Here is a 96,446-nt window from a genome sequence, read left to right on the forward strand (position 1 = left end):
GACGAGGTCCACACATTGCCGTGGATGTCGACGCGCAGGCCGTCGAACAGGCCGGCCGGCGAGGTGGCGAAGACCTTGCCGCCCGAAAGCGTGATGCCGTCCTCGCCGACGTCGAAGACGCGGATGTGGCGCGGGCCGTCCTCGACATGGGTGGCGCCGGTGTCGACGATATAGAGCTTGGATTCGTCGGGCGAGAAGGCAAGGCCATTGGGCTTGACGAAATCGGTGGCCACCGCCGTGAGCTTTCCGCCGCGCGCGGGGATGCGATAGACATAGGAGGCGCCGATTTCGGAGGGGGCCGCATCGCCCTCATATTCGGAATCGATGCCATAGGTCGGATCGGTGAACCAGATCGAGCCATCCGACTTCACCACCGCATCATTGGGCGAGTTCAGGCGCTTGCCCTCATATTTGTCGGCCAGGATGGTGCGGCTGCCGTCATGCTCGATCCGGCTGACGCAGCGCCCGCGATGCTCGCAGGCGATCAGCCGGCCCTCGCGGTCGACGGTGTGGCCGTTCTGGTTGCGGCTGTCATGGTCGTAGACCGAGACCGAGCCGTCGGTCTCGTCATAGCGCAGCAGCCGGTTGTTGGGGATGTCGGACCAGATCAGATATTTGCCGGCCGGAAAATAGGCCGGACCCTCCGCCCAGCGCGTGCCGGTATAGAGCTTGTCGAGCTGGGAGTTGCCGAAGATGAGCGCCTTGAAGCGCGAATCGACGACCACGAATTCCTTGGGGAGCATGTCGGTTCCTCGTTCGTTTTGGTTGGCGGCATGGAACGACAATTGCCCGGCAAAATCAATTCATCGGACAAAAGAAAACGGCGCGTAAACCGCGCCGTTTGAGATCCCTCCTGCGTGCCGGAATTCCGGCGCGCATTGGTATCGGTTCACTGGCCCGTCTTGACCCGGGTCCAGGTGCGGGTGACCAGCGTCTGGACCTTGGCCGCGTAGGGTTGCACGGTGTAGGTCTTGGCCAGCATCTCGTCGTTGAGATAGATCTGCGGATTGTCGGTGATCGCCTTGTCGACCAGGGGCTTGGCCGCCAGCACGCCGGAGGCGAACTTGGTGGCATCGGCATTCTTGGCGGCGACGTCCGGACGGATCATGTAGTTGATGAAGGCATGGGCCGCGTCGACATGCTTGGCGTCCTTGGGAATGGCCATGGTGTCCATCGACATCAGCGTGCCTTCCTTGGGCACGACATAGTCGACCTTCACGCCGTTCTTGGCTTCCTCGGCGCGCGCCTTGGCCTGGTAGGTATCGCCGGCCCAGCCGATGGCCAGGCAGATGTCGCCGTTGGCGAGCGCGTTGATATATTCGGACGAGTGGAACTTCTTCACATAGGGCCGGACGGATTCGAGCAGCTTGCCGGCGGCCTCGATGTCCTTCTTGTCGGTCGAGCCTGGTTCCTTGCCGAGGTATTTCAGGGCGGCGGTCAGGACGTCCTCGGGGCTATCGAGGAAATAGACACCGCAATCCTTGAACTTGGCGAGGTTCTCGGGCTTGAACACCACGTCCCAGCTGTTCAGCGGCTTGTCGCCGTAGACGGCCTTGGCCTTGTCGACATTATAAGCGATGCCCGTGGTGAACCAGGTGTAGTCAACGAGGTATTCGTTGCCAGGATCGTAAACCGCAAGATTTTCCATGATCTTGGGCCACAATTCCTTGTAGTTCGGCAGTTTGGACTTGTCCAGCTTCTGGAATACGCCGGCCTTGATTTGGCGCGATGCGAAGGTCGCAGAGGGGAAGACGACGTCATAGCCGGAATTGCCGGCGAACAATTTGGTTTCCAGCACTTCGTTGGAATCCATGGTGTCGTAGACCACCTTGATCCCGGTTTCCTTGGTGAAATCTTCGAGCACGGTCGGGCCAATGTAATCCGACCAGTTATAGACGTTGACGACCTTGTCCTCGGCCATGGCCTGGCCCGCGAGCAATGCCACGGCCGTGGCCGCGAGAGCCAGTTTCTTGAAGGCTGACATCGGGAACACCTCCTCTGGGTGAGCGCCGCGCATTCCCGGACGCGACGCTGTCGTGCGAAAGCTAGAACTCCTGCTGAATCTGCTCAAGCCTTCCGAAGGGTTTTTCGTGATGTTTAATGAGGCAGAAGCAGTTCGGGACAGGAGCGGATGTTCAGGGCGGTCCATGCCAAAGGCCGTAGTCCTGACCGTCTCGAGGGGTGGATCCGTCATCCCCGGCCTCGCCGGAAGCGGCAGGAAGGGACGGCGGACGGAACTTCATGGCCGCCGGTCGAATGCGGGCGAGCCGTTCTATAGATAGGTTTCGTACTCCAGGCTTGAGATCCGGCGCTCGAACTCGGCGCATTCGAGTTCCTTCATCACCGCATAGATTTCGGCGAAGTGCGCGCCGAAATGCCGGCGGGCGAAATCCGAGGCCCGGAACAGGGCGACGGCTTCCTGCATCGAACCCGACAGCCGGGGGGCGCCGAGATCATAGGCATTGCCGATGATCGGCTCGGGGGCCGGCATCTTCGTCTCCATGCCTTCGTGCATCGCCGCCAGGATGGCGGCGAGGACGAGATAGGGATTGGCGTCGGCGCCGGCGATGCGGTGCTCGATGCGGGTGGCGGCCGGGCTGCCATTGGGGATGCGCACGGCCACCGAGCGGTTGTCATAGCCCCAGGTCAGCGAGACCGGCGCATAGGAACCCGGCATCAGGCGGCGGAAGCCGTTATAGCTCGACACGAACAGCAGGGCCGTCTCGGGCATATGGGTCAGCATGCCGCCGACGGCATGGCGCAGGGTTTCGGCGCCGGTATCGGGCTTGGCGAAGACATTGGCGCCTTCGGCGTCGAGAAGGCTGGCATGGATGTGCATGCCGGAGCCGGCGGTGTCGAGATAGGGCTTGGGCATGAAGCTGGCGCGCAGGCCGTGCTTGCGCGCCACGCCCTGGATCATCCGGCGCAGCAGCACGGCGTCGTCGGCCGCCGCCATGGCATCGTCGCGATGGTAGAGATTGATCTCGAACTGCCCCGGAGCGGCCTCGGAAATCACCGAATCCGCCGGCAACCCCTGGATCTTGGCCGCCTCGCGCATCTCCTGGATCACCGGCGCGAAGGTGTCGAGATCGGAGATCGAATACATGTTCTGGCGGGCGGGGCCGGTGTCGCGGTGGAACACCGTCTTGGGTGTCTCGCCCGGTTCGCCGCCGCCCTGCAGCAGGTAGAATTCGAGTTCGAAAGCCACCACCGGCTTGAGGCCGCGGGCGGTGAACTTGTCGAGCTGGGCCTTGAGGATATGGCGCGGATCGAGCATCCAGGGCTGGCCATCCGGCAGATACATCGAGATCAGCGCCTGCATGGCGGGTTGGGGAGACCAGGGCACCGGCTTGAGCGTGCCGGGGACCAGGCGGCACAGGCCGTCCTTGTCGCCGGTCTCGATGTGGATGCCGGTTTCCTCGACCTCGCGTCCCCAGACATCGAGGCCGAACATCGATTGCGGCATCGCCACCCCGTCCTTGAGGACCTTGTCGATCGCCGAACCGGGCAGCCATTTGCCGCGGAGAATGCCGTTGGTATCGGGAAGCAGCACTTCGATGACGTCGACTTGCGGGGCTGGAGACAAGCCTGCCGCCTCGCCGGCGAGTTTGTTCACGCCGTGCGTTTGGAATCCCATGGTACACCGAGGTTGTGAATGCGTCGCATCTTGACGCATCCTTCATCTGGGCTAATTGTGATCACAAATTTGTGCCATGTCAAATGGAGTCCGTTTTGCCCAAGCCGAGTTCGCCCAAGCTGAATTCGCCCACGCCGAGTTCGAAGTCGAGTTCGCCGAAGCCGGGCAGCAGCGAGCCCGCCGGCAAACTGGCGCCCGTGCATGACAAGGTCTATGCGGCGATCCGCAGCGGCCTGGTCGGCGGGCAATTCGTCCCGGGCCGGGCCGTGACCCTGCGCGGCCTGGCCGAGATGCTCGGCGTCAGCCCGATGCCCGTCCGGGCCGCGGTGACGCGATTGGTCACCGAAGGCGCCCTGACCCTGACCGCGACGCGCCGGGTCAGCGTTCCCGTGATGACGCCGGCCCGCTTCGAGGAACTGGTGCGCGTGCGCATGCTGCTGGAAGGGGAAGCCGCCGAAAGGGCGCTGCCCGCCATCGACGCCGAACGCCTCGCCGCCATCAGGGCGCATGACGACGAGGTCGAGCGCTGCCTGGCCGAAGACGATGCCGAAGGCTATATGCGAGCCAACCACGCCTTCCATTTCGCCATCTATACGGCGGTGCCCTCTTCGGTGCTGCTGCCCCTGATCGAGACGCTCTGGCTGCAATTCGGCCCGTTCATGCGGCTGGTCTATGAGGACCTCGACATGAGCGGCCTCGTCGATCAGCACCATCGCGCCATCATTGCGATCGAGCGGGGCGACGCCAAGGGCCTGCGCGACGCCATCGAAGCCGATATCGGTGATGGCATGCGCATCATCGGCAAGACGGCGCTGGGCTGAGCAGGCTTGGCAAGCGGTGCGCCGTATCCGCTGCTTCAGTGGCCAGGTTCGCCGCGATGCCAGTAGGCGACGGCGCTGACGGCATGTTTGGGAAGCCGCAGGACCTCGCGCCAATGGTGGCGCAGACGCCGTGCCGTCTCCGCTTCCGCGCCGAGCCAGCACTGGAAACGGCCTTCGGAGGGAAGGGGCGCCGCGATGGCCGCCTCGGCCAGGAGGTCGCTCTCGCCGGCCGGCCGCCCCCGCCTCAGCAGCCATTTGAGTTCGACGCCTGCCGGCGGCACGAGAGGCTGGATCTCGTCGGCATCCGCCACCTCGATCAGGGCCAGCCCGCGCGCTTGGGCAGGCATGGCCTCGAAGATGCGGGCAATCGCGGGAATGGCCGTCTCGTCGCCGGCGATCAGGTACCAGTCGGCCTCGTCGATCTCGCCGCCGCCCGGCCCGATCATGCCGACGATGTCGCCGGGCTTGGCCCGTGCGGCCCAACCCGAGGCGATGCCTGCATCGCCGTGCAGCACGAAATCGACGTCGATCTCGCCTGCTGCCGCGTCGATGCGCCGGATCGTGTAGAGGCGTTGTGTCGGCCGGCGTTCTTCCGGCGGCCAGGTGCGGCGCCCGTTCTTGGCAGGGCGAGGCCATTCCGGCTTGTCCAACCCTGCCGGCGGAATGAGCAGGCGGATATGGATGCCATCCCGCGTGAAGCGCTGAAGATCCTCCCCGGCAAGGGTGATGCGACGGATCAGCGGCGTCACCTGAGCGACCCGCCTGACCCGCATCTCGCGAAGGCCGGGTAGAACGGTAATATCGCACCCGTCACCCGTCCACGCCAGTTCGGGCTTTTCGGCCTGTGCCGCCTTTTCGAGGCGCAGACTCAGCATGAATTTGAGAGCCGACAGGCCCTGTTCCGTCGCGGCCTCGGCGCGGATCGTCAGTTCGCCCGGACGCGCGGCGAGATAGGCGGTTCCCCGCCCGCGCGGCAGCTCGACTTGAGCAGTTTCCCCTGTGCGCCTGGTGGGAAACTCGTCCGTCTCGAAGTCGTTGCAAATTGAATTCAAGTATTCATTTCCAAGACTTGTCTCGATGCGAAGCTCGGAATTCAGGATGCTCATGGCGATATATCTCGGTGGGGAAAGCTGTCGGCAAGCCGTCACTCTCCTATCGTGACTCAGAAAATGATTCAATATCAATATTTTAGATGAATTAAAACCTGTGCAGCAACGGATGTTCGCGAGGCCTGGCGACGATTGCGGCCAAGGATCGAACGTTAGTATGCCAAATTGTGCAGTTTGAAGTTTTTCCGAATAAACTGTGTACTAAGTATGCTTGTTTTTTTGCGTATATTGGAATTCGTATAATTATCGTACAATTTATTATTTTGTGTTGATTCATGTTGCTTGTATCGTGTTTATGCCCTCGGGGTTTACTTGGGGGTTGAAATGGAGACGAGGATCATCGTGGCGGCAGGCCTCCTTCTGGCAGGCTGTGCAATGGCGGCCCGGGCGCAGGAGGCCGAGCCGCGGCAAGACCATCCCGCCGCGCCAGCGGCGCAAGCCGGCACTGACGAGCCGGTGATGCTGGAGCCGGTTACCGTTGTGGCGGAACGCGCCAAGCGCCAGCTTCTCGACGTTCCGGCCACCGTGACGGTGATTTCGGACAAGGAGCTGAAATCGCATATGGTGCGCGACATCGATGACCTCACCCGCTACGAACCGGGCATCACCGTCGGCCGCAACAGTTCGAGCACGGATCCCTTCGGCGGCAATGGCGGCTTCACCATCCGTGGCGTGGGTGGCAACCGCATCCAGATGCGCGTCGACGGATCGCGCATCCTCGACGGCAACACCGACGGCACGCGCGACTTCGTCGACCTGCCCTTCATCAAATCGGTCGAGATCATTCGCGGGCCTGCCTCGGCGCTTTACGGCACCGACGCGGTCGGCGGCCTGGTTGCCTTCACCACCAAGGACCCTGCCGATGTCATCAAGGAGGGGCGCAGTTGGGGGCTGGAAGCGAGCACCAATTTCGACAGCTACAACAAGGCGCTGGTGAATACCGTCCTCGGCGCCTGGCGGGTCTCTCCCAATCTCGAGATCCTGCTGGGTTATTCGGTCAAGAAGGCGAGCGAGGCCAAGCTCTCACGCGCCCGGGCCGATGGCGGCCGCTATGGCTGCCCGCGCTGGGTCGAATACGGCGCCATCGATTGCGGCAGCTTCAACCCGCTGGACGAACTCGGACAGAACTTCCTCGCCAAGATCGTCTGGCGGCCCACCGAATCACTGGAGCTGAAGCTCACCGGCGAGATCTTCGATCGCAACAGGGATGCCGATATCCTGTACAATCGTGGGCCGGTCACGGTGCGCACGCTCGCCAATCCCAATCCGCCGCAGCTGCCGTTCATTCATTCCTACACGGCCGACCAGGAATTGACGCGCTACCGCATCGCACTCGACGGCCTGTGGAAGTCCGACTACGCCTTAGCAGACCAGATACGCTGGAACATCACCTGGTCGCCGCAGCGTCGCGAGGTCACCGGCCGCGAACACCGCACTCTCGCCAATGGCAATCAGCAATATCAGGACAATGTCACCGAGTTCGGGCAGCGCTTCCTGCAGGCCGGCCTGCAGATCGATTCGTCCTTCAAGCTCGGGCGCAGCGACCATAAGCTGGTCTGGGGCTTCGACGGCGAATATGGCTACACCGACTATGTCCGCAATCGCACCACGCGCGTGTTCACCCCGGGGGGCATACCGGTCTCCAACACCACCGTCGTGCCCTATACCTGGAACTTCGCCGATTCCAACACCAAGCGGCTCGACGCCTTCGTGCAGGACGAGATCAGCCTGCTGGACGGCAAGCTGCTGATCACGCCGGCGCTGCGCTATTCCTGGAACCAGATCACGCCCAAGCCCAAATCGGACTACCGGCCGGTGCCGGGCTATGTGCTCAGGCAGCGCGAAGAGGCGGCGCTGACCAAGAAACTCGGCATCGTCTACAAGCTCGACGAGACCTATTCGGTGTTCGGCCTCTATGCCGAAGGCTTCCGCATGCCCAATGCCGAGCAGCTCTATACCGGCTCCTCCTCGGGCCAGCCGGACAACAATCTCGTGCCGGCGCCGAACCTGAAGCCGGAGCGGGTCCGTTCCTTCGAGGCGGGACTGCGCGGGCGCTATGGCTGGGGTTATTTTTCTCTATCCGCCTTCCATGCCGACTACACCAACTTCATCCAGAATTTCGTGGAGATACCGGCCAGTTCGGGGAACGGGCTCGACTATACCTGGGCCAACCGCGCCAAGGTCCGGCTGAGCGGCATCGAAGGTTCCGCCGAGGTGCAATGGGCTGAACACTGGAGTTCCAGCCTCAGCCTCACCTATCAGTACGGCGACCAGAAGACGACGCGCGACGCGCCCTGGACCCCGTTCAACGGCGCCAGCCCCTTCACCGCCGTCGCCAGCCTGCGCTGGACCAGGCCGGAGCAAGGGCTGGAAGTCGAGATGATCGGTACCTTCGCTTCCAAGGTCAGCCGTGCCAGCGCTCCCGATATCTTCAAGCCCGGCGGCTATGCCGTCTTCGACCTTCTGGGCAGCTGGAAGCCGACCGAGAACGTCACGCTAAGGGCCGGCGTCTTCAACATCGCCGATACGCGCTATTTCCGCTGGCCGATGCCGACCACCTATAGCCGGACGGCGAGTTCCAACGTTGCCTTCTCCAATCCGCTCGAATTGCAGACCGCCGCCGGCCGCACGTTCAAGCTCGGCGCCAACATCACCTTCTGAGGGCATCATGAGTCAGCAAAGACTGCAGCGCGAGCGCCTGCTGCATCCGGCCGCCGATGTGCTGGAGGCGGCGGGACGCCTCGGCCGGGTGATGCTCACCACCAGCCAGGGCGGCGCCACGCATGAGCGCATGGGCACGGTGGAGCGGGTCGTACGCTCGGGCCTCGGCATCCGGCTGGTCGGGGCGGCCCATGATGCCGAGATCGACGCGGCGGCGCTCGGCGTCGTCATCCTCGATCGGACCGGCCGCATGAAGGACAAGGCGCTACCGCGTCTGGATTTCCACGGCCGGGACGGTGCGGTGCTGTTCAGCCTGGTCGGCCTCGATGGACTCGAGCCTTTCGATGCGGGCATCGCCGACCTGCGCGGCATGCCGGCCGAGGCGGCGGTGCCTGCCGCGCCGGCGGAGCGCGGCGAAATGGCCGAGGCCGACCCCGGCGCCATCCCTTTCGAAGTCGCCCGCTGCGCCGGTGTGCCTGTCCGCATCGAGTTGCAGCGCGAGGGGCTTCGGCAGGCCTGGTCCGGCATCATCGAGGCGGTCAAGCCGGCCATGGGCTTCATCAATGTGATGCAGCCTGATTTCCACCTGCATCTGCGCGCCGGGGCCGTGGCGGCCTGGCGCATGCGGGCGGGCCGGGCCGGAGCGGGCGGGGTGGAACTGCTGGCGGAAAATGCCGCGGGCGACTGGATCGGGCTGGTGGTGCGCGGCCCAGAGGCCGCCCTGATACGCCGGAATTGAACGAAGGTTGATTCGATGCCACCGATCCTGCGCCAGATGGGGCGATTGCTGCGCCTCTGCGTCACCGGGCCAGGCGGCTGGGCCGGCCTGGCCCTCCTCCTCGTCGTGCTCGGCCTCAATCTCGGCGGCGTCTATGTCAGCCTGTTGATGATCGACTGGACTGCCCAGTTCTTCGGGGCCCTCGAAAAACGCGATGCCGGCGCGGCGGTCGGCCAGATCGGCGTATTCGGCCTGCTGATCGCAATCGGCGCGGTGATCCATCTGTCGGCCGTCTATCTGCGCAAGAGCGTGCAGATCCGTTGGCGGCGCGCGCTGACTTCGGCCGCGCTCGACCGCTGGCTCGGCAACAGGACCCATGTGCGCCTGCGCCACGCCGCCGCCGCGCCCGACAATCCCGACCAGCGTATCGCCGAGGATTGCCGGCTCTTCGTCGACAAGTTCACCGAGGAAGGGCTGGAACTGGTCTCCAATCTGGTGGGACTGGTTTCCTATGTCGCTCTGCTATGGTCCCTGTCCTCCTTCCCGCTCGCCTTCACCTTGTTCGGTGTGGCGGTGGAAATTCCGCGTTACATGGTGTGGGTGGCCCCACTCTATGTGCTGGTCGCCTGCGGGCTCACCCATTGGCTCGGCCGTCCCCTGCTGCGGCTCAACATGCAGCAGCAGAGCCGGGAGGCCGATTTTCGTTTCGCGCTCGCAAGGCTGCGCGAATCCTCCGACGCCGTGGCGCTCATGGAAGGGGAGGCGGCCGAACGGCGACTGCTCGATGCCCGCTTTGGCGCCATCATGGGCAATTGGCGGGCCTTGATGAACCGCGATCTCATCCTCGGCTGCTTCACCCGGCCCTATCACACCACCGTGCTGCGCATTCCCTTGTTCCTGGCCCTGCCGGCCTATCTTGCCGGGCATGTCGCACTGGGCGGGCTGATGAAGCTCGCTTCCGCCTTCCAGAACGTGGTCACCACCCTGTCCTGGTTCATCTTCTCCTACCGCGACCTGGCTGAACTCGCCGCCGCCATCCGCCGTCTCGACGGCTTCCTCGATGCCCTCGGCCGGGCCGCGGAGCGCGAGGGCGTCCGGACCGGCAGGAGCGGGCTCGATCATCTTTCCATCCGGGGCCTCGCCTTGGCCACGCCCGAAGGCCGTCCCCTCAACATCCTGTCGGATATGAGATTGGAGAGGGGCGAGAATGCCTGGCTGGCCGGCGCGTCTGGCCTCGGCAAGAGCACCCTGATCAAGGCGATGGCCGGCCTGTGGCCGCATGGCGAGGGACGGGTAACCCTGCCGGCCGGCAGGCGGATCGCCTTCCTGCCGCAGGCGGTCTATCTGCCTCTAGCGGATCTGCGTACCATCCTCGCCTATCCGCAAGATCCCGGGGCACTGCCGCGGCAAGCCTATGCCGAGGCGCTCGAACTTGTCGGCCTCGAGCATCGGCTGCCGGGTCTCGACGATGGCGAGCCGCCGCTCGGCCTTTCCGGCGGCGAGCAGCAGCGCCTGGCTCTGGCCCGGCTGATCCTGTCGCGGCCGGACTGGGCCGTGCTGGACGAGCCGACCAGCGCCCTCGACGCCGCCGCCGAGGCGCAATTGTTCTCGGCGCTGCGGGGCGCGCTGCCGCAGACCAGCTTCGTCGTGGTGGCGCATCGCGAGCCGGCCGGCCTGGGGCCGCTGCGGCGAATCGAGCTTGAGCCGCACAGGCTGGAGGCCGCCTCATAGAGAGGCATGATTTTTGCTTTGTTGACCCGCGACGAGAGAGGGCCGAGCGCGCTGCTAGGACGCAGCACTTTGTCCTCAAACTGTCGCAATCGCGGAGAAATATGCTCTAGCTTCCAAAGTGCATCGAATGGTGAAGCGCATGCGTTTGAACAAAATTCTCTATTTTGGCGATTTTGTACTCTGCCCTGCTGCGGCCTTCGGCCTGCTTCTCTTGACTCTTCTGCAGCATGACGCCACCGCCGCCGGCATCTGGGCGATGGCATTCGTGCTGGGCTGCATCGGCTGGACTTTCGTGGAATATGCCGTGCATCGCTGGGTTTATCACGCGGTACCCTTCTTCGACCGCATGCACGATGCCCATCATCAAGAGCCCAAGGGCATGATCGGAGCGCCGTCTTTCTTGAGCGTCGGCGTGATTTTCCTGGTGTTCTACTTGCCGCTCTATTTCGCCAGCCAGGCCTTTGCCGGCGGCTTTACCAGCGGCATCCTGCTCGGCTATGTCGCCTATATGCTGGTGCATCACGCCTCCCATCACTGGTCGCCGCAGCCGGGCAGTCTGCTCTATCGCCTGCGCTTGGCGCATATGGTGCATCATTATCGCGGCGAGGAAGGCAATTACGGCGTGGTCACCTCGTTCTGGGACCATATCTTCTCCACCTATGTCGAACCGCAGCGGCGGCGCGCATCCTGATCGGGCAGGCGGTTGGCCCGGCGATCCCGTCAAATCGCGAAACGCTTCGTATTCCGGCATTGATCAGGCCGGCGCCGGTCGCGTAGGGTCGGGATCCCATGCCCAATCTCGTACACGACATTGTCCGCTACCAGAACAAGCGCGGCGGCGCCCACCGAGCCGGTACCCTTACGACGTGGCCGCTCGAGCGTATGGAATATTATCTGAAGGATCACTTCAAAGGGCAGCCGCTACGCTCCGTCGAAACGGGTTGCGGTGCCTCCACGATATTGTTCTCCCATTACGCGCAAGAGCACACCGCCTATTGTTACGACGACAGGGCCGAGGAGAATTCGAGCGTCAATTTCGCGCTCGGATTTCCGGGACAGAAGAAGAATGTGAACTGGATCTTCGGGCCGACGCAGCGGACGATTTTCAGCAACCCGCTTCAGCATGACGTCGACATCGTCCTGATCGATGGCCCCCACGGCTATCCGTTTCCGGAATTGGAGTATTTTGCCTTCTACCAGCGCCTCAAGGTCGGCGGCATCCTGATCCTCGACGACATCCACATCCCGACGATCAACAATCTCTATCGATTCCTGATGCAGGACGACGGCTTCCACCCGCAGGGGCTCGCCGGAGCGACGGCCTATTTTCAGCGGAGCGCCAGCCCCGCCTTCAACATGGAAGGCGATGATTGGTGGCTTCAGCGCTACAATGTACAGAAGTTCCCCGCGCGCCGATTCGATCGCATCGAGGAAAATTTCAAGCTCCCTGTTAGAATCGACTTCCAGGGAAAGCTCAATGAACCGCCGCCATTCCTGGCACGCGGCTTTTCGCTTCAGAACGGGCGGCCCGTGACGGAGGGATACACCTCGCTGATCCAGCTGAAACTCGGGCTGAAGGCACCGACGAAGCTGACCTTCGATATCGAACTGAGGCCGATCGGTGTCAGCGAGCGGCGTAAGCAGTTGTCGGAGCAGCCGGGCTTCGGCGTGGTCGTCGACAATAGCGAGATCGGCTCCTACGACTTCGAGGGCGCTGGCCGGCGGAGGATACGCTTCGAGGCACAAACCCGGGGCAGCGACGTCGTCGAAGTGGAATTCCGGCATCATGGCCTGCTGGCGGGCAACGCCCTGCCCGATTGGGAGAAGTCGGAATCCTTCGACAACCGTTATCCCAATTTCTGGCTCGATTCGATCGATGTCGCTTTGGATGATCGGCTTGATGTCAGGCCCAATCTCATCAGCCGTGTCGACGGCAGCGTGATATCGTTCGATTACAAGGCCGAGCGCGTGAGCTTCCTCGTCAATGACGAGGCTGATTCGGTGCAGGCCTTCCATGCCAGCGGACAATTCTACGAAGCCGAGGAACTCGAACGCATTCGAGCGCGCCTTCCTGACAATGCCGGCATCCTCGATGTCGGCGCGCATCTCGGCAACCACACGGTCTTCCTCGGCAAATTCGCCGACGCCCGCATGATCGTCCCGATCGAGCCGCAACCGGGGGCCGCGGCCTGCCTGCGCATCAATTGCGCCTTGAACCGGCTGACCAATGTCGACCTCTCCTATCTCGGCATTGCCTTGAGCGATCAGGCCGGCGCCGGGCAGACCTTCACCCACAGCAAGCACAATACGGGCGGCACGGTGATCCGGCAGGCCGACGAAGGCCCGGTGCAGATCGCCAGGGGGGACGATATCTTCGCCGGGCATGACTTCGATTTCATCAAGATCGATGTCGAGGGCATGGAGTTGAAGGTGCTGGGCGGGCTTGAAGCCACCATACAGCGTTGCCGCCCGATCCTGTTCGTCGAGGTCACCGAGGCCAACGAGGCCCAGTTTCGCCGTCTCGTCCGGGAATGGAACTATGCGGTCCTGTGGTCCGGCCAGACTTATCCCAAGCTCACCAATTTTCTGCTCGAACCCGGCAAGCCGGCCAAACCGGCCAGGCGATGGTTCTGGCGGTCATAGAGAAGGCGGGCTCTTCAATTTAGGTTGCGCTGCCCCTCACCCTTCCCCTCGCCCCGCCTCTTGCGGGGAGAGGGGAAGGGTGAGGGGCAGCGCAAACGTTTTTCGGATTCCGAAGCGGGCGGAGTATGCCTCCACCTCCCTGCTATTCGCCTCAGGTCATGAAGGCGAAGCGGTTGGGATCGTCGGCCTCCTCGGCCAGCGCCTTGCGATAGTCGCGGATGACGGCATGCGTCTCGCCATCGGCCCTGAGGCGGCCGCGGTCGATCCAGATCGTGCGTTCGCACAGCTCCGCCACCTGGTCGAGATCATGGGAGACGAACAGGATGGTGCCGCGCTGGCGGAAGGCGCGGATCAGGGTGCGGCAGCGCTCGCGGAAGGCATCGTCCCCCACGGCGAGGGCCTCGTCGACGATCAGCACGTCCCCGTCGGCATGCGCGCAGATGGCGAAGGCAAGGCGGGCGCCCATGCCGCTGGAATAGAGCTTCACCGGTTGCTCGAAGAAATCGCCGAGGCCGCAGAGTTCCTGGATGGCGGGCAGCCTCTCGGCGACCTGCGCACGCTTGAGGCCGAGAATGGCGCCCGAGAGATAGCAGTTCTCGCGGCCCGTCAGTTCGTAGTCGAAGGCGGCGCCCAGCGCCAGCACCGGGGCGATGCGCCCCTTGACGGTGAGCGTGCCGACAGTGGGAGCGGTGATGCCGCACAGGATCTGCAGAAGGGTCGATTTGCCCGAGCCGTTGCGCCCGACGATGCCGACCGCGGCGCCCTTGGGAATGGCGAAGCCGATCTCCTTGAGCGCCCAATATTCGTCGTAGTAGCGCCTCTTGCCGCCAAGCAGCACCTGCTTCACCTGGTCGATCGGGCGGCGGTAGAACTGATACGCCTTGCCGAGATCGCGGCACTCGACTGCGAGGTCCTGGACGAGATCGTGGACGAGATCTTGGGCGAGCGTCTGTTCAGATGATATCGACAAGGATCGTCTTCTTTCGCATGAACAGGGTCCGGCCAGCATAGAATACCGCAAGCGAGGCGGCGAGGCAGGTCAGGTAGAGCAGGCCATCGGGCCAATTGCCGCGCAGGATGGCGGTGCGCATCATCTCGATGATGCCGGTCAGGGGATTGAGATAGAGCAGCCAGCGCCAGCCTTCCGGCACATTCGAGGCTTCGTAGAAGACGGGCGTGGCGAACATCGCCACCGGAATGATCGAGATGATCAGGTGGTTGAGATCGCTGGTCAGCGCGCCGATGGTGGAGAGGATCCAGACGATACCGAGCAAGGCGAGGCCGAGCGGCAGTAGAATGAAGGGCAGCGCCAGCCAGGACCAGTGGATCGACTGGTCGATCAGGATCTGCCCGGTCAGCAGCACGGCGAGCGCGATCAGCATATAGACGCCGCCGCGCGCCACCGCGATCCAGGCCAGGATCTGGGGCGGGAAGATCGAACGGCGGATGATGTGCTTGTGCTCGGCCAGCAGGAGCGGGGCGCGATAGGCGATCTCGGCGAAAAAATTGAAGACGACCAGGCCGACGAAGATCGAGAAGGCATAGCCGAAGCGCCCGCCGCTGTCCTGGGCGGCGCCCACCTTGAGCGCGCCCGAGAAGACCAGCGTGTAGATCGACAGCATCACCAGGGGCGCCAGCACGGCCCAGGCCCAGCCGAACACGGAGCCGCGAAAGCGCACCTGCAATTCGCGGGTCAGGATGGCGCGAAACAGTTCGCGCTGGCGCCAGATATCGGCAAAGGGCTGCAGCAGGGGCTGGGTTTCCATGAGGGCATGCCATACCCAAAGGGCGGAGGCGGAACAAGAGGCGCCGGGGGCAGGTCTTCGGATCGGCTTGGCCTTTCCGGCGGGCGGCGCGGTTCCAGGCGGGTCCGAAGCTCCGCCCCCCGTTGCCTTTCCGGCGCGAACTTGACAGAAGGGCGGCATGCCCGTCAGCGTCCGCCCCGTTTCCTCCAAGCGCGAACTCCGGCAGTTCCTCGCTTTGCCGCGACGGATCTATGCCGAGTTCAGCGATTATGTCGCGCCGCTCGATCATGATCGGGCCCAGTTGATCGACCCCGCCAGGAGCGCCTTCTGGACCCATGGCGAGGCGGCGTACTGGCTTGCCTATGACGGGGAGGGCAGGGCCGTCGGCCGCATCTCCGCGCAGATCGATCATCTCGCTACGGGCGCCCAGCATGAAGGCATCGGCTTTTTCGGCTGTCTCGACGCGGTGGATGATGAGGAGGTGGTCGTCGAACTGGTGCGGACCGCCGCCGCTCATCTCGCCGGCAAGGGCAGGACGGTGATGCGCGGCCCCTTCACGCTGTCGATCAATGCCGAATCAGGCCTGCTGATCGATGGTTTCACCGCACCCGCCATGGTGCTGATGCCCTGGCACCCGCCTTATCTGCGCGGCCATCTGGAAGCGGCGGGGCTCAAGCTGGTGAAGACGCTGCACTCCTACGGCTTCGACCGGCGCCGCAGCGATCTTGCCGAGCGGCTCGAAAAGCTCGGCATGGAGCGTCGCCGCAAGGGGTTCGACATCCGCGCCATGCGCATGGACCGGCTGGCCGAGGATGCCGAGCTCGGGCGCCTGTTGTTCAACGGCTCCTGGGCCGCCAATTGGGGGTTCGTGCCGGTCTCGCAAGCCGAAATGGCGGCGATGATCAAGGCGTTCAAACCCCTGCTCAAGGCCGATTACGGCGTCTTCGTCGAACGAAACGGCGAGTTGCTCGGCTTCGCCCTCTTCCTGCCCAACATCTTCGAGATCACCGGCGACCTCGGTGGGGCGCCGTCCCCGCTCGGCTGGCTGAAACTGGCCTGGCGCGGCCTGACGCGGCGGTTCACCGGCGGCCGCGCCGTGCTGTTCGGGGTGGCGCCGCGCCTCGTCGGCTCGGTCTCCGGCGCCAGTGTCGCGCTCATCCTGGTGGACGAATTGATGCGCCGGGCGGCCATCACCGGTGTGCAAGATTTGGAATGCGGTTGGATTCTTGACGACAACTATGCCATGACGAGCGTAGTTGAATGGCTTGGGGCCCGGTCGACACGCCGTTTCGGCGTCTTTGAAGCATCGATTCAGTCCCATTAGGCCCGTAGCGTTTTGTGGTTTGACGGCATTGCCAAGAATCGCAAGACGCGTTGAAACAAAAAGCTTGAGCAATCGAGCGGTTAGCTAGAACGCGTTTTGCTCAAGGGACGTGTCCAGGAAGAAGATGTCGACCCATACCCAAGATAACATCCTGTCCGATCCGCAGCGTGTCTATGACGAGGTCGTCAACCTGATCGTATCCGAGGGCATGGTGGATCGCGAGAAGGTCACGCCGGATGCCACCTTCGAGACGCTCGGCCTCAAATCCATCGACATCGTGATGATCCTCACGGCGGTGGAGGAGAAGTTCGACGTCTATATTCCGATGGACGGTTCGATCGCCGAAGCCAAGGATCTCAAATCCTTCATCGACGGCGTGCTGGCACGCATCGCCAGCGAGAAATCCTAGGACAAACCGCGATTTTCCCGAATCGGACTTTCTGTTTAACTCTTTGTTTTGACGCGTTTTCCTAGTCGAAAAGTCTGTCGGCTTCTCTGGAAAACGCTCTGGAACGGGCTCTGGTTTGAGTAGAACACGCGTCTACATTACCGGCATGGGAGCGGCGACGGCGGCGGGGCTGGGCGTGCCGGCGCTGTGGGAGGCCGCCCGCGAGGGCCGGAGCGCCATCGGCCCACTCGAGGTGGCACGGGAACTGCGCCACAATATCCGCATCGCCGGCCAGTTGCGCGGTTTCGACCCGGCCGCCCATATCGAGCCCGACGTGCTGGCCTTTTGCGACCGTTTCACCCAGCTCGCCATCGTCGCCGGCGACGAGGCCCTGGCCCAGGCCGGCTTTGCCCGCGGCGACCGGCAGGGCGAACGCACGGCCACCATCGTCGGCACCGGCATCGGCGGGGGTGAGACCATCGAGATCGGCATCCACAACGCCTATGTCACCGGCCAGCGCCTCGATCCCTGGAGCGTGCCGCGCCTGATGCCGAATGGTGCCGCTTCGCAGCTGAGTGCCCGCCATGGCGCGCGGGGCCCGTCCTTTGCGGTGGCCAGCGCCTGCGCCTCCGGCACGCAGGCCATCGGCCTCGGCGCCCATTTCATCCGCGCCGGCCTGGTCGACCGGGCCGTGGTCGGCGGAGCCGAGGCCTGCATCACCGCCTCGGGGATGAAGGGCTGGGAAGCCCTGCGCGTGCTCTCGCCCAATGCCTGCCGTCCCTTCTCCAAGGACCGCAACGGCATGGTACTCGGGGAAGGCGCCGCGATATTCGTGCTGGAGAGCGAGGAGAGTGCCCGGTCCAGGGGGGCGGCGCCGCTGGCCGAACTGTGCGGCTACGGCACGTCCAGCGATGCCGGCGACATTGTGCGCCCGGATGCCGGCGGCGCGGCCTCGGCCATGCGCCAGGCCCTCGAGGATGCCGGTCTGGAGCCGGAGGCGATCGGCTATGTCAACGCCCATGGCACCGGCACGCTCGCCAACGACGCCACCGAAGCCGCCGCTCTTGCCGCTGTTTTCGGCGGGCATCTGCCCGGCCTGCCCGTCTCTTCCACCAAGCCGGTGCATGGCCACGCCCTGGGCGCGGGCGGCGCCATCGAGCTGGCGATCACGGTGATGGCCCTGCGCGAAGGCGTGGTGCCACCGACCCTCAACTGGACAACGCCCGATCCCCGATGCGATCTTGATTGCGTGCCAGGGCAGAAGAGGGCGGTGACGATGCGCCATGCCATGACGAATTCCTTCGCATTTGGCGGCATCAATGCGGTGCTGATCGTCGGACAGGCATGAGCGCGCCGCCGCCTCTGCGGATCGGACCCATCGCCGCCCGGGTCGAGGCGGATGCCGTGCGGCGCTATCGCGAGGCGACTGCCTTCGACGGCATGACGGGCGAAGGAATGGCGCGTGACGGCGACGAGGTTCCCGCGACCTTCCCGGCGATCTGGCTGTGGCACCCGGCCGCCAAGGCTGCCTTCGAGGATCTTGCCGGCGAGGAGCATCTCATTCCCGTGCTGATCGCCCAGCGTTTCAGCTATCGGCGCGCTTTGCGCATCGGCGAGGAGATCCGCTTCGTGATCACCCGCCAGGCGGATGCCGCCCTGCCCGACGATGTGCAGATCGAGGCGCATATCGAAGGCTCGGATGGCGAGGTCATCGCCGATTTCGCCGCGACCTATCGGTTGTTCCAGCCGGAGCTGGCGCAATGAGTGCCGTGATGCCGCCCCTCGTCATCGGCCCGATCGGCCCGGCCACGGTCGAGGCGTTCGCCCGCGCCTCCGGTGATACCAATCCGCTGCATGTCAGCGCGGCCATTGCCCGCACCATCGGCCTCCAGGCCGCGCCAGTGCACGGCATGCTGCTGGTTGCCTATCTGCACGAGGCGGTGCGGCGCTTTCTGCCCGAGGCGACCATCGCCGGCCTGTCGACCCGCTTCATGGCCCCGGTGCCCGTCGGGGCGAGCGTCGAGATATCAGGGCGGACGGTCAAGCGCCACGAAGACGGCGGGCCGGCCGTGCTGCGCCTCTTCGTCAAGACGGGGAACGGCGTGCTCGCCTGCATGGCTGAAGCGACCTTGTCGCGCGCGATGGAGGGTGGGTGATGAGCCGCCGGACCGTGCTGATCACCGGAGCCAGCAGCGGCATTGGCAGGGCCCTCGCCCTCGAATATGCCGCGCGCGAACATTGTCTTCTTCTCGTCGGTCGGGATGAGGCGCGGCTGGCGGACATTGCCGGGCTCTGCCGGGCCCGTGGCGCCACGGTCGTCGCCGGCCGGATCGATGTCCGCGATCGCCAGGCGCTTGCCGGCTGGATCGCGGCCCGGGACGGCGAGACGCCGATCGACCTGGCCATCGCCTGCGCCGGCATCGTCTCGGGCACCAGTGCTCTTCGGCCGCTCGATCCCGGCGAGGCGATGCGCGCCGTGCTCGCCGTCGACCTGATGGGGGCCGTCAACACCATCGAGCCGGCTCTCGAGGCCATGCGTCCCCGTCGCCGCGGCCATGTCGCCCTGGTCGGCTCACTCGCCGGCCTGCGCGGCTTTCCCTCCTCGCCGGCCTATTCCATGGCCAAGGCTGCGGTTCATGCCTATGCCGAAGGTATCCGGCCGGCGCTGAGGCGGGAAGGCATCGCGGTCAGCCTGGTCGCGCCCGGCTTCGTCACCACACCGCTCAACCGGGATCTGGTCGCACCGCAACCCCTGAAGATCAGCGCCGCGAGGGCCGCCGGCATCATCCGTCGCGGGCTCGACCGCGGCAAGCCGGTGATCGCCTTCCCCTTCATCCTCTATGCCGGGATGCGCCTGCTCACTTTGATGCCCGCCCGTTTCGGCGACTGGCTGCTCGATCGCCCCGGTGTCGATGTGCCGCTGACGCACGAAAAGGAGGTGGGCGGGCCATGACCTTGCTCACGGGCCTGGCCGCCCTGTGGTGGGCCGGCCTCATCCTCCTGCTCCTCGGCTCGGCCCTGCTTGCCTCGATCCAGCCGGCGCTCGCCGCCCGCCGTGCCGGTTCCCGGACGCAAGAGCCCTTTTCCGTGCTGGTGCCGCTCCGGCGCGCCGATGAAGCACAGAACGAGGCGAACCGCCGGCTCGGTGATCTGGATCACCCTGGCCTCGAGATCCTTTTCTCGGTGAGCCGTGAAGCAGGATGCGGGGCGGCCTCCTATCCTCCCTCTCCAGGGGAGGGTATGGAGCGGTTGCGCGCCTCGCTGCTCTTCACCACGCCCATTCCCGGCGCCAATCCGAAGATCGCCAATCTGATCGAGCCGGTCGAGGCGGCGGCCCATGACCTCCTGCTGATCAAGGATGCCGCCACCATTCTGCCGCCCAGCGCTCCGACCGCGATGATGGCGAGCCTGGTGCCGGGCGTCGGGCTGGTCTGTGCCGTGCCGGTGGCGCGGGCGCCCGGCAATTTTGCGGCCATGCTGGAGGCCAGCCTCGTCAACACCTATGGCGGGCGGCTGCTGCTGGCGCTCTCCGCGCTCGGGGGCGGGGCCGGCATCGGCGCGGCCATGCTGCTGCGGCGCGGCGATCTCGCGGCCGCCGGCGGCCTGCGGGCGATCCTCGACGCCGTTGCCGACGACCACGCCTTGGCAAAGCTCCTGAGGAACAGGGGCCTGCGCCCGGTCTTCGCCGGCGCGACCGTCGACCAGGACCTCGGCGCCCGCCGGCCCGCCGAGATCTGGCGGCGGCATCTGCGCTGGGCGATCTGCCGGCGGCTCGAAGAGCCTCTGGCCTTTGCCGCCGAGCCTCTGATCGGCCTGCCTGCCGCCTGCCTCGCGGCGCTTGCCGGTGCCGCCTTCCTCGGCCTGCCCGGTATGCCGCTCCTCCTGCTCACGCTGCTGATCTGGCCCGCGGCCGAATGCTGGCTCGCCTGGCGCAAGGGCTGGCCGCTTTCCCCGGCCATGCCGCTCGCCGTGCTCGCCAGGGAGGCGATGATGCCGGCGCTGTGGCTGAACGCCTTGCTGGCGCGGCGCCTTTCCTGGGGCACGGCCACGATCGCGCTGGCGGGGCGGGGCTGATGCTGCTCGTCATCGATGCGATCGGCCTTGTCGCCGGCCTTTTCCTTGTCGTCCTGCTCGGCCAGCATCTGCGCCTTGCCTGGCGCGCCCGCCGCTACCGGACGCCCCCGATGCGGCAGCACGCCGAGCCCGTGCCTATCCTCCTGCAGATCCCCGTCTACAACGAGGCCGGCTCCGTCGAGGGCGCGCTGGCTTCGGCCCTGGCTCTCGACTGGCCGGCCGACCGGCTGACCATCCAGCTCCTCGACGATTCCACCGACGAGACAGCTGCCCTTGCCGCCGCCGCCATCGCCCGGCTGCCGCCCGGCGGCCCGGTGGTGCAGCAGGTCAGGCGTCCGAGCCGGGACGGCTTCAAGGCCGGCGCCCTCGCCGAAGGCATGAGGCGCTGCGATGCCCCGCTGATCGCCATCCTCGATGCCGATTTCAGGGCGCCTTCCGATTGGCTGCGGCAGGCAGCGGCGGTGTTGGCCGCCGATCGGCGGGCCGCCTTCGTGCAGTTCCGCTTCGAATTCGGCAATCGCGACCAGAACTGGATGACCTCGGGCCAGCAATTCTCGGTCGACACGCATTTCCTCGCCGAGCAGGCCGGCCGGCAGGCCGGCGGCGACATGTTCCAGTTCAACGGCACCGGCGCGGTCTGGCGCCGTGCCGCCATCGAGGCGGCCGGCGGCTGGTCCGCCGATACGCTGGCCGAGGATCTCGACCTGACCTTGCGAACCTATGCCGCCAGCTGGCACGGCCAGCTCGTGCTGGAGGCGCCACTGAGTTGCGAAGCGCCGGCCGACCTTGCCAGCTGGCGCGTGCAGCAGGCGCGCTGGTCGACCGGCTTCGTCCAGGTCGCGCGCAAGGGGCTGCCGCTCGTCTGGGGCTCCAAGTGGACCCTGGGTGCCAAGTTCGGCACCAGCCTGCTGCTCGGCCTGCAGCTCGGCCTGCCCTGCCTCGTGCTGGCGGCCGGCGCCTTCGTGCTCGACGGCCTGCTGCGCGGCTTCGGCAGCGGGCATGCCCTTCTGGCGGCGGCCGCCGCCCTTTATGCCGCGACTTCCGCCATCCTCATCACCCTGCCGCCATTTCTGCGCTTGCGCCGGGGTGGTATCTTCCGCTACGGGGCAACCCTGATCGCAATTCCGGTCCTGCTCATCTTTTTGGCTTTGGCCAATTCGGTGGGTGTGATCGCCGCTCCCTTTGCGGGCCGACACGATTTCGTGCGCACGCCCAAGCGTGGTGACCGATGACAGGCTGTAAGCGAGTGTGGGGCTGAGAGACGGAGTTTGACGGGTTTGTGGGAGAGTTTCTGGGCGATCGCCGGCTGGCTGGCGGTGATATTGGCCGTGGTATCGTTGTTCGGCTGGACGGTCACCTTCGGCTCGACCCTGGCGACCTTCTATCTCGTCTTCAAGCATTGGCGCCTGCGCAAGGCCGGCATGGAGGCCGAGCGCCGACTGCTGGCGCATGGCCTGCCCACCGAAGCCGAACTGCCGGATGTGGTGGTGCAGATCCCCACCTATAACGAAGGCGCCATGGTTGCCCGTGCGCTCGATGCCGCCACCGCCCTCGACTGGCCGCGCGAGCGCCTGCATATCCAGATCCTCGACGATTCCACCGACGGTTCCACCATCTTCGCCAATGAGGAGGTGGCGCGGCGCCGGGCACAGGGCTTCGACGTGGTGCTGATCCATCGCAAGGATCGCAGCGAGTACAAGGCCGGCGCGCTCGCCAATGCCATGACGCTGACGCCGCACGGCTTTTTCGCCATTCTCGACGTCGATTACGTCCCCGATCCCGACTTCCTCAAGAAGACCATGACCTGCCTGCTGGCGGATCCGCAGCTTGCCTTCATCCAGGCCCGTTTCGATTACATGAACCGGGACGCCAATCCGCTGACGCGCACCCAGGCGGTGCTGCTCGACGCGCATCTCGCCATCGAACAGGGCACGCGCTGCTGGGCCGGCCATCCCCTGCCGTTCAACGGCACCTGCGGCGTCTGGCGCCGCGAGGCCATCGAGGCGGCGGGCGGCTGGCGCGGCGGCACGCTCGCCGAGGATCTCGATTTGTCCTACCGGGCCTGGCGCATCGGCCGGCGCGGCTCCTTCCTGATGAGCGTGCCGGTGCCCGGCGAGCTCCCGGAGACGATGAAGGCCTGGATGGTTCAACAGCAGCGCTGGACCAAGGGCTTCGGCGAGGTGATGCTGCGCCTGCTCTGCCCGATCCTCGCCGACGGTTCGCTCTCGCTCGCCGATCGCCTGAAGGCGGCGATGCATCTGGGGGTGTGGTGGTCGGGCCTGGCCTGGGCCGTGGCCTTGCCGGCCGGCATCGGCGCGATCGTGCTCGGAGCGCCGCTGCGCTGGGAACTGGCCGGCATCCTCGTCGGCCAGCTCCTGATCGGCTATATCGCCCTCTTCGTGTTTCTCAGGGCCGGCAATCTGTCGCTGCGGCCCGGGCAAACCCGTCTTTCCGACTTCGTGCGCGAATTCGTGCAGGTTTCCCGCGATCTCTTCCGGATCGGCGCGGCGATAGGGCCGGCCCAGCGCGAAGTGATCTTCAGGAAGCGCAGCGAATTCGTGCGCACCCCCAAGTCCACCCCGGCGCCGAAGGTGGTTTGAGTTCGTGCCTCAGGGCGCTCTGAGCCGCCCCCGGATCCCGAACAGGCCGGCCATGGCGAGGGCGGAGAAGCCGGCGCCGGCGAAGAAGGTGCCGCCCGGCCCGGTCATGTCCCAGAGCAGGCCCGCCAGCACGCTTGCCGCCAGCAAGGCGAGGCCGGTGACGAGATTGTAGACGCCGAAGGCCGTCCCGCGCAGCTCGGCCGGGGCCGCCGTGGCGATCAGGGCGGCGAGCAGCCCCTGGGTGAAGCCCATATGCAGGCCCCACAGCGCCACGCCGATGCCGACACCGATGATACCGGGGGCGAGGGCGAGCACGATATCGGCGACGATCAGCAGGACGAGGCCGAGGATGAGCAGGAGGACGCGGTCCATGCGGTCGGCCAGGATGCCGACGGGATAGGCCGAGAGCGAATAGGTCAGGCTCATCACCACCAGCACGACGGGGACCAGGGCGAGGGGCAGGCCGATCGACTGGGCCTTCAGGATCAGGAAGGCTTCGGAAAAACGGGCCAGGGTGAAGACCGCCGCGACCGCCACGACCCACCAATAGGTCGCGCCCAGGCGGGCGAGCTCGTCGCGGCGGAGCGGCATGCGCACGCGCCGGAGCGCCTGCGGCCGCGGCGGTTCCTCGACGAAGACCAGGATCAGGGCGACGGCGGCGAAGGCCGGGATGACGGCGATCCAGAACACGGCCTGGAAATGGTCCGCCGTCAGCCACATCAGGCCGATGGCGATGAGCGGGCCGGCGAAAGCCCCGATGGTGTCGAGGGATTGCCTGAGGCCGAAGGCCGCCCCGCGCAGATGCGGCGGCGCGAGATCGGCGACCAGCGCATCGCGCGGCGCCCCGCGGATGCCCTTGCCGAGCCTGTCGATGAAACGGGCGGCTACGAGCCAGTCGAGCGAGGCGGCGAGCGGGAATATCGGCTTGGTGCAGGCGGCGAGGCCGTAGCCGATCGCCGCCAGGAGCTTGCGCTTGCCGAGCCAGTCGCTGAGCGCACCCGAAAACACCTTGGTGATCGAGGCCGTCGCCTCGGCAATGCCCTCGATGATGCCGACGGCTAAGGTGGAGGTGCCGAGGACGGCGACCATATAGACCGGCAGCAGGGCATGGATCATCTCCGAGGAGACGTCCATCAGCATGGAGACGAAGCCGAGCGCCCAGATGCCGGCGGGAAGCTTGCGATCCGCCGAAGGGGACGGCGGGGGAGACGCGTCGGGGCTGGCCGCCCGGTCGGGCTGATTCATGGGGCGAACACGCCGTGCGCTAAGCCGCCGGCCTGAGCACGCCGGTCTGGCGGCCGGCCGCGGCGATGATGTCGAGGGCGGCCTCGATATCGGCGGCGCCGTGGGCGGCGGAGACCGAATAGCGCAGCACCACCTCGCCATTGGGCGTGGCCGGCGGGATCAGCATGTTGACGTAGAGCCCGGCGCGGAGCAGGGCGGTCCAGGTATCCAGCCCGGCCTTGATGCCCGGCATGCGCACGGCGCCGACCGGGCCGGGCGGGGCCAAAGGCGGCAGGCCGAGGCCGGTCAGGCCGCGATGCAGCGTCTCGGCATGGGCGGACACGGCGGCGCGGCGCTCGCTGTCGCCCGCGATGATCGACAGCGCCTGCCGCGCGGCGGCCACCACCGGCGGCGGCAGGGAAGCGGTGTAGAGATAGCTGCGCGCGGCAAAGCGCAGGGTCCGAAAGGCCGGATCGCTGGTGACGCAATAGCCGCCGACCACGCCGACGCTCTTGGAGAAGGTGCCGACGATCACGTCGACCTTGTCCTCCACGCCCTGGGCTTCGGCGACGCCGCGCCCTCTGGCGCCGTAGAGCCCGAGCGAATGGGCCTCGTCGACCAGCAGCACGGCGCCGGTTTGCGAGGTCACGGTGCTGATCGCCTCAAGGCTGGCGACATCGCCGAGCACGCTGTAGAGGCCCTCGACGATGACGAGCGTGCGGCTGGCCGCGATGCCGCTTTCCGCAATGACCCGGGCGAGATCGGCGGCGTCATTGTGCTTGAAGGTGAGGATCTTCGCGCCCGAGAGCCTGCAGGCATCGAAGATCGAGGCATGGCAGTGGGCATCGAGAACCGCGGCGTCGCCCTCGCGCACCAGCCCGCCGATCGCGCCGAGATTGGCCATGAAGCCGGTGGAGAACACCACGGCGTCGCGCCGGCCATAGAGCTCGGCGATGGCCTTTTCGAGCTCGACATGCAGGGCCTGATTGCCGCTGGCGACGCGCGAGGCGGTGGAGCCGGTGCCGAAGCTCGCCAGCGCGGCGCCGGCGGCCTCGATGCAGGCGGGATCGAAATTGAGGCCGAGATAGGAGTTGGTACCGAACATCAGGGTCTCGCGCCCCTCGATCATCGCCCGAACCGGGCTCAGCACGCGCTCGATCACCACGTTGAGCGGTGTAAGGGCGCCCCCGGTGGAGCGGTCGAAAATATCGGCGAAACCCTGCGATCGTGCCCTGATGCCCGGCGGCCCTGCCATCGTCACTCCTTGTTTCCAAGCCAATCCAACGGATTGGCTCGAGTGTCTTTATGATTCGCGGCGAATTCGCCAGATCATGAAACTCGATCGCCCGGCAAGAGTTTCCCAGTCGCCGGCTCGTTCGGTCTTACCCTATTTTTTCGTATCGTCCATCCGGACCGGAACGAATCTGCTGCCTGAAGGGAGTTCGTGCCTTGAAACGCCTGATCGTCAGCCATCGCACGACCTATCGCTATGCCGAATCGGTCAGCTTTGGGCCGCACCGCATGATGCTGCGCCCGCGCGACAGCCACGAGATGCGGCTGATCTCGGCCACCCTCACCACCTCGCTGCCGGCCGAATTCGTCTGGACCTATGATGTGTTCGGCAACGAGGTCTGTACAGGCGTGTTCACCGGGCAGGCCAGCGAATTGTCGATCGAGAGCCGGCTCGAGATCGAGCGCTTCGCCTCGGCCGTGCCGACCGCCCATTTGACCGGCGGGGAGGCACCCTTTCCCGTGACCTATTCGGCCGACGAGACCATCGATCTCGGTGCCGCCATGCTCGCCTCGGCCGCCGACTATCCCGACGATCTCAGGCTCTGGATCGCCGGCGCCCCCAGGCGCCATCCGGGCGGGGCACGGGATCTGCTCACCGGCCTGTGCCAGGAGATCCATGGCGAGTTTGCCTATGTCACGCGTTTCGAGCAGTCGACCCAGGACCCGGCCTTCACCTTCGCGAACCGCAGCGGCGCCTGCCGCGACTTCGCGGCCCTGTTCATCGCCGCGGCCCGGCTGCTCGGCTTCGGCGCGCGCTTCGTCTCCGGCTATTTGTTCGATCCGCCGCCGGAGACCGGAGCGCCCGTGCTGCAGGGAGCGGGAGCAACCCATGCCTGGGCCGACGTCTATCTGCCCGATATCGGCTGGATCGAGTTCGACCCCACCAACGGACTGGTGGCGTCCGACCGGCTGATTCGCATCGCCGCCGTGCGGGAGCCGCACCAGGCCATACCGATATCGGGCTCCTTCATCGGCACGCCCTCCGCCTTCATCGGGCTCTGGGTCGGCGTGGATGTCGAGGAGGTGGAAGGGGCTTGAATCCCTCACCCCCAATCTGAAACAGCTCGACCTTTGTCATGCCGGGGACAAGCCCGGGCATGACCAACCAACCCTCGCGCTTTCCCAGTTGAAATTGTTGCGTTCGACGGCCATTTCTTCCATCTTCGAGCGGTTTCTGTAAATTCTGACTATATTCGCTCCAGACCGGAAGCAATGCATGGAACGGCTCGAATGCGATCGCATGTTCGTGGCAGTGCTGGAGGCCGGCAGCTTCTCCCATGCGGCGGCGCGGCTCGGTACCAGCTCCGGCCAGGCTTCCAAGCTGGTGTCGCGGCTGGAAGCCGATCTGGGCGTGCAACTGCTCAAGCGCACCACGCGGGCCCTGTCGCCGACCGAGATCGGCCGTGCCTATTACGAACGCATCAAGGCCGTCCTGGAGGAATTCGATGCCCTCGACGCTTCCGTCCGCAGTGCCTCGGGCCTGGCGGCCGGGCGCATCAAGCTCTCCGTGCCCCTCAGCTTCGGCACCATGCATCTGGCGCCGGCCTTCGTCGCCTTCGCCAAGCTCTATCCCGACATTCAGCTCGATGTCGGTTTCACCGACCGCGTGGTCAGCCTGGTCGATGAAGGTTTCGACATGGCGATCCGCATCGGCAATCCCGGCGATTCCAGCCTGATCGCCCGCAAGCTCTGCGAGACCCGCATCGTGACAGCGGCGGCGCCCGCCTATCTCGCTGCCCATGGCGAGCCTCTGCATCCGCTGGAGCTGACGCGGCACGAATGCATCATCGATACCAATTTCAGCGACCCGCTGAGCTGGCGCTTCCAGGCCGATGGCGCGCTGCTGCAGGTGGCGGTCAGGGGGCGGCTGCAATTCTCGAACGGAGAGGCCAGTTTCAAGGCGGCGGAAGCCGGGCTCGGCATTGCCTGTGGCCCGAGCTTCCTGGCCGGTGAAGCGCTGCAGGCGGGTCGCCTCAAGCCCCTGCTGCGCAGCTTCGAGCACAGGCCGCTCGGCGCCTACGCCCTCTATCCGCCCGGCCGCCATCTGGCGACCAAGATCCGCGTCCTCGTCGACTTCCTGGCAGAACGCTACCGCGGCAGGCCTCCCTGGGAGCAGGGGTGGTCCTGAAACCGATCCGCGTAAAGTTCGACGCACCATCTCCGTCATTGCGCGCTGAAGCGAAGCAATCCAGCGGCTTAAAGGTGGAGAGTCTAATGCCCATGGATTACTTCGCTTCAGCGCAATGACGGTCAGCCTTCATGGATCTCGATATAAATTCCGATATGGAAGGAATATTCTGTCTGGTACCGGGATAATCTCCGTGGTGGAAATGGTGCAGTGTGCGGGCAGCAATCCTATCCCCCGGAGACGATCATGTTCGACACCCGCACTGCTCCCTATGCCGCCCTCCTGCTGCGCCTGGCGCTCGGCATCCTCTTCCTGGCCCATGCCGGGCTGAAGATCTTCGTGTTCACGCCGGCCGGCACCGCCCAGTTCTTCGCATCGCTCGGCTTGCCGCCAGCGCTCGCTTATGTGACCATCGCCTGGGAGGTCATCGGGGCCCTCGCGCTCATTCTCGGCGTCTGGCCGCGCCTCGCCGCCCTGGCCCTGATTCCCGTCCTGGCGGGCGCCATCGCCACTGTGCACGGCCCGGCCGGGTTCTTCTTCACCAATCCCAACGGCGGCTGGGAATATCTGGCGCTGTGGATCGTCGGCCTGCTCGCGCTTGCCTTGATCGGCGACGGCGCCCTGGCGCTGCGGCCGACCCCGTCGCGCGGCGCCGCCAGCTGACGCGGTACCCCTCGCGTCAACCCACCCTCGTCAGGAGGATGCCATGTCAGCCAGTGACGCACCCCTCAGCATCGGCACGGTCAGCCTGACCGTGCACGACCTCGATGCCGCCAGCCGCTTCTATGAACAGGCGATCGGCCTGCAGCCCCTGTCGTCGGAGGCGGGCCTGCGCCGGCTCGGAGCCGGCGACGCGGTCCTGCTGGAACTGCGCCACGACCCACAGGCCCGGCGGCGTTCGCCCCGCGAGGCCGGCCTGTTCCATACGGCCTTCCTGTTGCCCAGCCGGGCCGATCTCGGCCGCTGGCTCAAACATGTCGTCGAGACGCGGCTGCCGCTCCAGGGTGCTTCGGATCACCTGGTCAGCGAGGCGATCTATCTGTCCGATCCCGAAGGCAACGGCATCGAGGTCTATGCCGACCGCCCGCGCAGCGCCTGGACCGTCGACGGCGGCACGGTGGCCATGTCGACCGAACGCCTGGACGTGCAGGACGTGATTGCCGAAGCCGGCACGACACGCTGGCAGGGCTATCCTGCCGGCGGCATCGTCGGCCATGTGCATCTCCAGGTCGGAGCCATCGAGCCGGCGGATGCCTTTTTCGGCGGCGTACTCGGTTTCGATCTCACCGCGCGCTATCCCGGCGCCAGCTTCTTTGCGACGGGCGGTTATCACCATCATCTCGCCGCCAATATCTGGAACAGCCGCGGGGCGGGCGAGCGCGCTTTCCCCTCGACGGGCTTGGCCGAGGTGGAGATGATCGCAGCCGATGAAGAGATCCTTGCCGCCCTGCGGAACCGGGTGCAGGCTGCCGGCGTTGCCATCAGGGAAAAGGCGGGCGGTTTCGCCCTGCACGATCCCTGGGGAACCTCGTTCTCCGTAGTCACCCGCAAAGGCTGAGTCATGCTGGTCAACGGAAAATGGAGCGCCGACTGGCATCCGGTGCAGGCGACCGACAAGCAGGGCGGCTTCGTGCGCCAGGCCTCGAAATTCCGCAACTGGGTCACGCCCGACGGCGGCGCCGGGCCCACGGGCGAGGCCGGCTTCAAGGCCGAGGCGGGGCGCTATCATCTCTATGTCGCGCTGATCTGCCCCTGGGCCTCGCGCACCCTGATCGGGCGCAAACTCAAGGGCCTCGATGACGTCATCTCCGTCAGCGTGGTCGAGCCGGCCACCACCGAGCAGGGCTGGCGCTTCGGCACCTATCCCGGCGCCACGCCCGACACGGTGAACGGCGCCACCTATATGCATGAGATCTACACCCGCGCCGATCCCACCTATACCGGCCGCGCCACCGTGCCGGTGCTGTGGGACAAGCAGCGCGGCACCATCGTCAACAACGAGTCCGCCGACATCCTGCGCATGTTCAATGACGGGTTCGGCGCGCTCGCCCGGGGCGAGATCGATCTCTATCCCGGGAATCTGCGCTCGGAGATCGACGCCCTGAACGAGGCGATCTATCCCAGCCTCAACAACGGCGTCTATCGCGCCGGCTTCGCCACCACGCAGGAAGCCTATGAAGAGGCCTTCTGGGGGATCTTCGCCATGCTGGACCGGCTGGAGCGGCGCCTCACCGCCGGCGGCCCCTTCCTGTTCGGCGCCCGCCTGACGGAGGCCGATATCCGCCTGTTCGTGACGCTGGTGCGCTTCGATGCCGCCTATCACGGCCTGTTCAAATGCAATCTCAGGCGACTGGCCGACTATCCGGCGCTCTCGGCCTATCTGCGCGCCGTGCTGGCCGTCCCCGGCATTCGCGACACCGTCAGCATCGATCACATCAAGCGCGGCTATTATTCGATCAAGGCGCTCAACCCCAATGGCATCGTGCCTGTCGGCCCCGATCTGCCGGGCCTCGCCGCCGTCGAGGCCAAGGCGGCATGAGGGACAGCCTGATCATCCTCCTGCATGGCGTGGGCAGCAATGGCGGCGACCTCATGCATCTGGGTGACATCTGGCGCGAGATGCTGCCGGGCGCCGTGCTGGCCGCGCCGGACGCGCCCTTCGCCTCCGATGCCGGCAGGGGACACCAGTGGTTCAGCGTCGCCGGCGTGACTGCGCAGAACCGCGGCGGGCGCGTTGTCGCGGCGCGCCCGGCCTTCGACGCAACCTTGCGGGATGTGATCGATGGGCACGGCTTTTCGCAAGCGCCCGGTCGCGTGGCTCTGGCGGGCTTCTCGCAGGGCGGGATCATGGCGCTCGACGCGCTTGCCTCCGGCCGCTGGCCGCTGGCGGTCGTTGCCCTTTCCGCCAGGCTGGCGACTCCGGAGCCGCTGGCGCCGGCGGCCGGAAGCGCGGTTTTGCTCGTTCATGGCGAGGACGACAGGATCATTCCTGCGCGCGAAAGCCAGGCGGCTGCCGAGCGCCTCGAGCGAGCAGGCGTCGACACGGAGCTTTTCATCGAGCCTGGCCTCGACCACACCATTTCGCCGGAAGGCGCCATGAAGGCAGCCGATTTCCTGGCCCGGCGCCTCGGCACCCAGGCGCATGCGTGAGGGGCTGCGCGTACAGGTCGTTTGTCGGATAACTCGCGTAGCCCCTCACCCTTACCCTCTCCCCGTAAACGGGGCGAGGGGAGGCGCGGGCGTCGCGGCATATTGTCAAAAGCCGATGTCTCGCCCGACCGTTGCGCGAGATGATATGCCCTCAGCATAAAACGGGCGGTCGAAGCCCCCTCGCCCCGTTTACGGGGAGAGGGTAAGGGTGAGGGGCGGCTCCACGCGGCTGGCTCGCGTCTCAGAGCATTCCACCTTCACGCCAGCGGCAGTTCCACCACGAAGCGGCTGCCGCCGCCTTCGCGGCTTTCGCAGCGTACCGAGCCCCGGTGGCGCCCGGCGATCTGGCGCACCAGCGCCAGGCCGAGGCCCCAGCCGCCGGCGGTCTCGCTGCGGCCGACGGGCCGGTAGAAAGGCTCGAACAGATGCTCCCGCTCTTTCTCGGCAATGCCGGGGCCGCGGTCGCACACTTCGATGCGGGCCTGCCCCTGGTCGCTGGCGATGGTGATTTCCACCGGCGGCTTGCCGTGCTTGCCGGCATTCTCCAGGAGATTGCGCATCAGCCGCCGCAGCAGCGTGGCATCGCCGCGGATTTCCACCGGCTCTCCATCGGCGGCGGCCCCGGTGCGGGCAGCCTCTTCGGCCGCCAGGCCCAGGAGGTCGACCGGTGCTCCTTCGAGCGGCGTGGCGGCGGCATAATCGAGCCGGCTGGCGAGCAGGATTTCCTCCACCAGCTGGTCGATCTCCTGCAGGTCGCGGTTGATCTCCTCGCGCACCGCCGCGCTGGGCTTGTCCGCGCCGATTTCCACCGCCATGCGCAGCCGTGCCAGCGGCGAGCGCAATTCGTGGCTGGCATTGGCGAGCAGCGCCTTCTGGGAATTGACCAGGGCCTCGATCCGGCTGGCGGCGCCGTTGAAGCTGCGAGCCACCATGGCGACCTCGTCGGTTCCCTGTTCCGCCACGCGCCGGCTCAGGGCGCCGCTGCCCCAGCTTTCGACCCCGGCACGCAGCGTTTCGAGGCGGCGCGTCAGCCGCGCCGTCGCCGGCCAGGCCGCGATGCCGACGCCGCCGGCGACCAGGAGGGCCAGCAGCAGGACGCGCAGGCCCGGCTTCGGCGGCCGCGGCAGCTGCGCGAGCACGGTGCGTCCGCCCGGCAGGTCGACACGCACGACATGGTCCAGCCAGCGCTGGGGCACGTCGTCGTCACCGGCCGGCAGGGCGATGGGAAAACCGCGCGAGGCGATCAGCACGCGTTCCTTGCTGTAGACGGAGATCGAAGCGCCCATTTCCTCGCTGAGCTTGCGGATCTCGGTGGGCAGGTCCTCCGGCGTGCGTTCCTGGAAGCGCACCAGCTCGTCGGTCAGCCGGACACGCAGGGCCCCCCAGCGTTCGCCGGCCGTATCGCCCGCCATGCGCCAGAGCGAGCCGACCAGCAGCGCCAGCACGACGAGACAGGCGAGCAAAGTGAGGTAGACCTGCCAGAACAGACGCTTGCGAAAGAACATCAGCATGGGCGCTTGCCCTCGGCCTCCTGGAGCAAAGTGCGATTTCCCCGAAGCGCACTTTCCGCATAACTCTTTGTCTGGCGCGTTTTCTTGATCGAGACGTCTGTCGCCGTTCTGGAAAACGCCTTAGTCCGCATCTTGCCGCTTGGCGAAGACATAGCCCGTACCCCGCACGGTGAGAATACGGCGCGGATGCTTGGCATCGTCCTCGATGGCGGCGCGGATGCGGGAGATATGGACGTCGATCGACCGGTCGAACACGTCGAGCTCCTCGCCCTTCACCAGATCCATCAGCCTTTCGCGGTTCAGCACCCGGCCGGCATTGTCGGCCAGCGCCAGAAGCAGATCGAATTGATGGCTGGTGAGGGGGCGTTCCTCGCCGTCGATTCGGGCGCTGCGCGAGCCGCGGTCGATGGTGAGACGTCCGAAGCGCAGGGTCTGGTTGTCGAGTTCGGCCGGCGCCGCGCGGCGGCGCAGCACGGCGCGCAGACGGGCGAGCAGCTCGCGCGGGTTGAAGGGCTTGGGCAGATAGTCGTCGGCCCCGATCTCGAGCCCGACGATGCGGTCGGTATCGTCGCCCCTCGCGGTCAGCATCACAACGGGAATGTTGGAGCGCATGCGCAGGCGCCGGCAGACCTCGAAGCCGTCGAAGTCCGGCAGCATGATGTCGAGCACCACGGCATCGTAGCCATCGCGCTCGATGGCGCCGAGGCCTTCCGTGCCGGACGGCCTGTGATCGACGTCGAAACCGGCCGCCGCCAGATAATCGCCGAGCATGGCGGCGAGCCTGGTGTCGTCGTCGATGATCAGGATGCGTTCCACGGCCACTGCCTGCTCCGGTGTAGGAATAAATCGTTCGGCCGCTCCCCGGAGGGAGCGGCCGTCATCGAGCCTCGATTTTAAAGCGTTTTGCGATTTAATGGAATTGTCCTCGATCGCAAAACGCTCCAGCCCATCCGTTGGATCGGCTTGGAAGCGAGGGGGAGCAAAGCAGCGTTTGCCGCCAAACGTGCCCCGCCCCCAGGAGGCCTCAATTGTCGTCGTTGTCGCCGTCCTGGCCGCCATCATCCGGCCGTCTGGGGCGGCCATGTCCGTCATGGTGTCCACGGTGGCCACCCATCATCGGACCGCGCTGGGCCCAGAGATCGGCACGGTCGGCAAGCTTGGCACGCTGCTCGGGCGTCAGCACGTCGGCGACCGAGAGCACGGCCTCGACGAAGCGTTTGGACTTGGCGTCGGTCCGGGCCACGAAATCGCTGCGCAATTTCTCGACCGCCGCCTTGTCGATGGTGGGCGCGCGCAGGAGATCGACAGCCTGCTTGCGGAAGGCGGCCCTGTCTTCGGGTTTCGGGGCGAGGTCAGTATAGGCGGCGGCGATGATGTCGTGCACCTTGGCCTCCTGCTCGGAGGTGGCCGCGACCGAATCCAGCGACATGCGCACGAAATTCTGGATGCGTTCGAGCCGGGGGCCGTGGTGCCAGCCACCGCCGCCCATCACCGCGGCGGCGGCCAAACCGCCGGCGCCGAGGGCGATGCCGGCCGCCATGGCGCCGCCGAGGACCAGCACGCGCGGCCAGCGGCGTGCGGGAACGGGAGCGTTCGGGCTTTCACTCATGTCAGTCTCCATCAAGGGCAGTGCCGCACGGCAAGGGCCGTGCCGGGCATTGCGGGATGACGAAGCCTAGCCGGAGGAGGTTTCGCGCCGTCCGGGCGTTTGTAAAGTTAGATGAAGCGGAGAAGGAAAATCCGCGCCCCGCAGGAAGGGGGAAGTCGTATCAGGTGATTGCTCTCAACGACGGGGGGCGTGCAGCCCCTCACCCTTACCCTCGCCCCGTTCTTACGGGGAGAGGTCCGCACTTGCTTTGCAAGTGCGAGGGGTGAGGGGCAGCGCAAGCGCCCACTAAGCTATGCTAGAACGTCACCACCGAGCGGATCGACTTGCCTTCATGCATCAGGTCGAAGGCGGTGTTGATCTCGTCGAGCGGCATGGTGTGGGTGATCAGGCTATCGATCTCGATCTTGCCTTCCATGTACCAGTCGACGATCTTCGGCACGTCGGTGCGCCCGCGCGCGCCGCCGAAGGCGGTGCCCTTCCACACGCGTCCGGTGACGAGCTGGAACGGACGGGTGGAGATTTCCTGGCCGGAGGCCGCCACGCCGATGATGATCGATTCGCCCCAGCCGCGATGGCAGCATTCCAGGGCCTGGCGCATGGTGACCGGCAGGCCGATGCATTCGAAGGAGAAATCGGCGCCGCCGCCGGTGAGGTCGACGATGGCCTGCACCACCTTGTCATGGCCGACTTCCGCCGGATTGACGAAATGCGTCATGCCGAACTTCTTGGCCATCTCGACCTTGGCCGGATTGAGATCGACGCCGACGATCTTGTCGGCGCCGACCATGCGGGCGCCCTGGATCACATTGAGGCCGATGCCGCCGAGGCCGAACACCACGACATTGGCGCCGGGCCAGACCTTGGCCGTATTGATCACCGCGCCGATGCCGGTGGTGACGCCGCAGCCGATATAGCAGATCTTGTCGAAGGGCGCGTCCTCGCGCACCTTGGCGAGGGCGATCTCCGGCAGCACCGTGAAGTTCGAGAAGGTCGAGCAGCCCATATAGTGGAAGACCTCGCCGCCATCGCAGGCGAAGCGGCTGGTGCCGTCGGGCATCACGCCCTTGCCCTGGGTGGCGCGGATGGCCGTGCACAGGTTCGAGCGCTGCGACAGGCAGGTTTTGCACTGGCGGCATTCGGGCGTGTAGAGGGGAATGACGTGGTCGCCCGGCTTCAGCGAAGTGACGCCGGCGCCGACCTCGCGCACGATGCCTGCGCCCTCATGGCCGAGAATGGCCGGGAACAGGCCTTCCGGATCGGCGCCCGACAGGGTGTAGGCATCGGTATGGCACACGCCGGTGGCCATGATCTCGACCAGCACCTCACCCGGTTTGGGGCCGCCGATCTCGATGGTCTCGACCGTCAGGGGCGCTCCCGCCTTCCATGCCACAGCCGCTCTCGTCTTCATGATTCACTCCCCAAAGCGTTTTGCGATGTGCCGGGATCGGCAAGATCCGCAAAGACGCGCCGAACCTCAGAGCCGGAGCGGAGGAGCGTTCTGCTTGAACGCGTCCTGCTCCAGGATTCGCCAAAGGGCTAGCCGGATGCAGTGCGATGCGCAAGCTCTGCGCCCATGCGGAATATCGGTCCGGGCTTAGAAGATTCTTATGCACTCTCCGCAAACAATTGAAACACTACCTTTGTCGTGCCCGGGCTTGACCCGTGCATCCAGTGCCTGGTCTTCGATGTCATGCGTAGGGACCAGATTGCCGGGTCAGGCCCGGCAATGACAAAGGTCGAGCCAGATCGATCCGTATATCCACGGACGAATCCGTAAGGAGCAGAGAGGTCGGCGGCGCCGAACTACCGTGGCGCGCGCTTGGCCAGGATGCGCTGCAACGTGCGCCGGTGCATGGCGAGGCGCCGGGCGGTCTCGGAGACGTTGCGGCCGCAAAGCTCATAGACGCGCTGGATATGCTCCCAACGCACCCTGTCGGCGGACATCGGGTTCTCGGGCAGTTCGGGTTTGTGGCTGGGATCGGCCATCAAGGCGGCATGGATGTCGTCGGCATCCGCCGGCTTAGCGATATAATCGAAGGCACCGAGCTTCACCGCGGTGACGGCGGTGGCGATGTTGCCGTAGCCCGTGAGGATGATGCCGCGCGCATCGGGCCGCTTGACCTTCAGGCGCGAAATCACGTCGAGCCCGGAACCGTCGGTGAGCTTCATGTCGATCACGGCAAAGGCGGGCGGCGAGCCTTCCACCTGCGCCAGTCCCTCGGCGACCGTGTCGGCCGTGGTGACGGTGTAGCCCCTGGCTTCCATGGCTCGGCCCAAACGCTGCAGGAACGCCTTGTCGTCGTCGACGAGAAGGAGTGAACGATCGGGAAATTCAGGGGCAACCATAATACGGACTCACCTATCCTTGGTTCGAGCAAAGGGACTTCGGTCCGGGCGAAGGGAAAGCATCTCGCCAAGTCGGCGCGAGACCCCCACTCCCTCCAGACCGTAACGTCAGCAACGGATTGGAGGCCAATCCGTTGCTGACGTTACGGTCAAGTGATCGAAGACCCATCGCCTCCTTTGGTGCGACAGTTCGCCACAGTGGCGACTATAGCGGCAAAGTGAAGAAATTTCACTGGCGGCAGCCAACTATCGTTTATTCGGTTATTCTGCGATTGCAATCCCCGCAGGTTATTATGGGCCGTCGCCAGGGTAACGGCGCGCGCGCCCGGGCCAGCCGGAAAGAATTCGAGCGCCGAAGTCCGCCGGTTTCCGTCGGGCGGGACCTGCATGTCGGCTCCATATCCTTGCCACGACCAGGCGCCATGAAGACCGGAAGTCCTCCGGCCCGCCTTGCGCCCCGACGCAAAAGTCCTGGGAGTACTTGCTGTTCCCACTTGATTGATCGTGTCCTCCGTCAGTTTTTATTAAGGCTCGATGAGCACTTCTTGGCGGCATTGTAGCGCAAAAATTCCTTAAGTCTTTGTTTTGATGCATTTTCTTGCATGAAAGGTCTTACAAATAATCTGGAGAATGCCATCGCATCGGCCTGCCGGGAGCAATTTCTCCATGCCTGAACGCGGCCCCGCGGGATGGTTTCGATCGGCGCCGAGCTCGCATCTCGGCGTCCGACAGGCGCTCAACGCTCGAAGACGTCGCGCGGCCATTCCAGCCTGACGACAGCGCCGCTGTCCGGCCAGGAACGGTTCGCCAGGGCGATTGCAGCACCGGAACGTTCCAGCAGCGTCTTGGCAATGAAGAAGCCGAGGCCGAGGCCGCCGCCGGGCTGGCCCGGCAGGCGCGGGCGGCGCTGGGTGACATAGGGATCGCCGAGGCGCCCCATGATTTCGGAAGGAAAGCCGGGGCCGTCGTCGCCGACGATCAGGGTCACCGTCTTGGCGTCCCAGCTGGCGGTGATGCTCACCTTGGATTTGGCGAAGTCGACCGCGTTCTCGACGATGTTGCCCAGACCGTAGAGCATGCCGGGGTTGCGCGGGGCGGAGGGGGCATCATCCTCCGGGCCCAGGAACTCCGCCGAGATGGCGATGCCGAAATCGCGATGCGGCGCGGAGACTTCCTCGATCAGCAGCGGCAGGGGCAGGCGGGCGAAGGGGGCACCGCCATCGTCGCCGAGGGAGGCGAGCTTGCCCAGAATCTCGCGGCAGCGCTCGACCTGGCTGCGCAACAGGCGGATGTCATCGACGAAATCGCCTTCCGGCGGCGCGGCGACCTCGAGTTCCTTGGCCACCAGCGCGATGGTGGCGAGCGGCGTGCCCAATTCATGCGCGGCGGCGGCGGCCATGCCGTCGAGCTGGGACAAATGCTGCTCGCGCGCCAGCACCAGTTCGGTGGCAGCCAGCGCGTTGGAAAGCAGGCGGGCTTCCTCGGCCACCCGCCAGGCATAGACGCCGATGAAGGCCAGGCCCAGCAGCACCGAGAACCACATGCCGATGACATAGAGCATCGGCATCTCGAACGCCTGGCCCTCGAACCAGGGCAGGGGCAGGTGCCAGGCCGTGAGCAGGGAGGCGCAGCCGATGGCCAGGAGGCCGAGCGCAAGCGTCATCAGCGGCGGCAGCGAGGTCGCCGAGATCATCACGGGCGCGAGGAAAAGGAAGGAGAAGGGGTTCTGCAGGCCGCCGGTGAGGAAGAGCAGCGCCGCCAGCTGCACGATATCGAAACCGAGCAGGGTGGCGGCGCGGGCTGGATCGACCCGCTCGGTTGCCGGATAGCGCAGCCGCAAGGCGACATTGACCAGGATGGAGACGCCGATCAGCGGCAGGCAGGCCTGCAGCGGCACGGGAAAGCCGAGGCCGTAGCGCACGCCGAGAACCGCGACCAACTGGCCGGCGATCGCCATCCAGCGCAGGCGGATCAGGGTTTCCAGGCGCAGCGTATCGAGGCCGAGGCCGTCATGCGGCAATACAGAGGTGGTCATCATTCTCCTGTCCCGCCACGCTCGTGATCACAGCGGCGGTGCCAGACCATAGCGTTCAAAGCGGGAGAGCCCAAAGCGGATTGTCGCTGCCCGGATTGCATCAACCCGAGAGGCATAATAGGGCTGGCGCCCGACAGGATGCAGGCAGGTGTGGGTGGCTCGATGAGGGGTGAGGACCATGTGGCGCTCGAGGCCTGGCGCGCCTGGCATCCGGTGGAACTGGCCCGGCGGATAGGAGGGGTGCCGAAGCCCTGGTGCGTGGTGGGAGGCTGGGCGCTCGACCTCTGGCATGGCCGCCAGACCCGCGATCACGAGGATCTCGAATTCACCATCCTGCGCGGCGATCTCGCCTTGTTTCGGAAGGCACTGGCAGGCATGCGTTTCTACACGGCAGGAGATGGGATCGTCGAGTATCTGCCGGACGGGCGGGAGCCACCGGACGGCGTGTACCAGATCTGGTGCCGGGACGAAGCGGTGCAATGCTGGCGTGTTGACATGATGATCGAGCCGGGAACCCCGCAGATATGGGTCTATAAGAGAGACCCTCGGATCAGAAGGCCACGGGCCGAGATGATCGGCACGACGGACGACGGCCTGCCCTATCTGAAGCCGGCGGCAGTCCTTCTGTTCAAGGCCAAGTATCAGCGTGAGAAGGATGAGGCCGATTTCCGCAGTGCCCTGCCGAAATTGGAGGAGCGGGAACGGCGATGGCTCAGATCCTGCCTGGAGGCGGCCCATCCCGACCACGATTGGCTGCGATTGCTCTGATTCCCGCAACAATGCGTGTTTAGGGCTGACGCTCATTGTTTCGGCCCTACGGCAATGGCGATCCAGGATGCAATCGTCCGGTCATTCCTTCGAAAGCATCGGCGCCTCTATACAGTCCCAGCCTGCCGCGCTAAGGAAGGCCCAATCGTCCATTCTCGAAGGTTTCTAGCAAATGGCGCCAGTCAGCGATCGCTTGGTCACGGTTTTCGGTGGATCGGGATTTGTGGGCCGCAATCTCGTGCGCTCGCTCGCCAAGCGCGGCTTCCGGGTGCGGGTGGCCGTGCGCCGCCCGGATCTCGCCCAATATCTGATGACCGCCGGCGCCGTCGGCCAGATCCGCGGCGTGCAGGCGAATCTGCGCTATCCCGCTTCGATCGCCGCCGCCGTCGAAGGCGCCGAGGCGGTGGTCAACCTGGTCGGCGTCATGCATGAGCGCGGCGCCAACGGCTTCGACGCCGTGCAGGCTTTCGGTCCCGGTGCGATCGGCCGTGCCGCCAAGGTGGCCGGCGTGAAGCGCTTCGTGCATGTCTCGGCCCTCGGCCTGCATGCGGGCTCCGAGTCGGCCTATGCCAAGAGCAAGCTCAAGGGCGAGGAGGCGGCCCGCGCCGCCTTCGGGGACCCCATCATCCTGCGCCCTTCGGTGATGTTCGGGCCGGATGACGATTTCTTCAACAAATTCGCGGGCCTGGCGCGGATGTCGCCGGTGCTGCCCTTGATCGGCGGCGGGGAAACCAAGTTCCAGCCGGTTTTCGTCGGCGACGTCGCCGAAGTTCTGGCCCGCGGCGCCGAGGGCTCCCTGACGCCCGGCGCGACCTATGAACTCGGCGGCCAGGAAGTGCTGACCCTGCGCCAGATCTTCGAATTCGTGCTGAAGACCACCAATCGCAAGCGCCTGCTGGTGCCGATGCCCTTCGGTATCGCCAATGTGCAGGCGACCCTGTTCGAGCTGGCGCGGACCGTGTCGCTCGGCCTGTTCACCCCGCCTTTGACACGGGACCAGGTCACGCTGCTGCGCCACGACAACGTCGTGACGGAGGAGGCCGCCAGGGCCGGCCTGACGCTGGAAGGCCTGGGCATCCAGCCGGCGACGGTGGAAGCGATCGTGCCGAGCTATCTGTGGCGCTTCCGCAAGGCCGGCCAGTTCGAGAACAAGGTGGCCTGATAGCCGCGGCAATCGGAACGGAAAGGGCCGATCCTTGGACCCAATGCAGTTCACTTAAGCGTTTCGGGGTGCTCGACCTTTGTCATTGCCGGGCTTGACCCGGCAATCCAGCTCCCCGAGGGTTCATCCGTGCGGCTTCTGGGTAGCCGGGTCAAGCCCGGCTATGACAAATTCGGAGCGGTTCCTGCTTAAGTGAACCGTATTAGGTCCTGGGACCGGCCCTTCTTGTTGGAGGCCGCGATCAGCCCATGGTGTAATAGGCGGCGAGGCCGAGGACGCCGACCACGATGCGCCACCAGCCGAACAGAGCGAGGCCGCGCTTGGACACGAAATCCAGCAAGGTCTTCACCACGAACCAGCCGGAGATGAAGGCGGTGACGAAGCCGATGGCGGTCAGCCCGAGATTGTCGGTCGTCATCGTCTTGTAGGACTTGGCGAATTCATAGACGAAGGCGCCGACCATGGTCGGCATCGCCAGGAAGAAGGAGAATTCCGCCGCCGAGCGCTTGTCGAGGCCGAGCAGCATGCCGCCGACGATGGTGGAGCCCGAGCGCGAAACGCCGGGGATCATCGACAGGCATTGGAACAGGCCGATCTTCAGATAGACCGGCAGCGGCAGCACGTAGCAATTGGAGAAGCGCTTCTCGATCTTGAACTGTTCGATGGCGAGCAGGACCAGGCCGCCGGCGATCAGGGCGTAGCAGACCACCGGCACGTTGAAGAGATATTGCTTCATCTTGTGCTCGATCAGCACGCCGAGGACGACGGCGGGCAGGAAGGCGACCAGCACGCCGAGGACGAAGTGCTGGGCTTCCCGATCCTTGGGCAGCGCGGTGGCGATACGCCATAACCTCTCGGCATAGACGGCGAGCAGAGCCAGGATGGCGCCGAGCTGGATGAGGATGACGAAGGAATCGTCGCCCTCGAATTTGAGATAGCGGGCCGCAAGCAGGAGATGGCCGGTCGAGGAGACCGGGAGGAATTCGGTCAGGCCTTCGACCACGCCGAGGATGATCGCTTCCAGAATATTGGCCAGGGTCATGAGATGCCTTCGCGAGAATCGGGCGCCGATGCGGCCGCGGGTCGCCCGTGCGGGGTGATGGGAGCGGCCCGCGCCTCGCTGGTGCGGGGCGGAAGCCGGAATCGCGGTGATTCTAGGCGCGAGTTATAACCAAATAGTAACCATGACGCGGCGGTGCAGCGTCGGTCACGCCCGAGAAGCGGGCCAAATGCGGCGCATTTGCGGCCTGTGGAGCGTCTGGATCGCGGGAATCGTCGTTCCATCGCACACCAGCTCCGTGGAGCCTTTTGCTGCAAGAATTTCAAGGTGCTGAAATTAGCATGCCTCTAGGGAACAGAATGAGGAGCGTTGGGGCATGGCTGCAAGTCTTGAGTGAGATTGCAGATAATACCTTTCTTGGATATGATTTTGTTCGAGTAAATTTTATTTAGACACAAGCTTATCTTGTTGCTGCAAGGGGCATGTCGGAAGAAAGATTTCCTGAATTCGGAGTCCGTTTCCGGTTTGCGGCCGATTTAGTACTTAAGTATTAGAGCTGACACCTAGTTAGGTGTATGTATCAATGGCAATCCATAAGGTATTATAGTCACCCTCTCAAGATAAAATTCTCTTTTAAATTTTTACCGACATGGTACGAAATATAGAGCTGCAATGGGGTTGTTGCAGTGTGAATGAGCACCCGGCCAATCCGGGATGTCTTCTTGCTCGTCCTCAGTTGTGACACCACAAGCTCAGGCAAAAGGGGTGGTGATTGACCGAGTTGTCTTGGGGAAGCGCAGGGTCTCTATCGGAGTGGACCAAAATTCGTACTACCAGCCATTTTGGTTTGCAGAGCCCTCTCAGCGTCCCATTGCCGAATTACCAGTCAGCCGTGATTGCAGACGCCCAGGGCCTGAAGGCGCATAGCGGCTTCAAGGCGGCGCGGAACCTGTTCGCACGCCGCTATGGCGCCGTTCTCAAGGCCAATCTGCCGGTGATCCACCTGGCGACGGATGAAATCCGCCTGATCGTGGGCGCCTATGTGCTGAGCCGCCACTTTGCGGCCTCGCCCAACGATCCGGCTGCCGGCGTCACCGTGGCGGATGTCCAGACTTTCTGTACCGTCCATGCCCTGGCCGGGCACAATCGCATCGGAGCCATACTGAACCTGTTGCGCCAGGCCGGCTATCTGCGCCAGGTCAAGGATCTGCGCGACAAGCGCATCAAGCGCTTGGAGGTGACGCGTGCCGGCCTCACCATCGCCAGGCAGATCATCACGCCTTATCTGCAAGCGCTCGCGCAGTTGCAGCAGGTGGAGCATGCCGTTCGCCGGGTGGAGATCGACGATGCCTTTTTCGGCGCGCTGGCGCGCTATTGCAGCAATTATTTCCTGACACATGGCACCTTGGTCGACCTGGTGCCCGAAATGCGTCTGTTCATGGCGCGGGACGCCGGCTTCGAAATCCTGCTCAAGCTGATTGCGACGGAAATGCCGGGTGAGATCCTGAAGGATCGCACCGTTCATTTCCATTATGGCGCCGTCGCCGACTGCTTCGGCGTCTCGCGCGTCCATGTCCGCCGCCTGCTCGAGGACGCGGCCGAAGAGGGCTATGTCACCCTGCACGCCCCGGGTGGGCGGGCGATCGAGATCCATGCCAGCCTGTTCGAGCTGGTCGACAACTTCATCGCGCTGCAGATGGCGCTGCTGCTGCAGGCGGTCGTCCATGCCGGCGGCAAGGGCTGAACGCGCGGGGCAAGGTGAAGGCTCGATGGCGCCGAACGCGCCTTTCTCTGGAGATCGGCACCACGCAGGCTGAAAGAAAAGGGCGGAACCCGATCCCGGGCCCGCCCTTTTCTTTTGCGATATCTCGGGGCGCTCCGGTGGCGTCCCGCATTATCCGCGCAGTGTCGCCCCGGTCTTCTTGCCGACTTCGGTGACGATCTTGGCGGCAACGGCATCGATTTCGACATCGGTCAGCGTGCGGTCCTGCGGCTGCAGCACCACTTGGACGGCGACCGATTTCTGGTCCTCGCCGATGCCCTTGCCCTCGTAGATATCGAAGATCGACACCCCCGAGATCAGCTTCTTGTCGACGCCCTGCGCGGCCTTGATGATGTCGGCGGCCCGGACCTTGCGCGCGACCAGGAAGGCGAAGTCGCGGGTGACCGGCTGGAAGGGCGAGAGGGCCAGGACGCCGCGCGTCTTGGTCGCCTTGGGCTTGGGCACCGGGATGGCGTCGAGGATGATCTCGAAGCCGACCACCGGTCCATCGGCATCCAGCGCCTCCAGGGCGGAGGGATGCAGTTCGCCGAACCAGCCGATGACGTTCTGCGGGCCGAGCTGGATCGTGCCGGAACGGCCGGGGTGATACCAGGACGGGGCTCCCGAAACGATCTGGAAGCTCGCGACCGGCGCGCCGAGGGCCGCCAGCAGCGTGAGGGCATCCTCCTTGGCGTCGAACACGCTCACCGCGCTTGCCGGCGCCGACCAATGGCGGCCGAAGCCGCCGGGGCGCGCCTGGCCGCGGCGGATCCCGCTGGCGGCGATCTTCTGGTCCTCGGGCCGGTCGCCGCGGAAGATCTGGCCGACCTCGAACAGCGCGACGTCCCCGGTGCCGCGATCGGCGTTGCGCTGGCCGGCTGCGATCAGGCCCGGCAGCAGGCTGGGGCGCATGTCGGAAAGGTCAGCGGCGATCGGATTGGCGAGCGACAGCGTCGGCTGGCCGCCGCCGAAGCGCTCGGCCTGGGCCTTGGCGATGAAGGACCAGGTCACCGCTTCCATCAGGCCGCGCGCGGCGAGGCTGCGCTTGGCCAGGCGCGTACGCTTCTGCAGCACGGTGAGCACGGGCTGCGGCACATGGGCCTCGCGCGGCAGCGCCGTCACCGGGATGGCGTCGACGCCGACGATGCGCATCACTTCCTCGACGAGGTCGGCCTTGCCCTCGATGTCGGGCCGCCAGGTCGGCGCCGTCACCGCCAGCGCGTCGGGCTTGCGGATGACGCCGAAGCCGAGGCGCTCGAGGATGTCGGCGCTCTCGGCGAGGCTGGTCGCAAGGCCGGTCAGGCGTGCCACCTCATGGGCCGGCAGGTCCAGGACCTCGGGCGCGGCGGTGACGCCGCCCACCACGAAGGTCTCGCTCGGCTTGCCGCCGCACAATTCCGTCACCAGCTGGGTGGCGAGGTCGATGCCCGGCACCATGAAGGCGGGATCGACGCCGCGCTCGAAGCGGTAGCGGGCATCGGTGTTGATGCCAAGCGCACGGCCGGTGCGGGCGATGTTCAGCGGTTCCCACAGCGCCGATTCGATCAGCACGTCCGTGGTATCGTCGTCGCAGCCCGAATGCTCGCCGCCCATGATGCCGGCGATCGATTCCAGCCCCTTGCCGTCGGCGATCACGCAGATGCTGTCATTGAGCGCATAGGTCTTGCCGTCGAGCGCCACGATGCTCTCGCCCTCGCGGGCGCGCCGGACGGTGAGGTTGCCCTCGATCTTGGCGGCGTCGAAGACATGCAGCGGCCGGCCGCGGTCGAAGGTGACATAGTTGGTGATGTCGACCAGCGCATTGATCGGGCGCAGCCCGATGGCGCTGAGGCGGCGCTGCATCCAGGCGGGCGAGGAGCCATTCTTGACGCCGCTGACAAGGCGAAGCGCAAAGCCGGGGCAGAGCGAGGGCGTGTCGCCGAAATCGAGCGTCACCGTGACCGGGCAGGGACCCTCGCCGGCAATGGAGGGCACCGCAGGCGTCTTCAGCCTGCCGAGCCCGGCGGCGGCGAGATCGCGCGCAATGCCGGCCACGCCGGTGCAGTCGGGCCGGTTGGGCGTGAGGTTCACGTCGATCACGGGATCGTTGAGGCCGGCATAGTCGGCATAGGGCATGCCGACGGGCGCATCGCTGGGCAGGTCGATGATGCCGTCATGCTCGTCGGAGATCTCGAGCTCGAATTCCGAGCACAGCATGCCGCGGCTCTCCACCCCGCGCACCGGCGCGATGGCGAGCGTGATGTTCTTGGCCGGAATATAGGTGCCGGGCGGCGAGAACACCGATTTCATGCCGGTGCGCGCATTGGGGGCGCCGCAGACCACCTGCACGGGCTCGCCCTTGCCGGTATCGACCATGCAGACCTTCAGCTTGTCGGCGTTGGGATGCTGCTCGGCCGAGACGACATAGGCGATCGAGAAGCCGGAGAGCTTGCTGGCAGGATCCTCCACCCCTTCGACCTCCAGGCCGATGCGAGTGAGGGTGTCGACGATCTCGTCGAGCGTGGCTGAGGTTTCGAGGTGATCCTTGAGCCAGGAAAGCGTGAACTTCATTGCGGGCAGCCTAGTCCAATCGATTTGGCCATGCCGATAGCGCGTCGGGCGGCAAGATGCAAAGAAATCCCGGTTGACGGTGCAAGCGAGCGGTGTTGCGGGGCGTTCCTGCTCTTCCCGAGCCGTCGTCCCAGCAGGATTTCACCCCATCTGCATGGCGTAGCGTTTCGCCTCTGCGATCAGAGCGGCGACCAGGGGGGTCTGGGTTTCGCGCCTGGGCGTGATCAGGCCGACCTTGTGGTAGGCCTGCGGCTCCACGATGGGGATCGAGCGCACATTCTCGCCCGCGCCCAGCATGTCGATCAGGATGGCCGGCATCACGCTCGACCAGCGGCCCGTGCGCACATGCGAGAGCAGCACCTGCATCGAATTGGAGACCAGGGTCGGCGCCACCGGATTCTCGGCATTGCGCAGGAGATGGTCGACGATGCGCCGGTTCTGCATGTCGGGCGTGAGCAGGCAGAGCGGCACATGGCCGAGCTCCTCCCAGCTCACCGTGTTGCGGCCGGCGAATTCGCCGTTGACGTCGGTCAGCAGGCAATAGGTCTCGCGATAGAGTTCGACTGTCGAGACCTTCCCCAGGGGCTCGTTGTCGAGATAGGTGATGCCGGCATCGATGGCCAGGTCCTCCAGCTCCTGCAGCACCGTGGTCGAGGGGCGCGAGAGGATGGTGAAGGTCACGTTGCGATGGCGGGCGCGAAAGGGCGTGGTGATCGAGGCGACCATGGACAGCGCCGTCGGGATCACCGAGATCGTGAGATGGCCGTTGAGGCCGCGCTTGAGCGATTCCACTTCCTGGCGCATGGCGCGGCTGTCGCTGACGATGCGCCGGGCCCATTCCAGCACCCGCTCGCCCTCCGGCGTGAAGCCCTGGAAACGCGAGCCGCGTGCCACCAGCAACACGCCGAGTTCGCCTTCGAGCTGCTTGATGCCGGCCGAAAGGGTGGGCTGGGTCACCCCGCAGATCTCCGCGGCCCGGCCGAAATGGCGCTCGCGGGAGAGGGCGATCAGGAATTCGAGCTTGTCGATCAAGCCTCAGGCCTCCTGCCATGGATTGTGAAGCCGAACGCCGGCCTGGCGGTAGTCCGCCTCATTGCGGGTGACGACCACCAGGTCATGGAGTAGAGCCGTGGCGGCGATGATGAGGTCGGGCTGCGAGAAAGTATGGCCAGTCTTGCGGCCTTCTGCCACGAGCAGGCGCCATTTGAGCATGACATCCTCGCTCACGGGCAAAGCACGCTGCTGAAAGAGGGGCCTTATCCGGTTGGCGAGCCAGTCATGGAGGTCGGCGCGCCTGGCCGGATCGGCAATCACTTCGATGCCGTAGCGGATCTCGGCAAAAGTCACGATGCTGACATACAGGCTGTCCAGCGGCTGGGCCGAGACGAAAGCCGCCACGCGCGGCTCGGGCTTGGGGCGGCGCAGTTCGGAAAGAACATTGGTATCCAGCAGCCAGCCGCTCACAGATCGACCTCGCGCACGGGCATGGGCCGACGCTCGGGTTCGATCTCGATGTCGCGATGCGGCGAGGCCTGCAGGGCCGCGATCAGGGCGGCGCCCGTCATGCTTCCCTTGAGCGTGCGGAACTCCTCGGCGGAGATCACCACTACTTCCTCGCGGCCATGCACGGTAACATGCTGCGGCCCTTCGCTGCGGGCGCGCCGGACCAACTCGCTGAAGCGTGCCTTGGCGTGCTGCAGCGCCCATGAAACAGGCGGGGCCGATTTAGATTTTCTAGTCATACTGACTAGTTTATCGTGCCGAACGATTTGTTGCAATGGCCCGCAGGTCGAGAGCGCGGCGAGGCAGGTGCCGCCCGTTCCCGGTCTCCAGAGGGCGAGTGCAGGCGTTCGCGCTGCAAGACTTCATCATTATCCCTGCCTGCGCACCCGCAAACACGCATCGGTTGCATCCCGTGTTGAATCGCACGGAGAGGCCGGGGCGGCGGTGGCATTGTCCTCCCATCAGATCAAGCGCAACCCGCGCAAGACAAGAATGGGAACGAGACGATGTTCAAGAAGATCCTGACCGGAGCCCTGGTTGCCGCCACGCTGGCCGGCACCGCCATTGCCACCACCGGCACCGCCGAAGCCCGCTATGGCCGGAACGGCGCCTTCGCCGCCGGCGCCGGCATCGGCCTGCTGGGCGGCCTGCTCGCCGGCTCCGCCTACAACAACAGCTACTATGGCGGCCGCTACTATTATGACGACTACCGCCCCGTCTATTACCGCCGCTGCCACATCGAGAAGCGTTGGGTCGACGGTTACTATGGCGGTTTCTGGAAGCGCGTGAGGGTTTGCTACTGAGCCCGTCTTCGGGTTATCGGACCCTGCGCCCCGACACCAGCCCGGTAGCCCGTAGGAAGCCCCGCCCCGGCGGGGCTTCCGCTTTTTTCAGGGCTCGTTGGCCGGAACCCTCTCGGTAAAGACCAATTCACAGCAATCCGCGTCGAAGGCCAGGACCTGGTCCGGTTCCGACAGCCAGGGCGTATGTTGCCGCCACCATCGGGTCGCATCCGGGGAATGGCTCTCGAGCAGGCGCAAGGCAGTCGCGGCCTGCACCGTATAGGCCCGCCAAGTCGCCGTCGGTCGCTTGAAGCCCAGACGCTGCTTCAGAGCGTCGAGACGGTTGGCAGGGTCACGAAATTCGGTTTCGACGATCATCGTCTGCGGCGACGACGGGGCCGTTTCCAGAAGCGGCAGCGTCAGGCCGATCCAGGCCTGCCTGATGGCGATGGGCGCTGGGCCCTGCGGCGTCGAATGGATCCTGATGCCGCGTGATAAGGGCGGTGGCGCCATCGTGAGTTGCTCCGTCATGACGAGAAAGGCAGGCCGGTTCGCCTCCAGATGAGCAAATAAGCGAACAAAACGGCGAAGGTCGACATTCGGTCGCGGGTGGAGGGGTTAGAATTTCCGGATACGGGAAAGAGTTTGCATCGCTCTTCGCATTGCAACATAAATTCCTGCCTTCCCCTCCAGACCGCGAGTGCTCATGCGACCTTCCTTCCGCCGCCTGCTCGTCGCCAATCGTTCCGAGATCGCCATCCGCGTGTTCCGGGCCGCCACGGAACTCGGCATCTCCACCATTGCCGTCTATGCGGAGGAGGACAAACTCTCGCTGCACCGCTTCAAGGCGGACGAAGCCTATCAGATCGGCAAGGGCAAGGGGCCGGTGGAGGCCTATCTCTCCATCGACGAGGTGATCCGCATCGCCAGGGAAGCCCGGGCCGATGCCATTCATCCCGGCTATGGCCTCCTGTCCGAGAGCCCGGAATTCGCCGAGGCCTGCGCCGCCGCAGGCATCGTCTTCATCGGGCCCAGCCCCAAGACGCTGCGCACGCTCGGCAACAAGGTCGATGCGCGCAACCTCGCCATTTCGGTCGGCGTTCCCGTGATGCCGGCGACCGATCCGCTCCCCGACGACCCCGAAGCGATCAAGGCGGCGGCCCGGGCGGTCGGCTATCCCGTGATGCTCAAGGCGTCCTGGGGCGGCGGCGGGCGCGGCATGCGTCCGATCGAGAGCGAGGACAAGCTGCTCGACGCCGTCTTCACCGCCAAGCGAGAGGCCAAGGCCGCCTTCGGCAAGGACGAGGTCTATCTGGAAAAGCTGGTGCGCCGCGCCCGTCACGTCGAGGTGCAGATCCTCGGCGACGGCAACGGCACGCTGGTGCATCTGTTCGAGCGCGACTGCTCGATCCAGCGCCGCAACCAGAAGGTGATCGAGCGCGCCCCCGCGCCCTATCTCGACGAGGAGACGCGCCGGGGCCTGTGCGAGGCGGCGCTCAAGATCGGCCGCGGCACCGATTATGCCGGGGCCGGCACCGTCGAATTCCTGATGGATGCCGATACCGGCAAGTTCTATTTCATCGAGGTCAATCCGCGCGTCCAGGTCGAGCACACGGTCACCGAGGTCGTCACCGATCTCGACATCGTCAAGGCGCAGATCCTGATCGCCGAGGGCGGGCGCATCGGCGTCATCGGCGCCGATGGCGAGCTGGAGACCGGCATTCCCGCGCAGGACGACATCTTCATGCGCGGCCATGCGCTGCAGTGCCGGCTGACCACCGAGAATCCCGAAAACAACTTCATTCCCGACTATGGCCGCATCACCGCCTATCGCGGCGCCATGGGCTTCGGCATCCGCATCGATGGCGGCACTGCCTATTCCGGCGCGGTGGTGACGCGCTGGTACGATCCGCTCCTGGAAAAGGTCACGGCCTGGGCCTCGACGCCGCAGGAAGCCATCGCCCGCATGACCCGGGCCCTGCGCGAATATCGCATTCGCGGCGTCGCCACCAATCTGCCCTTCCTGGAGGCGGTGCTGGCGCATGAGAAGTTCCGCTCCAACCAGTACACCACCCGTTTCATCGACGAGACGCCGGAGCTGTTCCAGTTCGCCAAGCGCCGCGATCGCGCCACCAAGCTCCTGACCTATATCGCCGACGTCACCGTCAACGGCCATCCCGAGGCGCGCGGCCGGGCGAGGCCTCCGGCCGAGGCCCGCACGCCGCATGCGCCGGAATTCAAGGTGAGGCCCGCCTCCGGCACCAAGCAACTGCTCGACACGCTGGGACCCGAGAAGTTCGCCAGCTGGATGAAGGAGGAAAAGCGCGTCCTCGTCACCGACACCACCATGCGCGATGCCCACCAGTCGCTGCTGGCGACGCGCATGCGCACCTATGACATCGCCGGCGTGGCCTCGGCCTATGCCAGCGGCCTGCCGCAGCTGCTCTCGCTCGAATGCTGGGGCGGGGCGACCTTCGACGTCGCCATGCGCTTCCTCACCGAGGATCCCTGGGAGCGCCTGGCCCTGATCCGCGAGCGCGCGCCCAACATCCTCACCCAGATGCTGCTGCGCGGGGCCAATGGCGTCGGCTACACCAATTATCCCGACAATGTCGTGCGGCTCTTCGTCAAGCAGGCCGCCGATGCCGGCATGGACCTCTTCCGCATCTTCGATTGCCTGAACTGGGTCGAGAACATGCGGGTGTCGATCGATGCGGTGCTGGAGGCCGGCAAGCTCGCCGAGGGCGCGATCTGCTACACGGCCGACCTCTTCGATGCCTCGCGCTCGAAATACGACCTGGCCTATTATGTCCGCATGGCGCGCGAGCTCGAAAAGGCCGGCTGCCATATCCTGGCGATCAAGGACATGGCGGGGCTGCTCAAGCCCGCCCAGGCCCGCAAGCTGGTGAGCGAGCTGCGCCAGGAAGTCGGCCTGCCGATCCACCTGCACACCCACGACACTTCCGGCATTGCCGGCGCCACCGTGCTGGCGGCGATCGAGGCCGGCGTCGACGCCGTCGATGCCGCCATGGACGCGATGTCGGGCACGACGTCGCAGGCCTGCCTCGGTTCCATCGTCGAGGCGCTCCGCCATTCCGAGCGCGATCCCGGCCTCGACCCGGAAGCCATCCGCCAGATCTCCTTCTATTGGGAGGCGGTGCGCACCCAATACGCCGCCTTCGAGAGCGACCTGAAGGCTGGCGCCTCCGAGGTCTATCTGCACGAAATGCCGGGGGGCCAGTTCACCAATCTCAAGGAGCAGGCGCGCTCGCTCGGCCTGGAGACGCGTTGGCATGAGGTCGCCAAGGCCTATCGCGCCGCCAATGATCTGTTCGGCGACATCGTCAAGGTGACGCCATCCTCCAAGGTGGTCGGCGACATGGCGCTGATGATGGTGGCGCAGGGGCTGACCCCCGAGGATGTCGCCGATCCCGCCCGGGAGGTGGCCTTCCCGGCCTCCGTGGTCGAGATGATGCGCGGCGATCTCGGCCAGCCCGAGGGCGGCTGGCCGGCGGCCCTGCAGAAGAAGATCCTCAAGGATGCGGCGCCGATCACCGTGCGCCCCGGCTCGCTGCTGCCGCCGGCCGACATTCCGGCGCTGAAGGCGGAGGCGGAGAAGAAGATCGGCCGCGCCGTGGAGGGCAACGAGATCTCCTCCTACCTGATGTACCCCAAGGTCTTCACCGATTATGCCGTCACCGCCCGCAAATACGGGCCGGTTTCGGTGCTGCCGACGGCGACCTATTTCTACGGCATGGCGCCGGGCGACGAACTCACCATCGAGATCGAGCGCGGCAAGGCGCTGGTGATCCGGCTGCAGACCCTGGGCGAGACCGACGAGGAGGGGCAGGTCCGCGTCTTCTTCGAGCTCAACGGCCAGCCGCGCATCATCAAGGTGCCCAACCGCCTGGCGGCCGGCAGCGTCAAGGCGCGCCGCAAGGCCGAGGACGGCAACGAGGCCCATATCGCGGCTCCGATGCCGGGTGCCATCTCCACCGTGGCGGTCAAGCCGGGGCAGGCGGTCAAGGCCGGCGACGTGCTGCTGACCATCGAGGCGATGAAGATGGAGACGGCGCTCCACGCGCCCCAGGACGGCAGGATCGCTGAGGTGCTGGTCTCCCCGGGGGCCCAGATCGATGCCAAGGACCTGCTGATGGTGATGGGGTAGAGAAAAGAGGCGGACGGGACGTCCATAGGCGCTAAGATAAGGCCAGAGGCGCGACGCCGGCCACCCCTTCGCCCCGTTTACGGGGAGAAGGTAAGGATGAGGGGCGGCGCGACCTCACAAACTGACGCCTTGCGTAGCCCCTCACCTCCATCCTCTCCCCGTAAACGGGGCGAGGGGGCTCATATGTCGAGCTTCATCTCCAACCGCCTCATCTCGCCCAACCCGTTATCTTGGCGCCTATGGACGGGACGTCCGCGGTCCCAGCCGCACCGCTTCCCGCGCAACGTCGGCAAGGCTCGCATCGGACCCGCCAAGGCTGTCGTCCGCCCTTGGAACCGCCATGCTCTGGGGATAGGGTTGCCGCCACCCTCTCCCATTCCGCGAATCGCCATGTCTTCCGCCGCCCCCTCCGCCGCCTTCAGCCTGCATCCCCAACTCGCCGGGGATTCTCTTCCCGTCGGCGACCTCACCCTCTGCCAGCTGCGCCTGATCAACGATGCCGGTTTTCCCTGGCTCCTGCTCATCCCCAGGCGCCCCGACATCAGCGAGATCATCGAGCTCGACGAGGGCGACAGGGCGGTGCTCATGCAGGAGATCGCCGCCGTTTCGCAGGCTTTGAAGACCCTCACGGGCTGCGACAAGCTCAATGTCGCGGCTCTTGGCAATATGGTGCCCCAGTTGCACGTCCACATCATCGCGCGCTTCAAGGGCGATCCTGCCTGGCCGAAGCCCGTCTGGGGCCAGGTGCCGGCCCGCCCCTATGCGGAGGCCGTTGCCGCCGATCTGATTAGCCAGCTTCGTAGATTGCTCTCGTTTTCATAAGATCCCGCCGGAAGATATTGCCATGACCTTGCATACCCTGTTCGATCGTTCCGCCGCCATTGCCTATTCGCTCAATCCGCTCGATCGCGCCTCCGGTCAGCGCGAGGACGAAACCTTCATCGCGGAGAAGCTCACCCATTCCTCCTGCCGCTTCTTCGCCTTTTCGGGCGACGTGCCGCTCCTGCGCATCCGCGACGGCGTCCATGAGGCGCTGTTCGATCACGAGGAGATCGAGTCGTTCAAGGATAGTCGGCAAAATATATTCCTGGGCCTGCAGCCGGACGGCAGCGCGGTCTTCGCCCGGGCCTTCGACAAGGGGCTGGTCGACGATCTCGCCTGGCGCCCGGACGTGGAGGCGATGGACCTGCGCTCGCTCGCCATGCGGGGGCTGGTGGCGCCGGAGATTCTCGGCGAGCTCTCCACCGCCAAGGAAGTGCTGGACTGGCACCAGCGCCATCGTTTCTGTGCCAATTGCGGACAGGAGACCCGGATCACCGCCAGCGGCTGGCGGCGCGATTGCGCCAATTGCGGCACCCAGCATTTCCCGCGCGTCGATCCGGTGGTGATCATGCTGGCGATCGACGGCGAGCGCTGCCTGATGGGCCGCCAGACCCGCTTTCCGGAGAAGATGTATTCGGCGCTCGCCGGCTTCCTGGAGCCGGGCGAGACCATCGAGGATGCGGTGCGTCGGGAGATCCTGGAGGAATCGGGCATCGCCTGCTCGCATGTGCGCTATTTCGCCTCCCAGCCCTGGCCCTTTCCCTCCTCGCTGATGGTGGGCTGTTTCGCCCGGGCCACCGGCCGCGACATCAATGTCGACATCAAGGAACTGGAGGATGCGCGCTGGTTCACGCGCGAAGAGGTGGTGCAGATGCTGATCGACGAGCATCCGGAAGGCTTCAACGCGCCCAAGCCGATGGCGATCGCCCATCACCTCCTGAAGGAGTTCGCGGAAAAGGGCGGCGCGGTGGTGCCGTGAGGTTGGAGTGTCGACCTCCTGGTCGACATTCTGATGGCTCTGCGTTGCACGTCGATCCGAAGATCGACACTCCCTGCTCACTCGGCCGGCGGCGCGTGGTCGTCGCGGGCCGGGTCGGCCGGAAACACGCCGAAAATACGCATCTTGGTCGAGAAGAAGCCGAGTTCCTCCAACGCGCGCTTGAGGTTCTTATCCTCGGGATGGCCGTCGACTTCGGCATAGAACTGGGTGGCGGAAAAGTGCCCGCCCACCATGTAGCTCTCCAGCTTGGTCATGTTGATGCCGTTGGTGGCAAAGCCGCCCATCGCCTTGTAGAGCGCGGCCGGCAGGTTGCGCACCGTGAAGATCAGCGAGGTCACCGTCGGCCCCTGGCCGACCGGCACCCAGTCGGGCTCGCGCGACAGCACCACGAAGCGGGTGGTGTTGTAGGGCTCGTCTTCGACATCGGGCTTGAGGATCTGAAGACCGTAGATCTCGGCCGCCAGGGTGGAGGCGAGGGCGGCCTTGCTCGGGTCCTGCCAGTCGCGCACCAGGCGGGCGGCGCCGGCCGTGTCGCTTTCGGTCACCGGCGTGAGGCCGAGCCCGCGCATGGTGATGCGGCACTGGCCGAGGGCCTGGGGATGGCTGTGAACCGTGCGGATGGTCTCCAGGCTCGCGCCGGGCACGGCCATGAGCTGGTGGTGGATCGGCAGGAAATATTCGCCGATGATATGCAGGTCCGAGGTCGGCAGGAGATGGTGGATGTCGGCGACGCGTCCCGCCACCGAATTCTCGATCGGGATCATGGCGAGGTCCGCCTCGCCGGACGAGACCGCGTTGAAGGCGTCCTCGAAGGTCGGGCAGGGCAGGGCCAGCGCGTCGGGATAGACATTGTTGCAGGCAATATGGGAATTGGCCCCGGGCTCGCCCTGGAACGAAACTTTCATCTTGGACTCGGACATGATCAGCGACTTTCGAGAATTTCGCGGGCGCGATCGAGATCTTCCTGCGTGTCCACACCTAGCGGCACGGCGGGGACGATCGCAACATCGATGCGCATGCCCGCTTCCAGCGCCCTGAGCTGTTCGAGGCGCTCGCGCTGCTCCAGCGGGGCCGGCGGCAGGGCGACGAAGCGCTCCAGCGCCGCCCGGCGATAGGCGTAGAGGCCGATATGGTGGTAGAGCTCGCCCTCGCCCCAGGGCGCGGTGGCGCGGGTGAAATAGAGCGCGCGCAGGGTGCGGGGCCCGATCGGCGTGCCCACCACCTTCACCACGCTGGAATTGGTCTTTTCCTCTTCGCGCGTGATCACGGCCGCGAGGGTGGCGATATCCACAGCCTCGTCGGCGAGCGGGCCGAACACGGCGCGGATCGTCTCCGGCTCGATGGTCGGCAGGTCGCCCTGCACATTGATGATGGTGTCGTGCCGCCCTTCGGGATCGAGCGTCAACAGCGCCTCATGGATGCGGTCCGAGCCGGTGGGGTGATCGGGCCGCGTCATCACCGCCTCGCCGCCTGCGGCGCGAACCGCATCGGCGACTTCGGCCGTGTCGGTGGCTACCACCACCCGTCCCAGGCGCGATTCGCAGGCCCGGCGCCAGACCTGCACGATCATCGCCTCGCCCGCGATGGGGGCCAGCGGTTTGCCGGGCAGGCGGGTCGAGGCCATGCGGGCGGGGATCAGGATGAGCGGATCGGACACGGATGACAGCCTCTTCCGGAGCGGGGCGGCGAAAAGTAGCAAGCGCGCGCGATTTATACGAGTTGCAAACTACCGGTCAAACCGGATAGAGGGTCCGATGCGGTTTGACGCTTGACAGAGCGGCTGCCGGAGTTTGTGTTTGGGGCAATGAGGTGCGGGGGCATCTTGTGCCTTTCGTCAGATTGATCTCGAGTCGGAGCCGGGGATGAGTTCGTCGTCATCGTTTGAACTGAACAAGATTGCCGGCGCAGTCCTGGGCACGTTGATGCTGACCTTGGGGCTCAGCATCGTTGCCGAGGAAATCTTCAAGCAGGAAAAACCGGAAAAGGCCGGCTACGAGCTGGCCGATGCCGCGCCGGCCGCCACGGCCGAGGCCCCTGCCGCCTCCCAGGATCCGCCGCTGGCCGAGCTGGTCGCCAAGGCCTCGGTGGAAAAGGGTGCCGCCATCTTCAAGAAGTGCGCGGCCTGCCACACCGACGACCAGAGCGGCAAGAACGGCGTCGGCCCCAATTTGTTCGGCGTGATCGGCGGCCCGAAGGGCCACAAGGCCGACTTCGCCTATTCCGACGCCATCAAGGCGCTGCATGACAAGGGCGAGACCTGGACGCCCGACGATTTCTACCACTTCATCAAGAGCCCGCAGGCTTTCGCCAAGGGCACCAAGATGTCCTTCGCCGGCCTGCCCAAGCCGCAGGACCGCGCCGACATCCTGGTCTATCTCAATTCTAAGAGCGAAAAGCCGATCGATCTGCCGAAGTAACGGCTGCCGTCTCAGTCTGAAATGTGAAAGCCGGGCCCAGCGCCCGGCTTTTTGCTGTGATGTGATCTCGATCTCTCCGAATGAGCCGCGACCCGCCTTCTCCCCTTGCGGGAGAAGGTGGCGCGTAGCGCCGGATGAGGGGAGAAACGCAATTCTTGCGAGGAGGGCGCCGCCACCCCTCATCCGCCCCTTCGGGGCACCTTCTCCCGCAAGGGGAGAAGGCGGGTCGCGTCTTGCTGGGATGGGCCGAGCAGTCCCTATTTCCGCCGGATCCCCAGCGGTACGCCCACCGTGGCTGGCACCGGCAGGGCGGCATGGGCCTGGGCGATCGCTGCGATCCGCTCGGCGATCTCCGGCGGGAAGGGGGAGGAGCGCCCGGCCTGCATGTCGACATGCACCAGGATCTGCTCGGCGGTGGCGAGCACCGCGCCGTCGGCCTCGTTGGTCATGGCATGGAAGACGTGCAGGCGCTTGGCGTCGTGGTCGATGAGCTGCAGCGTCAGCGCCAGGGGATCGCCGATATGGGCCTCGCGCAGGTTCCGGATGCGCGTTTCCATGGTGTAGATCGAGGAGCCTGCGGCGCGATAGGCCTCGTCGACGCCGATCATGCGGAAAAAGGCGTCCGAGGAATCCCCGAACGCCAGCAGGAAGGCGCTTTCCGTCATGTGATCGTTATAGTCGGTCCAGGCCTCGACCACCGGCGTGCGGTGCAGGGAGAGCGGCGCCGGGATCGGCTTGGCCCAATCCCAGCCCTGGAAGGGCTTGCCCTCATTGGGCGTGGTGACCCGGCTCATTTCTGCTTCTTGAGGCCGAGCTTGTCCCGCGCCTCGGCCGGGGTCAGCACCCGGCCGCCCAGCCGCTCGATGATCTCCTTGGCGCGGGTGGTGAGCGACTGGTTGGTCGCATGCACGCCGCGGTCGAGCCAGATATTGTCTTCCAGGCCGACGCGGACATTGCCGCCCAGCAGCATGGACTGAGCCACGAAGGGCATCTGCATGCGGCCGATGGCGAAGGCGGCCCAATTGGCGCCCGGCGGCAGATGGTTGCGCATCGCGACCATGGTTTCGGTGGTCGCCTCCGCGCCCCAGGGAATGCCGAGGCAGAGCTGGAACATCGGCGGCGCGTCGATCAGGCCGCGCTTGATCAGGTCCTTGGCCTGCCAGATATGGCCGAGCTCGAAGCATTCGATCTCTGGCTTCACGCCGACGGCCTGGATGCGCTCGGCCATTTCGCGCAGCGTCTCGCCGGTGGCCATGAACAGGCCGTCGCCGAAATTCACCGAGCCGCAGTCCAGCGTGCAGATCTCGGGCCTCAGTTCCTCGACATGGGCGACGCGCTCGGCCGCGTTGGCGATGTCGGTGCCGGCACCGCCGCTGCGCGGATTGGCCGGATCGAAGAAGAAATCGCCGCCCATGCCGGCGGTGAGGTTGATCACCACGTCCACGCCCGAATCGCGGATGCGCTGGACGGCCTCGCGATAGTGCTCGAGCTTGCGGCCGGCCTTGCCGGTCTCGGGATCGCGCACATGCAGATGGGCGATGGCGGCGCCCGCCTTGGCGGCCTCGATGGCGGAATCGGCGATCTGCTTGGGCGTGACTGGGATGGCCGGATGCTTGCCGACGGTGTCGCCGGCTCCGGTGATCGCGCAGGATATGATGACGTCGGTATTCACGGTGCTTCCTCCCTGTGACGCCGATGTTAGGCCAGCCCCGTTCGGACACGTGACCTGTCGCGACAGCCATGATGCAGAATGCGACAGGGGCGCCGTGCCTGGGATCGCCGGCATCCTGCCGGCTCTTCATCTCCGCAAGCGCAGCGTTTCCAAGAGCCGGCAGGATGCCGGCAGGCCCAGGAGGCGCTATCCCGCCATGCGCAACCGCTCGACAAATCCCCTGGCATTGTCGAGCGCCTCCTGCCGGTCCCGCCAGAAGCGCTCGTTGAGCTCGTGGATGGCGATGGTATCGGCCGGGAAGGTGCAGTGCTCGGCCAGCGCATCCCAGGGCACGCCGCCCCAGCCCAGCGGCAGATGCAGGTCGCCGAGCCCGAAGGCATTGGCCTCGGCGCTGTCATAGACCCAGGGCAGGTCGGGCTGGCCGAAGGAATCGTGCAGATGCAGGTGCCTGGCGAAGGGCGCCAGGGCCTTGGCTTCCTCCAGGAAGTCATAGCCATACTGGCTGGCATGGATGAGGCCGTGGCTGAAGTCGAACGTGGCCCGGACATGCGGATGGTCGATCAGGGCGAGCTCTTCGGCCAGGCGGGCGATGCTCGGCGTCGCCGCATAGGGGCCGAAATCGAACAGGTTCTCGACGCACAGCACGACCTTGTGCGCGGCCGCGATCTCGCCCGCCCGGTGGAGATAGTCGCGCTGGCGGGCGGCGGCATTCTCGGCGTCGTGGCGCTCGTCCGCCTGCATCATGCCGGCATGGATGACGAGGTGCGGCGCGCCGATGCGGGCGGCGATCTCGATGAAGGCCACGGTGGTCTCCAGGAAGCGCGGCAGCAGGGCCGGCGGTGCCATGAAATTGATCGGCAGCGGGCCATGCACGGTGAAGCCGAAGGGACGGCCGCGGCAGATGGCCTCGAATTCGGCGACGCGCGCGGCCATCGGGCGGCCGGCAAGCACGAGGTCATAGTGGTAGGCCGGCAGCTCGACGAAGGCGACACCGAGATCGGCAACCTCGTCCAGCCGGGCGGCGAGGTCGGACAGGTCCGGCTGCCCCTCGCGGGAGGTCAGGCCGAGGGCAGGCTGGATGGGCATTTCGGGCTCCCTTGAGGCTGTTGTGGGCCGTGTTTTGACGAGGTCGAGACCAGCTTGATGCCGGTATCAGATTGTTGACGATATCGCTTCTACAATCCCGCGGATTTGTTGCGTCGCAATAATCCTGCTATGACAAATCCGTGACGAGCATTCAGCGACGGACCTGCAATCTGTAGTTTGGTGGTGCTATGTTTGAAGAACTTAGGGGTATGATGGGGTTGGGCGCGCTTTCCGCGCCTGTCTACACCATCTACGAAGCGACTCACGCGGCGCTCGGCCCGACTAGAGCCTTTTCCGATGCGACTCGGGCGTTTTTTGAAAATCCCGGCAATCCCTTTTCCATGACCACCTGGGGCAAGTCGGTCGCGGCCGCCTGCGAGGTCTTCGAGCGCGTCACCCGCCGTTACGGCAAGCCTGAATTCGGCATCAAGGACGTGCTGGTGGGCGGCGAACGTGTCGGCGTGCACGAGGAAATCGTCTGGCGGCGGCCCTTCTGCAATCTCCTGCATTTCTCCCGCGGCATTCGCGGCAATCGCCGTGCCGACCCGAAGCTCCTGATCGTGGCGCCGATGTCGGGCCATTATGCCACCTTGTTGCGCGGCACCGTCGAGGCGTTCCTGCCCAATCACGAGGTCTACATCACCGATTGGACCGATGCCCGCCTGGTGCCGGTGTCGGAGGGCCGCTTCGATCTCGACGATTATATCGACTACGTCATCTCGATGCTGCATGTGCTCGGCCCCGACACCCATGTGATCGGCGTCTGCCAGCCTTCGGTGCCGGTGATGGCCGCCGTTTCCCGCATGGAAGCGGAGAAGGATCCCTACGCGCCGCTGACCATGACTCTGATGGGCGGGCCGATCGATACCCGCCTCTCGCCGACAAAGGTCAACGACGTCGCGGTCGAGAAGGGCGTCGACTGGTTCCGTTCGAACGTCATCACCAAGGTGCCGTTCCCCAATCCCGGCTTCATGCGGGACGTCTATCCCGGTTTCCTGCAATTGACCGGCTTCATGACGATGAATCTCAACCGTCATTTCGACGCGCACAAGACCCTGTATTTCGATCTGGTGCGCGGCGACGGCGACAGTGCCCAGAAGCATCGCGAGTTCTATGACGAATATCTCTCGGTGATGGACCTGACGGCGGAATTCTACCTGCAGACCGTCGACACCGTGTTCATCAAATATGCCCTCGCCAAGGGCGAGATGAGCCATCGCGGCAAGCCGGTCGATCCGGGCGCCATCCGCAACACCGCGCTCTTCACCATCGAGGGCGAGAACGACGACATCACCGGCCACGGCCAGACCCATGCGGCCCATGGCCTGTGCGTGAACCTGCCGGTCGACAAGCGGGCGCACTATACCCAGCAGGGCGTCGGGCATTATGGCGTCTTCAACGGTTCGCGCTTCCGTGCCGAGATCGCGCCGCGCATTTCTGACTTCATCCGCTCCAACCTGGCGCCGACCAAGCCGACGAGCCGCGACACCAGCGCCCCGATCCCGCTGGATTCCAAGCGGGGCAAAGGCCCGGCGCGGCCGGTCTCGGTCTGACCAAACTCCCTCGAAGCGCTGCTTTGTCATGCCCGGGTTCGTCCCGGGCATGCAGGCGATGGCGGAGCCGGCGGCGTGCCCGAGGCTTCTATGCCGGTGTACCGGTCCGTTGACGGCTCTCCGCCGGGGCCGCATAGGGCAGGAACGGTCGAAACGCGAGGCGGTTGATCCCATGCGCAAACTGATGGGCTTTGCACCGATTGTCCTGGTCTGGCTCGCCGGCGCCGTGCCGGGCGCCATGGCACAGGACTACGTCAAAGGCGGGGGCGACATCACCATCCGCACCGAGCGCTATGCCCGCCCGCCTTATTCCAGCGCCACCTATTATATCTATGAGCAGGGCGGGGCGATCGTCTGCACCAAGCTCGCCGTCTGCAACAAATATGACGAATGCACCACGCGCTATGACAGCGGCTTCTTCAAGGATGCGCTGGATGCCGACGCCGGCGACTCCTCCAGCACCACGCCGCCGGTGGTGATCCCCAGGGCTAAGATCGCCAAGCATGTCTGCCTGACCAAATACCCGCCTCGCTCGCAACAGGGCGATTGATCCGTCGCGCCCGACCTGCGGATTGCCGCAATCTTGGGGAATGATGCTATGCTGCATCGGCAAAATCGTTCCTCCCCGATAGAGATCCTGCTTGTCCCATTCTTCCTCGCGCCTGCGGCGTGCCCATCGCCTGATTGCAGCGGCCCTGCTTTGCTTGTCCGTCGTCCCCCTTTCCGTTCGGGCCGAGACCGCTGCCTGGCCTCAGGCCGATAGCGACCTCAAGCCCGAAGCCGGCATCCGCTTCGGCGTGCTCGGCAACGGCATGCGCTTTGCGGTGATGCGCAACACCACGCCGGCGGGGCAGGCCGCCATCCGGCTGCGCATCGGATCCGGCTCGCTGCAGGAGGCCGACGACCAGCAGGGCCTCGCCCATATGCTGGAGCACATGGCCTTCAAGGGCTCGACCCGGGTGCCGGAAGGGGAAATGGTGCGCATCCTGCAGCGCAAGGGGCTGGCCTTCGGTGCCGATACCAATGCCCATACCAGCTATGACGAGACGGTCTATGCGCTCGACCTGCCGGAGGTCGATGCCGATACCGTCTCCACCGGCCTGATGCTGATGCGCGAGACGGCGAGCGAATTGACGCTCAGCGCCTCCGCCCTCGATCGCGAGCGCGGCGTCGTTCTCTCCGAGGAGCGCCTGCGCGACACGCCCGGCTATCGCAGCGTCATGGGCCTGTTCAATGTCCTCCTCGCCGGGCAGCGCGTGCCCGAGCGCGCGCCGATCGGCAAGACCGAGATCATCCGCACCGCGCCCGTCGAACGGCTGCGCGCTTATTACCAGGCCAATTACCGCCCGGACCGCGCCACGCTGCTGGTGGTCGGCGACATCGACCCTTCGGCCCTGGAGGCGGAGATCCGCCGGCGCTTCGAGGACTGGAAGGCGGTCGGGCCGGCCGTGGCCGAGCCCGATCTCGGCCTGCCGCTCAAGCGCGGCGTCGGAGCCGATATCGTCAAGATTCCCAGCGCCAACACCAAGATCTACCTGGGCTGGATCCGCCCCTTCGACGCCACGCCGGACAGCTATGCCAAGCGGCGCCGGACCGCGATCGAATATATCGGCCTCTCGGTGCTCAAGCGCCGCATCCAGGCCCTGTCGCGCAGGGCCAATCCGCCCTTCATCGCCGCCGATGTCGGCCTGCAGGATCTCTACGAATCGGCCCGTGCCGGCCTGCTGTCCGCCGATGTCGAGGCCGGGGCCTGGGACAGGGGCCTGGCCGCGCTCGACCAGGAACAGCGCCGCCTCCTGCGTTTCGGTGCGAGCCAGGCCGAGGTCGAGCGCGAGGTGGCGGAATATCGTTCCGCCCTGCAATCCCTGGCCGACGGCGCGGCGACGCGCACCAGCCCGGATCTCGCCGCGATGCTTGCCAACAGCGTCGACGAAGCCAAGGTCTTCACCTCGCCGGCCGACGATCTCGCCTTGTTCGAGCGCATGGTGAAGGGGTTGACGTCCGCCGAGGTCGACAAGGCGTTGCAGGCCGTGTTCTCGGGCAGCGGCCCCCGCCTGGTGCTGCAGGGCGCCGAGCCGCCGGAACCGGCCGCGGTCGAGAAGGCCTATGCCCAGTCGCAGGCTGTCGCCGTGACCGCGCCGGCCGATGCCGCGGCGGTGGTGTGGCCCTACACCAAGTTCGGCACGCCGGGCGATGTCGTCGAGCGCCGCACGGTGGAGGACCTCGGCCTGACCATGGTGCGCTTTGCCAATGGCGCGCGCCTGACCGTCAAGCCCACGAAGTTCAGGGCCGACGAAATTCAGGTCCGTGTCGATATCGGCCGGGGCCGGCTCGACCTGCCGCATGACCGGCCGATCCCGACCTGGACCGCCCAGGCGGTCGAACTGTCGGGTCTGAAGGCGATCGACTATGACGACATGCAGAAGGTGCTGGCGCCCAAGATCGCCAGCATCGGCTTCGCGCTGGAGGACAATGCCTTCAAATTCGAGGGCACGACCCGCCCGGCCGATCTCGCCATCCAGCTGCAGATCTTCGCCGCCTATGCCTCCGATCCCGCCTGGCGGCCGGAAGTCTTCGAGCGGATCCGCCAGCTCTATCTGGCCAATCTGCCGCAATATGAAGCCACGGCCGGCGTGGTGGTCAGCCGTGATTTCCAGGGGCTGATCCATTCCGGCGATCCGCGCTGGACCTTCCCCGACCGCCCGCAATTGCTGGCTGCCAAATCCGAGGATTTCCAGGCCCTGTTCTCGCCAGCCTTTGCCACGGGTGCCCTCGACATCACCATTGTTGGCGATGTCGGCGTGGATGATGCGATCCGTGAGGTCGCCGCCACCTTCGGCGCCCTGCCGCCCCGCCCGGCGCCGCCGGCGCCGGCCGCCGACGGTGGCGGCGCCTTTCCCGCCATCACGGCCGAACCGGTGGTGCATACCCATTCCGGGCGCCCTGACAACGCTGCCGTCCTGGTGGCGATACCGGTGGGGGACATGCTGTCGGACATTCCGCGCAGCTTCACGGCCGACCTCGCCAGCTCGATCCTGGTCAATCGCCTGATCGACGAGTTCCGCATCGCCGAGGGGGCGACCTACTCTCCCCAGGGGTCGGTCGACCTGTCTTCCGCCCTGCCGGGCTTCGGCTATGTCTATGCCATGGTTGAGACCACGCCGGCCAAGGTCGCTTCCTTCTATGCGCTGGTGGACAAGATCGCCGCCGACCTGTCGGAAAAGGAGGTCTCGCCCGACGAACTCGCCCGCGCCCGCGCACCCAAGATCGAGACGCTTCGGCGCCGCCGGCAGGAAAACGACTATTGGCTCGGCAAGCTGAGCGGCAGCCAGACCGATCCGCGCCGCCTGGAGCTGATCCGGGCCGGCCAGAGCGGGTACGACAAGGTCGGCCCCGAGGACATCCGAGCCTTTGCCAAGACCTATTTCAAGCCCGGCAGCGTCTGGAAGCTGACGGTGCTGCCGTCGGGGGTTGCCGCAGCGCGCTGAGGCTCGCGGCGAGGTTCGCCGATCAGGCTCGCGCCTGCGCTTTCCGGAGCGGCACCAGGTCGGCGAAGGCCTGTTCGGCCAGCCTGGCGGTCTCGGCCTCCACCGAGCGGTAGGCGGCGAGCAGCTTCTCGCCGAAGGCGGTGAGGCGTGCGCCGCCGCCATGGCTGCCGCCGGCCGAGGTTTCGATGGCGGGCTGGCCGAACATGGTGTTGACCGCATCGAGCAGCAGCCAGGCCCGGCGATAGGACATGCCGAGCTCGCGGCCCGCCGCCGAGATCGAGCCGGCCCGTTTCACCGCCTCCAGCAGGTCCATCTTGCCAGGGCCGAGCCGGGCATTGTCGTCGAAGGCGATCTTGAGGCGGATGATGGGCGGGCCGGACATGATCGGTCTCCTAGAGCGTTTTTCGATTTGGCGGAGTGTAATTGCTCACCCCTTGCCTTTGAGGTCACGTAGCCCCTCACCCTTACCCTCTCCCCGCAAGAGGCGAGGGGGCGCGTTTCCAGCATGAGACGGCCGGTCGAAGTCACCCCGCCCCGCCTCTTGCGGGGAGAGGGTAAGGGTGAGGGGCGGCTCATCCATGCGTAGTTACGACGGAGTCGCGGAATGGCAAAGGCAGGTCGAAACAAAGAGTTAGAGCAATTCAGCCTTCACACCTCAACGCGTTTTGCTCCAAGGGCAGAGGGTGTGATTGCGATTGCAGGCGAAGCGCCCTATTCAGGAGAATATAGCGTAGTCGGGCATAGGTGAAGGAGCGGGGCGTGCTTTCGCCTGAAGAATGGACGGCCCTGTGGCTCAGCCTCGAGATTGCCGGTCTCGCCACCGTGATTTCGCTGCCCTTCGCGGTCGCCGCCGCCTGGATCCTCGCCCGCCGGCGTTTTCCCGGCAAGGTCCTGTTCGATGCCCTCGTTCATCTGCCGCTGGTGTTGCCGCCGGTGGTCACCGGCTATGTCCTTCTGGTCCTGCTGGGGCGCAATGGCTTGATCGGCTCCTTCCTGGCCTCGCAACTCGGCATCGTCTTCGCCTTCCGCTGGACCGGCGCGGCCATTGCCTGCGCCGTGATGGGCTTTCCCTTGATGGTGCGCGCCATCCGGCTGGCCATCGAGGCCGTGGATCCCCGCCTCGAAGCGGCGGCCGGCACGCTCGGGGCCAATCCCTTCTTTTCCTTCCTCACGGTGACGCTGCCCCTCGCCATTCCCGGCATCATCGCCGGCATGGTCCTGGCCTTCGCCAAGGCACTGGGCGAGTTCGGCGCCACCATCACCTTCGTCTCCAACATACCCGGGCAGACGCAGACCCTGTCGGCGGCGATCTATACGGCGCTGCAGGACCCCTATGGCGAGGGCACCGTGATCCGCCTGACCCTGGTCTCGGTGGTGTTGGCCTTCGGCGCCCTGATCGTCTCCGAAGCGATGGCCCGGCGCGCCCGCTCGAAGCTCGGACAGGACGGCCAGAGCTGACGCGGGCCTGCTTTCAGCCTTCTTGCAATGGTCCGCTCTTCCATCTCGAGTGCGCTGCATTTCCAGAAGCGAGCGGGTTGCGGGCGGTCTGGGAGCAAAATCCGTTTCAATCCACCTCGATTCTGCGTTAGGCCTTGACGATGGCTTTCTCGGCACCGCTTCTTCAGGTTCGCGACCTTTCCGTGGCTTTCCGGACGGAAGGACAGCCGGAACTGGCGGTCGACAAGGTCTCCTTCAGCCTCGACAAGGGCGAGACCCTGGCGCTGGTGGGTGAATCGGGCTCGGGCAAATCGGTCACGGCCCTGTCGATCGTGCAGCTCCTCAATTACCCGGCCGCCTCCCACCCCTCGGGCGAAATATTGTTTCGCGGCCAAAACCTGGTTGGCGCACCGGAAAGAGCCCTGCAGCGGGTGCGCGGGGCCGACATCACCATGGTGTTCCAGGAGCCGATGACTTCGCTCAACCCGCTCCACACCATCGAGCGGCAGGTCGGCGAGATCCTCAGCGTGCATCGCGGCCTGTCGAAGAAGGAGGCGCGCGCGCGGTCGCTGGAACTCCTGACCCAGGTCGGCATCCGCGAGCCGGAAAAGCGCCTCGGCGCCTTTCCCCATCAGCTCTCCGGCGGCCAGCGCCAGCGCGTGATGATCGCCATGGCACTTGCCAACGACCCCGACCTCCTGATCGCGGACGAACCCACCACGGCGCTCGACGTCACCGTCCAGGCCCAGATCCTCGCCCTCCTGAAGGAGATGCAGGCGCGGACCGGCATGGCCATGCTGTTCATCACCCATGACCTGTCGATCGTGCGCAAGATCGCCGACCGGGTCTGCGTGATGCTGAAGGGGCGCATCGTCGATGCCGGCCCGACCGGGCAGGTCTTCGCCAATCCGACCAGCGACTACACCAGGCGCTTGCTGGCGGCCGAGCCGAAGGGCAAGGCGACGCCCTTCAACCCCGAGGCCCGCACCATCGTCTCCGCCGACGATCTCAAGGTCTGGTTTCCGATTAGGGCCGGGCTGCTGCGCAGCACGGTCGGCCATGTCAAGGCGGTCGACGGCGTCAGCCTCGCCGTGAAGGAGGGCCAGACCCTCGGCGTCGTCGGTGAATCGGGCTCGGGCAAGACCACGCTCGGCCTCGCCCTCTTGCGGCTGATCTCCTCGACCGGACCGATCGCCTATCTCGGCAAGCCGATCCAGGGCTTCGACCGGCGGGCAATGATCCCGCTGCGCAAGGAGATGCAGATCGTCTTCCAGGATCCCTATGGCTCGCTTTCGCCGCGCCTGTCGGTGGCCGAGATCGTCGAGGAGGGGCTCAACGTGCTTGGCGGGGGGCTCGATGCCGGCCGCCGGCGGGAAGCGGTTGCCCAGGCACTGGCCAGTGTCGGCATCGACCCCAAGGCGATGGACCGCTATCCGCATGAATTCTCGGGCGGCCAGCGCCAGCGCATCGCCATTGCGCGCGCCATGGTGCTGCAGCCGAAATTCCTGGTGCTGGACGAGCCGACCTCGGCGCTGGACATGTCGGTCCAGGCCCAGATCGTCGACCTCTTGCGCGAGCTCCAGCAGCGCTACAGGCTGGCCTATCTCTTCATCAGCCACGATCTGAAGGTGGTGCGGGCGCTGGCCAACGAGGTGATGGTGATGCAGGGCGGCAAGATCGTCGAGCATGGCCCGGCCAGCGAGATCTTCGAGCGTCCGCGCGAGGACTACACCAAGGCCCTGTTCGCCGCCGCCTTTGCCATGGCGACTGCGCCGGAGGGCGTGGTGGGGCAGTAACCGCAGACAAGGCGTTTTGCGATTGGACGGAATCACCTCGAATCGCAAAGACACGTCGAAGCAAGGAGTTAGAGAAAATAAGCGTTCACACTTGAACGCGTTTTGCTCCAGAAGAAACGAGCTTCAGGAAACGTCCGAGCGGGATGCCAATGCCTGAAGGTCTTCGTTCAGGCGGACCGGCACATCCATACGGTCATGCAGCAGGCTGAGAACGCCAATTCGACCGCCGGATAGTTTGCGAAAGAACACATAGTGGCGTTGGTAGTGGCTGAAATAGACTTCAAGCTCGAGGTCGGCCGGAACAGCAAGATTGCCTGGCAGCCTGCGCCAGGCAGCGGGTCTTTCGGAAAGCTTCTGCAAGTGCTCGTGCAGGCCGCGAATATACCGTACCGCCTGGTCTTCGCCCCACTTCTCGACCGTGTCATCCCAGTTACGGTCTTGTGCGGCATCTGCCGGTGGGTAGAACAGGAAGCCTGCCATTGTCGATGGCAGGCTTAACGGGTACGGGTTCGGCGTTGGTTTCGCGCAATGACATCCTCGGCCGATACCGCCACGAATTCGCTTTCGGCAGCTCTCAATCCTGGTTCGAGCTGCTTTTTCAGCCAGTCCCAGGCCTCGTCCTGGCTGTGCAGATCACGGCGGATCAGGGCCCGAATATATTCGCTGGCGTTCTCGTAAAGGCCGTTCTCGCCAACCTGCTGCTGGAGATGCGTCTGCAGCCGCCCGCCAACGCGGACGTGGATGCTGTTGTCAGCGGCCATGAGCCAATCCTTCACTCATACTGAATCATGGGATGTGTCGCCAATATAGTCAATATTGGCGACATGGAGCAGCAGGACCCGAATCCAGGTTAATGGCGGGCGCGACTACCCTCCCCTGGAGGGGGAGGGTCGGCCTACAAGGCCGGGGTGGGGTGACTTCTTGGCAGAAAATCCACCGTTTTCTTCGTTGCGATCTGAGGATTTCACCCCACCCCGACGCTACGCGTCGACCCTCCCCTTCCAGGGGAGGGTAAAAGACAGCGCCCCGTTAACTTGAATTCGGAGCCCTGCATGGGAAGGCACAATCAATCTGCCCCGATCGTGGAGGCCATCGTTACCCCCTCAACTTCTCCCCCAACGCCTTCCAGCCGGCTGCGAAGACGTGGGTCGAGACGATCTCGGCATATTTGCCGGCATCGGCGGGTGCCTCGTCGAAGGTGGCGCTCCATTCGGCGAAAGTGCGGTTGCCGTCGGTGATGGGGAGGAGGCGGATCACCGCCACGTAATTCTCCACCGGGAAGGCTGGCTTGACGAAATTATAGCTGAGCGTGTGCCCGGCATCGTCGAGCGCCAGCAGTTTTTCGCGCACATGGGCGCCGTCGGTGAGGTGGAAGGAGCGGATGGCGCCGACGGCATCGGCGCTGCGACCGTCCTCGATCTCGCTTTTGGCGATGGCCGGATGCCAGTCCGGCAGGGCGTTGAAGTCGCGAACGAGCTTCCACACGGTTTCGATCGGCGCGTCGATCACCGCGCTCGCATAGGCCTTGGCCATGGTTTCCCCCTTATGCTGAAGTTGTCGCTTCGCCGACCCTGCCGACGTCATTGCGAGCGCAGCGAAGCAATCCAGTTTTGCGGACACGGTGCTGGTGGCCCTGAATTGCTTCGCTGCGCTCGCAATGACGGAACTATGGCCTGGCAATCGATCTTTGATGACATGCTATTTTCCGATGCTGAGGTTCTTGAACGCCTGGGTCTGGGCGACCAGCGCCTTTTCCACCGGCAGGCGCTCCATGCTGGAAGCGCCGTAGAAGCCGTGGCAGCCCGGGCAGTTGGCCACGATGAAGCGGGCGTCCTCCGGCTCGGCGATCGGCCCGCCATGGCAGAGCACGATGATCCCGTGCGAGACTTCGCGCGCGGCGGCGGCGATGGCATTGATCTCGCCCACGCAGCTTTCCAGGGTGAGCGCGGTATCGGCGCCGATCGCCCCGCCCGTGGTCAGGCCCATATGGGCGACGATAATGTCGGCCCCGGCCTGGGCCATGGCGCGCGCATCGTCCGGATTGAAGACATAGGGCGTGGTGAGGAGGTCCTTCTCGCGCGCCAGGCGGATGAGATCGACCTCCAGGGCGTAGCCCATGCCGGTTTCCTCCAGATTGGCCCTGAACTTGCCGTCGATCAGGCCGACGGTCGGGAAATTCTGGATGCCGGCGAAGCCCATCTCCTTGAGCCCATCGAGGAAGGGGCCGAACTGGCAGAAGGGATCGGTGCCGTTGACGCCGGCGAGCACCGGCGTGTGCTTGACCACAGGCAGCACCTCGCGGGCCATGTCGACCACGATCTCATTGGCGTTGCCATAGGCGAGCAGGCCGGCGAGCGAGCCGCGGCCGGCCATGCGATAACGGCCGGAATTGTAGATCACGATGAGGTCGATGCCGCCGGCTTCCTCGCATTTGGCCGAGAGGCCGGTGCCGGCGCCGCCGCCGATGATCGGCCGTCCCTGCGCGATCATGCCGCGAAACCGTGCTAGGATACTCTCGCGCGCGCTTGCGCCCATATCAATGCTCTCCAACAATGCTCTTGAAATTCGCCAGCAGGGCCTGCGCGAAGGCAGGATCGTTCATCCCCGCGGGCACGCGGATGAGCTGGCGCCGGGGTGTCTGCTGGATTGTCGCCTCCAGCGCCGCGAACAGGGCGGCGTCGGCCTCGGGATCATGGAAGGGCATGTCGGGCGCATCGAGGAGCGAAACACCGCCTTCGGGGATGAGGAAGCGCACCTCGCCCTCGCATTGGTTGAGCTTCTCGCCGATCCAGCGGCCCATCTGCGCATTCTCCGCCGCCGTGGTGCGCATCAGCGTGACCTGTGGGTTGTGGACATAGAGATTGCGGCCGCGATAGCGCTCCGGCACGCTGTCGAGCGCCCCGAAATTGACCATGTCGAGCGCGCCGCAGGAGCCGACATAGGGCACCTTGGTGCGGGCGATCGCGCCGAAGCGGTCTTCGGTCGCCGCCAGCACGCCGCCGAACAGCAGGTCGCAGACTTCGGTGGTGGTGACGTCGAGCACGCCGGCGATCAGGCCCGAATCGACCAGCTTTTCCATCGACTGGCCGCCAATGCCGGTGGCGTGGAAGACCAGGCAGTCATAGTCGGCGGAGAGATCGTCGACGAGCTGGTTCACGCAAGGCGTGGTCACCCCGAACATGGTGAGGCCGACGGCCGGCTTGTCGTCGGCCTCGGGGGCTGCCTCTGCCCGGCCCCGCGCCATGCCGGCAATCGCATTGGCGGCATTGCTCATCACCACGCGCGAGATGCGGTTGAGCCCGGCCACGTCCGTCACCGAATGCATCATGGTGATGTCGCTGGGGCCGACATAGGCGGCGACATTGCCGGAGGCGACGGTGGAAACCATCACTTTGGGCGTGCCGACCGGCAATTCCCGCATGGCGGGCGCGACCAGGGCGGTGCCGCCCGAGCCGCCGAGGCCGATCAGGCCGGCGACGTCGTCGCGCGTTGCGATGAAGCGGGCGAAGGCGAGCGCCATGGCGCTGACGGCCGAGCCGCGATCGCCGGTGAACACCGCCTCGGCCCCGCCGGGATGGCTGGCCGCCACGGCGGCAGACCCCACCTCGACGTCACTCTCCGAGCCGCTGGTGGAAAGGTCGACCCGGGTGACGTCGAGCCCATGGGCACGGATGCGATCGGCCACGAAATCGAGCTCGGTTCCCTTGGTATCGAAAGTTCCCGCCACATAGACGCTCGACCCGGCCATCGCTCCCGCTCCCGATTGTCTTATCGTTGGGGCGGAACGCTAGCACGGACGCAGTGAGCACGTTAAGAGCGGATGGGAAGAGGCCGGCGCTTCTCCCATCCGGCTGCCTCGACAGCGGGACGCAGCTGCGGCGGATCTCGACCATCGGGCTCGCTGGTGGACGTGCCCCTTTCGCTGCCAGCCGGCCGGGCGCGTCCACTGCATGAGCGGCGCCGTGCTGGACAAAGCAAGGCCCCGGGCTTGAGCCTGCGTGGCTCATGCCCAGCGGCGCCCTGCGCGAAGGGGAGGCGCGTCAGGAAATCGCGGTCCGCAAGGTCCTGTTGTCCTCGCGAGCTTCCCAGGAATGGCCGGGCGGTCCGCCCGAATGAGGCGTGCCTCCGGGATGCTTCGTATCCAGATTGCCGGGTACCATCGCGGAGGCGAAGGGGTCGCCCGACCGGCCATTGCCGACCCAGTCGGTGAATTGCAGCAGCTGGGCGAGGCTGGCGGGACCCGAGTCCGCCGGCAGCCAGCGGCGCAATTCATAGGGATTGACCGTCATGTAGCGCACGGTGAAGCCTTGCACCTTGCCCGCTTCGCGCCAGTCGGCCACCAGCCGCAGCCAATCCGCATAGGGGATATGCAGGGACAATAATTCTTCGAGGAAGGGATAATGTGTTCTCGTAACTCGGGGAAGAAACAGGAAATGCATAGTATTCCCCCGTAGATTTGAGAGATGATCGGAACTTATCTGTCCGGCAGCATATCCCGTAATTTCCTACCTCTGGAAGTCGCCCAGACGGATTAGAGAATTAAACCGGTTGCTTAATACTTGTTGGTTATGTTGACGTGCTGCTTTGCGCCGCCATGATAGTCAACGGTATTAAACGGTAGCGCGGTTCGCGACTTGCGGCTGCGTTCAAGCGGTGCGATCGAGCCTGTCGCCCCGAATCACGGCATGCCTGCCCGGCGCACCGGCCGGATGGCCGAGAGGGCATCGACGATGCAAACGCGATTGCCCCGCCGGCGGGGAACGCTTTTCGAGAGGGCCACTGTGAGATCCGTCGGTCTCGGCAGGCCGCAAGGGCTTTAGGCGTGCCACCCGGCCGTGCTATCGGGAGGCCCGCCCGCTCCCCGCCACAGGAGGCTCCCCTTGCCGATCGACCTCAACGGACTTGGAAACCTGTTCATTCTCTATGGCATCAACTGCCTGGGTGCCCTGGTGATCACGCTGATCGGCTGGTGGGCGGCCGGCATGCTGGAGCGCCTGACCGCCAGGACCCTCACGGCGACCTCGCGCATGGACCCGATCGTCACCGCCTTCCTGTCGAGCCTGGTGCGCTACGGCGTGCTGGTGCTGGTCTTCGTCCTGATCCTGCAGGTGATCGGCATCCAGGCCACCAGCCTCGTGGCCGTGCTGGGCGCCGCTTCACTGGCCATCGGCCTGGCGCTGCAGGGCACGCTTTCGAACATGGCGGCGGGCGTGATGCTGCTGCTGTTCCGGCCTTTCCAGCTCGGCGACAGTATCGAGGTGGCCGGCAAGGCCGGCACGGTCAAGAACCTCAATCTGTTCATGACCGAGCTCGCCAGCGGCGACAATGTGCAGGTGCTCATTCCGAACGGGCAGGTCTGGGGCTCGCCGATCACCAATGTCTCGGCCTATCCCACCCGCAGCGTCAATGTGAAGGTGCCCGTGCCCTATGGCGGCAATGCCGAGGCGGTTTCCGGCGCCATCCGCGATTTCCTCAGCCGCGACGGCCGGGTGCTGCCGCTGCCGGCCGCCTCGATCGTGCTGTCCGGCTTTACCGACAAGGGCGTCGACGTCGCCGTGCAGGCCTGGGCCAAGGCCGGCGACGCCGATGGCCTCAAGGCCGAGATCGTGCGGCGGGCTTCGGCGGCACTGGCCGATGCCACCGTGGCGCCGGCGTCCTGAGGAGTGCTCTCCCGTCCGTCACTTCTGCGCGGCACGCCGCTCGGCGACGCGCGAGAGCGCGGCCCAGTCGAGATGGCCTTCGCCATGGGCCAGGGCGTCCAGATGGTTGTCGCGCAGCACGCCGGCGAAGGGCAGGGGCACATTGACGGCATCCGCCGCCGCCAGGGCCAGGCGCACATCCTTCAGGCCGAGGGACAGCTTGAAGCCGGCGGGCTCGAAGCGCTCCTCGGCGATGGCGGCGCCATAGCCCTTATAGGGCGGCGCGGCGAAGATCGTCGAGGTCAGCATCTCCAGGAAGGCGGCCTTGGCCACGCCATGGCCTGATGCCAGCGTCGCCGCCTCGGCCATGGTCTCGATGGCGCTGGCGATCATGAAATTGGCGGCGAGCTTCACGGCCGCGGCCTGTTCGGGGCGGTCGCCGAAGCGCCAGGTCTTCTGGCCCAGCACGTCGAACAGGGGCTGGACGCGGTCGAGCTGGGCGGCATCGCCCGCCGCCAGGATGTTGAGCTGGCCGGCTTCGGCCACGTTCACGCGCCCGAGCACCGGGGCGGCGACATAGAAGAGGCCGCGCGCCGCGTGCTCGGCCGCGAGGTCGCGGGTGAAGGCGACCGAGACGGTCGCCATGTTCACCAGGACGGCGCCCCTGGCGAGGGCCTCCAGCACGCCCTGGGTGAGCAGGACGTCCCGGCTCGCCTCGTCGTCCGCCAGCATGGCGATCAGCACTTCGGCGCCCTCCGCTGCTTCGGCCGGGGCGGCGGCCGGCTCCGCCCCCAGCGCCGCGAGGCGGGCAACCGGCTCCTGCGAGCGGTTCCAGGCCCGCACGCGGTAGCCTGCCTTCACCAGATTGGCGGCCATGGGCAAGCCCATGGTGCCGAGGCCCAGAAAACCGACTTGCATGATCGAGACTCCTTATTTGGAAATGATCGTTTCCGAATTGGCCGAAGAAAACTCAGTCGAGCACCTTCAGGGCGAGATCCACGATGGCGGCCATGTCGCCGTGCCGGCGGCCGGTCTTGCCGATCACGCGCATGCCGAGCAGGACGCACAGGAGGGTGCGCGCCGCCTCGGACGGGTCGAGATACGGATTGACCGAGCCATCAGTCTGTCCCCGCCGGATCAGCTCGATCAGCAGCGCCTCGTTGCGGCGCAGCGCCTGCGCGACCAGCTCGGCGAGATCGTCATCCAGGGTCACCAGTTCGACGGCGCTGCCGACGACCAGGCAGCCGCGGCGGCCTTCGAGGTCATGGGCGGAATCGACATAGAAATCGAGCACGGCGCGCAGCCTTTCGCGGCCGGTGGGCAGCCCTTCCATGCGGGCCCGCAGGCCGGCATTGCGCAGCGAGGTATAGCGTTCCAGGGCCGCGACGTAGAGTGCGCGCTTGTCCTTGAAGGCCTTGTAGAGGCTGCCTGCCGTCAGCTCCATCGCCTTGCCGAGATCGGCGATCGAGGCGGCATGATAGCCGCGCTCGCGAAAGGCGAGAATCGCCTTGTCGAGCGCGGCCTCGAGATCGAACTCCCGGGGCCGGCCGGCCTGGCGCGGGGAATCGGTGAGGGAGATGGACATGGAAGGAGATTAGGAAATGATCGTTTCCTAATCAAGCACCTTGGAAGAGGACAGGATATCCGCGGTCCCAGCCGCGCCGTTCCCCGCGTGACATCTGCCAGGTTCGCTCTGGAGACGCCGCGGCTGGGACCCCGGACTTCCAGTCCGCCCTTGGAAACACCGCACTCCCCGATCAGCCCGTCACCGCCCCCTCGCTGGCCGGGCGGGCGAGTGCCGCGAATTTGGCGAGCACGCCGCGCGTATAGCGCGGTGCGGGCTGGCGCCAGGCGGCGCGGCGCTTCGCGAGTTCGGCGTCGTCGACCTCCAGCTGCAGGCTCTGGCGGCGGGCGTCGATGGTGATGGTGTCGCCCTCCTGGACCAAAGCGATGGTACCGCCCTCATAGGCCTCGGGTGTCACATGGCCGACCACCATGCCCCAGGTGCCGCCCGAGAAGCGCCCGTCGGTGATCAGGCCGACGCTGTCGCCCAGGCCGCGGCCGATGATGGCGGAGGTCGGCGCCAGCATTTCCGGCATGCCAGGCCCGCCCTTGGGGCCGAGATAGCGCAGCACCACGACGTCACCCGGTTTGATCGCGTCCGATAGAATCGCGTCCATGGCCGACTGTTCATCGTCGAACACCCGGGCCGGGCCGCTGATATAGGGGCTCTTCAGGCCGGTGATCTTGGCCACGGCCCCGCCCTCGGCGAGATTGCCCTTGAGGATGGCGAGATGCCCTTCGCGATAGATCGCCTTGTCGACGGGGCGGATGACGTCCTGGTCGGCGCGCGGCACGTCCGGCACCTCGGCCAGTTCTTCGGCCAAAGTGCGCCCGGTGATGGTGAGGCAATCGCCATGCAGGAGGCCGGCATTGAGCAGGAGCTTGAGCACCTGCGGTACGCCGCCGGCCTTGTGCAGGTCGACGGCCATGTATTTGCCCGAGGGCTTGAGGTCGCAGATCACCGGCACCTTGCGGCGCATGCGCTCGAAATCGTCGAGCGTCCATTCCACCTCGGCGGCATGGGCGATGGCGAGGTAATGCAGGACCGCATTGGTCGAGCCGCCGGTCGCCATGATCAGCGCCACGGCGTTCTCGATCGACTTGCGGGTGACGATGTCGCGCGGCTTGATGCCTTGCCTCACCGCCTCCACCAGCACGCGGCCGGATTGCGCCGCGCTGTCGATCTTCTCCTGATCGGGATTGGCCATGTTGGCCGAGTTGAGCAGGGACATGCCGAGCGCCTCGAAGGAGGAGCTCATGGTGTTGGCGGTGTACATGCCGCCGCACGAACCGGTGGTCGGGCAGGCATTGCGCTCGATGCCGTCGAAATCCTCCTGGCTCATGGTGCCGGCCATGAAGGAGCCGACCGCCTCGAAGGCGGAGACGATGGAGAGGTCCTGGCCCTTCCAGCGGCCGGGCTTGATGGTGCCGCCATAGACATAGATCGCCGGGGCATTGGCGCGCAGGATGCCGATCATGCCGCCCGGCATGTTCTTGTCGCAGCCGCCGAGCACCAGCACGCCGTCCATCCATTGGCCCTGCACCGAGGTCTCGACGCAGTCGGCGATGACCTCGCGCGAGACCAGCGAATATTTCATGCCCTCGGTGCCCATCGACATGCCGTCCGAAATGGTCGGCGTGCCGAAGAGCTGCGGGTTGCCGCCGGCCGCCTTGATGGCGGCCGCGGCCGCATCGGCCAAAGGCTGCAGGCCGGCATTGCAGGGCGTGATGGTGGAATGGCCGTTGGCGATGCCGATCATCGGCTTGTCGAAATCGGCCTTCTCATAGCCGAGGGCATAATACATCGCCCGATTGGGCGAGCGGGCGACGCCCTGCGTGATATGCCGGGAACGCTCGTTGATCGGCATGGGATCCTCCATTGGCGGGCGCGCCGCCTTCAAAATCCCGCCCATGCTAGAGCCGTTCCAATCGTTGGTAAAATATATGTTTCTGGCGTTATTAGGTCGAGAAAGATATTGATGATCGACAATACCTCGTCTTGGAAAAAACCCATGGATCTGCGGCAGCTGCGCTATTTCCTCACCGTGGCGGAGGAGTTGCATTTCGGCCGCGCCGCCGAGCGGCTGGCGATGACGCAGCCGCCGCTCAGCCAGGCCATCCAGGCGCTGGAGGCCGAACTCGGCGTCAAGCTGTTCGCCCGCACCAAGCGCCATGTCGCGCTCACGCCGGTCGGGCGCGAATGGCTGGCGCATGCCCGCCGGGTATTCGAGGATGCCAGTGCCCTGCCGGAGATCGCCCGCCGCCTGTCGCGCGGGGAGGCCGGCCTGTTGCGTCTCGCCTTCGTCTCGACCGCCGATTACAGCCTGCTGCCGGGTCTGGTCAGTCTCTTCCGCGATCGCTTTCCGGCCGTCGAACTGGCACTCCTGGAGATGACCAGCGATCTGCAGATCGAGGCGTTGCTGGAGGAGAAAGTCGATGTCGGCATGGTGATCGCCTCCTCGCGCACCAGCCTGCCCGGAGCGCTCGACTACCGGCCGCTGCTGCGGGAGCCGCTGGTCGCGGCCGTGCCCGCTGCCTGGACCGAGCAAGGGCGCTCAGGTTTCGCAGAGCCGGACCTTCCGGTCGATGCGCTCATGGCGGCGCCTCTCATCCTGTTCCCGCGGCGCAGCGCCCCGGCTTTCCACGACATCGTCTCCGGCTATTATGCCGCCCATGGCGCGGCTTTGCCGGTCAGGCAGGAGGCGATCCAGATGCAGACGATCATCAGCCTCGTCGCGGCCGGCATGGGGCTGGCGCTGGTGCCGCGGTCGCTCCAGCGCCTGCAGCGCCAGGGCGTGCGCTATCTGGCCCTGCGGGACGCCGCGCCCGTGATCGAGACCGGGCTCGCCTGGCGTCACGGCGATCGCTCGCCCGCCCTGCGGCGGTTTCTGGACGTGGTGGAGAAGGAAGCACTCGGGAAGGAAGCCGTCTGAATGTCCGTCGCCATCCGACGCCTCGGCCCCGCCGATTCCATCGATTACCGGGCGATACGGCTCGATGCACTCGCCACCGCGCCCGAGGCCTTCGGCAGCACACACGCAACCGAGAGCGCCAGGCCGCTCGCTGCCTTTGCCGAGCGGCTGTCCCAGGCCGTGGTGTTCGGGGCCTATATGGGCGATCAGATCGTCGGCATGGCCGGCTACCGGCGACAGGACGGCCTCAAGGACAGGCATAAGGGCGAGGTCTGGGGCGTCTATGTCGCGCCGCGGTGGCGCGGGCAAGGCGTCGCCGGCGCGCTGATGACGGCGGTGATCGAAGCCGCCCGCGGCGAGGTGGAACAACTCCTCCTGGCGGTCGTCGACGGCAATGACGGCGCCCTGGCGCTCTATCGCCGGCTCGGCTTCGAGGTCTATGGCGTGGAGCCGCGGGCGCTCAAGACCGGGAACCGCTATCTCGACGAGGCGCTGATGGTGCTTTTTCTCGAGCGCTGAGGGTGGATGCGGGATGTCCTGTCGCGCCGGGAATTGCCTGGCTGGAGCCCGCTGGCGGGCACCGCCTCCGGTGCGCTTATTGGATGACGGCATCGCCGCGGAACGATAAGATTTCCCTCCGAGAAAAAAGTGATCCTCGAAAAATGAAACGAATAGGCTCCGGCGAATTTCATGCCGCCTATGAATTTGGTTCGCTGCGTCTGGTGTCGCTGCGCGACGGCTATGTCGATATGCCGGTAACCCGGTTGCGGCAGGCGAATGACAAGACGTTCGGCGAGGACCTGCCCTCTCAGCTGCGGCTTGTCGATGGCGGGCTGCGGCTGTCCGTCAACGCTTTCCTGCTCGATGACGGCACGGAGGCGACATTGATCGATACGGGTGCGTCGAACGCCTGGGATCCGAGCATGGGATTCCTGCCCCAGGCCCTGCAGGAGGCGAATATTGCCGCCGAGCGGATTCGGACGGTGGCCTTCACCCACACCCATCTCGATCATATCCAGGGGCTGATCCTGCCGGATGGGCGGGATGCCTTTCCCCAACTTTCACGCCTGCTGGTTCCCGAGGAAGAGCTCGGCCGATTTCGAGCCGAAGCGAGACTTCAACGGTTTCACGGCCGGGAAGAGCCTTTCGCGGCGGGGCAGCGCATCACGCCGGCCATAGAAGCCCTGGCTGCAGCCGGCCACGAAAAGGGGCATACCTGCTTTCGCGTTACCAGCGATGGCGAAACCGTCCTGATCTGGGGCGACACCATTCATGTGCCGTCGCTGCAATTCGAGCGGCCGGAAATCACCTGGGAATTCGACGCGGATCAGGACAAGGCGCGTGAGAGCCGCATGCGAATAATGGCATTGGCGACCGAGGAGGGCTGCTATGTCGCGGGTGCCCATCTCGACTCGCCGGGCGTCGGGCGCCTCTTCCGATCCGGAAGCGGCTTTCGGTTCGAACCGCTGTGAATGGGCGGCAACCGCATCGATGTCGGCAGCGCCTGTAGCCGGCCGCAGGAATCGGGTTGCCCGCATCGGGCCCGCGATCCAGTCTTGCATCTTCTTTCGAGGCAGGACGGTTCGGGCATGCATGCATGGAGTGAGGACGAGGACTGGGCCGAGGCGGGCCCGAGGCGGGAACAGGACGTGCGCGACACGGTGATACGCGCGGTGGAGGAAACCCCGCCCCACCTCAAGGGACGCGACCTGCTCAAGGCCGATTGGATCGCCACGCCCCTCGGCGCCATGCTGGCCGTGGGCGATCGCCATGCCCTGCATCTCGTCGAGTTCTTCGATCGCAAGGCCCTGCCGGGCGAACTCGCCCGCCTGCGCAAGGCCGCGCGCTCGGCCATCGCCTTCGGCCGCACGGCGGCGATCGATGGCATCGAGGCCGAGCTTGCCGCTTATTTTGCCGGCCGCTCGCCGGTCTTCGCCACGCCGCTCGCCCTGCATGGCTCTGATTTCACCCGGCAGGTCTGGCAGGGGCTGCGGCAGATCCCGGCCGGCATCTGCCTGTCCTATGCCAGGCTCGCCGAGAGGCTGGAGCGTCCTTCCGCCTTCCGGGCCGTGGCCCGGGCCAATGGCGCCAACCCGTTCGCCATCGTCGTGCCCTGTCACCGCCTGGTCGGCTCCGACGGGGCGCTCACCGGCTATGGCGGCGGCCTCTGGCGCAAGCGCTGGCTGATCGAGCACGAAAAGCGCTGGAGCTGATCGCGGAAGGGCTGGGAGCGCCGGTTGAGCGTCCATAGGTGTTGGGACGAAGGACTGGCCAAGATGATCGGATGCCCCTCATCCTCACCTTCTTCCCGTAAGAACGGGGCGAAGGGGCGGCTGGCATGGCGTCTTTCGCTTTCTCCACCATGCTATGGACGAGCATGTCCGCACCCGGGAATGAAACTTTGCAGGGCCGCGCTTGCTCTGTAAGAGGGGCAAACCCCTTCTTCCAGGAGATCTCCCCCATGGCCCTACTTCTGTGCATCACCCAGTGGGAAGTCGAGCCCTGGCTGGAGCGCCTGCGCCGCCTGGCGCCGGAGCGCGACATCCGGGCCTGGCCCGATGTCGGCAATCTCGCCGACATCACCTATGCGGCCGTCTGGAAGCAGCCGCCCGGCCTGCTGGCGAGCCTGCCCAATCTGAAGGGCATCATTTCGCTCGGCGCCGGCGTCGACCATGTCCTGTCCGATCCGACCTTGCCCAACGTCCCGCTCGGCCGCGTGGTGGACGACAATCTCACCACCCGCATGAGCGAATGGGTGGTGATGCATGCCCTCATCCATCTGCGCAACCAGAACGACTACTATCTGCTGCAGCGCCAGAAATTGTGGCGCGAGGTGATGCCCTCGCCGGCGGCGCATGAATTGCGGGTGGGCGTGATGGGCCTGGGCGTGCTCGGCGTCGATGCCATCGGCAAGCTCAAGACCATGGGCTTCGACGTCGCCGGCTGGAGCCGGACCCCCAAGCAGATCGAGGGCGTGAAGACCTATGCCGGCGGCGAACTCGACGCCTTCCTGGGCCGCACCGACCTGCTGGTCAGCCTGCTGCCGCTGACGCCGGAGACCAGGGGCATCCTCAACCGGTCCCTGTTCGAGAAGCTCGCCCATGACGGCGTGCTCGGCGCTCCCATCCTGATGAATGCCGGCCGCGGCGGCCTGCAGGTGGAGGCTGACATCATCTCGGCGCTCGATGAAGGCGTGCTGCGGGCCGCCACGCTCGATGTGTTCGAGACCGAGCCGCTTCCGGTGGATAACCCGCTTTGGGAGCACCCGCGCGTGACGATCACGCCCCACAATTCGGCGATCTCCGACGAAGACGCGGTGGGGCGTTTCGTGCTGCGCCAGATCGAGCGCCACGAGCGGGGATTGCCCTTCGATGCGCCTGTGGACGCCGCCCGGCACTATTGATGCGGAAACGGCCGGAGGCCTTTTGTAACTATTTGATTTTATTCTTAAAAATTGAATGGAGACGGCTTTCGGACAAATCGCTCCGCCTGCCTGCGGCGGGCGGCGTGAAAATAATGTAACGTTGACGCCGCCTCCATACGGTCTTACCTAATTGAGGGGTGATCGCAAGGTGTGTCGCCAGTTATGGCTTTGGGCTCCACGGAAGCCATAACTGACGGCATGCCCTGAAATCACCACCCGGATGCGGGCCCCTTGGCCTGCGTGTCTCAAGAAGCGGAGCGAAGCATGACGCTGCGTGTCTCAGGACAAAATCTCGACATTGGCGATGCCTTGCGGACCCACGTTCAGGCGCGGGTTGCCGAAAGCCTGTCGAAATATTTTGACCAATCCTACACCGGCCAGGTCACCGTGAAGAAGGAAGGCACCGGTTTCCGGACCGATTGCCGCATTCATCTTCCCACCGGGCTTACCCTGCAGACCGAATCGATGGCGCATGACCCGCATGCCAGTGTCGATTTGGCGACGGAACGCCTGACCAAGCGTCTCAAACGCTACAAGCACCGCATCAAGGACTATCATGCCGGCCCGGATACCGCGACCACGGCCGAGTCGACCGACTACATCATTACGGCGCCGAACGACGAGGATCTGTCTCCCGAAGAGTTCACACCGGTGATCGTCGCGGAGAATACCACCAAGATGAAGCGGCTGTCGGTGAGCGAGGCCGTTGTCGACCTCGATTTGACCGGCGCGGCCGCCCTGGTTTTCCGTCACGCTGGACATGGCCGCGTGAACGTGGTTTACCGCCGCCCCGATGGCCATATTGGCTGGATCGATCTGCCGCAGACAACGGCAGAGTCGACCTGACAGGCCCACCCAATCGAGCGCCCGCCTCCGAAGAACAATTCTGAAGGGGCGGGCGCCAAGCTATTGAGCCGGCCCTTTCGCATGGGCTCCCGGCTCGAACCCCCGCGAGGAATGCGATGCCTTTGAGTGATCTGCTGCCGCAGGATGCTGTGCTTCCGGCGCTGAGAGTAAACTCGAAAAAGCAGGCTCTGCAGGAAATCGCCGAACGTGCCGCTGCATTGACCGGCCTGGGCGAGCGAGAAATCTTCGATACGCTGCTTCAGAGGGAACGCCTGGGCTCGACCGGCGTCGGCAACGGCATTGCCATCCCGCATGGCAAGCTGGCCAAGTTCAATCGGATCTTCGGCCTGTTCGCCCGCCTGGAGCGCCCGATCGACTTCGAGGCCCTGGACGGCCAGCCCGTCGACGTCATCTTCCTGCTGCTGGCGCCCGAAAGCGCCGGTGCCGACCATCTGCGCGCTTTGTCGCGTATTGCCCGCATGCTGCGCGATCCCCTCATCGTGCAGAAGCTGCGGGCCACCAGCGACGCAGCGGGCCTCTATTCGATCCTGTGCGAGGAGCCGGCGTCGCACGCGGCGTGATGGATCGGAGCGCAAGTGGAGGGTCGATCTCCAGATCGACCATCTTGGATAGGCTATGCGTGAAGGAGAGCGAAGAAGGTCGATCTGGAGATCGACCCTCCAATCCGCACCCGCTTTTTCAAAAATCCGCCAGCCCCAAGACATCGGCCATGGAATAATAGCCGGGCTTGCGGCCGAAGCCCCAGAGCGCGGCCTTGAGGGCGCCCCTGGCGAACATCGTGCGGCTTTCGGCCTTGTGGGAGAATTCGAGGCGTTCGTTCTCGCCGGCGAAGATCACGCTGTGCTCGCCAACCACGGTGCCGCCCCGCAGCGTCGCAAAACCGATATGGCCCTTCTGGCGGGCGCCCGGATGGCCGTCACGTACCCGGTCGGCATTAGCGTCGAGATCGATGCCGCGGCCTTCGGCTGCGGCTTGGCCCAGCATCAGGGCCGTGCCCGAGGGGGCATCGACCTTGCGGTTGTGATGCATCTCCAGGACCTCGATGTCGAAATCGGCATCCAGGCTCCTGGCGACGCGCTTGACCACGGCCGCCAGCAGATTGACGCCCAGGCTCATATTGCCGGACTGCACGATCACGGCATGCCGGGCGGCGGCCTTGAGGCGGGCAAAGTCTTCCTTGGAGAGTCCGGTGGTGCCGATCACATGCACGATGCGCATCTGAGCCGCGAGGGCAGCGAGCTCGACGGTGGCGGCGGGGGCGGTGAAGTCGATGATGCCCTCCGCCGAGGTCAGCAGGCCGAGCGGATCGTCGGTGACGATGACGCCATTGGCATCGAGCCCGGCGAGGCGTCCGGCATCCTGGCCGATGGCGGGCGATCCCGTCCGCTCGATGGCGCCCGCGAGCACGACCCCCGGGGTCTCCGCGATCATGCGGATCAGGGTCTGCCCCATGCGCCCGGAGGCGCCTGCTACGACGAGCCGCATGTCGGCCATGGTGAAACTCCTTGCTTGCCGGGCGCGCGGACGTTCCATCCATGGGCGCTGGGATAGGTGAAGAGCGCGACGTCAGCCACCCCTTCGCCCCGTTCTTACGGGGAGAAGGTAAGGATGAGGGGCGGCGCGACCGGATAGTCCGGACGCTTTGCGCAGCCCCTCACCCTTACCTTCTCCCCGCTTCGCAGGGCGAGGGAGGCCCGACCGTTGCGCTTCTTCGTCGGGTCTACCATCTCGCTCGACCGTTGTCCTAGAGCGTTTTTCAGAAAAATCGATAGATCCTTCGATGAAGAAAACGCGCCAAAACAAGGGGTTAGAGAAAAGGTGCGATTAGAGCATCGCGCCGAAAAGTGGGTACCGGTTTTCGGCAAAAAAGATGCGGCAACAAGGAATTACAGCATCGAGCCTGATTCAGAAATCAGGTTCGATGCTGTAGCCGCGCATACGGGGTCATCTCAACGCCCGCTCCATGATGACAGCCGTCGCCGGCGGTCCCTTGGCGCGGGCATAATAGGCCTGCCGCCTGGCGATCTCGTCGAAGCCGTGGCGTCGATAGAGGCGAAGAGCGGCGACATTGTCTTCGGCGACCTCCAGGAAGACCTTGTGCGCGCCTGCTGCCGCGAGCCGTCCGAGATGGTGCTGCAGCAACAGGGTCGCCAGTCCCGCACGGCGGGAGGCAGGCGCGACGGCGATAGTGAGGATCTCGGCCTCATCCACCACCAGGCGCGACAGGGCAAAGCCCGTCGGCGCTCCCTTGCCGCCCGGCCGGGCGATATGGGCGATCGTCAGGCGGTCGGCCAGCATGCGTTCGAATTCATGCGCATCCCAGCCGCGTTCGAAGCCCGAGGCGTGGATGGCGGCCAGGCCTGCCGCATCGCCGGCCCTGGCGTCGCCGATGACGGGAGGCTGTGTGCGGCCGAACCAGCTCATGGACGTTCCCTTATCATTGGCGGCCATTCCCGGGAGCTCGGCGTCCTCGTCCGCTCCTGGAAACGCGGCGCTCGCAGGCTCATCGCCCTGTCCTCACTGCCGTGCGATCTGACCGTTCTGCTGCGGCGTCGCGTCGGCGGGCTTGAGATAGGTCGGCTTGGGCGGCGAGTCGGCGGGGTCGGCGAGCAGGCCGAGCCTGGCCACCCAGTCGATATCCGGCGCCGGGCTGGCATCGACGATCTGGCCGGCCGTGCCGGCGGCCTTGGCCTCCTCGAACAGCAGCGGCGCGGCCGGCCCGGCCATCTTCACCGTCGCCGGTCCGAGCACGCGGGCCGCCTCGCGCAGCGGGATGCAGCCGGCCTCGACGATGCTGCGGCCGCGATTGGAGAAGAGTTCGAAATAGACATGGCCATGGCGCGCATCGATGGCGACGGCGACGTGCTGGCCGTCATTCTCGTCGATATGGGGCGCGGCGATCGCCGCCAGCGTGGAAATGCCGACGCAGGGCACGCGCAGCGACAGGGCGAAGGCCCGCGCGGCCGAAATGGCCACGCGCAGCCCGGTGAAGGATCCCGGCCCGACGGTGGTGGCGACGCGGTCGATCAGGGAAAACCCGCCCGCCCGCTCGACGACGTCGCGCACCAGCGGAATCAGCGCCTCGGCCTGGCCGCGCGCCATCGGCAATGTCTGCGAGACGATGGCGCCGTCATCGGAATCGAACACGCTGGCCGAGCAGGCTTCGAGGGCTGTGTCGATGGCCAGGATACGCATGGAAAACACCTATGGCATTTTGCGATGTGGTGGCGACACCGAAAATCGCAAAGACGCGTTCGAACAAGGAGCGGGAGCAAAAGAGCGCTTCCGTGTAAACGCGCTTTGCTCCAGGAGAGGGCCGGACCGTCCGGCAGCCGCAAATCCCAGCGATATCGCAGGACTTGGTGCCTGTGCAACGCTTTCCTGGCGGCGCAGGCGCTGGGCTCCTAAGGGGTTTTGCGATTTGGCGCAATCGCCAGGAATCGCAAAGACGCGTCCAATCAAAGAGTTGCAGCAATGCGGCGTATCCGTCTGAACGCGCTTTGCTCCAGCAGGCGCGGGCCTTCAGACCGCCTCTTTCCAAAAATGACAGCAGGCGGGTCCGAAGAGCCTGACCGAAAAATCTGTCAAACTCGGCTTTTGCCATTGCCGGGCTTCGTCCCGGCAATCCAGCGCGGCAATCTCGACAAGTGGCGGTATCGGGATGCCCGGAACAAGCCCGGGCATGACAAAACCGAGCCTTTCGCCGCTCTGTTTGCGATGATTGAACCAGGCTCCGAAGACCCGCCCCGGATGCGATGCTTCACGGCACCAGCAGGTAGATCGGCAGATAGCCCTGATTCTGCAGGAGTTCGACCAGTTCGGCCACCGGAAAGGCGGCCAGGAACAGGCAGGCGTCCAGAAAGGTGCGCGTCACCAGCGAGGTCTGGATCTCCAGCGTCGGCACCGAGCGCCACAGCGCGAAATTCGGTACGAAGCGGGGGACGCGGGCGCAATAGGCGTCATAGACCGCGCCGAACTTGTCGTGGAGGAACTGTTCCTCCTTATGCGTCACGATGGTGAAGATCACCACGGTGATGGTGAAAACCAGCGCCGTGGTGGTGAGAGTGCCGAACTGCGCCCCGGCCCCGGCGGCACCGATGAAGGAGAAGACGTAGAGCGGATTGCGGCAGATCGAGTAGGGGCCATCCTCGACGATGAGCTGCTTCTTGCGTCCGCCGATATAGAGGGAACACCAGGTGCGCCCGACGATGGCCACCACGATCAGCACCAGTCCGACGCTTTCGATGGTCTCGTGGAAGCCGTGGCCGGCCTCATCCTGCCACAGCGAGTCGGTGAACAGCAGCACCACGAAGCCGAGTACGCCGAGGAGGCCGAGGACGATCCGGCGTGTGGTCTGCACGGCATTGATGTCGACGGGATTGCCGACATCGCCGCTGCCCTTGATATTGTTCATGAGCCTACCCGATTGGGGTTCTGGTCGAGCGCGACCAGCTCCCCAGCGTCACGCCAATGCGATCGTCCCGACACGGGACCGGCACGACTCTAGAGCAAAGCGCGTTCAAGCGTGAACGCTTATTTGCTCTAGCTCATTGTTCTGACGCGTCTTTGCGATTCTTGATGACTCCGTCTAATCGCAAAACGCTATAGCGCGCCGCGCCGCGGTCGTCCATGCGCGGGGCGCCGCCGACGCAGCCCCGAACTCAGGTTAACGAGTGCCGTTAATACCCTCCCCCTCCAGGGGAGGGGGAATCGTGACTGTCGCTAACCCGAGGCCGGCGTTGCCGATCCGTCAGGCCGGACGGTCGGGTATGGTGATCCGGAACGTCGCGCCGCTGCTCTCCGCCGTCTGCTCGATCAGCGCCAGCGTGCCGCCATGGGCGCGCACGAGCTCGGCGGCGATCGCCAGGCCGAGCCCGGAGCCGCCGGGGCGTGTCGAGCCTGAGAAGGCCTCGAACAGCTTCTGGCCGGCTTTCAGCGAGACCCCCGGGCCGTTGTCCGCCACGTCGATGGTCACCACGGCGCCGTTCCGCCGCCCGCTGATCTCGATCCGGTTCGGCGAGGCGTCGGGCGTGACATGGCCCTCCAGGGCCTGCACGGCGTTGCGGCACAGATTGAGCAGGACGCGCGAGAGCTGGTCGGGGTCGGCGTCGATCTGCAGGTCCGGTTCCAGCGTCTCGACCCATGCCAGCCGATCGTTCGCCTCGCCGAGGCCGAGCAATTGGCGCGTATCGGCGACAACAGGGGCGAGTGCGATCCGCCGCCGCGTGGGCAGCGGCTCGGAGGCGAGCCCATAGGACAGCGTCGACTGGCAGAAGGCGATGGCCCGGCCGATGGTCTGGATCAGTTTCGGCGCCAGCCGCTGCACGATGGGATCGTCGGTCTCGGTCAGGCGGTCGGAAAACAGCTGCGCAGCCGCCAGCATGTTGCGCAGGTCGTGATTGATCTTGGAAACGGCGAGACCCAGCGCCGCCAGCCGGCTCTTTTGCTGCAGCATGCCGTGGAGCTGGCGCTGCATGGCGGCGAATTCGCGTTCCGCCACGCCGATTTCGTCGCTGCGGCCGGAGGTGCGGATCACGCCCGCCTCATCCTCCGGGTCGGCGGCAAAGCGCATCATGGCGCCGGTGAGCCGGCGCATCGGGCGCACGATGAACAGGCTCAGGGTGAGATAGATCAGGCCGGCGGTGATGGTGGAAATGGCCAGCGTGATCACGAGCCAGCGCCGGGCGAAGTCGTACATGCCCTGCTGGAGCGGCGTCTCGTCGACGACGATCTCGACATATTGCCCGTGCATGGGCGCATCGCCGACCACACGGATGAAGCGTCCCTTGGGCGCCAGCAGCGTGTCGAGCGCGTCGCCGATCGCCTCCATCGCCGTGAGGCTGCGCAGATCTGTGGCGATGGCCACGGTGGGCGGCATGTCGGAGGAAGCGAGCAGCCGCTTGCTGTCGTCGGTCTTCAACGCCACCATCTTGGCGCCCACCGAGGCGAGGATCTGCCGGGCGAGATCGTCGGAAACCATGCCGTCGGGCGCCGCTTCCAGCACCAGCGCCGCGGTGATGGCGGAGGCGATGCGATTGGAGAGCCAGTTGCGCCGATAATTGGCCACCACCGGCAGGTAGACCAGCACCTCGGCCAGCAGGCCGAACAGGATGGTTAGGACGAGCAGGCGGGCCGATAGTCCGAAACGGCCGGGCCTGTTGCCGGGCAGGGGGCTGGTGGGGGTGGAACGGGGCACGTCTTTGCCTTAAAGGAATTTAGGGAGCCTCGCCAGAGGGCTTGATGCGGTGCACTTGCGCTGTCTTGGATTTGGCACGACCTTTGTCATTGCCGGGCTTGACCCGGCAATCCAGCCTCTTGCTCGATTGCGTCGGGGGGGACGGGATAGCCGGGTCAAGCCCGGCTATGACAAATCGGAGCGGTGTCTCCTTAAGCGAACGGCGTTTCACCCGCGCTTGCTTTTTTCTGGCTTTTTGGGCGCGCTTCGACTATAGGGCCGCATCCCGGCGCGGATGTGCCGGATTTTGCCCGCCCCCGCCGACCCCGCTGGACGACATCCCGGCCGGGCCCTGGTGGACGGCGATCCTGGCCAGATGGCCCTTTCGTCGCAAGACGGTACCAGCAATCGCGCGCTCCGCGCCGCGATGCTTCATGAAAGGAAGACCCGATGTCGATCAGCCAAGAGCGCAAGACCGCGCTCATCAAGGAATATGGCTCCAAGGCCGGTGATACCGGTTCCTCGGAAGTCCAGATCGCGATCCTCACCGAGCGCATCACCAATCTGACCGGCCATTTCAAGTCGCATGTGAAGGACAACCACTCCCGTCGTGGCCTTCTCAAGATGGTGGCTCTGCGCCGCTCGCTGCTCGACTATCTCAAGTCGCGCGACGAAGCCCGCTACAAGTCGATCATCGAGCGTCTCGGCATCCGCCGCTAAGACCGATCAAGCCCGGAAGGCTCCATGCCTTTCGGGCTGTTCCCTTTCAAGACCGGGACGCGGCGGCATGGGGCCGGCGCGAAAGCCCACAGACCGGATAGGCAGCAGGCCATGGCAGGATCGCAGGAAGCAACCCTCGGACGTTGAGCGTCAGGATGCTTCCCGCCATCTTGCGATGGCCGCTTTTGTTTCAGGCGCCATTGGTTGACGCCCTGCCTCGTCCGGTCGATCCACAAGAGTAGGATTGATCCTTAATGTTCACAATTTATCGCGAAGAGCTGGAATGGGCCGGCCGCAAGCTGACCCTCGAAACCGGCAAGATCGCCCGTCAGGCCGACGGCGCCGTGCTTGCCACCTATGGCGACACCACGGTACTGGCCACCGTCGTCTCGGCCAAGGAGCCGAAGGCCGGCGTCGATTTCTTCCCGCTGACCGTCAACTACCAGGAAAAGGCCTTCGCGGCCGGCCGCATCCCCGGCGGTTATTTCAAGCGTGAAGGCCGTCCGTCCGAGCGCGAGACCCTGATCTCCCGTCTGATCGATCGCCCGATCCGCCCGCTCTTCGTCGACGGCTATCGCAACGACACCCAGGTCATCGTCACCGTGCTGTCGCATGACCTGATCAACGACACCGACGTCGTCTCGATGGTTGCCGCCTCGGCCGCCCTCACGCTCTCCGGCGTGCCCTTCATGGGCCCGGTGGGCGCTGCCAGCGTCGGCTACATCAACGGCGCGCTCAAGCTCAACCCGACGATCGACGAGATGAAGGAATCCTCGCTCGAGCTCGTGGTCGCCGGCACCGCCGACGCCGTGCTGATGGTGGAATCGGAAGCCAAGGAGCTCTCCGAGCAGACCATGCTCGAGGCCGTGATGCTCGGCCATTCCGGCTTCCAGCCGGTGATCGAGGCAATCATCCGCCTCGCCGAGAAGGCGGCCAAGGAGCCGCGCGACTTCCAGCCGGCCGATCGTTCGGAGCTGGAGAAGGCCATGCTCGGCGTGGTCGAGGCCGATCTGCGCGCCGCCTATTCGATCACGGCCAAGCAGCAGCGCTATGCCGCCGTCGATGCTGCCAAGGCCAAGGTCGTGGCCCACTTCCTGCCCGAGGGCGAGGAAAACCCGGCCTACACCAAGCAGGAGATCGCCGAGGTCTTCCACGAGCTGCAGGCCAAGGTCGTGCGCTGGAACATCCTCGACAAGGGCACCCGCATCGACGGCCGCGACGTCAAGACGGTCCGCCCGATCGTGGCCGAAGCCGGCATCCTGCCGCGCACCCACGGCTCCGCCCTGTTCACCCGCGGCGAGACGCAGGCCCTGGCCGTCGCCACGCTGGGCACCGGTGACGACGAGCAGTTCATCGACAGCCTGGAGGGCACCTACAAGGAGCGCTTCCTGCTTCATTACAACTTCCCGCCCTACTCGGTCGGCGAGACCGGCCGCATGGGCTCGCCCGGCCGCCGCGAGATCGGCCACGGCAAGCTCGCCTGGCGCGCCGTTCACCCGATGCTGCCCCCGCAGCACGAGTTCCCCTACACCATCCGCGTCGTCTCGGAGATCACCGAGTCCAACGGTTCCTCCTCGATGGCCACCGTCTGCGGCACCTCGCTGGCGCTGATGGATGCCGGCGTGCCGCTGCGCGCCCCGGTCGCGGGTATCGCCATGGGCCTGATCCTGGAAGGCGAGCGCTTTGCCGTGCTCTCCGACATTCTGGGTGACGAGGACCATCTCGGCGACATGGACTTCAAGGTGGCCGGCACCGAGAACGGCATCACCTCGCTGCAGATGGACATCAAGATCGCCGGTATCACCGAAGAGATCATGAAGGTCGCTCTGGAGCAGGCCAAGGGCGGCCGCCTCCACATCCTCGGCGAGATGGCCAAGGCCCTGTCCGGCGCCCGCGCCGAGCTCGGCGAGCATGCCCCGCGCATCGAAGTGATCACCATCCCGGTCGACAAGATCCGCGAAGTGATCGGCTCGGGCGGCAAGGTCATCCGCGAGATCGTCGAAAAGACCGGCGCCAAGATCGACATCCAGGACGACGGCACCATCAAGGTCGCCTCGGCTTCGGGTACCGCGATCAAGGCCGCGATCAACTGGATCAAGTCGATCGCTTCCGAGCCCGAGCTCAATGCGATCTATGACGGCACCGTGGTCAAGACCACCGATTTCGGCGCCTTCGTCAACTTCTTCGGCGCCAAGGACGGCCTGGTTCACATCTCGCAGCTGGCTGCGAACCGCGTGAACAAGGTCACCGACGTGGTCAAGGAAGGCGACAAGGTCAAGGTCAAGCTGCTCGGCTTCGACGAGCGCGGCAAGGTGCGCCTGTCGATGAAGGCCGTCGACCAGGCCACCGGCGAGGATCTGGAAAAGAAGGCCAAGGCCGAAGGCGAAGCCGCCGCCGAGTAAGGCGGGCTTCCAGTGCTGCAAATCAGAAAGGGCGGCCCGCCGGGCCGCCCTTTTTGTTGTCGCTCCGTTCAGGCGGCGCTGGCCTGTCCGACCCGATAGCGCGCGGCCGGCTTGGGATGCGAGAGGTTCGGCGACAACCTCTTGCGGACTGCCTCGAAGCCGGCCCAGTCGGCGAGTTCGGGCAGGGCCGGGATCGTCACCACCTCGCCCTGGTCGAGGCCGGCGAGGGCGGCGTCCACCATGTCCTCGGCCGACATCACGCCGATGCTCTCCGGCAATTGTTCGACGGGCACGCCGAGGACGTTCCAGAAATCGGTGGCGGTAGCGCCGGGCAGGACGGCCTGGATGCGGATGTTCTTGTCGGCGAGTTCGTGGTGCAGGCTCTGGCTGAAGGCGAGCACATAGGCCTTGCTGCCGCCATAGACCCCGTTCAGCAGTTCCGGGGCGATCGCCACGATGGAGGCGATGTTGACGATGGTGCCGCCGCCGCGCTCGACTAGGCCGGGGACGGCGGCATAGGTCAGCCGCGTGAGCGCGGTGACGTTGAGGCCGATCATGTCCTCCATCTTCTCGGCCGAGGCCTGGAGCAGGGGCGTCGCGCTGCCGAAACCGGCATTGTTGACCAGTCCGGTGATGCTCTTGTCGCTCTTCAGCACGGCCTCGACGGCGGCAAGGCCGTCGCGGGCATTGAGGTCGGCCGCGAGGATGCCGACATGGCGGCCGGTCGCCTTGCCAATACGGTCCGCGAGGGCCTTGAGCTTGTCCTCGCTGCGGGCGACGAGGATCAGGTCATAGCCGCGGTGGGCGAGGCGATCGGCATAGACGGCGCCGATGCCGGAAGAGGCGCCCGTGATCAGCACGGTGCCTTTGGAGGTGGCGGACACTTTGGAGGTGGCGGACATGGGAAATCTCCATGGGTTGCAATGGCCGGAGATTAGATCCGCTGGCTTTTGTCTCAAATGTCATATATGCCACCTTTCAGGACAAGAATGGAGGCGCTCATGCAACGCGTCGGCTTTCTGATTTCGCCCAATTTCCAGTTGATGAGCTTTGCCGCTCTCTCGGCCTTCGAATTCGCCAATTATGCGGCGGACAAGGCGCTCTATGACATTGCCATCGTCTCGGAAAGCGGAGGCCCCGTGCGCAGCTCCGTCGGCCCCACGCTCGACAGCCTTCGCTTCGACGAGCCCGAATTCGACACGCTGGTGGTCTGCGGCACGCCCGATGTCGATCCGCCGACGCCTGATGTCGTTGGTTATGTGCGGCGGGCGCCGGCGCTGTCCCGCCGGGTTGCCTCGATCTGTACCGGCGCCTTCGTGCTCGCCGAGGCGGGACTGCTCGACGGCCGGCGGGTGACCACCCATTGGCTGTGGACGCGCGACCTGCAGGCCCGCTTTCCGCAGCTCAAGGTGGACGAAGACCGCATCTTCATCGCCGATGGCCAGATCTGGACCTCGGCCGGCATGAGCGCAGGCGTCGATCTCGCCCTCGGCATGGTGGAGGAGGATCACGGCGCCGAGCTCGCCCGCATCGTGGCCCGCCAGCTCGTGCTCTATCACCGGCGCGGCGGCGGCCAGTCGCAGCATTCCAACCTGCTCGATCTCGACGCCAAGTCGGACCGGATCCAGACCGCGCTCACCTATGCCAGGCGCAACCTGCACACGCCGCTGTCCGTCGAGCAGCTTGCCGAGGTCGCCCATCTCAGCCCGCGCCAGTTCAGCCGCGCCTTTCGCGCCGAAACGGGCCAGTCGCCGGCCAAGGCGGTGGAGAATCTGCGGGTCGAGGCGGCGCGGCTGATGATGGAACAGACCCTCCATCCCATCGACATCGTGGCTCGGGAGACCGGGTTTGCCGACCGCGAGCGCATGCGGCGCGCCTTCCTGCGCGCTTTCGGCCAGCCGCCGCAGGCGATCCGGAGGCTGGCCAAGGGTGCCGCCGCGTGACGGGGCCGACGCTCGATTGTTCCGGGCGTATCCAAGAAGCGGGCATGGCCGTGCCAGAGCGTTTTGCGATTAGACGGAGTCACCTAGAATCGCAAAGACGCGTCACAACAATGAGTTAGAGCAAATAAGCGTTCACGCCTGAACGCGCTTTGCTCTAGAGACGAATCGGGGGCGGCGGTAGCGCCGGCCGATCATCCGGAGAGAATTCATGCCACGTCGTCTGCGCTTTATGCTCCTCGCCGTTTCCTGCCTTGTCCCGACAGCCTGGGCCGCGCAGGGCAAGGCCGACGTGGCCTTTCCCGCTGAGGCGCAGGGCGTGTGGACCCGCGATGTCGAAAGCTGCGCCAGCAAGAAGGATCTGCGGGGCGAGGCGCCGCTGCGGATCACGGTCGAGGGCAAGAAATGGACGGAGGAGGGCAGCATCGGGCGGGCGAGTGCCGTTACGCAGATCGCCAAGGATCCCCCGACCTGGCGGCTGCAGATGTCGGAAGACAGCGAAGGAGAAACCTTCGACTACACCGTCATCCTGGTGAAGATCGGCAAGGAACTGGCGGCGGTTTCCCACGCGACCGTTGACGGCGAGAAGACCCCGCTGGTGCATACCTATCGTCAGTGCGGATAGGATCGCCGCCACGAGGCCCAGCGGGAACTGCTCAGTGCCCGCAAAATGCGCCGAAATTGGAGGCCGGAACCGCCCGGCCTGTTGCTTTTCTCCCGGCATGTCGCTATAGACCCGGCTCCCCCGCATCGACCGGCTGATAAGGGCTGCCGTGGCGATGTTGTTGGCTCGGGCGCTTTTCAATAAGCACACGGCTTACCGGTGGCGGAACCCAACAGGTTTCGGCGCCTTTTTTATTCGGAGACGAGCAAAATGCCCAAGATGAAGACCAAGTCGGGCGCCAAAAAGCGCTTCAAGATCACGGGATCGGGCAAGGTGGTGCACGCCCAGCAGGGCAAGCGCCACGGCATGATCAAGCGTACCAACAAGCAGATCCGTAAGCTTCGCGGCACGCGCGTCCTCTTCAAGACGGACGGCGACAACGTGAAGAAGTATTTCCTGCCGAACGGCTGATCGCCACGGCAACGCGAAACCTTAAGGAGATCAGCAGATGGCACGCGTGAAACGGGGCGTTACGTCCCATGCAAAGCACAAGAAGACACTCGACGCGGCGAAGGGCTTTTACGGCCGCCGCAAGAACACGATCCGTATCGCCAAGCAGGCGGTCGATCGTTCGATGCAATACGCCTATATCGGCCGCAAGCTCAAGAAGCGCAACATGCGCGCTCTGTGGATCCAGCGCGTCAACGCCGCTGTCCGCGAGCTTGGCCTGACCTATTCGAAGTTCATCGCGGGCCTGGCCAAGGCCGGCATCGAGATCGACCGCAAGGTGCTGTCCGATCTCGCCATCCGCGAGCCGGAAGCCTTCAAGGCCCTGGTCGAGAAGGTCAAGGCTGCCGCCTGAGCTGCAGCTTGCCGCAATTGTTCTTGGAAAACCCGCCACGGCAACGTGGCGGGTTTTTCATTTGGGGCTGCCAAATCGAGCCGAGCGCTGCAAACTGGGTGAACGGCCCAGCCGCCATCCAGGGAGTGCCGACATGGCCGCGAAATCGAAATTGACGCCGGCGAGCCTTGCCGAACTCGGCCCGGCCAAGCTGGCGGAACTGATCGTCGAGGAGGCGCAGGCCAATCCGGCGTTCCGCAAGCGGGTGACCGCGGCGCTCGCCGGTGCCCAGGGGCCCGAGGCGGTCGCCAAACTGGTGGAACGGCGCCTGGCGGCGCTGGAAAAGGCACGCTCCTTCATCGATTGGCCCAAGATCAGGGAATTCGAGAAGGATTTGGCGGCGACACTCGCCAATATCATTGGGGAGATCGGTCCCGGTTCTGCGCCGCTCGCCGTTGATCTGCTGCTGCGTTTCATCGCCACCGCGGCGGGCGTTTTCGCGCGGGCCTTGTCCTCCAACCGCCTCGAAGATCTCTATAACGAGGCGGTGTCGGCCCTGGGGCCGCTGGCGACCCGGCTGGAGCCGGCCGATCTTGCCGGCCTGCCCGACAGGGTGATGGCTCTTACGGACAGGGCCGGCGATATCGCGCCCGCTTTGATCGCCTCCCTCCTGGAGCAGGCCTCGGCGGCGGATCTGGATCGATGGGACCGCCTGCTGGCGGACAAGGTAGCGACGCTGCAATCGGCCTATAGGGCTGGTCCCTATCGGGAATTGCGCCAGGCCATCGCCGCCAGGCGGGACGACCTCGATGCCTGGATCGCTCTGGAAAACGAGAAGCCCCGCGAGTCCCGTGACGGGCTTGCCGTCGCGGAGAAACTGCTCGCAGCCGGCCGGGCAGAGGAGGCCCTGTCCTGGCTGGATATCGAGGAGCCCTCGCGGCTTGCCTATGCCGATGCGCTGGATCTTGCGGATGGCGTGGTCAGGCGGGATTTCCGGCTGCCGGCCCGGAGCGGTCTCAAGGCGCGCATCCTGGAGGTGCTCGGCCGCAGGCAGGAAGCCCAGGAACTGCGCTGGGCGACCTTCGAGGCGACGCTCGATCCCGGCATCTTGCGGGCCTATCTCGCCAGGCTCGATGATTTCGCCGAGTTCGAGGTACTCGACAGGGCCTTCGCCCATGCCCTGACCGCCAAGACGCGCTACCGCGCCCTTCATTTCCTGACCGAATGGCCGCGCCTCGATCATGCCGCCCGGCTGGTGCTCGATTTCGGCCTGGTCTGGGACGGCAGCCACTACCAGGTGCTGCAATGGGTGGCGGACAGGCTGCAGGAGGAGCAGCCTCTTGCCGCCAGCCTGCTCTACCGCGCTTTGGTCGAAGACATCCTGACGAAGGGCAAGTCGGCGGCCTATGGCCATGGCGCCGCCTATCTCGCCAGGCTGGACGATCTCGCCATGCGGCTCGATCCCGCAGCGCTGTCGAAGCTGGGACGCCTCAGCCATGCCGATTGGCGGGCCTATCTGCGCCAGCAGCATGGCCGCAAGGCAAGCTTCTGGGCAGCCGTCGCGCGGTGATTTCCGGCAACTGTAGTTGAGCGAGTGTCAGGCCTTGAACGGGGCCTGATCGCGCAAGATTGCATTGAGAGTGATG

General features: G+C 65.6%; 88 protein-coding genes and 2 pseudogenes (1 of these 90 running past the window's edge). 49 read left to right on the forward strand and 41 right to left on the reverse strand.

Annotation, left to right across the window (positions count from 1 at the left end):
• The 3 genes from J8I29_RS20255 to J8I29_RS20265 all read right to left on the reverse strand — a co-directional run.
• Positions 1-743, reverse strand: the 5' portion of a protein-coding gene (locus J8I29_RS20255) for an SMP-30/gluconolactonase/LRE family protein (RefSeq protein ID WP_209433033.1). It extends 181 nt beyond the left edge of the window; 743 of the gene's 924 nt are visible here — the first part of the coding sequence; the start codon lies at positions 741-743; its stop codon lies beyond the left edge, outside the window.
• Positions 744-889: 146 nt separating this feature from the next.
• Complete coding sequence (locus tag J8I29_RS20260; protein ID WP_280870949.1) at positions 890-1,921, reverse strand: polyamine ABC transporter substrate-binding protein; 1,032 nt, start codon at positions 1,919-1,921, stop codon at positions 890-892.
• A 351-nt stretch (positions 1,922-2,272) separates the two neighbouring features.
• Positions 2,273-3,616: a glutamine synthetase family protein gene (locus J8I29_RS20265; RefSeq protein ID WP_348536094.1), complete on the reverse strand. Its 1,344-nt coding sequence runs from the start codon at positions 3,614-3,616 to the stop codon at positions 2,273-2,275.
• Between the two features lie 116 nt (positions 3,617-3,732).
• Between J8I29_RS20265 and J8I29_RS20270 the strand changes: the two genes are divergently transcribed.
• Entirely contained in the window at positions 3,733-4,458 is a 726-nt protein-coding gene (locus J8I29_RS20270; protein WP_209433035.1) for a GntR family transcriptional regulator, read from the forward strand.
• A 35-nt stretch (positions 4,459-4,493) separates the two neighbouring features.
• On the opposite strand, the gene J8I29_RS20275 is transcribed toward J8I29_RS20270, so the two are convergent.
• Entirely contained in the window at positions 4,494-5,564 is a 1,071-nt protein-coding gene (locus J8I29_RS20275; RefSeq protein WP_280870891.1) for a siderophore-interacting protein, read from the reverse strand.
• Positions 5,565-5,891: 327 nt separating this feature from the next.
• Between J8I29_RS20275 and J8I29_RS20280 the strand changes: the two genes are divergently transcribed.
• The 5 genes from J8I29_RS20280 to J8I29_RS20300 all read left to right on the forward strand — a co-directional run bounded on the left by J8I29_RS20280 (position 5,892) and on the right by J8I29_RS20300 (position 13,320).
• On the forward strand, positions 5,892-8,228 hold the full coding sequence (locus J8I29_RS20280; protein ID WP_209433037.1) for a TonB-dependent hemoglobin/transferrin/lactoferrin family receptor: 2,337 nt from the start codon (positions 5,892-5,894) through the stop codon (positions 8,226-8,228).
• A 7-nt stretch (positions 8,229-8,235) separates the two neighbouring features.
• On the forward strand, positions 8,236-8,967 hold the full coding sequence (locus J8I29_RS20285) for a hypothetical protein (protein ID WP_209433038.1): 732 nt from the start codon (positions 8,236-8,238) through the stop codon (positions 8,965-8,967).
• A gap of 15 nt (positions 8,968-8,982) precedes the next feature.
• A complete protein-coding gene (locus tag J8I29_RS20290; protein WP_209433039.1) occupies positions 8,983-10,677 on the forward strand; it encodes an SbmA/BacA-like family transporter in 1,695 nt (564 codons plus the stop codon).
• A gap of 139 nt (positions 10,678-10,816) precedes the next feature.
• Complete coding sequence (locus J8I29_RS20295) at positions 10,817-11,368, forward strand: sterol desaturase family protein (protein ID WP_181161219.1); 552 nt, start codon at positions 10,817-10,819, stop codon at positions 11,366-11,368.
• A 98-nt stretch (positions 11,369-11,466) separates the two neighbouring features.
• A complete protein-coding gene (locus tag J8I29_RS20300; protein ID WP_209433040.1) occupies positions 11,467-13,320 on the forward strand; it encodes an FkbM family methyltransferase in 1,854 nt (617 codons plus the stop codon).
• 151 nt (positions 13,321-13,471) lie between these two features.
• Here the strand turns inward: J8I29_RS20300 and J8I29_RS20305 are convergent, their stop codons facing one another.
• Entirely contained in the window at positions 13,472-14,290 is an 819-nt protein-coding gene (locus J8I29_RS20305; protein WP_245197183.1) for an ABC transporter ATP-binding protein, read from the reverse strand.
• Positions 14,274-15,086 carry an ABC transporter permease gene (locus tag J8I29_RS20310; RefSeq protein ID WP_105863332.1) on the reverse strand — a complete coding sequence of 271 codons (813 nt, stop codon included), beginning with the start codon at positions 15,084-15,086 and terminating at the stop codon, positions 14,274-14,276. The genes J8I29_RS20305 and J8I29_RS20310 overlap by 17 nt, the downstream gene beginning before the upstream one ends.
• A gap of 157 nt (positions 15,087-15,243) precedes the next feature.
• Here J8I29_RS20310 and J8I29_RS20315 point away from each other — a divergent pair, with 157 nt between their 5' ends.
• The 9 genes from J8I29_RS20315 to J8I29_RS20355 all read left to right on the forward strand — a co-directional run bounded on the left by J8I29_RS20315 (position 15,244) and on the right by J8I29_RS20355 (position 23,451).
• On the forward strand, positions 15,244-16,389 hold the full coding sequence (locus J8I29_RS20315; RefSeq protein ID WP_105863331.1) for a hypothetical protein: 1,146 nt from the start codon (positions 15,244-15,246) through the stop codon (positions 16,387-16,389).
• A 124-nt stretch (positions 16,390-16,513) separates the two neighbouring features.
• Positions 16,514-16,798, forward strand: coding sequence for a phosphopantetheine-binding protein (locus tag J8I29_RS20320; protein WP_105863330.1), 285 nt, complete (start codon positions 16,514-16,516; stop codon positions 16,796-16,798).
• Positions 16,799-16,913: 115 nt separating this feature from the next.
• Positions 16,914-18,125 carry a beta-ketoacyl-[acyl-carrier-protein] synthase family protein gene (locus J8I29_RS20325; RefSeq protein ID WP_280870896.1) on the forward strand — a complete coding sequence of 404 codons (1,212 nt, stop codon included), beginning with the start codon at positions 16,914-16,916 and terminating at the stop codon, positions 18,123-18,125.
• Positions 18,122-18,541 carry a hypothetical protein gene (locus J8I29_RS20330; protein ID WP_105863328.1) on the forward strand — a complete coding sequence of 140 codons (420 nt, stop codon included), beginning with the start codon at positions 18,122-18,124 and terminating at the stop codon, positions 18,539-18,541. The genes J8I29_RS20325 and J8I29_RS20330 overlap by 4 nt, the downstream gene beginning before the upstream one ends.
• Positions 18,538-18,933 carry a MaoC family dehydratase gene (locus J8I29_RS20335; protein WP_209433041.1) on the forward strand — a complete coding sequence of 132 codons (396 nt, stop codon included), beginning with the start codon at positions 18,538-18,540 and terminating at the stop codon, positions 18,931-18,933. The genes J8I29_RS20330 and J8I29_RS20335 overlap by 4 nt, the downstream gene beginning before the upstream one ends.
• A complete protein-coding gene (locus J8I29_RS20340; protein WP_209433042.1) occupies positions 18,933-19,730 on the forward strand; it encodes an SDR family NAD(P)-dependent oxidoreductase in 798 nt (265 codons plus the stop codon). The genes J8I29_RS20335 and J8I29_RS20340 overlap by 1 nt, the downstream gene beginning before the upstream one ends.
• Positions 19,727-20,851 (forward strand): glycosyltransferase, encoded by a 1,125-nt coding sequence (locus J8I29_RS20345; protein ID WP_209433043.1) that lies wholly within the window; start codon positions 19,727-19,729, stop codon positions 20,849-20,851. Before J8I29_RS20340 ends, J8I29_RS20345 begins: the two co-directional genes overlap by 4 nt.
• Entirely contained in the window at positions 20,779-22,083 is a 1,305-nt protein-coding gene (locus tag J8I29_RS20350; RefSeq protein WP_209433044.1) for a glycosyltransferase, read from the forward strand. Before J8I29_RS20345 ends, J8I29_RS20350 begins: the two co-directional genes overlap by 73 nt.
• A 36-nt stretch (positions 22,084-22,119) precedes the next feature.
• On the forward strand, positions 22,120-23,451 hold the full coding sequence (locus tag J8I29_RS20355; RefSeq protein WP_209433045.1) for a glycosyltransferase family 2 protein: 1,332 nt from the start codon (positions 22,120-22,122) through the stop codon (positions 23,449-23,451).
• A 9-nt stretch (positions 23,452-23,460) separates the two neighbouring features.
• Here the strand turns inward: J8I29_RS20355 and J8I29_RS20360 are convergent, their stop codons facing one another.
• The gene (locus J8I29_RS20360) at positions 23,461-24,696 is read right to left on the reverse strand and encodes an MFS transporter (protein ID WP_245197184.1); all 1,236 of its coding nucleotides are present in this window, start codon (positions 24,694-24,696) and stop codon (positions 23,461-23,463) included.
• Positions 24,697-24,715: 19 nt separating this feature from the next.
• Complete coding sequence (locus tag J8I29_RS20365) at positions 24,716-25,930, reverse strand: aminotransferase class I/II-fold pyridoxal phosphate-dependent enzyme (protein WP_209433046.1); 1,215 nt, start codon at positions 25,928-25,930, stop codon at positions 24,716-24,718.
• Positions 25,931-26,124: 194 nt separating this feature from the next.
• Between J8I29_RS20365 and J8I29_RS20370 the strand changes: the two genes are divergently transcribed.
• The 6 genes from J8I29_RS20370 to J8I29_RS20395 all read left to right on the forward strand — a co-directional run bounded on the left by J8I29_RS20370 (position 26,125) and on the right by J8I29_RS20395 (position 31,246).
• Positions 26,125-27,006, forward strand: a complete 882-nt coding sequence (locus tag J8I29_RS20370; protein WP_209433047.1) for a transglutaminase family protein — start codon at positions 26,125-26,127, stop codon at positions 27,004-27,006.
• 178 nt (positions 27,007-27,184) lie between these two features.
• Positions 27,185-28,096 (forward strand): LysR family transcriptional regulator, encoded by a 912-nt coding sequence (locus J8I29_RS20375; RefSeq protein WP_209433048.1) that lies wholly within the window; start codon positions 27,185-27,187, stop codon positions 28,094-28,096.
• A gap of 246 nt (positions 28,097-28,342) precedes the next feature.
• Positions 28,343-28,759 (forward strand): DoxX family protein, encoded by a 417-nt coding sequence (locus tag J8I29_RS20380; RefSeq protein ID WP_105863642.1) that lies wholly within the window; start codon positions 28,343-28,345, stop codon positions 28,757-28,759.
• A 43-nt stretch (positions 28,760-28,802) separates the two neighbouring features.
• Positions 28,803-29,654 (forward strand): VOC family protein, encoded by an 852-nt coding sequence (locus tag J8I29_RS20385; protein WP_209433049.1) that lies wholly within the window; start codon positions 28,803-28,805, stop codon positions 29,652-29,654.
• A 3-nt stretch (positions 29,655-29,657) separates the two neighbouring features.
• Positions 29,658-30,635, forward strand: coding sequence for a glutathione S-transferase family protein (locus J8I29_RS20390; protein WP_209433050.1), 978 nt, complete (start codon positions 29,658-29,660; stop codon positions 30,633-30,635).
• On the forward strand, positions 30,632-31,246 hold the full coding sequence (locus J8I29_RS20395; RefSeq protein WP_105863316.1) for a prolyl oligopeptidase family serine peptidase: 615 nt from the start codon (positions 30,632-30,634) through the stop codon (positions 31,244-31,246). Before J8I29_RS20390 ends, J8I29_RS20395 begins: the two co-directional genes overlap by 4 nt.
• Before the next feature lie 257 nt (positions 31,247-31,503).
• On the opposite strand, the gene J8I29_RS20400 is transcribed toward J8I29_RS20395, so the two are convergent.
• The 6 genes from J8I29_RS20400 to J8I29_RS20425 form a co-directional block, all read right to left on the reverse strand.
• On the reverse strand, positions 31,504-32,757 hold the full coding sequence (locus tag J8I29_RS20400) for a HAMP domain-containing sensor histidine kinase (protein ID WP_209433051.1): 1,254 nt from the start codon (positions 32,755-32,757) through the stop codon (positions 31,504-31,506).
• A gap of 120 nt (positions 32,758-32,877) precedes the next feature.
• Positions 32,878-33,579, reverse strand: coding sequence for a response regulator transcription factor (locus J8I29_RS20405; protein ID WP_281062576.1), 702 nt, complete (start codon positions 33,577-33,579; stop codon positions 32,878-32,880).
• Between the two features lie 202 nt (positions 33,580-33,781).
• Complete coding sequence (locus J8I29_RS20410) at positions 33,782-34,366, reverse strand: Spy/CpxP family protein refolding chaperone (protein ID WP_209433052.1); 585 nt, start codon at positions 34,364-34,366, stop codon at positions 33,782-33,784.
• A gap of 295 nt (positions 34,367-34,661) precedes the next feature.
• Positions 34,662-35,774: an S-(hydroxymethyl)glutathione dehydrogenase/class III alcohol dehydrogenase gene (locus J8I29_RS20415; protein ID WP_105863313.1), complete on the reverse strand. Its 1,113-nt coding sequence runs from the start codon at positions 35,772-35,774 to the stop codon at positions 34,662-34,664.
• 395 nt (positions 35,775-36,169) lie between these two features.
• Positions 36,170-36,712, reverse strand: coding sequence for an ActR/PrrA/RegA family redox response regulator transcription factor (locus J8I29_RS20420; RefSeq protein WP_068290777.1), 543 nt, complete (start codon positions 36,710-36,712; stop codon positions 36,170-36,172).
• Between the two features lie 736 nt (positions 36,713-37,448).
• Positions 37,449-38,747, reverse strand: coding sequence for an ActS/PrrB/RegB family redox-sensitive histidine kinase (locus tag J8I29_RS20425; RefSeq protein ID WP_105863312.1), 1,299 nt, complete (start codon positions 38,745-38,747; stop codon positions 37,449-37,451).
• 162 nt (positions 38,748-38,909) lie between these two features.
• Between J8I29_RS20425 and J8I29_RS20430 the strand changes: the two genes are divergently transcribed.
• Together J8I29_RS20430 and J8I29_RS20435 are read left to right on the forward strand one after the other, a co-directional pair.
• A complete protein-coding gene (locus J8I29_RS20430; RefSeq protein WP_209433053.1) occupies positions 38,910-39,515 on the forward strand; it encodes an amino acid transporter in 606 nt (201 codons plus the stop codon).
• Between the two features lie 172 nt (positions 39,516-39,687).
• On the forward strand, positions 39,688-40,677 hold the full coding sequence (locus tag J8I29_RS20435; protein WP_105863311.1) for a complex I NDUFA9 subunit family protein: 990 nt from the start codon (positions 39,688-39,690) through the stop codon (positions 40,675-40,677).
• A gap of 241 nt (positions 40,678-40,918) precedes the next feature.
• Here J8I29_RS20435 and J8I29_RS20440 read toward each other — a convergent pair whose 3' ends face one another.
• Entirely contained in the window at positions 40,919-41,719 is an 801-nt protein-coding gene (locus J8I29_RS20440) for an undecaprenyl-diphosphate phosphatase (protein ID WP_105863310.1), read from the reverse strand.
• Positions 41,720-42,569: 850 nt separating this feature from the next.
• On the opposite strand from J8I29_RS20440, the gene J8I29_RS20445 reads away from it, so the two are divergent.
• Complete coding sequence (locus J8I29_RS20445) at positions 42,570-43,421, forward strand: hypothetical protein (protein WP_209433054.1); 852 nt, start codon at positions 42,570-42,572, stop codon at positions 43,419-43,421.
• 150 nt (positions 43,422-43,571) lie between these two features.
• Here J8I29_RS20445 and pheT read toward each other — a convergent pair whose 3' ends face one another.
• The 4 genes from pheT to J8I29_RS20465 form a co-directional block, all read right to left on the reverse strand.
• Positions 43,572-45,989: a phenylalanine--tRNA ligase subunit beta gene (gene pheT / locus J8I29_RS20450; protein ID WP_209433055.1), complete on the reverse strand. Its 2,418-nt coding sequence runs from the start codon at positions 45,987-45,989 to the stop codon at positions 43,572-43,574.
• Between the two features lie 141 nt (positions 45,990-46,130).
• Positions 46,131-47,021: a LysR family transcriptional regulator gene (locus J8I29_RS20455; RefSeq protein WP_105863302.1), complete on the reverse strand. Its 891-nt coding sequence runs from the start codon at positions 47,019-47,021 to the stop codon at positions 46,131-46,133.
• Between the two features lie 3 nt (positions 47,022-47,024).
• Positions 47,025-47,453, reverse strand: coding sequence for a type II toxin-antitoxin system VapC family toxin (locus J8I29_RS20460; protein WP_209433056.1), 429 nt, complete (start codon positions 47,451-47,453; stop codon positions 47,025-47,027).
• On the reverse strand, positions 47,450-47,731 hold the full coding sequence (locus tag J8I29_RS20465) for a type II toxin-antitoxin system Phd/YefM family antitoxin (RefSeq protein WP_105863300.1): 282 nt from the start codon (positions 47,729-47,731) through the stop codon (positions 47,450-47,452). Before J8I29_RS20465 ends, J8I29_RS20460 begins: the two co-directional genes overlap by 4 nt.
• 267 nt (positions 47,732-47,998) lie before the next feature.
• On the opposite strand from J8I29_RS20465, the gene J8I29_RS20470 reads away from it, so the two are divergent.
• Positions 47,999-48,295: a hypothetical protein gene (locus J8I29_RS20470; protein WP_105863299.1), complete on the forward strand. Its 297-nt coding sequence runs from the start codon at positions 47,999-48,001 to the stop codon at positions 48,293-48,295.
• Positions 48,296-48,382: 87 nt separating this feature from the next.
• On the opposite strand, the gene J8I29_RS20475 is transcribed toward J8I29_RS20470, so the two are convergent.
• Positions 48,383-48,787: a hypothetical protein gene (locus J8I29_RS20475; protein WP_209433057.1), complete on the reverse strand. Its 405-nt coding sequence runs from the start codon at positions 48,785-48,787 to the stop codon at positions 48,383-48,385.
• 193 nt (positions 48,788-48,980) lie between these two features.
• Between J8I29_RS20475 and pyc the strand changes: the two genes are divergently transcribed.
• From pyc to nudC, 3 genes are all read left to right on the forward strand, one after another.
• A complete protein-coding gene (gene pyc / locus J8I29_RS20480) occupies positions 48,981-52,442 on the forward strand; it encodes a pyruvate carboxylase (protein WP_209433058.1) in 3,462 nt (1,153 codons plus the stop codon).
• Between the two features lie 390 nt (positions 52,443-52,832).
• Positions 52,833-53,264: an HIT family protein gene (locus J8I29_RS20485; RefSeq protein WP_105863296.1), complete on the forward strand. Its 432-nt coding sequence runs from the start codon at positions 52,833-52,835 to the stop codon at positions 53,262-53,264.
• A gap of 22 nt (positions 53,265-53,286) precedes the next feature.
• On the forward strand, positions 53,287-54,243 hold the full coding sequence (gene nudC, locus J8I29_RS20490; RefSeq protein WP_209433059.1) for an NAD(+) diphosphatase: 957 nt from the start codon (positions 53,287-53,289) through the stop codon (positions 54,241-54,243).
• 77 nt (positions 54,244-54,320) lie between these two features.
• Here the strand turns inward: nudC and J8I29_RS20495 are convergent, their stop codons facing one another.
• Both J8I29_RS20495 and J8I29_RS20500 read right to left on the reverse strand, forming a co-directional pair.
• Complete coding sequence (locus J8I29_RS20495) at positions 54,321-55,169, reverse strand: prephenate dehydratase (RefSeq protein ID WP_245197185.1); 849 nt, start codon at positions 55,167-55,169, stop codon at positions 54,321-54,323.
• A gap of 17 nt (positions 55,170-55,186) precedes the next feature.
• Positions 55,187-55,921 (reverse strand): 3-deoxy-manno-octulosonate cytidylyltransferase, encoded by a 735-nt coding sequence (locus tag J8I29_RS20500; protein ID WP_209433061.1) that lies wholly within the window; start codon positions 55,919-55,921, stop codon positions 55,187-55,189.
• A 205-nt stretch (positions 55,922-56,126) separates the two neighbouring features.
• Here J8I29_RS20500 and J8I29_RS20505 point away from each other — a divergent pair, with 205 nt between their 5' ends.
• Entirely contained in the window at positions 56,127-56,681 is a 555-nt protein-coding gene (locus J8I29_RS20505) for a cytochrome c family protein (protein ID WP_105863292.1), read from the forward strand.
• Positions 56,682-56,938: 257 nt separating this feature from the next.
• Here J8I29_RS20505 and J8I29_RS20510 read toward each other — a convergent pair whose 3' ends face one another.
• The 3 genes from J8I29_RS20510 to J8I29_RS20520 form a co-directional block, all read right to left on the reverse strand.
• Positions 56,939-57,475, reverse strand: a complete 537-nt coding sequence (locus J8I29_RS20510) for a thioesterase family protein (RefSeq protein ID WP_209433062.1) — start codon at positions 57,473-57,475, stop codon at positions 56,939-56,941.
• Positions 57,472-58,353, reverse strand: a complete 882-nt coding sequence (locus J8I29_RS20515) for a 3-keto-5-aminohexanoate cleavage protein (RefSeq protein ID WP_348536098.1) — start codon at positions 58,351-58,353, stop codon at positions 57,472-57,474. The genes J8I29_RS20510 and J8I29_RS20515 overlap by 4 nt, the downstream gene beginning before the upstream one ends.
• Positions 58,354-58,539: 186 nt before the next feature.
• The gene (locus tag J8I29_RS20520; RefSeq protein ID WP_209433064.1) at positions 58,540-59,439 is read right to left on the reverse strand and encodes a TIM barrel protein; all 900 of its coding nucleotides are present in this window, start codon (positions 59,437-59,439) and stop codon (positions 58,540-58,542) included.
• Positions 59,440-59,648: 209 nt separating this feature from the next.
• Between J8I29_RS20520 and phaZ the strand changes: the two genes are divergently transcribed.
• From phaZ to J8I29_RS20535, 3 genes are all read left to right on the forward strand, one after another.
• A complete protein-coding gene (gene phaZ, locus J8I29_RS20525) occupies positions 59,649-60,992 on the forward strand; it encodes a polyhydroxyalkanoate depolymerase (RefSeq protein ID WP_280870907.1) in 1,344 nt (447 codons plus the stop codon).
• 172 nt (positions 60,993-61,164) lie between these two features.
• Positions 61,165-61,542 carry a hypothetical protein gene (locus tag J8I29_RS20530; RefSeq protein ID WP_245197186.1) on the forward strand — a complete coding sequence of 126 codons (378 nt, stop codon included), beginning with the start codon at positions 61,165-61,167 and terminating at the stop codon, positions 61,540-61,542.
• 145 nt (positions 61,543-61,687) lie between these two features.
• Positions 61,688-64,480 (forward strand): insulinase family protein, encoded by a 2,793-nt coding sequence (locus J8I29_RS20535; protein ID WP_245197204.1) that lies wholly within the window; start codon positions 61,688-61,690, stop codon positions 64,478-64,480.
• Positions 64,481-64,502: 22 nt separating this feature from the next.
• Here the strand turns inward: J8I29_RS20535 and J8I29_RS20540 are convergent, their stop codons facing one another.
• Complete coding sequence (locus J8I29_RS20540) at positions 64,503-64,862, reverse strand: LysR family transcriptional regulator (RefSeq protein WP_105863287.1); 360 nt, start codon at positions 64,860-64,862, stop codon at positions 64,503-64,505.
• Positions 64,863-65,239: 377 nt separating this feature from the next.
• Between J8I29_RS20540 and modB the strand changes: the two genes are divergently transcribed.
• Both modB and J8I29_RS20550 read left to right on the forward strand, forming a co-directional pair.
• On the forward strand, positions 65,240-65,938 hold the full coding sequence (gene modB, locus J8I29_RS20545) for a molybdate ABC transporter permease subunit (RefSeq protein WP_105863638.1): 699 nt from the start codon (positions 65,240-65,242) through the stop codon (positions 65,936-65,938).
• Positions 65,939-66,078: 140 nt separating this feature from the next.
• The gene (locus J8I29_RS20550) at positions 66,079-67,713 is read left to right on the forward strand and encodes an ABC transporter ATP-binding protein (RefSeq protein ID WP_209433066.1); all 1,635 of its coding nucleotides are present in this window, start codon (positions 66,079-66,081) and stop codon (positions 67,711-67,713) included.
• A 123-nt stretch (positions 67,714-67,836) separates the two neighbouring features.
• Here J8I29_RS20550 and J8I29_RS20555 read toward each other — a convergent pair whose 3' ends face one another.
• The 6 genes from J8I29_RS20555 to J8I29_RS20580 all read right to left on the reverse strand — a co-directional run bounded on the left by J8I29_RS20555 (position 67,837) and on the right by J8I29_RS20580 (position 72,092).
• Positions 67,837-68,193, reverse strand: coding sequence for a type II toxin-antitoxin system RelE/ParE family toxin (locus tag J8I29_RS20555; RefSeq protein ID WP_209433067.1), 357 nt, complete (start codon positions 68,191-68,193; stop codon positions 67,837-67,839).
• 14 nt (positions 68,194-68,207) lie between these two features.
• Positions 68,208-68,474, reverse strand: coding sequence for a transcriptional regulator (locus J8I29_RS20560; RefSeq protein WP_105863284.1), 267 nt, complete (start codon positions 68,472-68,474; stop codon positions 68,208-68,210).
• Between the two features lie 334 nt (positions 68,475-68,808).
• Entirely contained in the window at positions 68,809-69,246 is a 438-nt protein-coding gene (locus tag J8I29_RS20565) for an SRPBCC family protein (RefSeq protein WP_209433068.1), read from the reverse strand.
• Positions 69,247-69,411: 165 nt separating this feature from the next.
• Positions 69,412-70,248 (reverse strand): phosphoenolpyruvate hydrolase family protein, encoded by an 837-nt coding sequence (locus tag J8I29_RS20570; protein WP_209433069.1) that lies wholly within the window; start codon positions 70,246-70,248, stop codon positions 69,412-69,414.
• Position 70,249: 1 nt separating this feature from the next.
• Entirely contained in the window at positions 70,250-71,461 is a 1,212-nt protein-coding gene (locus tag J8I29_RS20575) for a Tm-1-like ATP-binding domain-containing protein (protein ID WP_209433070.1), read from the reverse strand.
• 292 nt (positions 71,462-71,753) lie between these two features.
• On the reverse strand, positions 71,754-72,092 hold the full coding sequence (locus J8I29_RS20580) for a hypothetical protein (protein ID WP_105863280.1): 339 nt from the start codon (positions 72,090-72,092) through the stop codon (positions 71,754-71,756).
• A 501-nt stretch (positions 72,093-72,593) separates the two neighbouring features.
• Here J8I29_RS20580 and J8I29_RS20585 point away from each other — a divergent pair.
• Positions 72,594-73,373: a mechanosensitive ion channel domain-containing protein gene (locus J8I29_RS20585; protein ID WP_245197187.1), complete on the forward strand. Its 780-nt coding sequence runs from the start codon at positions 72,594-72,596 to the stop codon at positions 73,371-73,373.
• 18 nt (positions 73,374-73,391) lie between these two features.
• On the opposite strand, the gene J8I29_RS20590 is transcribed toward J8I29_RS20585, so the two are convergent.
• The 3 genes from J8I29_RS20590 to ilvD form a co-directional block, all read right to left on the reverse strand.
• Positions 73,392-74,270, reverse strand: a complete 879-nt coding sequence (locus J8I29_RS20590; RefSeq protein ID WP_209433071.1) for an NAD(P)-dependent oxidoreductase — start codon at positions 74,268-74,270, stop codon at positions 73,392-73,394.
• A 52-nt stretch (positions 74,271-74,322) separates the two neighbouring features.
• Complete coding sequence (locus J8I29_RS20595; protein WP_209433072.1) at positions 74,323-74,937, reverse strand: TetR/AcrR family transcriptional regulator; 615 nt, start codon at positions 74,935-74,937, stop codon at positions 74,323-74,325.
• A 172-nt stretch (positions 74,938-75,109) separates the two neighbouring features.
• Complete coding sequence (gene ilvD / locus J8I29_RS20600) at positions 75,110-76,783, reverse strand: dihydroxy-acid dehydratase (protein WP_209433073.1); 1,674 nt, start codon at positions 76,781-76,783, stop codon at positions 75,110-75,112.
• 144 nt (positions 76,784-76,927) lie between these two features.
• Between ilvD and J8I29_RS20605 the strand changes: the two genes are divergently transcribed.
• From J8I29_RS20605 to ptsN, 7 genes and pseudogenes are all read left to right on the forward strand, one after another.
• Complete coding sequence (locus tag J8I29_RS20605) at positions 76,928-77,848, forward strand: LysR family transcriptional regulator (RefSeq protein ID WP_209433074.1); 921 nt, start codon at positions 76,928-76,930, stop codon at positions 77,846-77,848.
• A complete protein-coding gene (locus tag J8I29_RS20610; protein WP_209433075.1) occupies positions 77,849-78,346 on the forward strand; it encodes a GNAT family N-acetyltransferase in 498 nt (165 codons plus the stop codon).
• A gap of 143 nt (positions 78,347-78,489) precedes the next feature.
• Entirely contained in the window at positions 78,490-79,299 is an 810-nt protein-coding gene (locus J8I29_RS20615) for an MBL fold metallo-hydrolase (RefSeq protein WP_209433076.1), read from the forward strand.
• A gap of 210 nt (positions 79,300-79,509) precedes the next feature.
• Positions 79,510-80,040: pseudogene (locus J8I29_RS20620) on the forward strand (methylated-DNA--[protein]-cysteine S-methyltransferase); the annotation flags it as partial.
• Positions 80,041-80,288: 248 nt separating this feature from the next.
• Positions 80,289-81,230, forward strand: coding sequence for a glyoxylate/hydroxypyruvate reductase A (locus tag J8I29_RS20625; RefSeq protein WP_209433078.1), 942 nt, complete (start codon positions 80,289-80,291; stop codon positions 81,228-81,230).
• A 285-nt stretch (positions 81,231-81,515) separates the two neighbouring features.
• Positions 81,516-82,097 carry a ribosome-associated translation inhibitor RaiA gene (gene raiA, locus J8I29_RS20630; protein WP_105863272.1) on the forward strand — a complete coding sequence of 194 codons (582 nt, stop codon included), beginning with the start codon at positions 81,516-81,518 and terminating at the stop codon, positions 82,095-82,097.
• A 116-nt stretch (positions 82,098-82,213) separates the two neighbouring features.
• Positions 82,214-82,678 carry a PTS IIA-like nitrogen regulatory protein PtsN gene (ptsN, locus tag J8I29_RS20635; protein WP_105863271.1) on the forward strand — a complete coding sequence of 155 codons (465 nt, stop codon included), beginning with the start codon at positions 82,214-82,216 and terminating at the stop codon, positions 82,676-82,678.
• 118 nt (positions 82,679-82,796) lie between these two features.
• Here ptsN and dapB read toward each other — a convergent pair whose 3' ends face one another.
• The 5 genes from dapB to J8I29_RS20660 form a co-directional block, all read right to left on the reverse strand.
• Positions 82,797-83,612 carry a 4-hydroxy-tetrahydrodipicolinate reductase gene (dapB, locus tag J8I29_RS20640; protein WP_209433079.1) on the reverse strand — a complete coding sequence of 272 codons (816 nt, stop codon included), beginning with the start codon at positions 83,610-83,612 and terminating at the stop codon, positions 82,797-82,799.
• 450 nt (positions 83,613-84,062) lie between these two features.
• Positions 84,063-84,542 carry a ribosomal protein S18-alanine N-acetyltransferase gene (rimI, locus tag J8I29_RS20645; protein ID WP_209433080.1) on the reverse strand — a complete coding sequence of 160 codons (480 nt, stop codon included), beginning with the start codon at positions 84,540-84,542 and terminating at the stop codon, positions 84,063-84,065.
• A 93-nt stretch (positions 84,543-84,635) separates the two neighbouring features.
• Positions 84,636-85,313: a tRNA (adenosine(37)-N6)-threonylcarbamoyltransferase complex dimerization subunit type 1 TsaB gene (gene tsaB, locus J8I29_RS20650; RefSeq protein WP_209433081.1), complete on the reverse strand. Its 678-nt coding sequence runs from the start codon at positions 85,311-85,313 to the stop codon at positions 84,636-84,638.
• 565 nt (positions 85,314-85,878) lie between these two features.
• Positions 85,879-86,532, reverse strand: a complete 654-nt coding sequence (locus tag J8I29_RS20655) for an isoprenylcysteine carboxylmethyltransferase family protein (RefSeq protein ID WP_209433082.1) — start codon at positions 86,530-86,532, stop codon at positions 85,879-85,881.
• Positions 86,533-86,868: 336 nt separating this feature from the next.
• On the reverse strand, positions 86,869-88,314 hold the full coding sequence (locus J8I29_RS20660; protein WP_209433083.1) for a HAMP domain-containing sensor histidine kinase: 1,446 nt from the start codon (positions 88,312-88,314) through the stop codon (positions 86,869-86,871).
• Positions 88,315-88,743: 429 nt separating this feature from the next.
• On the opposite strand from J8I29_RS20660, the gene rpsO reads away from it, so the two are divergent.
• Both rpsO and pnp read left to right on the forward strand, forming a co-directional pair.
• Entirely contained in the window at positions 88,744-89,013 is a 270-nt protein-coding gene (rpsO, locus tag J8I29_RS20665) for a 30S ribosomal protein S15 (protein WP_105865551.1), read from the forward strand.
• 254 nt (positions 89,014-89,267) lie between these two features.
• Positions 89,268-91,441 (forward strand): annotated as a pseudogene (gene pnp, locus J8I29_RS20670) (polyribonucleotide nucleotidyltransferase); the annotation flags it as partial.
• Positions 91,442-91,483: 42 nt separating this feature from the next.
• On the opposite strand, the gene J8I29_RS20675 reads toward pnp, so the two are convergent.
• Entirely contained in the window at positions 91,484-92,299 is an 816-nt protein-coding gene (locus tag J8I29_RS20675; RefSeq protein ID WP_209433100.1) for an SDR family oxidoreductase, read from the reverse strand.
• Between the two features lie 117 nt (positions 92,300-92,416).
• Here J8I29_RS20675 and J8I29_RS20680 point away from each other — a divergent pair, with 117 nt between their 5' ends.
• From J8I29_RS20680 to J8I29_RS20700, 5 genes are all read left to right on the forward strand, one after another.
• Positions 92,417-93,358 carry a GlxA family transcriptional regulator gene (locus J8I29_RS20680; RefSeq protein WP_209433084.1) on the forward strand — a complete coding sequence of 314 codons (942 nt, stop codon included), beginning with the start codon at positions 92,417-92,419 and terminating at the stop codon, positions 93,356-93,358.
• Between the two features lie 208 nt (positions 93,359-93,566).
• Positions 93,567-93,980, forward strand: a complete 414-nt coding sequence (locus J8I29_RS20685) for a hypothetical protein (RefSeq protein WP_209433085.1) — start codon at positions 93,567-93,569, stop codon at positions 93,978-93,980.
• A 249-nt stretch (positions 93,981-94,229) separates the two neighbouring features.
• Entirely contained in the window at positions 94,230-94,430 is a 201-nt protein-coding gene (gene rpmI / locus J8I29_RS20690; RefSeq protein ID WP_068297425.1) for a 50S ribosomal protein L35, read from the forward strand.
• A 37-nt stretch (positions 94,431-94,467) separates the two neighbouring features.
• A complete protein-coding gene (gene rplT, locus J8I29_RS20695) occupies positions 94,468-94,821 on the forward strand; it encodes a 50S ribosomal protein L20 (protein ID WP_068297422.1) in 354 nt (117 codons plus the stop codon).
• Positions 94,822-94,954: 133 nt separating this feature from the next.
• Positions 94,955-96,370: a DUF6880 family protein gene (locus J8I29_RS20700; RefSeq protein WP_209433086.1), complete on the forward strand. Its 1,416-nt coding sequence runs from the start codon at positions 94,955-94,957 to the stop codon at positions 96,368-96,370.
• Positions 96,371-96,446 lie beyond the last annotated feature (76 nt).

Origin of the sequence: Labrys sp. LIt4 (assembly GCF_017813775.1) — a bacterium.
Classification (GTDB): domain Bacteria; phylum Pseudomonadota; class Alphaproteobacteria; order Rhizobiales; family Labraceae; genus Labrys; species Labrys okinawensis_A.

Bases quoted from the DNA above. Each gene is read 5' to 3' on its own strand.
- J8I29_RS20310 (WP_105863332.1), bottom strand. From the start codon at position 15,086: ATGGAAACCCAGCCCCTGCTGCAGCCCTTTGCCGATATCTGGCGCCAG.
- J8I29_RS20475 (WP_209433057.1), bottom strand. From the start codon at position 48,787: ATGGCGCCACCGCCCTTATCACGCGGCATCAGGATCCATTCGACGCCG.
- J8I29_RS20680 (WP_209433084.1), top strand. From the start codon at position 92,417: ATGCAACGCGTCGGCTTTCTGATTTCGCCCAATTTCCAGTTGATGAGC.
- raiA (WP_105863272.1), top strand. From the start codon at position 81,516: ATGACGCTGCGTGTCTCAGGACAAAATCTCGACATTGGCGATGCCTTG.
- J8I29_RS20485 (WP_105863296.1), top strand. From the start codon at position 52,833: ATGTCTTCCGCCGCCCCCTCCGCCGCCTTCAGCCTGCATCCCCAACTC.
- J8I29_RS20290 (WP_209433039.1), top strand. From the start codon at position 8,983: ATGCCACCGATCCTGCGCCAGATGGGGCGATTGCTGCGCCTCTGCGTC.
- J8I29_RS20565 (WP_209433068.1), bottom strand. From the start codon at position 69,246: ATGGCCAAGGCCTATGCGAGCGCGGTGATCGACGCGCCGATCGAAACC.
- J8I29_RS20590 (WP_209433071.1), bottom strand. From the start codon at position 74,270: ATGCAAGTCGGTTTTCTGGGCCTCGGCACCATGGGCTTGCCCATGGCC.
- J8I29_RS20395 (WP_105863316.1), top strand. From the start codon at position 30,632: ATGAGGGACAGCCTGATCATCCTCCTGCATGGCGTGGGCAGCAATGGC.
- J8I29_RS20360 (WP_245197184.1), bottom strand. From the start codon at position 24,696: ATGAATCAGCCCGACCGGGCGGCCAGCCCCGACGCGTCTCCCCCGCCG.
- J8I29_RS20320 (WP_105863330.1), top strand. From the start codon at position 16,514: ATGTCGACCCATACCCAAGATAACATCCTGTCCGATCCGCAGCGTGTC.
- J8I29_RS20595 (WP_209433072.1), bottom strand. From the start codon at position 74,937: ATGTCCATCTCCCTCACCGATTCCCCGCGCCAGGCCGGCCGGCCCCGG.
- J8I29_RS20685 (WP_209433085.1), top strand. From the start codon at position 93,567: ATGCCACGTCGTCTGCGCTTTATGCTCCTCGCCGTTTCCTGCCTTGTC.
- J8I29_RS20345 (WP_209433043.1), top strand. From the start codon at position 19,727: ATGACCTTGCTCACGGGCCTGGCCGCCCTGTGGTGGGCCGGCCTCATC.
- pheT (WP_209433055.1), bottom strand. From the start codon at position 45,989: ATGAAGTTCACGCTTTCCTGGCTCAAGGATCACCTCGAAACCTCAGCC.
- pyc (WP_209433058.1), top strand. From the start codon at position 48,981: ATGCGACCTTCCTTCCGCCGCCTGCTCGTCGCCAATCGTTCCGAGATC.
- J8I29_RS20365 (WP_209433046.1), bottom strand. From the start codon at position 25,930: ATGGCAGGGCCGCCGGGCATCAGGGCACGATCGCAGGGTTTCGCCGAT.
- J8I29_RS20495 (WP_245197185.1), bottom strand. From the start codon at position 55,169: ATGAAAGTTTCGTTCCAGGGCGAGCCCGGGGCCAATTCCCATATTGCC.
- rimI (WP_209433080.1), bottom strand. From the start codon at position 84,542: ATGAGCTGGTTCGGCCGCACACAGCCTCCCGTCATCGGCGACGCCAGG.
- J8I29_RS20610 (WP_209433075.1), top strand. From the start codon at position 77,849: ATGTCCGTCGCCATCCGACGCCTCGGCCCCGCCGATTCCATCGATTAC.
- J8I29_RS20375 (WP_209433048.1), top strand. From the start codon at position 27,185: ATGGAACGGCTCGAATGCGATCGCATGTTCGTGGCAGTGCTGGAGGCC.
- J8I29_RS20335 (WP_209433041.1), top strand. From the start codon at position 18,538: ATGAGTGCCGTGATGCCGCCCCTCGTCATCGGCCCGATCGGCCCGGCC.
- J8I29_RS20505 (WP_105863292.1), top strand. From the start codon at position 56,127: ATGAGTTCGTCGTCATCGTTTGAACTGAACAAGATTGCCGGCGCAGTC.
- J8I29_RS20520 (WP_209433064.1), bottom strand. From the start codon at position 59,439: ATGCCCATCCAGCCTGCCCTCGGCCTGACCTCCCGCGAGGGGCAGCCG.
- J8I29_RS20415 (WP_105863313.1), bottom strand. From the start codon at position 35,774: ATGAAGACGAGAGCGGCTGTGGCATGGAAGGCGGGAGCGCCCCTGACG.
- J8I29_RS20615 (WP_209433076.1), top strand. From the start codon at position 78,490: ATGAAACGAATAGGCTCCGGCGAATTTCATGCCGCCTATGAATTTGGT.
- J8I29_RS20315 (WP_105863331.1), top strand. From the start codon at position 15,244: ATGCCCGTCAGCGTCCGCCCCGTTTCCTCCAAGCGCGAACTCCGGCAG.
- rpmI (WP_068297425.1), top strand. From the start codon at position 94,230: ATGCCCAAGATGAAGACCAAGTCGGGCGCCAAAAAGCGCTTCAAGATC.
- J8I29_RS20400 (WP_209433051.1), bottom strand. From the start codon at position 32,757: ATGCTGATGTTCTTTCGCAAGCGTCTGTTCTGGCAGGTCTACCTCACT.
- J8I29_RS20410 (WP_209433052.1), bottom strand. From the start codon at position 34,366: ATGAGTGAAAGCCCGAACGCTCCCGTTCCCGCACGCCGCTGGCCGCGC.
- J8I29_RS20385 (WP_209433049.1), top strand. From the start codon at position 28,803: ATGTCAGCCAGTGACGCACCCCTCAGCATCGGCACGGTCAGCCTGACC.
- J8I29_RS20425 (WP_105863312.1), bottom strand. From the start codon at position 38,747: ATGACCACCTCTGTATTGCCGCATGACGGCCTCGGCCTCGATACGCTG.
- J8I29_RS20260 (WP_280870949.1), bottom strand. From the start codon at position 1,921: ATGGCCGAGGACAAGGTCGTCAACGTCTATAACTGGTCGGATTACATT.
- J8I29_RS20605 (WP_209433074.1), top strand. From the start codon at position 76,928: ATGGATCTGCGGCAGCTGCGCTATTTCCTCACCGTGGCGGAGGAGTTG.
- J8I29_RS20390 (WP_209433050.1), top strand. From the start codon at position 29,658: ATGCTGGTCAACGGAAAATGGAGCGCCGACTGGCATCCGGTGCAGGCG.
- tsaB (WP_209433081.1), bottom strand. From the start codon at position 85,313: ATGCGTATCCTGGCCATCGACACAGCCCTCGAAGCCTGCTCGGCCAGC.
- J8I29_RS20380 (WP_105863642.1), top strand. From the start codon at position 28,343: ATGTTCGACACCCGCACTGCTCCCTATGCCGCCCTCCTGCTGCGCCTG.
- J8I29_RS20625 (WP_209433078.1), top strand. From the start codon at position 80,289: ATGGCCCTACTTCTGTGCATCACCCAGTGGGAAGTCGAGCCCTGGCTG.
- J8I29_RS20440 (WP_105863310.1), bottom strand. From the start codon at position 41,719: ATGACCCTGGCCAATATTCTGGAAGCGATCATCCTCGGCGTGGTCGAA.
- dapB (WP_209433079.1), bottom strand. From the start codon at position 83,612: ATGGCCGACATGCGGCTCGTCGTAGCAGGCGCCTCCGGGCGCATGGGG.
- J8I29_RS20530 (WP_245197186.1), top strand. From the start codon at position 61,165: ATGCGCAAACTGATGGGCTTTGCACCGATTGTCCTGGTCTGGCTCGCC.
- J8I29_RS20430 (WP_209433053.1), top strand. From the start codon at position 38,910: ATGAGGGGTGAGGACCATGTGGCGCTCGAGGCCTGGCGCGCCTGGCAT.
- J8I29_RS20435 (WP_105863311.1), top strand. From the start codon at position 39,688: ATGGCGCCAGTCAGCGATCGCTTGGTCACGGTTTTCGGTGGATCGGGA.
- J8I29_RS20330 (WP_105863328.1), top strand. From the start codon at position 18,122: ATGAGCGCGCCGCCGCCTCTGCGGATCGGACCCATCGCCGCCCGGGTC.
- J8I29_RS20340 (WP_209433042.1), top strand. From the start codon at position 18,933: ATGAGCCGCCGGACCGTGCTGATCACCGGAGCCAGCAGCGGCATTGGC.
- nudC (WP_209433059.1), top strand. From the start codon at position 53,287: ATGACCTTGCATACCCTGTTCGATCGTTCCGCCGCCATTGCCTATTCG.
- J8I29_RS20510 (WP_209433062.1), bottom strand. From the start codon at position 57,475: ATGAGCCGGGTCACCACGCCCAATGAGGGCAAGCCCTTCCAGGGCTGG.
- J8I29_RS20420 (WP_068290777.1), bottom strand. From the start codon at position 36,712: ATGGTTGCCCCTGAATTTCCCGATCGTTCACTCCTTCTCGTCGACGAC.
- J8I29_RS20700 (WP_209433086.1), top strand. From the start codon at position 94,955: ATGGCCGCGAAATCGAAATTGACGCCGGCGAGCCTTGCCGAACTCGGC.
- J8I29_RS20275 (WP_280870891.1), bottom strand. From the start codon at position 5,564: ATGAGCATCCTGAATTCCGAGCTTCGCATCGAGACAAGTCTTGGAAAT.
- rpsO (WP_105865551.1), top strand. From the start codon at position 88,744: ATGTCGATCAGCCAAGAGCGCAAGACCGCGCTCATCAAGGAATATGGC.
- phaZ (WP_280870907.1), top strand. From the start codon at position 59,649: ATGATGGGGTTGGGCGCGCTTTCCGCGCCTGTCTACACCATCTACGAA.
- J8I29_RS20550 (WP_209433066.1), top strand. From the start codon at position 66,079: ATGGCTTTCTCGGCACCGCTTCTTCAGGTTCGCGACCTTTCCGTGGCT.
- ptsN (WP_105863271.1), top strand. From the start codon at position 82,214: ATGCCTTTGAGTGATCTGCTGCCGCAGGATGCTGTGCTTCCGGCGCTG.
- J8I29_RS20555 (WP_209433067.1), bottom strand. From the start codon at position 68,193: ATGGCAGGCTTCCTGTTCTACCCACCGGCAGATGCCGCACAAGACCGT.
- J8I29_RS20295 (WP_181161219.1), top strand. From the start codon at position 10,817: ATGCGTTTGAACAAAATTCTCTATTTTGGCGATTTTGTACTCTGCCCT.
- J8I29_RS20285 (WP_209433038.1), top strand. From the start codon at position 8,236: ATGAGTCAGCAAAGACTGCAGCGCGAGCGCCTGCTGCATCCGGCCGCC.
- J8I29_RS20560 (WP_105863284.1), bottom strand. From the start codon at position 68,474: ATGGCCGCTGACAACAGCATCCACGTCCGCGTTGGCGGGCGGCTGCAG.
- rplT (WP_068297422.1), top strand. From the start codon at position 94,468: ATGGCACGCGTGAAACGGGGCGTTACGTCCCATGCAAAGCACAAGAAG.
- J8I29_RS20280 (WP_209433037.1), top strand. From the start codon at position 5,892: ATGGAGACGAGGATCATCGTGGCGGCAGGCCTCCTTCTGGCAGGCTGT.
- J8I29_RS20655 (WP_209433082.1), bottom strand. From the start codon at position 86,532: ATGAACAATATCAAGGGCAGCGGCGATGTCGGCAATCCCGTCGACATC.
- J8I29_RS20300 (WP_209433040.1), top strand. From the start codon at position 11,467: ATGCCCAATCTCGTACACGACATTGTCCGCTACCAGAACAAGCGCGGC.
- J8I29_RS20470 (WP_105863299.1), top strand. From the start codon at position 47,999: ATGTTCAAGAAGATCCTGACCGGAGCCCTGGTTGCCGCCACGCTGGCC.
- J8I29_RS20575 (WP_209433070.1), bottom strand. From the start codon at position 71,461: ATGGCCGGGTCGAGCGTCTATGTGGCGGGAACTTTCGATACCAAGGGA.
- J8I29_RS20540 (WP_105863287.1), bottom strand. From the start codon at position 64,862: ATGTCCGGCCCGCCCATCATCCGCCTCAAGATCGCCTTCGACGACAAT.
- J8I29_RS20570 (WP_209433069.1), bottom strand. From the start codon at position 70,248: ATGGGCGCAAGCGCGCGCGAGAGTATCCTAGCACGGTTTCGCGGCATG.
- J8I29_RS20465 (WP_105863300.1), bottom strand. From the start codon at position 47,731: ATGACTAGAAAATCTAAATCGGCCCCGCCTGTTTCATGGGCGCTGCAG.
- ilvD (WP_209433073.1), bottom strand. From the start codon at position 76,783: ATGCCGATCAACGAGCGTTCCCGGCATATCACGCAGGGCGTCGCCCGC.